This window comes from Caballeronia catudaia (assembly GCF_001544755.2).
GTDB lineage: Bacteria > Pseudomonadota > Gammaproteobacteria > Burkholderiales > Burkholderiaceae > Caballeronia > Caballeronia catudaia.
Window position 1 is genome coordinate 114556 of record NZ_FCOF02000004.1, and the last position, 111729, is coordinate 226284.

The 111729-nt window shown below is 64.5% G+C and carries 112 protein-coding genes and 3 riboswitches (2 of these 115 cut by a window edge); of the genes, 46 read left to right on the top strand and 66 right to left on the bottom strand.

Annotated features, from left to right (window positions below; all coding sequences use genetic code 11):
- Positions 1-412: the 3' portion of a PP2C family protein-serine/threonine phosphatase gene (locus tag AWB75_RS05980; protein WP_061123159.1), read on the top strand. Its footprint begins 359 nt before the window's first position; 412 of the gene's 771 nt are visible here — the last part of the coding sequence; the start codon falls outside the window, past its left edge; it ends in the stop codon at positions 410-412.
- A gap of 28 nt (positions 413-440) precedes the next feature.
- Here AWB75_RS05980 and AWB75_RS05985 read toward each other — a convergent pair whose 3' ends face one another.
- From AWB75_RS05985 to AWB75_RS06025, 9 genes are all read right to left on the bottom strand, one after another.
- Complete coding sequence (locus AWB75_RS05985) at positions 441-1754, bottom strand: sigma-54 interaction domain-containing protein (protein ID WP_061123160.1); 1314 nt, start codon at positions 1752-1754, stop codon at positions 441-443.
- On the bottom strand, positions 1751-4810 hold the full coding sequence (locus tag AWB75_RS05990) for a peptidase domain-containing ABC transporter (RefSeq protein ID WP_061123161.1): 3060 nt from the start codon (positions 4808-4810) through the stop codon (positions 1751-1753). The genes AWB75_RS05985 and AWB75_RS05990 overlap by 4 nt, the downstream gene beginning before the upstream one ends.
- A 23-nt stretch (positions 4811-4833) precedes the next feature.
- Complete coding sequence (locus AWB75_RS05995) at positions 4834-5586, bottom strand: peptidylprolyl isomerase (protein ID WP_061123162.1); 753 nt, start codon at positions 5584-5586, stop codon at positions 4834-4836.
- A gap of 85 nt (positions 5587-5671) precedes the next feature.
- The gene (locus tag AWB75_RS06000) at positions 5672-7045 is read right to left on the bottom strand and encodes an HlyD family efflux transporter periplasmic adaptor subunit (RefSeq protein ID WP_061123163.1); all 1374 of its coding nucleotides are present in this window, start codon (positions 7043-7045) and stop codon (positions 5672-5674) included.
- Positions 7023-9551, bottom strand: coding sequence for an FHA domain-containing protein (locus AWB75_RS06005; protein ID WP_061123317.1), 2529 nt, complete (start codon positions 9549-9551; stop codon positions 7023-7025). Before AWB75_RS06005 ends, AWB75_RS06000 begins: the two co-directional genes overlap by 23 nt.
- 247 nt (positions 9552-9798) lie before the next feature.
- Entirely contained in the window at positions 9799-11247 is a 1449-nt protein-coding gene (locus AWB75_RS06010; protein WP_061123164.1) for an efflux transporter outer membrane subunit, read from the bottom strand.
- 317 nt (positions 11248-11564) lie between these two features.
- Positions 11565-11864, bottom strand: a complete 300-nt coding sequence (locus tag AWB75_RS06015; RefSeq protein WP_061123165.1) for a hypothetical protein — start codon at positions 11862-11864, stop codon at positions 11565-11567.
- Between the two features lie 342 nt (positions 11865-12206).
- Positions 12207-12665: a DUF4399 domain-containing protein gene (locus AWB75_RS06020; RefSeq protein WP_061123166.1), complete on the bottom strand. Its 459-nt coding sequence runs from the start codon at positions 12663-12665 to the stop codon at positions 12207-12209.
- Between the two features lie 66 nt (positions 12666-12731).
- Complete coding sequence (locus AWB75_RS06025; protein WP_061123318.1) at positions 12732-13169, bottom strand: DUF4399 domain-containing protein; 438 nt, start codon at positions 13167-13169, stop codon at positions 12732-12734.
- A gap of 352 nt (positions 13170-13521) precedes the next feature.
- Here AWB75_RS06025 and AWB75_RS06030 point away from each other — a divergent pair, with 352 nt between their 5' ends.
- Positions 13522-15450 (top strand): SUMF1/EgtB/PvdO family nonheme iron enzyme, encoded by a 1929-nt coding sequence (locus AWB75_RS06030; RefSeq protein WP_087086494.1) that lies wholly within the window; start codon positions 13522-13524, stop codon positions 15448-15450.
- 35 nt (positions 15451-15485) lie between these two features.
- On the opposite strand, the gene AWB75_RS06035 is transcribed toward AWB75_RS06030, so the two are convergent.
- Entirely contained in the window at positions 15486-17342 is a 1857-nt protein-coding gene (locus AWB75_RS06035; protein WP_061123319.1) for a DUF3857 domain-containing transglutaminase family protein, read from the bottom strand.
- Positions 17343-17519: 177 nt separating this feature from the next.
- Here AWB75_RS06035 and AWB75_RS06040 point away from each other — a divergent pair, with 177 nt between their 5' ends.
- From AWB75_RS06040 to AWB75_RS06050, 3 genes are read left to right on the top strand one after another with little or no spacing between them, the layout of a single operon-like run.
- A complete protein-coding gene (locus AWB75_RS06040) occupies positions 17520-18701 on the top strand; it encodes an HPP family protein (RefSeq protein WP_061123168.1) in 1182 nt (393 codons plus the stop codon).
- Positions 18698-19108, top strand: coding sequence for a MarR family winged helix-turn-helix transcriptional regulator (locus AWB75_RS06045; RefSeq protein ID WP_061123169.1), 411 nt, complete (start codon positions 18698-18700; stop codon positions 19106-19108). Before AWB75_RS06040 ends, AWB75_RS06045 begins: the two co-directional genes overlap by 4 nt.
- 19 nt (positions 19109-19127) lie before the next feature.
- Positions 19128-20909 (top strand): chloride channel protein, encoded by a 1782-nt coding sequence (locus AWB75_RS06050; RefSeq protein WP_061123170.1) that lies wholly within the window; start codon positions 19128-19130, stop codon positions 20907-20909.
- On the opposite strand, the gene AWB75_RS06055 is transcribed toward AWB75_RS06050, so the two are convergent.
- Positions 20869-22374, bottom strand: a complete 1506-nt coding sequence (locus AWB75_RS06055) for a glycosyltransferase family 9 protein (protein ID WP_143746404.1) — start codon at positions 22372-22374, stop codon at positions 20869-20871. The genes AWB75_RS06050 and AWB75_RS06055 overlap by 41 nt on opposite strands.
- Here AWB75_RS06055 and AWB75_RS06060 point away from each other — a divergent pair.
- The 5 genes from AWB75_RS06060 (at position 22357) to acuI (ending at position 25645) form a co-directional block, all read left to right on the top strand.
- Entirely contained in the window at positions 22357-23274 is a 918-nt protein-coding gene (locus tag AWB75_RS06060; protein ID WP_061123172.1) for an aldo/keto reductase, read from the top strand. The two genes, AWB75_RS06055 and AWB75_RS06060, sit on opposite strands and share 18 nt — an antisense overlap.
- A gap of 22 nt (positions 23275-23296) precedes the next feature.
- Complete coding sequence (locus tag AWB75_RS06065) at positions 23297-23719, top strand: DUF1810 domain-containing protein (protein ID WP_061123173.1); 423 nt, start codon at positions 23297-23299, stop codon at positions 23717-23719.
- 55 nt (positions 23720-23774) lie between these two features.
- The gene (locus AWB75_RS06070) at positions 23775-23990 is read left to right on the top strand and encodes a hypervirulence associated TUDOR domain-containing protein (RefSeq protein WP_061123174.1); all 216 of its coding nucleotides are present in this window, start codon (positions 23775-23777) and stop codon (positions 23988-23990) included.
- 163 nt (positions 23991-24153) lie between these two features.
- Positions 24154-24591: a PRC-barrel domain containing protein gene (locus AWB75_RS06075; protein ID WP_061123175.1), complete on the top strand. Its 438-nt coding sequence runs from the start codon at positions 24154-24156 to the stop codon at positions 24589-24591.
- A gap of 61 nt (positions 24592-24652) precedes the next feature.
- The gene (gene acuI, locus AWB75_RS06080; RefSeq protein WP_061123176.1) at positions 24653-25645 is read left to right on the top strand and encodes an acrylyl-CoA reductase (NADPH); all 993 of its coding nucleotides are present in this window, start codon (positions 24653-24655) and stop codon (positions 25643-25645) included.
- A gap of 4 nt (positions 25646-25649) precedes the next feature.
- On the opposite strand, the gene AWB75_RS06085 is transcribed toward acuI, so the two are convergent.
- A complete protein-coding gene (locus tag AWB75_RS06085; RefSeq protein ID WP_061123320.1) occupies positions 25650-27308 on the bottom strand; it encodes a methyl-accepting chemotaxis protein in 1659 nt (552 codons plus the stop codon).
- Between the two features lie 294 nt (positions 27309-27602).
- On the opposite strand from AWB75_RS06085, the gene AWB75_RS06090 reads away from it, so the two are divergent.
- Positions 27603-28871, top strand: a complete 1269-nt coding sequence (locus AWB75_RS06090) for an aminotransferase class V-fold PLP-dependent enzyme (protein WP_061123177.1) — start codon at positions 27603-27605, stop codon at positions 28869-28871.
- A 3-nt stretch (positions 28872-28874) separates the two neighbouring features.
- Here the strand turns inward: AWB75_RS06090 and AWB75_RS06095 are convergent, their stop codons facing one another.
- The gene (locus AWB75_RS06095; protein WP_061123178.1) at positions 28875-29774 is read right to left on the bottom strand and encodes an NAD-dependent protein deacetylase; all 900 of its coding nucleotides are present in this window, start codon (positions 29772-29774) and stop codon (positions 28875-28877) included.
- Between the two features lie 89 nt (positions 29775-29863).
- On the opposite strand from AWB75_RS06095, the gene AWB75_RS06100 reads away from it, so the two are divergent.
- Positions 29864-30874, top strand: a complete 1011-nt coding sequence (locus AWB75_RS06100; RefSeq protein WP_061123179.1) for a zinc-binding alcohol dehydrogenase family protein — start codon at positions 29864-29866, stop codon at positions 30872-30874.
- A gap of 8 nt (positions 30875-30882) precedes the next feature.
- Here the strand turns inward: AWB75_RS06100 and AWB75_RS06105 are convergent, their stop codons facing one another.
- The 3 genes from AWB75_RS06105 to AWB75_RS06115 form a co-directional block, all read right to left on the bottom strand.
- Positions 30883-31281: a GFA family protein gene (locus AWB75_RS06105; protein WP_061123180.1), complete on the bottom strand. Its 399-nt coding sequence runs from the start codon at positions 31279-31281 to the stop codon at positions 30883-30885.
- 58 nt (positions 31282-31339) lie between these two features.
- Positions 31340-31891, bottom strand: coding sequence for a hypothetical protein (locus AWB75_RS06110; protein WP_061123181.1), 552 nt, complete (start codon positions 31889-31891; stop codon positions 31340-31342).
- Positions 31892-32089: 198 nt separating this feature from the next.
- Positions 32090-32707, bottom strand: a complete 618-nt coding sequence (locus AWB75_RS06115) for an OmpW/AlkL family protein (RefSeq protein ID WP_061123182.1) — start codon at positions 32705-32707, stop codon at positions 32090-32092.
- Between the two features lie 230 nt (positions 32708-32937).
- Here AWB75_RS06115 and AWB75_RS06120 point away from each other — a divergent pair, with 230 nt between their 5' ends.
- Positions 32938-33231, top strand: a complete 294-nt coding sequence (locus tag AWB75_RS06120) for a hypothetical protein (protein ID WP_061123183.1) — start codon at positions 32938-32940, stop codon at positions 33229-33231.
- Positions 33232-33237: 6 nt separating this feature from the next.
- On the opposite strand, the gene AWB75_RS06125 is transcribed toward AWB75_RS06120, so the two are convergent.
- From AWB75_RS06125 to norR, 11 genes are all read right to left on the bottom strand, one after another.
- The gene (locus AWB75_RS06125) at positions 33238-33759 is read right to left on the bottom strand and encodes a hypothetical protein (protein ID WP_087086506.1); all 522 of its coding nucleotides are present in this window, start codon (positions 33757-33759) and stop codon (positions 33238-33240) included.
- Between the two features lie 158 nt (positions 33760-33917).
- Entirely contained in the window at positions 33918-34145 is a 228-nt protein-coding gene (locus tag AWB75_RS06130) for a hypothetical protein (RefSeq protein WP_061123185.1), read from the bottom strand.
- A 6-nt stretch (positions 34146-34151) separates the two neighbouring features.
- Complete coding sequence (locus tag AWB75_RS06135) at positions 34152-35207, bottom strand: NAD(P)/FAD-dependent oxidoreductase (RefSeq protein WP_061123186.1); 1056 nt, start codon at positions 35205-35207, stop codon at positions 34152-34154.
- 105 nt (positions 35208-35312) lie between these two features.
- Positions 35313-35825, bottom strand: coding sequence for a GNAT family N-acetyltransferase (locus AWB75_RS06140; RefSeq protein WP_061123187.1), 513 nt, complete (start codon positions 35823-35825; stop codon positions 35313-35315).
- A 73-nt stretch (positions 35826-35898) separates the two neighbouring features.
- Positions 35899-36708 carry a c-type cytochrome gene (locus AWB75_RS06145; RefSeq protein WP_061123188.1) on the bottom strand — a complete coding sequence of 270 codons (810 nt, stop codon included), beginning with the start codon at positions 36706-36708 and terminating at the stop codon, positions 35899-35901.
- The gene (locus AWB75_RS06150; RefSeq protein ID WP_061123189.1) at positions 36705-38330 is read right to left on the bottom strand and encodes a cbb3-type cytochrome c oxidase subunit I; all 1626 of its coding nucleotides are present in this window, start codon (positions 38328-38330) and stop codon (positions 36705-36707) included. The genes AWB75_RS06145 and AWB75_RS06150 overlap by 4 nt, the downstream gene beginning before the upstream one ends.
- Positions 38320-38886 carry a cupredoxin domain-containing protein gene (locus AWB75_RS06155; RefSeq protein ID WP_061123190.1) on the bottom strand — a complete coding sequence of 189 codons (567 nt, stop codon included), beginning with the start codon at positions 38884-38886 and terminating at the stop codon, positions 38320-38322. The genes AWB75_RS06150 and AWB75_RS06155 overlap by 11 nt, the downstream gene beginning before the upstream one ends.
- A 27-nt stretch (positions 38887-38913) precedes the next feature.
- Positions 38914-39084, bottom strand: a complete 171-nt coding sequence (locus AWB75_RS38030) for a hypothetical protein (RefSeq protein WP_087086495.1) — start codon at positions 39082-39084, stop codon at positions 38914-38916.
- A gap of 39 nt (positions 39085-39123) precedes the next feature.
- Complete coding sequence (locus AWB75_RS06165) at positions 39124-40341, bottom strand: c-type cytochrome (RefSeq protein ID WP_061123191.1); 1218 nt, start codon at positions 40339-40341, stop codon at positions 39124-39126.
- Positions 40342-40398: 57 nt separating this feature from the next.
- Entirely contained in the window at positions 40399-41010 is a 612-nt protein-coding gene (locus AWB75_RS06170) for a c-type cytochrome (RefSeq protein WP_200822937.1), read from the bottom strand.
- 375 nt (positions 41011-41385) lie between these two features.
- Complete coding sequence (gene norR / locus AWB75_RS06175) at positions 41386-42987, bottom strand: nitric oxide reductase transcriptional regulator NorR (protein ID WP_061123192.1); 1602 nt, start codon at positions 42985-42987, stop codon at positions 41386-41388.
- 125 nt (positions 42988-43112) lie between these two features.
- On the opposite strand from norR, the gene hmpA reads away from it, so the two are divergent.
- The 6 genes from hmpA (at position 43113) to AWB75_RS37625 (ending at position 46280) form a co-directional block, all read left to right on the top strand.
- On the top strand, positions 43113-44294 hold the full coding sequence (hmpA, locus tag AWB75_RS06180) for an NO-inducible flavohemoprotein (RefSeq protein ID WP_061123322.1): 1182 nt from the start codon (positions 43113-43115) through the stop codon (positions 44292-44294).
- Between the two features lie 214 nt (positions 44295-44508).
- On the top strand, positions 44509-44946 hold the full coding sequence (locus tag AWB75_RS06185) for a carboxymuconolactone decarboxylase family protein (RefSeq protein ID WP_061123193.1): 438 nt from the start codon (positions 44509-44511) through the stop codon (positions 44944-44946).
- Between the two features lie 83 nt (positions 44947-45029).
- A complete protein-coding gene (locus AWB75_RS06190; protein ID WP_061123194.1) occupies positions 45030-45575 on the top strand; it encodes an NnrS family protein in 546 nt (181 codons plus the stop codon).
- Positions 45575-45739, top strand: coding sequence for an NnrS family protein (locus AWB75_RS38385; RefSeq protein WP_235012002.1), 165 nt, complete (start codon positions 45575-45577; stop codon positions 45737-45739). The genes AWB75_RS06190 and AWB75_RS38385 overlap by 1 nt, the downstream gene beginning before the upstream one ends.
- A gap of 1 nt (position 45740) precedes the next feature.
- A complete protein-coding gene (locus tag AWB75_RS06195; protein ID WP_061123195.1) occupies positions 45741-45962 on the top strand; it encodes a hypothetical protein in 222 nt (73 codons plus the stop codon).
- Between the two features lie 141 nt (positions 45963-46103).
- The gene (locus AWB75_RS37625) at positions 46104-46280 is read left to right on the top strand and encodes a hypothetical protein (protein WP_159462769.1); all 177 of its coding nucleotides are present in this window, start codon (positions 46104-46106) and stop codon (positions 46278-46280) included.
- A gap of 186 nt (positions 46281-46466) precedes the next feature.
- Here AWB75_RS37625 and oxlT read toward each other — a convergent pair whose 3' ends face one another.
- The 7 genes from oxlT to AWB75_RS06230 all read right to left on the bottom strand — a co-directional run bounded on the left by oxlT (position 46467) and on the right by AWB75_RS06230 (position 55219).
- Positions 46467-47777, bottom strand: a complete 1311-nt coding sequence (gene oxlT / locus AWB75_RS06200) for an oxalate/formate MFS antiporter (protein WP_061123196.1) — start codon at positions 47775-47777, stop codon at positions 46467-46469.
- Between the two features lie 355 nt (positions 47778-48132).
- The gene (locus tag AWB75_RS06205) at positions 48133-49485 is read right to left on the bottom strand and encodes an OprD family outer membrane porin (RefSeq protein WP_407642131.1); all 1353 of its coding nucleotides are present in this window, start codon (positions 49483-49485) and stop codon (positions 48133-48135) included.
- Between the two features lie 280 nt (positions 49486-49765).
- The gene (gene oppF / locus AWB75_RS06210; protein ID WP_061123198.1) at positions 49766-50749 is read right to left on the bottom strand and encodes a murein tripeptide/oligopeptide ABC transporter ATP binding protein OppF; all 984 of its coding nucleotides are present in this window, start codon (positions 50747-50749) and stop codon (positions 49766-49768) included.
- Positions 50742-51728 (bottom strand): ABC transporter ATP-binding protein, encoded by a 987-nt coding sequence (locus AWB75_RS06215; RefSeq protein ID WP_061123199.1) that lies wholly within the window; start codon positions 51726-51728, stop codon positions 50742-50744. The genes oppF and AWB75_RS06215 overlap by 8 nt, the downstream gene beginning before the upstream one ends.
- A gap of 3 nt (positions 51729-51731) precedes the next feature.
- Positions 51732-52622 (bottom strand): ABC transporter permease subunit, encoded by an 891-nt coding sequence (locus tag AWB75_RS06220; protein WP_061123200.1) that lies wholly within the window; start codon positions 52620-52622, stop codon positions 51732-51734.
- 11 nt (positions 52623-52633) lie between these two features.
- Positions 52634-53554: an oligopeptide ABC transporter permease OppB gene (oppB, locus tag AWB75_RS06225; RefSeq protein WP_061123201.1), complete on the bottom strand. Its 921-nt coding sequence runs from the start codon at positions 53552-53554 to the stop codon at positions 52634-52636.
- Positions 53555-53572: 18 nt separating this feature from the next.
- Positions 53573-55219: a peptide ABC transporter substrate-binding protein gene (locus tag AWB75_RS06230; protein WP_061123202.1), complete on the bottom strand. Its 1647-nt coding sequence runs from the start codon at positions 55217-55219 to the stop codon at positions 53573-53575.
- Positions 55220-55669: 450 nt separating this feature from the next.
- On the opposite strand from AWB75_RS06230, the gene AWB75_RS06235 reads away from it, so the two are divergent.
- The 4 genes from AWB75_RS06235 (at position 55670) to AWB75_RS06250 (ending at position 61049) form a co-directional block, all read left to right on the top strand.
- The gene (locus tag AWB75_RS06235) at positions 55670-56590 is read left to right on the top strand and encodes a LysR substrate-binding domain-containing protein (protein WP_061123203.1); all 921 of its coding nucleotides are present in this window, start codon (positions 55670-55672) and stop codon (positions 56588-56590) included.
- A 148-nt stretch (positions 56591-56738) separates the two neighbouring features.
- A complete protein-coding gene (locus tag AWB75_RS06240) occupies positions 56739-57500 on the top strand; it encodes an SDR family NAD(P)-dependent oxidoreductase (protein ID WP_061123204.1) in 762 nt (253 codons plus the stop codon).
- A gap of 84 nt (positions 57501-57584) precedes the next feature.
- Complete coding sequence (gene ggt / locus AWB75_RS06245) at positions 57585-59318, top strand: gamma-glutamyltransferase (RefSeq protein WP_061123205.1); 1734 nt, start codon at positions 57585-57587, stop codon at positions 59316-59318.
- Between the two features lie 324 nt (positions 59319-59642).
- Complete coding sequence (locus AWB75_RS06250) at positions 59643-61049, top strand: NCS2 family permease (protein WP_061123206.1); 1407 nt, start codon at positions 59643-59645, stop codon at positions 61047-61049.
- 54 nt (positions 61050-61103) lie between these two features.
- On the opposite strand, the gene AWB75_RS06255 is transcribed toward AWB75_RS06250, so the two are convergent.
- The 7 genes from AWB75_RS06255 to AWB75_RS06280 form a co-directional block, all read right to left on the bottom strand.
- Positions 61104-61544: an SRPBCC family protein gene (locus AWB75_RS06255; RefSeq protein ID WP_061123323.1), complete on the bottom strand. Its 441-nt coding sequence runs from the start codon at positions 61542-61544 to the stop codon at positions 61104-61106.
- Positions 61537-61860, bottom strand: coding sequence for an ArsR/SmtB family transcription factor (locus AWB75_RS06260; RefSeq protein ID WP_061123207.1), 324 nt, complete (start codon positions 61858-61860; stop codon positions 61537-61539). The genes AWB75_RS06255 and AWB75_RS06260 overlap by 8 nt, the downstream gene beginning before the upstream one ends.
- Positions 61861-61993: 133 nt before the next feature.
- Entirely contained in the window at positions 61994-62143 is a 150-nt protein-coding gene (locus AWB75_RS37630) for a hypothetical protein (RefSeq protein WP_159462770.1), read from the bottom strand.
- 107 nt (positions 62144-62250) lie between these two features.
- Positions 62251-62718 carry an RbsD/FucU family protein gene (locus tag AWB75_RS06265; protein ID WP_061123208.1) on the bottom strand — a complete coding sequence of 156 codons (468 nt, stop codon included), beginning with the start codon at positions 62716-62718 and terminating at the stop codon, positions 62251-62253.
- Positions 62719-62777: 59 nt separating this feature from the next.
- Positions 62778-63899, bottom strand: a complete 1122-nt coding sequence (locus AWB75_RS06270; protein ID WP_061123209.1) for a succinylglutamate desuccinylase/aspartoacylase family protein — start codon at positions 63897-63899, stop codon at positions 62778-62780.
- A gap of 75 nt (positions 63900-63974) precedes the next feature.
- Positions 63975-64772 carry an ABC transporter substrate-binding protein gene (locus AWB75_RS06275; RefSeq protein ID WP_061123210.1) on the bottom strand — a complete coding sequence of 266 codons (798 nt, stop codon included), beginning with the start codon at positions 64770-64772 and terminating at the stop codon, positions 63975-63977.
- 106 nt (positions 64773-64878) lie between these two features.
- Positions 64879-65973 carry a calcium:proton antiporter gene (locus AWB75_RS06280; protein ID WP_061123211.1) on the bottom strand — a complete coding sequence of 365 codons (1095 nt, stop codon included), beginning with the start codon at positions 65971-65973 and terminating at the stop codon, positions 64879-64881.
- A gap of 298 nt (positions 65974-66271) precedes the next feature.
- Here AWB75_RS06280 and AWB75_RS06285 point away from each other — a divergent pair, with 298 nt between their 5' ends.
- A complete protein-coding gene (locus AWB75_RS06285; RefSeq protein WP_061123212.1) occupies positions 66272-66523 on the top strand; it encodes a nucleotidyl cyclase domain-containing protein in 252 nt (83 codons plus the stop codon).
- A 6-nt stretch (positions 66524-66529) separates the two neighbouring features.
- On the opposite strand, the gene AWB75_RS06290 is transcribed toward AWB75_RS06285, so the two are convergent.
- From AWB75_RS06290 to AWB75_RS06300, 3 genes are read right to left on the bottom strand one after another with little or no spacing between them, the layout of a single operon-like run.
- Positions 66530-67846 (bottom strand): MFS transporter, encoded by a 1317-nt coding sequence (locus tag AWB75_RS06290; RefSeq protein WP_061123213.1) that lies wholly within the window; start codon positions 67844-67846, stop codon positions 66530-66532.
- Between the two features lie 33 nt (positions 67847-67879).
- Positions 67880-68632, bottom strand: a complete 753-nt coding sequence (locus AWB75_RS06295; protein WP_061123214.1) for an SDR family NAD(P)-dependent oxidoreductase — start codon at positions 68630-68632, stop codon at positions 67880-67882.
- Positions 68629-69474 (bottom strand): fumarylacetoacetate hydrolase family protein, encoded by an 846-nt coding sequence (locus tag AWB75_RS06300; protein ID WP_061123215.1) that lies wholly within the window; start codon positions 69472-69474, stop codon positions 68629-68631. Before AWB75_RS06300 ends, AWB75_RS06295 begins: the two co-directional genes overlap by 4 nt.
- A gap of 135 nt (positions 69475-69609) precedes the next feature.
- Here AWB75_RS06300 and AWB75_RS06305 point away from each other — a divergent pair, with 135 nt between their 5' ends.
- A complete protein-coding gene (locus tag AWB75_RS06305) occupies positions 69610-70548 on the top strand; it encodes a LysR family transcriptional regulator (protein ID WP_061123216.1) in 939 nt (312 codons plus the stop codon).
- 39 nt (positions 70549-70587) lie between these two features.
- Here the strand turns inward: AWB75_RS06305 and AWB75_RS06310 are convergent, their stop codons facing one another.
- Positions 70588-71019: an OsmC family protein gene (locus AWB75_RS06310; RefSeq protein ID WP_061123217.1), complete on the bottom strand. Its 432-nt coding sequence runs from the start codon at positions 71017-71019 to the stop codon at positions 70588-70590.
- A gap of 408 nt (positions 71020-71427) precedes the next feature.
- On the opposite strand from AWB75_RS06310, the gene AWB75_RS06315 reads away from it, so the two are divergent.
- The 4 genes from AWB75_RS06315 (at position 71428) to AWB75_RS06330 (ending at position 74705) form a co-directional block, all read left to right on the top strand.
- Positions 71428-72195, top strand: coding sequence for a hypothetical protein (locus AWB75_RS06315; protein ID WP_061123218.1), 768 nt, complete (start codon positions 71428-71430; stop codon positions 72193-72195).
- Positions 72192-72575 carry a HEPN domain-containing protein gene (locus tag AWB75_RS06320; protein WP_061123219.1) on the top strand — a complete coding sequence of 128 codons (384 nt, stop codon included), beginning with the start codon at positions 72192-72194 and terminating at the stop codon, positions 72573-72575. The genes AWB75_RS06315 and AWB75_RS06320 overlap by 4 nt, the downstream gene beginning before the upstream one ends.
- A gap of 1 nt (position 72576) precedes the next feature.
- Entirely contained in the window at positions 72577-73926 is a 1350-nt protein-coding gene (locus AWB75_RS06325; RefSeq protein ID WP_061123220.1) for an NAD(P)/FAD-dependent oxidoreductase, read from the top strand.
- 125 nt (positions 73927-74051) lie between these two features.
- Positions 74052-74705 (top strand): DsbA family oxidoreductase, encoded by a 654-nt coding sequence (locus AWB75_RS06330; protein WP_061123221.1) that lies wholly within the window; start codon positions 74052-74054, stop codon positions 74703-74705.
- 24 nt (positions 74706-74729) lie between these two features.
- Here AWB75_RS06330 and AWB75_RS06335 read toward each other — a convergent pair whose 3' ends face one another.
- The 3 genes from AWB75_RS06335 to ypfJ all read right to left on the bottom strand — a co-directional run bounded on the left by AWB75_RS06335 (position 74730) and on the right by ypfJ (position 77920).
- The gene (locus tag AWB75_RS06335) at positions 74730-75632 is read right to left on the bottom strand and encodes a flagellar brake protein (RefSeq protein WP_061123222.1); all 903 of its coding nucleotides are present in this window, start codon (positions 75630-75632) and stop codon (positions 74730-74732) included.
- A gap of 175 nt (positions 75633-75807) precedes the next feature.
- Positions 75808-76821 carry a lipopolysaccharide heptosyltransferase I gene (waaC, locus tag AWB75_RS06340; protein ID WP_061123223.1) on the bottom strand — a complete coding sequence of 338 codons (1014 nt, stop codon included), beginning with the start codon at positions 76819-76821 and terminating at the stop codon, positions 75808-75810.
- A gap of 226 nt (positions 76822-77047) precedes the next feature.
- Positions 77048-77920: a KPN_02809 family neutral zinc metallopeptidase gene (ypfJ, locus tag AWB75_RS06350; RefSeq protein ID WP_061123324.1), complete on the bottom strand. Its 873-nt coding sequence runs from the start codon at positions 77918-77920 to the stop codon at positions 77048-77050.
- Positions 77921-78312: 392 nt separating this feature from the next.
- On the opposite strand from ypfJ, the gene AWB75_RS06355 reads away from it, so the two are divergent.
- The 3 genes from AWB75_RS06355 to AWB75_RS38035 are packed head-to-tail and all read left to right on the top strand — an operon-like array spanning position 78313 to position 80831.
- The gene (locus AWB75_RS06355; protein ID WP_061123225.1) at positions 78313-79710 is read left to right on the top strand and encodes a cytochrome ubiquinol oxidase subunit I; all 1398 of its coding nucleotides are present in this window, start codon (positions 78313-78315) and stop codon (positions 79708-79710) included.
- A 4-nt stretch (positions 79711-79714) separates the two neighbouring features.
- Positions 79715-80716: a cytochrome d ubiquinol oxidase subunit II gene (gene cydB / locus AWB75_RS06360; RefSeq protein ID WP_061123226.1), complete on the top strand. Its 1002-nt coding sequence runs from the start codon at positions 79715-79717 to the stop codon at positions 80714-80716.
- Positions 80694-80831: a hypothetical protein gene (locus AWB75_RS38035; RefSeq protein WP_200822932.1), complete on the top strand. Its 138-nt coding sequence runs from the start codon at positions 80694-80696 to the stop codon at positions 80829-80831. The genes cydB and AWB75_RS38035 overlap by 23 nt, the downstream gene beginning before the upstream one ends.
- A 10-nt stretch (positions 80832-80841) precedes the next feature.
- On the opposite strand, the gene AWB75_RS06365 is transcribed toward AWB75_RS38035, so the two are convergent.
- On the bottom strand, positions 80842-81894 hold the full coding sequence (locus AWB75_RS06365; protein ID WP_061123227.1) for a permease: 1053 nt from the start codon (positions 81892-81894) through the stop codon (positions 80842-80844).
- On the bottom strand, positions 81888-82985 hold the full coding sequence (gene mnmH / locus AWB75_RS06370; protein WP_061123325.1) for a tRNA 2-selenouridine(34) synthase MnmH: 1098 nt from the start codon (positions 82983-82985) through the stop codon (positions 81888-81890). Before mnmH ends, AWB75_RS06365 begins: the two co-directional genes overlap by 7 nt.
- 136 nt (positions 82986-83121) lie before the next feature.
- On the opposite strand from mnmH, the gene AWB75_RS06375 reads away from it, so the two are divergent.
- Positions 83122-84501, top strand: coding sequence for an ethanolamine ammonia-lyase subunit EutB (locus AWB75_RS06375; protein ID WP_061123228.1), 1380 nt, complete (start codon positions 83122-83124; stop codon positions 84499-84501).
- Complete coding sequence (eutC, locus tag AWB75_RS06380; protein ID WP_407642127.1) at positions 84498-85265, top strand: ethanolamine ammonia-lyase subunit EutC; 768 nt, start codon at positions 84498-84500, stop codon at positions 85263-85265. The genes AWB75_RS06375 and eutC overlap by 4 nt, the downstream gene beginning before the upstream one ends.
- Here eutC and AWB75_RS06385 read toward each other — a convergent pair.
- From AWB75_RS06385 to AWB75_RS06395, 3 genes are all read right to left on the bottom strand, one after another.
- Positions 85262-87112, bottom strand: coding sequence for a sigma-54-dependent Fis family transcriptional regulator (locus AWB75_RS06385; RefSeq protein ID WP_061123229.1), 1851 nt, complete (start codon positions 87110-87112; stop codon positions 85262-85264). The genes eutC and AWB75_RS06385 overlap by 4 nt on opposite strands.
- 158 nt (positions 87113-87270) lie before the next feature.
- Complete coding sequence (locus AWB75_RS06390; RefSeq protein ID WP_087039102.1) at positions 87271-87444, bottom strand: DUF1328 domain-containing protein; 174 nt, start codon at positions 87442-87444, stop codon at positions 87271-87273.
- Positions 87445-87591: 147 nt separating this feature from the next.
- Entirely contained in the window at positions 87592-88734 is a 1143-nt protein-coding gene (locus tag AWB75_RS06395; protein ID WP_061123231.1) for an OpgC domain-containing protein, read from the bottom strand.
- Between the two features lie 301 nt (positions 88735-89035).
- Here AWB75_RS06395 and AWB75_RS06400 point away from each other — a divergent pair, with 301 nt between their 5' ends.
- Positions 89036-89788 carry a TerC family protein gene (locus tag AWB75_RS06400; RefSeq protein WP_061123232.1) on the top strand — a complete coding sequence of 251 codons (753 nt, stop codon included), beginning with the start codon at positions 89036-89038 and terminating at the stop codon, positions 89786-89788.
- 4 nt (positions 89789-89792) lie between these two features.
- On the opposite strand, the gene AWB75_RS06405 is transcribed toward AWB75_RS06400, so the two are convergent.
- Genes AWB75_RS06405 through AWB75_RS06425 form a run of 5 tightly spaced genes read right to left on the bottom strand, consistent with a single transcriptional unit; the run spans position 89793 to position 93970 of the window.
- Positions 89793-90197 (bottom strand): DUF4186 domain-containing protein, encoded by a 405-nt coding sequence (locus tag AWB75_RS06405; RefSeq protein WP_061123233.1) that lies wholly within the window; start codon positions 90195-90197, stop codon positions 89793-89795.
- Positions 90198-90204: 7 nt separating this feature from the next.
- On the bottom strand, positions 90205-90930 hold the full coding sequence (cobM, locus tag AWB75_RS06410; protein WP_061123234.1) for a precorrin-4 C(11)-methyltransferase: 726 nt from the start codon (positions 90928-90930) through the stop codon (positions 90205-90207).
- Positions 90927-91664 (bottom strand): cobalt-precorrin-6A reductase, encoded by a 738-nt coding sequence (locus AWB75_RS06415; RefSeq protein WP_061123235.1) that lies wholly within the window; start codon positions 91662-91664, stop codon positions 90927-90929. The genes cobM and AWB75_RS06415 overlap by 4 nt, the downstream gene beginning before the upstream one ends.
- On the bottom strand, positions 91661-92752 hold the full coding sequence (locus AWB75_RS06420; protein ID WP_061123236.1) for a cobalt-precorrin-5B (C(1))-methyltransferase: 1092 nt from the start codon (positions 92750-92752) through the stop codon (positions 91661-91663). The genes AWB75_RS06415 and AWB75_RS06420 overlap by 4 nt, the downstream gene beginning before the upstream one ends.
- A gap of 6 nt (positions 92753-92758) precedes the next feature.
- A complete protein-coding gene (locus tag AWB75_RS06425) occupies positions 92759-93970 on the bottom strand; it encodes a bifunctional cobalt-precorrin-7 (C(5))-methyltransferase/cobalt-precorrin-6B (C(15))-methyltransferase (RefSeq protein ID WP_061123237.1) in 1212 nt (403 codons plus the stop codon).
- 76 nt (positions 93971-94046) lie between these two features.
- Positions 94047-94235: riboswitch (cobalamin riboswitch) on the top strand.
- A 65-nt stretch (positions 94236-94300) separates the two neighbouring features.
- On the opposite strand from AWB75_RS06425, the gene cobG reads away from it, so the two are divergent.
- From cobG to cobJ, 4 genes are read left to right on the top strand one after another with little or no spacing between them, the layout of a single operon-like run.
- On the top strand, positions 94301-95566 hold the full coding sequence (cobG, locus tag AWB75_RS06430) for a precorrin-3B synthase (protein ID WP_087086496.1): 1266 nt from the start codon (positions 94301-94303) through the stop codon (positions 95564-95566).
- Complete coding sequence (locus AWB75_RS06435) at positions 95559-96185, top strand: precorrin-8X methylmutase (protein WP_061123327.1); 627 nt, start codon at positions 95559-95561, stop codon at positions 96183-96185. The genes cobG and AWB75_RS06435 overlap by 8 nt, the downstream gene beginning before the upstream one ends.
- Positions 96182-96910: a precorrin-2 C(20)-methyltransferase gene (locus AWB75_RS06440; protein WP_061123239.1), complete on the top strand. Its 729-nt coding sequence runs from the start codon at positions 96182-96184 to the stop codon at positions 96908-96910. The genes AWB75_RS06435 and AWB75_RS06440 overlap by 4 nt, the downstream gene beginning before the upstream one ends.
- The gene (cobJ, locus tag AWB75_RS06445) at positions 96898-98526 is read left to right on the top strand and encodes a precorrin-3B C(17)-methyltransferase (RefSeq protein WP_061123240.1); all 1629 of its coding nucleotides are present in this window, start codon (positions 96898-96900) and stop codon (positions 98524-98526) included. Before AWB75_RS06440 ends, cobJ begins: the two co-directional genes overlap by 13 nt.
- Here cobJ and AWB75_RS06450 read toward each other — a convergent pair.
- The 4 genes from AWB75_RS06450 to cobW all read right to left on the bottom strand — a co-directional run bounded on the left by AWB75_RS06450 (position 98502) and on the right by cobW (position 105068).
- Positions 98502-99080, bottom strand: a complete 579-nt coding sequence (locus AWB75_RS06450; protein WP_061123241.1) for a vWA domain-containing protein — start codon at positions 99078-99080, stop codon at positions 98502-98504. The genes cobJ and AWB75_RS06450 overlap by 25 nt on opposite strands.
- A 119-nt stretch (positions 99081-99199) precedes the next feature.
- Complete coding sequence (locus AWB75_RS06455; protein ID WP_061123328.1) at positions 99200-100195, bottom strand: ATP-binding protein; 996 nt, start codon at positions 100193-100195, stop codon at positions 99200-99202.
- Positions 100196-100209: 14 nt separating this feature from the next.
- Entirely contained in the window at positions 100210-103980 is a 3771-nt protein-coding gene (gene cobN / locus AWB75_RS06460) for a cobaltochelatase subunit CobN (protein WP_061123242.1), read from the bottom strand.
- A 2-nt stretch (positions 103981-103982) separates the two neighbouring features.
- On the bottom strand, positions 103983-105068 hold the full coding sequence (gene cobW / locus AWB75_RS06465; protein WP_061123329.1) for a cobalamin biosynthesis protein CobW: 1086 nt from the start codon (positions 105066-105068) through the stop codon (positions 103983-103985).
- 128 nt (positions 105069-105196) lie between these two features.
- Positions 105197-105454: riboswitch (cobalamin riboswitch) on the bottom strand.
- Between the two features lie 79 nt (positions 105455-105533).
- On the opposite strand from cobW, the gene AWB75_RS06470 reads away from it, so the two are divergent.
- From AWB75_RS06470 to AWB75_RS06490, 4 genes are all read left to right on the top strand, one after another.
- Positions 105534-105956 (top strand): cobalamin biosynthesis protein, encoded by a 423-nt coding sequence (locus AWB75_RS06470; RefSeq protein ID WP_061123330.1) that lies wholly within the window; start codon positions 105534-105536, stop codon positions 105954-105956.
- Positions 105957-106213: 257 nt separating this feature from the next.
- Entirely contained in the window at positions 106214-106816 is a 603-nt protein-coding gene (gene cobO, locus AWB75_RS06480; RefSeq protein ID WP_061123243.1) for a cob(I)yrinic acid a,c-diamide adenosyltransferase, read from the top strand.
- A 5-nt stretch (positions 106817-106821) separates the two neighbouring features.
- Entirely contained in the window at positions 106822-108120 is a 1299-nt protein-coding gene (locus AWB75_RS06485) for a cobyrinate a,c-diamide synthase (RefSeq protein ID WP_061123244.1), read from the top strand.
- Positions 108117-108359: a DUF1289 domain-containing protein gene (locus AWB75_RS06490; RefSeq protein ID WP_061123245.1), complete on the top strand. Its 243-nt coding sequence runs from the start codon at positions 108117-108119 to the stop codon at positions 108357-108359. The genes AWB75_RS06485 and AWB75_RS06490 overlap by 4 nt, the downstream gene beginning before the upstream one ends.
- 54 nt (positions 108360-108413) lie before the next feature.
- Here AWB75_RS06490 and AWB75_RS06495 read toward each other — a convergent pair whose 3' ends face one another.
- Complete coding sequence (locus AWB75_RS06495) at positions 108414-109196, bottom strand: CbtA family protein (RefSeq protein WP_061123246.1); 783 nt, start codon at positions 109194-109196, stop codon at positions 108414-108416.
- 9 nt (positions 109197-109205) lie between these two features.
- On the bottom strand, positions 109206-109439 hold the full coding sequence (locus tag AWB75_RS06500; RefSeq protein WP_061123247.1) for a CbtB domain-containing protein: 234 nt from the start codon (positions 109437-109439) through the stop codon (positions 109206-109208).
- Between the two features lie 29 nt (positions 109440-109468).
- Positions 109469-109592, bottom strand: a riboswitch (cobalamin riboswitch).
- A gap of 50 nt (positions 109593-109642) precedes the next feature.
- Between AWB75_RS06500 and AWB75_RS06505 the strand changes: the two genes are divergently transcribed.
- The 3 genes from AWB75_RS06505 (at position 109643) to AWB75_RS06515 (ending at position 110987) form a co-directional block, all read left to right on the top strand.
- Positions 109643-110191 carry a histidine phosphatase family protein gene (locus tag AWB75_RS06505; RefSeq protein ID WP_087086498.1) on the top strand — a complete coding sequence of 183 codons (549 nt, stop codon included), beginning with the start codon at positions 109643-109645 and terminating at the stop codon, positions 110189-110191.
- Between the two features lie 80 nt (positions 110192-110271).
- Complete coding sequence (locus AWB75_RS06510; RefSeq protein ID WP_061123332.1) at positions 110272-110643, top strand: DUF1428 domain-containing protein; 372 nt, start codon at positions 110272-110274, stop codon at positions 110641-110643.
- A gap of 29 nt (positions 110644-110672) precedes the next feature.
- Complete coding sequence (locus tag AWB75_RS06515) at positions 110673-110987, top strand: antibiotic biosynthesis monooxygenase family protein (protein WP_061123248.1); 315 nt, start codon at positions 110673-110675, stop codon at positions 110985-110987.
- A gap of 117 nt (positions 110988-111104) precedes the next feature.
- Here the strand turns inward: AWB75_RS06515 and AWB75_RS06520 are convergent, their stop codons facing one another.
- Together AWB75_RS06520 and lhpI are read right to left on the bottom strand one after the other, a co-directional pair.
- Positions 111105-111416 carry a hypothetical protein gene (locus AWB75_RS06520; protein ID WP_061123249.1) on the bottom strand — a complete coding sequence of 104 codons (312 nt, stop codon included), beginning with the start codon at positions 111414-111416 and terminating at the stop codon, positions 111105-111107.
- Between the two features lie 115 nt (positions 111417-111531).
- Positions 111532-111729, bottom strand: the 3' end of a protein-coding gene (lhpI, locus tag AWB75_RS06525) for a bifunctional Delta(1)-pyrroline-2-carboxylate/Delta(1)-piperideine-2-carboxylate reductase (protein WP_061123250.1). Its footprint extends 741 nt past the window's final position; 198 of the gene's 939 nt are visible here — the last part of the coding sequence; its start codon lies beyond the right edge, outside the window; its stop codon occupies positions 111532-111534.

A 111729-nucleotide genomic window follows, 5' to 3' on the forward strand; every position in this document is an offset into this window, starting at 1 on the left:
CAGCCGCATCTATCTGTTCCGGCAGGGCCGGCTGATGCAGCTCACGCGCGATCACAGCCATGTCGAGGAATTGAAGGCGCGCGGGCAATTGACGGCCGAGGAAGCGCTGCATCATCCCGCGCAGCATCTGATCACGCGCGCAGTCGGCGCGCTCGACGTGCTCGAGCTCGATGAGCACACGCTCACGCTGAACGATGGCGATACGTTCCTGCTATGCAGCGACGGGTTGTCGAACGAAGTCAGCGAAGCGGAAATGGCGAGCGAGCTCGCGCCGGGCAATTGCGAAGCGGCGGCGCAACGGCTGCTGGAGATGGCGCTGGCGCGAGGCGGGCGCGACAACATTTCGGTCGTCGTCGCGCATGCGGAGGATTTGATGGCGAGCGATAAGACGCAGGTGAATCCGTCTATTTAGGGCCGTCTGGCGCACTTGGCGCCAGACTTCACCCCCCCGCCTCCCGATTCTTCTGCGCCGCCGCACGAAACTCCTTCGAATGCAGTCCATGCTTCTTCAAAAGCATCTGCAGATGCGACCGGTTCATCTCATACCGCCGCGCAAGCTCCGCGACCGTACCACCCGTCTCCTGCAATCCGCGTTCGAGAAACGCGCGCTCGGCCTCATCGCTCGCGACGCGTTTCGCTTCCGCCAGCGAACTCGCCGTCGCGATGCCGTTGCCGCTCGCGGCCGGCCCGCCCATCGCCAGCGACAGCGATGACTTCGGCCGGATATCCACCGGCAGATGATCGATATCGGCCATGTCTCCCGCAAGACACGCGAGCCGGTACACCACGTTCCTCAGTTCGCGGATATTCCCCGGATAGTCGTAGTTGCGCAGAAAATCCCGCAGCCTCGGCGATAGCTTCACCGGCCGCCGTTTCAACGTCGCCGCGGCTTCATCGCCGAAATAGGCAAGCAGGAGCGGAATCTCGTCGCGCCGTTCGCGCAACGCAGGCAGCGTCAGATGGATCACGCTCAGCCGATAGAACAGATCCTCGCGAAAGCGCCCTTCGTCGCAGAACTTGCGCAGGTTGCGGTTCGTCGCCGCGACGATGCGCGTATCCACCGCGATCGGCTCGTCCGAACCCACGCGCTGAATTTCGTGCGATTCGAGCACGCGCAAGAGTTTCACTTGCCCCGACAGCGGCAACTCGCCGATTTCATCGAGAAATATGGTCCCTGTATGCGCGCTTTCGAATTTGCCTTTGCGATCGTTGGTCGCGCCCGTGAACGCGCCCTTGCGATGCCCGAATAGTTCGGACTCCAGCAGGTTCTCCGGAATCGCGCCGCAATTCACCGAGATATATGGCTTGTCCGCGCGCGCGCCGTTCGCGTGAATGACCTTCGCCATCAGTTCCTTGCCGGTGCCGCTTTCTCCGTCGATCAACACGGGCAGGTCCGTCGGCGCGGCTTTTTCCGCGATTTCCAGCGCTTCCAGCAGCTTCGGGTTATCGCCGAACGTGCCTTCGAACACGAAGCTGCGTTCGATCAGCGCCTGACGCCGCGCGCCCGCCGACAACTCGCGCTTGGGCTCGGCAGCCGCCGCCTGCACGAAACGCTCCTTGTGCGATAACTGCATGACTTCATCGCGCAAGGTGCTCGCCTGCCGCAAGAGCTTTTCGATTTCGGGCCGCTCCAGCCGCGAGGTCCATCGAAGCGTCGAGCGCAAGATCTCGATCTTCTCGATGAGCCCCGCATATGAAATCGCCGATGCTGCGGGCGCGCTGGTGTCGCTTTCCGGCTGGTCGAGTATTTTCATGCTGCGCTCAGTTGCTTTTGCACGAGTTGGTAGTACATGCCCTTTCTCGCGACGAGTTCGTCGTGCTTGCCCTGCTCGACGATGCCGCCTTCGTACAGCACGAGAATCTTGTCGGCGCGCATGATCGTCGAAAGCCTGTGCGCGATGATGACCGCCGTGCGTCCTTTCAAGATCTCCTGCATGTTGCCGAGGATATTGCTTTCCGATTGTGTATCGAGCGCGGACGTGGCTTCGTCGAACACGAGCAGACGCGGATCGTGATACAGCGCCCGCGCGATACATAGCCGCTGAATCTGCCCGCCCGACAATCCCACGCCGCGCTCACCCACCACCTGCTCATAACCGAGCGGCATCTTCGCGATGAATCCGTGCGCGTCGGCCATTTTCGCCACTTCTTCTATGCGCCGCCTGTCGGGCGCTTCATCGCCGCTCGCGATGTTATCGGCGATCGTTCCCGAGAACAGCAGATTGCTCTGCATCACATAGCCGATCTGCGCGCGAAAGAAACCCTTGTCGACGACGTTGATGTCATAACCATCGACGGTCATCCTGCCTTCGCTCGGCGCATAGAACCCGACGAGAAGTTTCGCGAGCGTCGTCTTGCCCGAACCGCTGCGCCCGACGATCGCGATCAGCTCGCCCGGCTTGATATCGAAGCTGATGTTCTCCAGCACATACGGCGCGTCGCCTTCGCCATAACGGAAGTACACGCCGTTGAAGCTGATATCGCCTTGCAGGTCGGGCAGCATCACGCGCTGCTGCATGTCCTGCGGCTTCTGTTCCGGCTCGATGTCGAGCACGTCGCCGAGCCGCTCCATCGCAACGCCCGCATCGTTCAGCAGGCTCCACAGGTTGATGAGACCCATCAACGGCGCGAGCACGCTGCCCATGTAAGCGTTGAACGCGATCAGCTGCCCGATGGTGAGCTCGCGCGCGAGCACGAGATTCGCGCCGACCCACAAGATGCCGATGGTCGTCGCCGCATTGAGCAACTGGCTGCACAAGCCCACCGCGATATTGAAGCGCTGCGACCTGTATTGCACTTCGAGCGATTTCGCGTACTTCTTCTCCCACTTCAGGCGCACCGCGCGCTCGATGCCCATGCCTTTCACCGTCTCGACGCCGCCGAGCGCTTCCATCAGATACGAACGCGCGTCCGTTCCCGCGTTGAAAGTTTCGCGCGCGTTGTGCTTGATGCGCGGCGTCGCGAGCACGGTGAGCGCCATCATCGGAATCACGAATGCGATGAGCAACAACGTGAGCTTCACGTTGTAGAGGAACATGATCGTGAAGTAGATGAAGATCATCAGCAGGTTCAGCACGGTCGAGACCGTCGACTCCGTGAGGAACGCGCGGATCGTGTGGTTCTCCTGAAAGCGCGCGAACACGTCGCCGGTCTTGCGCTTCGCGAAGAACCCGAACGGCAGCGAGAACGTGTGCTTGAAGAACTGAGACATCATCGCGAAGTCCATGTTCCGGACCATGAAGTTCGCGAGATACGCGCGTATCGTCGTCATCAGTTGCGTGAAGAGACTCGAGATGATGAGGCCCGCGATCAGCACATGCAGCAGGCTGATGTTCTGATGCACGATCACGCCATCGAGAATGTTCTGGATGATGAGCGGCGGAATCACGCCCAGCACCTGAATGACGAAGGTCGCGAGAAAAAGATGCAGCAGGATCTTCTTGTACGGCTTCAGATAGCCGACGAAGCGCAGCCACGGCGAGCGCGACACGGCTTGCTGCGTGAGATCCTGTCCCGGCGTGAAGAGCAGGCACGTCCCGCTCCAGCCGCGCTCGAATTCGCCGACGGTCATCTTCCTGAAGCCGATCGCGGGGTCCGCGACCCAGACGTTCTCGCTCGAGATACCGTAGATGATGATGTAGTGGTAGCCCTCCCAATGCGCGACGAACGGCATCTCGAAGCCGCGCAGCGATTCGAACGTGCATTGCACGCCGCGCGTCGTGAAGCCGAGCGATTCGCCCGCGCGTGCGAGCGAATCGAGCGTCGCGCCCGAGGTCGTGACGTTGGCGAGCTCGCGCAGCTTGCCGAGCGTCATGTTGATGCCGTAGTGGCGGCAGATCATCGCGAGACAGGCCGCGCCGCAATCCATCTCTTCCGCCTGCTCCACCCAAGCGAAGCGCTTGATCACGCGCTCGCCCAGCTCAGGTCTCGTGTGCAGATCGAGCATCGCGGGCAGCTTGCGCCGCTCGGCGATCTTCTTTTGCCGCGTCAGTTCACGCTCGGTGAAACGGATGCGCTCTTCGAGCACTTCGCGCAGCTTGACATTGCGCTCGATGATGAAGTGCACCGTCTTCTCGGGAATCACTAGCAGGCGCGTATCGGTGCTCGCAATGGCCGACGCCATCTGCTCCTGACGCATCACGCAGGCCTTTTCGCCGAATATCTCGCCGGGACCGAGCGTCGCGAGCACATGCTTTTCGCCGCCCTCCTCGCGCACGATGCGCACTTCGCCCTGACGCACGACATAAAGGCGCCGGTCGTCGCGCGAGTCCTGCTTGAGAATCTCCTTGCCTTCACCGACACGCTTCACGCCGACGCTGCGCACGCATTCTTCGAGCTCGGCCTTGTCGAGTTTGCCGCGCAGATCGAAGAGCTTGGCGACGAAGCCGCCCGCCGAATTGATCGCGACATAGCTCGTGACGAACGCGAGCGCGGCGGGATTCGTCGCGATGACCGGCTCGATCGTGCTGCGCGGAATATAAAGCAGCTCCGTCTTGCCCGAGGAACGCACCGACGACTCATGGCGGTAGTCGCGCAGCATCGCGATATCCGCGAATGTCTCGCGCTCCTTCTTCACCCCCATGCTGATTTCCTTGCCGTGCTCCTCGGTGAAGATGCGCACGGAGCCCGCCTTCACGATGAACAGCCCCGCGGCGGCATCGCCCGCGTTGCACACGGTTTCGCCGAAGCCGAAGCGCCGCGACTCGGTGTGCGCCGCGAGATGCTCGATTTCCTCGCGCGTGAACGGCGAGAGAATCTCGACCGACGAAAGAAAGTCGGCGGGCGAATCAAGGCTCGATGGAGCGTCCATGTTCTATCGCGTTTCCCGTGAAGTCAGCGTGCCTCGATGACATGCTCCTGCGCGCGCGCCATCATCCATTCCTCACGCAGCAGGCGGCGGATTTCCGCGGACACGTCTTCGTCGAGCCGCGCGGGATACTTCGCCGTCACCGCGAAGATTTCATACGAGGTTCCGTCCGCCGATATGAACGGCCCGAGCAGATCGCCGGCTTCCGCGTTGAACACCTTTGCTTCGACTTCCGGCTTCATCTGCCCGCGCATCACGCGGCCGATCACGCCGCCTGCGTCGCGCGTATCGGCGAGTGAGTGCTCGCGCGCCATGTCGGCGAAGCTGTCCGGATCGTCGTTGAGATACGAGATCATCTCTTTGGCGCTGCCTTCGGTATCGAGCAGGATGTGACTCACTTCGATGCTGTCGAACTTCGGCGAATTGAGCTGGAAATACTCTTCGATCTCGCGCTGCGTGCCGACCTTGTCGAGCATCTTCTCGTGATAGAGCGTGTCGGTGATGAAGGCTTCGAATTCGTCGAGGCTCACATGAAGCGCATCGAGATAATTGTTCATGTCCGCCGCGCGATGCAGCCCGCGAATGCGGCGGAACTGATCGGCGCGGTTCTGGACTTCATCGTCGCTCACGGCGACGCCGGATTTTTTCGCCGCGCGCACCGTGAGCTTGTCGCGCACGAGCTGCTCGATGAGACCGTCGAACTGCCCGTTCAACTTCAGTAACCTGATGAATTCGCCGACATCGACCACTTCATCGTCGATACGCACAATCGCCGTCATGTCGTTCTCCGTTTGGTTTCAGGTTGAATTGCGCATCATGTTCGTGTCCGGGCGAGCGCGTAACCCTCCATCCCTATCCCTTCGTTCATCCCGCCACATTGCGGAACGGATCGAGCCCGAGATCAATCAGGCGCCGCTCGCGCACGACGATTTCGGCGGTCGCCGTCATGCCGTAACGCAGCGGATACTTCGTGTCCGCCACCTGATAGAAATCGCGATCGAGCGTCACGCGTCCTTCATAGACCGGCTGCTTGGTCGTCGGGCTCGGCTTGGTCGCCGGCGATATGAATGCGAGCGTGCCGTCGATGACGCCATAGCGCTGATAAGGAAACGCGTTGAACTTGAGCTTCACGCGCTGGCCTTCGCGCAGGAACGCGCGGTCGTGCTCGGCGATCTCGATCTTCAGCACGGGCTTCGCATTCGCCGGCGCGATACCGCCGAGCGGCGTGTTCGCCTGAATCTTGTCGCCGGGCTGCGTCGATGTCACGTCCGTGATGACGCCCGACACCGGCGCGAGAATCAGCAGGAAATTGTCCTTGTCGATGTTCTCGAACTTGATGCGGGCGGCGGCATCCGCGACGAGGCGCGCCGTCTGGAGCTGCAAGCGCAGCTTGTCCTCGGTGCTCGCGACTTCGCGCATCGCGGCTTCGTATTGCAGGCGCAGACTCGTCGCTTCCTGACCGCTCGTTTCGAGCTGGCGCTTGGCCTGCGTGAAATCGTGACTCAGACGAAAGTCCAGTTCCGCGAGCCGCGATTGCTCGATGCGATACGCGCCGTCGGCTTCGAGATACGCGTTGCGTTTCTGATCGACCTGCGCTTCCGCAATGCCGCCGCCGCCCGGCAGCGCGAGCAGGCGCTGAAAGCGGTCGAGCTCGACCTTCGCGGCGTCGCGCGCGCGGCGGGCGTTCTCCAGCGTGCTGCGCGCTTCCTGCAACTGCGCCTTCTGGCCTTCCGCGAGCTTGCTCGTGCCTTCGGACACGCGCTGCTGATGCTGATGCTCCTCCACATCCATCTGATCCTTGAGCGCGGCGATCCTGCGTTCCATCAGGAGCTTTTTCTCGGGGAACTGCTTCCACTCGCGCTCGGCGTCGTCGAGCTTCAATTGCGCTTCGAGCGCATTGGTCGCCGCCTCGATCGCACCGCGCGCGTTCAGCCGCGCGACGACATCGTCCTTGCGCACGGGCTGCCCTTCGGCGATGAAAAGATCCGCGAGCTCGCCGTCGATCGGCGCATAGAAGCGGCGCACGTCCGATTCGGGCGCAAGCGTGCCTTGCGCGTTGACCATCACGTCCGCGTGACCGACGAACGACCACACGAGCGCCGACGCGACGAGCGCGACCATCGCGAAGACGAGCCCCTGCGTGATCCGGGCCGGCTCGGCCGCAAGAATTGCGATGCCTTCGGCGCCGTGCTCCCCGAGCGCCTCCGACAGCGGCTTAAGGTGTGCGTCTCGCTTCACTGTTCGCGCCTCCGCCGATCAGACTCAGCTTCGTGTTGAGAAGCCCCGGTTCGAGCACCATGCGCAGGTCCTGCAGCGAACGCCGCTGCAAGTCCGCTTCGGTGTCGATCTCACTGGCGAGCGCGGACCACTTCGCCGTCGCGCTGTCCGCCTTCACCTGCCTGAAAATGCGCATGCCGCGCGTGGCCGCGTCCTGCGCATCCGTCAGAAGCCGCGCCTGCGTCCTGAACGTATCCGACACGCCCGATTCGAGCCGCTGCGATCCGCCGATGCCCCCGTTCGTCCGATACTGCTGCCACAGCGTTTGCGCCTGTGCCATCAGCATTTGCGCGCGGCCGATCGCCTTGTCTTTCAGCGATGCGACCTCGGGCGCGACCGCCTTCGCATAGAACGAATCGGCGTCGAGATCGAGCGTCTCATAGAACGACAGCACCGCGTCTTCATAGCCTTTGGAGCCGCGCGCCTTCTGCAAGTCGGCGAACTGGGCGGCCACGGACTTCTTGTGCGCGAGCTCCTTTTGCACCATCGGCGACCACGTTCCTTGCGGCAGCTTTTGCAGCGCGTCGATCGCCTGCGCGCTCTGGCCGCGATTCCACGCATCGGACACGGTCGTGTATTGCGCGAGCACGTCGGGCGGCGGCAACGGGCCGGCGCTCATCTGCCTGAATTTTTCCTGGAACGGCGGCGTCGAAAACTTGGCCTTGGCCGCCGCTGCCGCAACCGGTGCGAGGCTCGCACCGATGAGACCGCGACGCAGGTCCGTGTAGGCGGCGAGATCGGCGCGCACGCGATCGAGACCCGCGAGGCGCGGGTATTTGTCCGCGTATTCCTTCAGCGTCGCGTTGATCGCATCGGCATCGTCCTGGCCGAGACTTTTGACGATGCTCGCATTGAGCCTGTCGATGGCCGCGAGATACACGGAGTCGTCGCTTTGCAGCTTGCGCAGATGGCTCAACGCGAGCGCATACGGATCGCGAAACTCGGGCACGTAGCCCGCGATGCGGTCGAGATCGCGTTGATGCCCCGACGCATCCGCTTCCCAGTGCTTCAGGATCGCGCCGATGCGTGGCTCGTCGGCGTACATGCGGATCGGCGCATCGGCGCCGCCGCGGCTCATCACGAAGCTTTCCAGCTTGCCGATCCATTCGAGCTCGTCGACGAGCGAGTGCACGTCCGCGTTGTTCGCGGCGAGCGTTCGCATCTGCGCGATGATCGCGTTCGCGTTCGCGAAATCGCCCGTCTTCAACGCGGCGAGCCAGCGCGGCACGTTCGACTTGAGCACGGCTTCGGTGTTCATCGCCGCGAACTGCGCGTCTTTCGGGTGCGTCTTCAGATAATCGTTCGTGACCACCGCCGCTTCGCCGAACTCGCCGTCCGCCATCAGCGATTTCGCCTGACGTTCGGGCGAGCCGCTATAGAAGAGCGCCGCGCCGCCCGCGACGAACACGGCCAGCACGCACGCGACGATGATGCGCGTGCGCCGCGCCGCATGCGGATCGTCGCTTGCGAGGGCACGGCGCAATTCGCCGACGAAAAGCGAGAACTTGCTGCGCTTCGCCTGGCGCGTGTCCTGACGTTTCTCTTCGGCAGGCGCCGGCTGCGCTTCTTCGTTGACTTCGTCCTCGCGCGCGGCGGCCTGATCGACGCAAAAGATATCGAGGAACGAATGCGCCGAGCCGACGAAGGTGGTCTTGTCGCTGTCGAAGTCATCGTGATGAGACTGCGCCGCGGCCGCTTGCGCGACCATTTCGGTGAGCGTCGATTCGCCTTCGTCGCCGTGCAACTGCACCTTGTACGCGAAGTGCGTGCCGCCGAACGCGAGCGTGTCGCCGTTCTTCAGTTCGACCGCCGACGCGCCGAGCCGCTCGCCGTTCACGAACGTGCCGTTGGTGCTGCCGAGATCCTCGACGAACGGCGCGCCGCCCTTGATGAACACATGCGCGTGCCGGCGCGACACGTAATTCACCTGATGCGGATACTGCGCGCGATAGCGCGCGAACGTGTCATCGGTCTTGCTGACGAGAAACGGAAACTGCGCGAGCTCGATCGGCTGCAGGCCGACGTCGTCGCGTTGCGGCGCGAGCGTGATGCCGATCGGCTTCGGCGCATCGAGACGACGCGTGCGTGGCGCGAACTGCGCGCGATACGACAGCCGGCTGCCGAACGAAATAATGTCGCCGCTGCGTATGCGCGCGGGCGTTTCGCGCACGGGCGTGCCGTTCACGGCGGTGCCGTTCTTGCTGCCGAGATCGGCGATATAAACGAAACCATGCTCGATGAAAATGCGCGCGTGGCGGCGCGAAAGCTGCGCGACGGCTTCGGGCGGGCTCGTATCGAACGGCGCTTCCGCACGGCCGATCGCGAACAGATTTTCGTCGATGCGGATTTCCGTGAGCTTGTCCGCCAGCTCGCGGGCAAGCTCCGGATGCGGTGCGGGCTTCAGAATGACGTCGAACGCCTCGCCCACGCTCGGCTGTTGTTCCGCTACGGAAGAGCCTTGAGCCATGTCCATGTCACAAGGTACGTCCAGCCGCTGCCGCGCACGCGCCAGAGGATCGCCCGGCAAGCTCGGGCGCATGGACAGGTTGGACCGCGCCGTCATCGATGTCATTGGGAACCGGCGGCTGTTGAGAGTTTAAGTCACGCATCGTCGTAGTCAATCGTGCTGCACTGGCGCATCACGCCATAGAACAGCGATTTGAAACGATCGTTAGTCCTTCATATCATTGCGGCCCGGCTATTCATGGAACGCTTCACTTCAATCCATCCTTGCTCGCGCTCTGCACATCGACGGTCGGCCAGCCGCCGCCGAGCGCTTTATATAGCGTCACGGTGTCGGACAGAATCTGCTGATGATTCGCGAGCAGCGCGAGTTGCGCGGCGAGCAGCGTGCGCTCCGTCTCGAACACCTGAAGCTGCGAGATCACGCCCTCTTTCAGCTGCGCGTCGATTTGCGCGGCCACCACGCTCAGCTGATCCACTTCCTGCTGCAACTCGACGCGCTGTTTCATGTGCGAATCGAGATTGACGAGCGCGTTCTCCACTTCCTCGAACGCATTCATCACCGTGCTGCGATATTGCTGTTCCGCGACCCCGGTCTGCGCTTCGGTCGTCTTCACATGTGCGCGCACGGACGGATCGAGAATCGGGATATTGATGCTCGGCACGAAGCTCAGCGTGAACATCTTCAGCAGATCGGTCAGTTGAAAACTCGCGGAGCCGGCGCGTCCGGTCAGGTTGATGGTCGGCAGTTGCGCGAGCTTCGCCTGGCCGACGAGGTCATACGCTTCGAGCACGCGATACTCGGCCGCGATCAGATCGGGGCGGCGCGCGAGCAGTTGCGACGGTAGGCCGCTCGGCACGGGCGGCGGCTGAACGCGCTTTTGCAGCTTGCCGTCGGGCATCTTGAATTCGCCGGCGGGCACGCCGATCAGCGTCGAAAGCGCATTGTTCGCGAGATCGCGCGAACGGCGCAGTTCGAGCAGTTCGCGCGTGAGGCGATTGAGCTCCGCGCGCTGCGTGAGCACCTGCGTCTTTGGCACGAGGCCGTTCTTCTGCATGCCCTCGAAGATCGTGAGGATCTGCTGGTTCGTCGCGATGGTCTGCTTCTGCTGCTGGATCTGATCGTCGAACTGAAGAATCTGGAAGTAGGTCGTCGAGACGAGCGCGACGAGTTCGAGATAGCCCGCGCGCCAGTCGGCCTCGGTCGCGCGGAATTCGGCCTTCTGCGCCTGCACGCCTTTCTCGACCGTGCCCCAGATGTCGATGTCCCAACTGACCTGCGTCGCCAGGTTGTATTGCTTCGAGAACTTCTGGCCGGTCGTCTTTTCGAAGCTCGCGCCCGCGCCGAGATCCATCGACGGCAACGCGCCCGCGCGTGCTTCGCCGATCTGCGCGCCCGCCACCTGGATGCGCGCCGCCAGCACCTTGATATCGAAGTTACTCGCGATGGCCTTCTCCACCAGCGAGTCGAGATATGGGTCCTGGAACTGCTTCCACCAGTCGGGCTGGATGGTGTCGGAGGCGGCGACCTTGGGCGCGTCGATCTTCGTGAAGGCGGTTTTCTCGGGCGTGTCCGGGCGCTGATATGTCGGCACTTTCACGTCGATGCAGCCGGCGAGCAGCGCGGCAGCGGCCAACGCCGGCAATACGGTCAACTTTCGCCCGATGGCGACGCGCAACGATGGCAACAAGGCTTGCACGATCTCGCTCCCGGTGAACGCGCACCGACGGTCGGATTATGTTGGGTGAGAAGCGCGGCGCCGGCCGTTCGGTTCATCAAGTAGATCACACGGCGCGCCGGGACTCCATACGGGTTAAGTCACGTGGCGCGCGCGTGCTCTGTGGCACGTCGCGCGTTTTCGTGACGCGGTTCGATGCGATGCCCCTGCTGCGCTCGAACCGCGACGCCCCGGATGCGGGCGGTGTTTTAGCGAAGCTCCCCGTGCCCCGCTTTTACTGCTGACTGCATGGATGCTTTACTGCATCGACTTATGATTCATTCCTCGCAACGATCGCCTTATGCGAGATTGCCCGCATTGCCGAAGTTGACGTTGGCGATGTTCTTCGCGTTCTGCGTCGGCGCGACGTTCGACTGCGACTTGAGCGCATCCGCGAACGCGATGTTGCTGCCGACCGAGTTCGTTGTCGTCTGCGTCTGGTTGATGAACTGCTGCGGGCTGAACGGCATCGAGAGCGTGGTTCCGTCCATCGAGATGAAGCCGGGGAACAGCACTGCATAGCCGCCGCGCACCGCCGACATCGCACGGCTGTCGAGCTCTTCGGTAACGGGAAGGTCCTTGATGGTCAGCGTCTTCATTTCGGGGGCTCCTGGCGCGCATCGCGCATTCGGTGGTGGCTTCGGACAGCTTGTCTGCTTGCGACCGTTAAACGCATGAGACGTGCCAATCGCGATTCAAATGTCGTCGATTGCTGTGTCTGGCTTGATGCGTAAGGCTTTCGTCGCTTCACGCGCTGATGTGTCGATAACCTCGCTTGATGCTGTCGAACCAACACTTCGCATTTCGCCTGTCTGTTTCAAAACGACATCGATAAAAACCAAAAAAGCAAACGCTTCCCGCCGCGCTGAAACACGCGGAACGAAACGCGATGAGAGATCGGAAAAGGCGCCGCTGAGAACACGCGCGCGCGGCGCCCGGATTTACTTGACGTAGATCGTGATCTTCCTGGAATAGACCGGCGGGTTATGCGGTATGTGCTTGTCATCGCCCATCAGAAGCTGAATGGTGTGTTTGCCCGGCGGCAATTCGAGCATCGTTTCGGTTTCGCCGGCGCCGTAGTGCAGATGATTGCGATCCGATGGAATCTCCTGATCCATCGGCGGCAGATCCACGTCGATCAACAGATGGTGATGCCCCGTGTTGGGAAACTTCACGCCGCGTGGGGCGACACCCATGAAGCGCAGCCCGAACCACACCTTGAACGGCTTGCCCGCGGGCACGGTCTGACCGTCGTTCGGATAGCCGATGTACGCATACGCGTTGGCGGGCGCGGGCGTCGTACCGGCGAGCGCGCAAGGCGCGGCGAGCGCCGTCGCCAGCGCGGCGGCGACGAGGAGCGAACGCGAGAGCGCGAGCGCGTCAGCGGATCGATTCTTCATGTCGTATGCCCTCGGCAAATGCGCGGGTTATGGCGGCGAAGCACGTCGTGCGGCACGGCTCGCGGCTCATTTGACGGTGATCGTGATCTTCTTCGAGTAGACCGGCGGATCGTGCGGCACGTGGTTGTAGTCGCCCAACAGTAATTGCAGCGTGTGCTTGCCCGGCGGCAGTTCGAGGCGCGCATCGGTTTCACCCGCGCCGTAATGCAGATGGTTGCGATCCGATGGTATTTCCTGATCGAGCGGCGGCAGGTCCGTATCGACGAGGAGATGGTGATGCCCCACGTTCGGCAGATCGACGCCCTTCGGACACACGCCCATGTTGCGCAAGCCCATGCGCACCCAGAGCTTGCCGCCGGAGATGAAGGCGCCGTCGTACGGCCAGATGAGGTACGCCTCGGCGTTCGGCGGCGCGGGCGTACGCGTGCGCGCGGCGGAAAACGTCGAATCGGCGGCCAGCGCGGCCAGGGAAGCCAGCGCGCCAAGCACGGTTCTTCTCATCATGTTATGCACGCCCTCTCGTTGAAAGGCCTCGCGGACGGGCCCGGGAATCGATCCTTGCGCACGCGAACGCTCGTGCTCGGCGCCGCGATGCAAACAGCGTGATGCATCGTCTTCGGCTTTTAGATTAGGACGTAACGTTTAAAAAAACTACGTACACACGATGATCTCTCGACCCTCATGACGAATACCTCTTTTAAGAGGATTAAGCGCTGCGTGAGTGCGTGCTATCGTTGTCGATGCTGTTGTTGGTTGCTGCTCATCGAGGGCGCGGACCTCGCCCCGAAGCCTCGGCATACATGCGCGAATGCGATGCTATGCCCTCCACTCAAAGCCGGACAGACAGGGTGTGAATATGTGGCGAACCATTCTTATCGCGGGCGTGTTCGTGATGGTCGGCGGTGTGCTTGCGCCAGCGAGCGCTACGCCCGTCACCGTTTCGCCCGCTCCATCGTCTCAGCGTCTGGCCCTCGTGATCGGCAATGCGGACTATGCGGATCGCCCGCTCGCGAGCGCATCGCGCGATGCCGACGACATGAGCGCCGCGCTCCTGTCGCTGGGCTTCCAGGTCACGCGCCGCACGAATCTCGATGAAGCCGCGATGCGCCATGCGCTCGATGACTTCGCCGCGCGCCTCGGCCCGAACGATACGAGCCTCGTCTATTTCGCCGGTCACGGATTGCAGGCGGGCGGCGATGCGCTGCTCCTGCCGCTCGACGCGCGCGAGCGCCGGCCCGTTACGCTCGTGCGCAATGCGGTTTCGGCGAAGGCCATCGTCGAGCGCATGACGCGCGCGCGGCCGGGCGCGGCGAATATCGTCGTGCTGGACATGTGTCTCGACGATCCGTTCGAAAAAACGCCGGCGCGAATCTGGAACCTGCCGCCGCGCACGCTCGTCGCTTATGCGGCCGCACCGGGCGATGCAGCAGCCGAAGACGGGCGCAACGGACGTTACACGGCGGCGCTCCTGCGCGCGCTCGATGCGCCGCGCTCCGTGACATCGGCGACGTTCGCGGCTGCGGCGTCGGATGTCGCGCAGCAGTCGCGTGGCGCGCAACGGCCGTGGGTCGCATCGACGCTCGATGCACGCTTTGCCATCGCCGATGCGCCGGCGAGCGTGCGTATCGCGCAGGCGGACGCGAACGCCATCGATCCCGCCGAATCCGCCAACGCGGTCCGCATGCGCGGCATCCTGCCGAAAGACAGCAGCGAGCAGTACGAACTGACGTTCTGGGATTCGATCAAGGACAGCACCTATCCGGGCGACTACGAGGCGTATCTGAAGTCCTATCCGAACGGACGTTTCGCGGCGCTCGCGAAGGCGCGCATCGAGCGGCTCAAGGCGTCGGGCACGGCGAGCGCAAAGCCCGCGACACCCGCTGCACCGCCGGCGGCGACAGCCACGCCCGCCGCACCCGCGCCCAAGCCCGCGCCGTCCACGCCATCCACGGCCGCCGCGCCGGAAAAACCGCGTGCGACCACACCGGCCGCACCCGCGGCCGCGGCGCCGGCAGCGCCCGCCGCCAACGCAAAACCCGCCGCGAAAACGGCGAGCGGCGGCGAAATCAAGGATTGCCCGGCGTGCCCCGTGCTGATCCCGCTTTCGCCCGGCAGTTTCACGATGGGCAGCAACAACGACGATCCCGCCGAGAAGCCGCCGCATCGCGTATCGATCGGGCATCCCTTCGCGATCGGCAAGTACGAGGTGACCGTCGAGCAATGGAACGCATGCGCCGATGCGGGCGCGTGCACGCGCATCGCGGCAGACGGCGACGGTGCGACGCCCGCGCCCAACAATGCGCCGATGCGCAACGTGAGCTGGGACGACGCGCAGGTCTACGTCAAATGGCTGAGCAAGGTCGGCGGCAAGGCGTATCGGCTGCCGACTGAAGCCGAATGGGAATACGCGGCGCGCGGCGGCACGCAATCCACTTACTGGTGGGGCGACCAGATGAAAAAAGGCAACGCCGACTGCAAGGACTGTGGCGATCCGTACAAGCCCGAAGCGCCGACGCCGGTCGGATCGTTCGCGGCGAATCCGTATGGCCTCTACGACGTGAACGGCAGCGTCTGGGAATGGGTCGCCGACTGCTGGCACAGTTCGTACAAGAACGCGCCCGCCGATGGCCGCGCCTGGGACGATCCGTCGTGCTCCGTGCGCGTGATTCGCGGCGGCTCGTGGCGGGAAGGCGCGACCTACATGCAGTCCGCGACGCGCTTCAAATACAGCTCGAGCGTGCGGCAATCGCAGAACGGTTTCCGGGTCGCGCGGGATATGGAGTGAACGTCATGGGGAGTGAACGTCATAGGGAGTGAGCTTCATCCCCCTGTCGCCCTGACAATGATCTGCGCCTGCGTGTCGCGCTCGATTTTCCTGAGCACGGGCAACGCCGCCTGAAAATCGCCGGGCGTGCAGACCTGCCGGCCGAAGCGCGCATCGAGCGTGCGCGAGATCTGGATCACGTTGGTCGACGGATCGAAGACATAGCGCGAGCGGTAACGGAAGAAACCGCTCGTCAGGTCCACATCGTCGGGCACTTCGGTCACGCGCATCGCTTTGGGCAGCGTGATCTGCGACACCTCGTCGAACGTCCCGCCGATGCACAGATACGGCTGCGTGCGTGCGCGCTCGGCGAGCCAGCCGCGCGTCGTCGTCGCGATGCCGCCCGACAGGCTGGAGAGCGCGGGCAGCGCCGTCGTGCCGGTCGGCCAGACGATGTCGTCGAGCGTGCCGCGCAGCGTCGTCGCGAAGGGGCCGCCGGTCGCATCGACATCGCTCGTCGTCAGCGCGCCCGCGCCGCGCAGATTCGTGAAGCGCAGCCGGTCCGCCGCGATCTGATCGCGCCGTTGCGTGTTCGCCGCGCGCAGGCTCATGCGCTCGATCTCCGCGCTCCATCCCGCATCCTCGACCCAGTACGCGAAGCTCGCCTCGCCCTGCGGCGCGACTTCGATCTGCAACCGCGCCGTGCGCGCGAGCGCCTGCGTCGCGGGCGTGCGGGACAGCGCGCCCGTGCCGACGAGCAGCGTGGGCCGGTCCATATCCGCGAGCGGCAGAAAGCCGAACTCGACGCTCGACGCCGTGCTGTCCGCATACAGGTTCAGATCCGGCAGCCACGTGATGACGTGATTGATCGCGCCCGATCCGTAACCCGGCACCGAAGGCAACGTATAGACGGCGCCCAGCCCGATCAGCGCGGGCTCGTTGCGGATGCTCACCGCATCGAGCAGCGCGCCGTAGAGCGCGACGTGATCCTTGCAATCTCCGTAGCGGTTCGCGAGCACGTCCGTCACGCGATGCGGCACGGCCGGACTCTGACCGATGAACATCGCGACATAGCGGATATTGCGGCGCACCCAGTCATAGAGCGTTTTGGCTTTCGCGCGATCGTCCGCGTCGTTTTGCGTGAGCGATTCCGCGAGCGCGCGAACGGCGGGATTGCTCGCGGACGGATCGACGGCGGCATCGCGGTAGCTCTGCGCAAAGCGCGCGTAATCGGGAAAGGTCGAGACCATCAGGCGATCGCCGTACTGCGCATAGCCGACCGAGCCGCCTTCGATGCGCGCGATCCGTTCGCGCCGGTAAGCGTACGCATAGCGCGTGCGCCCATTTTCCGTGACCGGCGGCTCGGCGACGTAGCCGCGCGCATCGGCGTAGAGCGGCTTGTCGGCGGGCAGGTCGAAGACGAGCCGCTGCTGCAGGACGGGCCGCTGCCCCGGATCGACGTAATAGTTGAACTGCCCGGGAATCACCGCCGCCGCCTGGCTCTTGCGAAAGCGCAGATGCACCGTCGAGCCGATGCCCACCGCCGGAAAAATCACCGCGCGCAGTTTCGCGTCCTGAAACGTCGGCGCGCCCGCCGAGCGTGGCTCCTGAATGTCGCGGATCTGCTCCGGCGTGACGTCGTGGCGCGCGCCGCTCGCATCGACGGAATATGCCTCGACGATCTCCACTTCCGACACGCTCTTGTCGTACCAGACATAGCGCTGCGCGATCTCATCGACGCCCGCCGAGGTGTTCGCCCGTAAAACGGTCGTGTCGTCTTCGCTGAGCGAGCCATCGGCCGCGACGACGAACGCGTGCTCATCGCTGACGATGGCCGACGGATCGTCGTCCGGCGCGGCCATGACGCCAGTCCACACGCAAAGTCCGAAGAAAACAGCGAGGCAGCGAACCATGTCGAGCGTCATGGGCAGAGGCGCGAGGGAAAGTCCATCGTACACGTCGCGAAATGACGCACGCGACAATTTGTATCATGTTGCGATACAATTTCGCGTTTTCGCACGCTTGCTCTCGCGTCATCGACCGGCCGGCCAGTGTGTATTCCACTGACTTTTCCCCGGACCGCTGAAAAAGTGTCGCGACACGCATTGCTTCGCTGGCTGCATGGCTTTCTTCCCGCTCCCGTCACGCTGCGCTGGACCGAGCGCCTGCGCGCGGGCTTGGGCGCCTTGATCGGCATTGCGCTGACGGGCGGCATCGCGCATCTCGTGATCGGCGACGTGGCCGCGATTCCCTATCTGATCGCGCCTATGGGCGCCTCCGCCGTGCTGCTCTTCGCCGTGCCCGCTAGCCCGCTGGCGCAGCCGTGGTCGATCATCGGCGGGAACATCGTGTCGGCGACGGTCGGCGTGACCTGCGCGATGCTCGTCCACGATCCCGTCGATGCCGCCGCGCTCGCCGCCTGTCTCGCCATCTGCGCGATGTTCGCGCTGCGCTGCGTTCACCCGCCTTCGGGCGCGGTCGCGCTGACAGCGGTGCTCGGCGGGCCGTCGGTGCACGCGCTCGGCTACGGCTTCGTGCTCGCGCCGGTGGCGATCCAGTCGGCGGCGCTGCTGTCGTCGGCGATCGTGTTTCACGCGCTGACCGGACACCGCTATCCGCACGGCCACGCCCTGCCTAAGCCCGCGAGCGCGCCGCAGGATGCGGCGTCGTTCACGCGCGCCGATCTGGAAACCGTGCTCGCCCGCCGCAGCGAAATGCTCGACGTCGATCCGGACGATCTCGAAACGCTCCTGCGCGAAACGCAGTTGCAGGCCTATGCGCGCCGCTTCACGGAGTTCACATGCGCGGACATCATGTCGCGCGCGATCGTCTCGGTGAGCCCGGATACGAGCGCGCAGGCGGCGCTCGCGCTCATCGAGAAGCATCACGTGAAGGCGCTCCCGGTGATCGATGCGACGCGCCGCGTGCGCGGCATCGTCACGCGCGCCGATCTCGCGCCCGTGCGTCGCGACGGCGTCGCGCAAGGCATGAAGCATGCGATAGAAAAGCTGATGCGAGGTCCGTCGACGACGCCGCCGCTCGTCGCCGCGCTGATGACGACCGATGTCTGCACGGTGAAGACGGGTACGCCGATCGCCGAGCTCGTGCCGATGTTCGCCCAGTTCGGGCACCACCATATTCCGGTGCTCGGGCAGCACGATCAGCTCGCGGGCATGATCACCGAGACCGACCTGATTTCGGGCCTCTATCGACAATCGTTCGCGGGCGAGCGCAGAAGCGCGCGAGCCACGTCGGGAAGCCGAAATCCATGAACGAGTCACGCAACCTCAGCAAGCCGGACTTCGAGCAACTGTCCGAATTCCGCTATCAGATGCGGCGCTTCGAGCGCTTCTCCGAGCGCGCCGCGCAGGACGAGGGCATCACGCGGCTGCAATACCTGATGCTCTTGCACATCAAGGGCTATCCGGGCCGCGACTGGGCCACCGTCGGCGAGCTCGCCGAGCGCATGCAGTCCCATCATCACGGCGTCGTGGCGCTGGTGACGCGCTGCGAGGCGGCCGGGCTCGTGCGCCGCGCGCCGGGCGTCGAGGATCGCCGTCAGGTGCGCGTGCATCTCGAAGCGCGCGGCGAAGCGGTACTCGAACGACTCGCCGCGCTGCATCGCGCGGAACTGAAGTCGCTCGAAGGCGCGTTTCGCGTGCCGCGAATCGATCTTTGAATACCCGGGAGCACATCTCATGGACCAACACAAACGGGACTTTTCGGTCAACGACCGGCTGCTGAAGATATGCGGACTCGCCGCCATCATCGGCGGGATCGCGACGCTCGCGGCGGTCGCGCTCCTCGAGCTCATCCATCTCTTCACGAACCTGTTCTTCTTCGGCACGTTCTCCATCGCGGATCGCTCGCCCGCGCTCAATACGCTCGGACCCTGGGTGATCGCGATTCCGGTGATCGGCGGCCTGATCGTCGGGATGATGGCGCGCTTCGGCTCGGAGAAGATCCGCGGCCACGGCATTCCCGAAGCCATCGAAGCGATTCTGTTCGGCAAGAGCCGCATGTCGCCGAAAGTCGCGATTCTGAAGCCGCTGTCCTCGGGCATCGTGATCGGCAGCGGCGGGCCGTTCGGCGCGGAAGGCCCGATCATCATGACGGGCGGCGCGCTCGGCTCGCTCATCGCGCAGTGCATCGACGTGACGGCGGCCGAACGCAAGACGCTGCTCGTCGCGGGCGCGGCGGCGGGCATGACGGCGGTGTTCGGCACGCCGGTCGCGGCGGTGCTGCTCGCGGTCGAACTGCTGTTGTTCGAATGGCGGCCGCGCAGCTTTCTGCCGGTCGCGCTCGCGTGCGCGGTCGCGGGCTTCGCGCGCGCGGCGGCGTTCGGCACGGAAGCGCTTTTCCCGCTCCAGACCGAGCCGCCGCACATGCTTTCGCTGCTGTCGTGCCTCGTCGCGGGGCTGCTGTCGGGCGCGCTCGCGTCGGGGCTGTCGGCGGCGCTGTACAAGCTGGAAGACCTGTTCCACAAGCTGCCGATCCACTGGATGTGGTGGCCCGCGATCGGCGCGGTGTTCGTCGGGATCGGCGGCTATTTCGAGCCGCGCGCGCTCGGCGTCGGTTATGACGTGATCGGCGATCTGCTGCATCAGCACATCGCGATTTCAGTGGCGCTGTCGATTCTCGCTGTGAAAGCGATCATCTGGGTCGTCGCGCTCGCGTCCGGCACGTCGGGCGGCGTGCTCGCGCCGCTATTGATGCTCGGCGCGGGCCTCGGCAGCGCGCTCGGCGCGATCCTGCCGGGCCACGATGCCGCGCTGTGGCCGCTCGTCTGCATGGCGGCGACGCTCGGCGCGACGCTCGGCGCCCCGCTCACCGCGATCGTCTTCGCGTTCGGCCTCACGCACGACGCCAACGCGCTGCTGCCGTTGCTGGCGGCGACGCTCGTCGCGCACGGCTTCGCGACCGTCGTGATGAAGCGCTCGATCATGACGGAGAAGATCGCCCGGCGCGGCTATCACATCTATCGCGAATACGGCGTGGACCCGCTGGAGCGCCATCACGTCGATGAAGTCATGACGCGCGACGTGCTGACGATCGACGCCGCCACGCCGCTCTCCGACGTGCTCGCGAAGCACTTCGGCCCGCAGCAGGTGCATCGCGCGTATCCGGTGGTGCGCGACGGCGTGCTCGTCGGCATGCTGGACCGCGCGTCGCTGGGAACGCTGATCGGGGCGTCGTCGGTGCAGGAAGCGGGCGCGACTATCGGGGAGGCCTTGCAGCGGCAGCAGCATGGTGCGCCGGCGTTCGCGCTGCCAGGCGAGCCGTGCCGCCTCGCCGCGACGCGCCTCGCGGTGCACGAGCTGGAACGCCTGCCGGTGGTCGCGGACAAACAGTCGCTCAGGCTCGTCGGCATCGTGGCGCGCAGCGATCTCGTCAAGCCGGCGAAGGCGCATTTCGATGAGGAGCACCAGCGCGAGCGGTTCAGGGGTTTTCGGCGCGCGCCTGCGCTGAGGAAGCACTGAACGAAGCACTGAGCGCGTTCAGGTCGGTGTGCAGATCGGCGAGCGGCTGGGTCCAGTCGCCGAGTTCGGTCTGCCGGTGGAGACGCATCGACGGATACCACGGCGTGAAGCGCTGGCAGTCGAGCCAGCGGCTGTCGCACGCCTGCGATAGCAGCACCCACACCGGGCGATTCAGCGCGCCGGCGAGATGCGCCGTACCCGTGTCGATGGTGATGAGCAGATCGAGCTTTTCCAGCACGCGGGCCGTGTCGCCGAAAGTCGAGAGATGAGGCGCGAGGTCGGTGATGCCGTGATGGTTCATGATCGCGCGTTCTTCTTCGCCGATGTCTCCGACTTGCACTGCGTAGAACCGGCAATCCTGGTTGTGCAGCAAGGATTCGAGGCGTGCGAGCGGTATCGAGCGATACGGCTCCTGACGCACGCCGCTCGCGCTTTTCCAGAGCAAGCCGATTTTCAGGCGCTTGGTCTCGTCGGCGAGCAACTCCGCCGCCTCGTCGGACAACGCCTTGGCTGGATGAATCGCGATGCGCGCCGCTGGATTCTCAGCCGGCCAATACGGCGATCGCTGGTAGCGCGCGTAGAGACTGAAGCCGAAGGTCATGCGATCGCAGCGTTCGTGTTCGATCGCACGCTGCTCCACTGTCGGCAGCGACATGGTTACTTCGTCGCTTTGCCGGAAAATCTCCTCCCATCCCGGAAAGTACTCCACGACGACCTCACGCGCGCCGTCGCGCAAGAGCGCGTCGATATAACGCGAAAACTGCACGAAATCGCCGAATCCGCCTTCTGCGTGGATGAATATCCGCATGTCCTCGACAGATTCGTCCATTTCGAGCAGCTTGTGCGGCAGGACGTGCCGCCACGCCTCATTACCTTCGAGAATGAGTCGATGAAAAGCCTCGGCGAACTCCCGGCCACGGATTGTCCGGTAGCACTGGTGTGCCTCATGGTATTTGCCGAGCAAGAACTGCGCGATGCACAGCTCCTCGGCCAGCATGTAGCGGTTATCCAAGGTAACCGATTCCTCCGCGAGTGCGCGCATCAGGAATTTCTCGGCTTCCGCGTACATCCCGAGATAACTCAGATCGATGCCGAGCTGCCCGATGTAACAGTCGGGATCCGGCAAGGCGGCGAGCTGCGCGCAGAGCGCGCGGGCTTCACCGGCGCGTCCCGCCACGCGGAGCGTGCGGACCAGGTCGAGGGGGGCGAGATTTTCCACTTCGTGGGGATGGGTCATGACGGGTCGATCTGGTTTCGGACACTGGCGATAGCCGGATATGCTAGCTTTCGTTGCATCGCAAACGTAAAAAAGTAGCTTCAAGGTAGACGCGTTCGCGCGAAGAGGAGAGGAACTTTTGGTCATCCAGTGTTTCCGGGAGCGAAAGAATCGGGCAACTGGCCGCCCGCCGGAGGACGCTCGGCGAACCGCGCACTCCGCCCCCCACCCATGACCACTCGCCGCCACTTTCTCCGCGCCGCCACCGCCACCGCCCTCGCCGCGCAGATCGCCCGCGCGCCCAATGCCGCCGAGACGCCCACGCAACCCATGCACACCCGCCCGATCCCCTCGACGGGCGAGAAACTGCCGATCGTCGGCTGCGGCACCTGGCGCACCTTCGACGCCGGCGATGACGCCGCCCGCCGCCGCGAGCTCGCCGACGTCCTGCGCGCACTCTTCGCTGCCGGCGGCTCGGTGATCGATTCATCGCCGATGTACGGCTCCTCCGAAGCCGTCGCGGGCGCGCTGCTCGCGGAATCGAACACGCGCAGCAAGGCTTTCATCGCCACCAAGGTCTGGACCGACGGACGCGCGGCCGGCATCGCGCAGATGGAGCAGTCGATGCGCTTGTGGCAAACCGATCGCATCGACCTGATGCAGATCCACAACCTGCTCGACTGGCGCACGCACCTCGCCACGCTGCGCGACTGGAAAGCCGCCGGGAAAATCCGCTATATCGGCGTCACGCATTACACGTCGGGCGCTTTTCCGCAGGTCGAATCGGTGCTGCGCTCGGAGCGCATCGACTTCGTGCAGATCAACTACGCCGCCAACGACCGCGACGCCGAAGCGCGCCTTCTGCCGCTCGCGGCCGATCGCGGCGTCGCGGTGATCGTCAATCAGCCGTTCGGCGGCGGCTCCCTGCTCGCGAGCCTGCGCAACCGCGCGCTGCCCGCGTTCGCGCAGGAACTCGGCTGCACGTCGTGGGCACAGCTCCTGCTCAAATTCGTGCTGGCCAACCCCGCCGTCACCTGCGTGATTCCCGGCACGGGACGGCGCGATTACATGATCGACAACGCACGCGCGGGCATCGGCGTCTATCCGGATGCGGCGATGAGACAGCGCATCGCCGATGCGGTCGCATAGGGAGTCAAATGAGGAGTCAACAATGAGCGATCCCTACGACCTTCAGCGTTTCGTCGACGCGCAGGCGAGCGTCATCGACGATGTCCGCGCCGAGCTTTCGGCCGGCCGCAAGCGCACGCACTGGATGTGGTTCGTCTTTCCACAGATCGCCGGCCTCGGGCACAGCGCGATGGCGCAGCACTACGCTATCTCGTCGCGCGACGAAGCCCGCGCGTATCTCGCGCATCCGGTGCTGGGCGCGCGGCTCGTCGAGCTGACGCGCATCGTCAACGGCGTGCAGGGGCGCGGCGTCGAGCAGATTTTCGGCTATCCGGACGACCTGAAATTTCATTCGTCGATGACGCTCTTCGCGCGCACCGCCGACGATCCCGACGTGTTCGACGAAGCCCTGCGCCGCTATTTCGAAGGCCATGCCGACGACGCGACGCTCGCCCGGCTCGAATGATGGGCATGGCCGTTGCGCTTTTCGAAACACTCACGTTCCCGAGGAGCCCGACGCCATGAGCCAGTCCTTCAAGCTGCACGATCATGTCCGCTGGAATACGCCGCAAGGCGAGACGACGGGGCGCATCGTGCGCGTCGTCACGGAACGCACGACGCTCGACGGCCACACCGTCGACGCATCGCGCGACGATCCGCATTTCGAGGTCGAAAGCGACAAGAGCGGCAAGCGCGCCGTGCACAAGGCCGACGCGCTCAAGCGCATCGCTCATTGAGCTTCCGGTCGCGCCGCACGGTCGCACTATTGCGGTGCGCGCGGCGCGACCTTACACCGCTTCTGCAAGAAACACGATTAGCGTTCAAACTTCTACCGCGCCGGAAGCTTGAATCGCGCATTCCATTGACCCGGTTTGCCCAAACCTTTGAGGAATCGAACCAATGAAATCGAAACTCGTGGCACTGCTCGTTGCATCGTCGGCACTTGGCCTGACTTCCACGGCATCGTTCGCCCAGGTCGCCGGAACCCAGCCGCTCGGCGTGTCGGTCGAAGTCTCGACCGCCATCATCGACGGCTGGAGCGTCAAGAAATCCGTTCTCAACAAACCCGTCGTGAACGAACAGGGACAGCGCGTCGGCGTGATCAATGACATCATCGTCGCACCCGACAAATCGGTTTCGTTCGCGATCATCGCGGCGAACAAGTTTCTCGGCGTGGCGCGTCACGACGTCGCGATTCCCATCGAGCAACTCGACGTGAAGAACGGCCAGTTCGTGCTCGCGGGCGCGACCAAGGACGCGATCAAGGCGCTACCCGAATTCCAGTACAACAAGGTGAAGGCCACGCCCAAGCCGCGCGCGGAATTCGAGCATCACTGATCGAGCCATCGGAGGCGGCCAGCGTGCCGCCTCTCTACTTCATGCCAACCGGAGCCCGCCGATGTTCAGCGCCCTCATGCTCGACAAACAGGACGACCGCACCGTCGTGTCCATTCGGTCGATCGACGAATCCAGCCTTGCAACATCCGGCGATGGCGACGTGCTCGTGCGCGTCGAATTCTCCACGCTCAACTACAAGGACGGACTCGCGATCACCGGCCAAGGCCCGGTCGTGCGCAAGTGGCCGATGGTGCCGGGCATCGACTTCGCGGGCGTCGTCGAAACGAGCTCGCATCCGGACTACCAGCCCGGCGACAAGGTCGTGCTCAACGGCTGGGGCGCGGGCGAAACGCATTGGGGCGGACTCGCGCAGAAGGCGCGCGTGCCGGGCGATCATCTGATCGCGCTGCCGGCGAACATCACGACGCGCCAGGCGATGGCCGTCGGCACCGCGGGCTATACCGCGATGTTGTGCGTGCAGGCGCTGGAAAAGCACGGCGTCGGCGCGAAAGACGGCGACGTGCTCGTGACCGGCGCGAACGGCGGCGTCGGCAGCTTCGCCGTCGCGATTCTGGCGAAGCGCGGCTATCGCGTGATTGCGTCGACGGGACGTCCCGAGGAAGCCGACCGGCTGCGCGCGCTGGGCGCGGCGGATATCGTCGAGCGCGCGACGCTGTCCGAGCCGGGCAAGCCGCTGCAAAAAGAACGCTGGGCCGCGGCGGTCGATTGCGTCGGCAGCCATACGCTCGCCAACGTCTGCGCGAGCCTGCGCTATGGCGGCGCGGTCGCCGCGTGCGGTCTCGCGCAAGGCATGGATCTGCCCGCGACGGTCGCGCCGTTCATCCTGCGCGGCGTCGCGCTGCTGGGCGTGGACAGCGTCTATGTGCCGCGCGCGCGGCGCATCGCGGCATGGAAAGCGATTGCCGACGAAGTGCCGGTCGCGACCATCGAGAGCGTCGCGACGTCCATTGCGCTCGCCGACGCGCCCGAAGCCGCCGCGCGTCTGTTACGCGGCGAGATCAAGGGGCGCGTGATCGTCGACGTCAACGCCTGAAGCGTCAGATGGCGCTCCAGCCTTTGTCGGCCGTGACCGGCTTGGCCACGCGCGGCGCGGACTTTGCAACCGGCGCGCGTGGCGCAATCGGCGCAAGCGCCGCCCCTTCCATCTTGAAAAAGGCCACGGCTTCGTTGAGCCTGCGCCCCTGATCTTCGAGCGACGAGGCCGCAGCCGCCGCTTCTTCGACGAGCGCTGCGTTCTGCTGCGTGACTTCGTCCATCTGCGTGATCGCCTGATTCACCTGCTCGATGCCGCGTCCCTGCTCCGCCGACGCCGCCGCGATCTCCTGCATGATGTCCGTCACGCGCGCGACGGCCTGCGTGACTTCGGCCATCGTGGTGCCGGCTTCGTCCGCGAGCACAGCGCCGTCGCGCACCTTGGTCGTCGAATCCGCGATCAGTTCCTTGATCTCCTTCGCCGCCGTCGACGAACGCTGCGCGAGGCTGCGCACTTCGCTCGCGACGACTGCGAAGCCGCGGCCCTGCTCGCCCGCGCGCGCGGCCTCGACCGCCGCGTTGAGCGCAAGAATATTGGTCTGGAACGCGATGCCTTCGATGATCCCGGTGATCTCCGCGATCTTTCCCGAGCTGTCGCTGATGCCGTTCATCGTGTCGACCACGCGGCCGACGACATCGCTGCCCTTCTTCGCGATATCCGACGCGTTCGACGCCAGCGCGCTTGCCTGCTGCGCGTTCTCGGCGTTCTGACGCACCGTCGACGTGAGTTCTTCCATGCTCGCCGCCGTCTCTTCGAGCGAAGCGGCCTGCTCTTCGGTGCGCTGGCTCAGATCGGTGTTGCCCGACGCGAGCTCCTTCGCCGCGCCGCCCACCGCGCCGCTGCTTTCGCGCACGCGGACGACGGTTTCGGTGAGGCGCGTGTTCATCGTGGCGAGCGCGCGCAGCAGGTCGCCGGTTTCGTCCTTCCGCTGCGCGACGATGCGGCTCGTCAGATCGCCGCGCGCCACCGTCTGCGCGATGCTGACCGCCTCGCCGATCGGCGTCGTGATCGAGCGCGTGACCGCGATGCCCGCGCCGGCCGCGAAGAGCGCCGCCACCGCGCACAACGCGATCAGCACGTTGCGCTGTGCGTGGTAGCTGGCCTCGTCGGCGCGCACGATTTCTTCGCGGCGCGCGGCGGTGTAGGTCGCGTAGTCGTCGGTGGCTTTCACGAGTTGCGCGAGCAGCGGGCGGCACTGCTCGTCCAGCTTGACGACCGCCTCTTCGTGCCGGCCCGCGAGCGCGGTGGCGACGATATCCGCCGCCACCGGCCCGTACAGCGCCTCGACACGCGCCATCTCGGCGACGAGGCTCTTCGCCTTCTCGCTCGCATCGGTCGCGGCGGCGATCATGTCCTGCAAACGCTTCAGCCGCGTCTGCACGTCCTCGTGCGCGCGCGTGACTTCGGCTTTCTCGAGCTCGACATCGGCGGGCTTCGTGACGAGCACGAGATTGCGCGCGGCAATCGCGCGGCGATCGACGGCCGTGCGGATCTGCGCGGCGACATCGGCCCGTGCATTGATGCCGTTCACGTAATCGGCGAAGCTCTCCGTCGCATTGGACAGCGCGCGCAGCGACATGCCTGCAACCAGCACGACCAGTACAGCCAGAATGCCGAATCCTGCGATCAACTTGTTCTTGATCGCGATGTTCTCGAGGTTCATGTTGTGGGTTCTCTCAGGTCTGTTCGACAGATAAACGGCGCCATCGCGTTTCGCTTTGCGCGGCATCCTGCACCGCACGGGCAAACGTCTGCCCGCAGGTCGGATTGGGCGCTCTACTGCTGATTACGGCGGGCGTGCTTTCGTCTGAAGGGTAAAAAATTCGGACGGTCCGCATTTTGTGCGATCCGCGCGGTCGGAACGGCCGGTTTCGCTTCGGTAATTGCCTACCTGCATCGGTGATCGGCGATACTGAACGCTCGTGCCCGCTTACGTTCAATTCACCCTCGCGCTCCGATGCCCGATTTCCTCGACTACCGCACGCCCCAATTCGAAGCCGCGCTCGCGGCGCTTCCCGCTGCGCCCACCACGAACCTCGCCGTCGACGAAGCCTACTGGCACGCGGTGCGCGGCCTGTGGCATCACTCCGACGCGCTGATCAATCTGGAAAACGGCTTCTGGGGCGCGATGACCGAGCCGGTCAAAGCAATGTTCCAGCACTGGACCGAGCGCGTGAATCGCGAAACGACGCTTTTCATCCGGCCGCATCTGATGACGCTGTACCAAGGCTTGCGCGAGCGTCTCGCGGCGGCGATGGGCTGCGCGGTCGAGGAAATCGAATTGACGCGCAACGCAACCGAGGCGCTGCTCGCGCTCATCAGCGGCTACAACCGGCTGGCGCCGGGCGACACCGTGCTTTACAGCGATCTCGAGTACCCGTGCGGCAAGGACGCGATGGAATGGCTGCGCGAGCGGCGCGGCGTGACGCCGGTGCGGATCGTGATACCCGAACCCGCGACGCGCGAAGCCGTGCTCGAAACGTATTCGAAGGCGTTGCGCGAGCATCCGCGCACGCGGCTCGTGCTGCTCTCGCACGTGTGCTTCGCAACGGGTCTTGTGCTGCCCGTCGCGGACATATCGGCGATGGCGAAGGATGCGGGCGCCGACGTGATCGTCGACGCGGCGCATTCGTGGGGCCAGCTCGATTTCGACGTGCCCGATCTGAACGCGCCGTTCGCCGCGCTGAATCTGCACAAGTGGATCGGCGCGCCGCTCGGCTGTGGCGCGATCTATATCCGCCGTGGCCATGTCGCGTCGATCGACCCGTATTTCGGCGACCGCACCTGGCCCGCCGACGACATCCGCGCGCGCGTGCACACCGGCTCGCCGAACTTCGCCGCGTGGTTCACGCTGCCGGCCGCGCTCGACGTGCACCGGCGCATCGGCGCGAAGGCGAAGGAGATGCGTCTGCGGGCGTTGCGCGACGCGTGGGCGGAACCGGCGCGCGCGCTGCCCGGCGTGCAGATCATGACGCCCGCGGATGCGTCGACGAATTCGTCGATGAGCGCGGGCATCACCGCTTTCCGGCTGAACGGACGCGCGACCAAAGACGCCTGCGACGCGATCGTCGCCGCATTGCGCGAGCGCTTCGGCGTGTTCACCGTCACGCGCCCCGGCCCTGACTCGGGCGAAGTCGTGCGCGTGACGCCCGCGCTGTTCTCGACGATGTCGGACGCGGCGCGTTTGCTCGAAGGCATCGAAACGCTGTCGCGCGAATCGAAATAAGCGTCAGCGCACGTCGAGCCGCTCGATCAGGCGTTCGAGCGCTTCGGAACACGGCGCTTCGATCTTGAGCGCGAGGAGCGCATCGGCGCGTGTCTTGCCGATGTTGATGGCGGCGATCGGCTTGCCGCTCTTCGCGGCCCATTCGCAGAAGCGATAGCCCGAATACACCATCAGCGACGACCCGACGACGAGCATCGCGTCGGCGGCTTCGAGCGAGCGCGCTGCGTCGTCGACGAGCACGCGCGGCACGCTCTCGCCGAAGAACACCACGTCGGGCTTGAGCACGCCGCCGCAGCGCGTGCAGCCGGGCACATCGAACGAGGCGAAGTCCAGATCTTCGATCTGCGCGTCGCCGTCCGGCACTGCGGGCGCCGTGTAACCGACGAAACCCGGATTCGCCGCCTCCAGCATGTTCTGCACCGCCCCGCGCGTGTGCCGCTCGCCGCATTCGATGCAACGCACCCGCCCGATATTGCCGTGCAGCTCGATCACATCGGGATTACCCGCGCGCGTGTGCAGTCCATCGACGTTCTGGGTGACGAGCCGATGCACCCGCGAGCGCGCCGCGAGCGCTCGCAACGCGTGATGCGCGGCGTTCGGCCGGGCCTTCTCGACCACCGGCCAGCCGATCAGACTGCGCGCCCAGTAGCGCCGCCGCGCATAGTCGGAGCCGAGAAAATCTTTCAGCAGGATCGGCGCGCGGCCGGTGCGCTGGCCTTCGCGGTCGCGATAACAGGGGATGCCCGACTCCGTACTGATGCCCGCGCCCGAGAGCACGAAAAGCCGCGGATGCCGTTCGACGAATTCATGAAGCTGCTGCACGTTCCGTCCTTTCTCGCGCGTGGGGTGCGCGTCGTTGTCGTGAAAATATAAGGCGAAACCGCGCGCCGCTGGCCTTACCACTTTTAGAATATTGAAATTGGCTTGACCAAATCGGCGCACCTCGTTAGATTGTCTGACGCCCCACTCCAAAGACACCACGAGACACAAGCATGCTGACCGTCATTTGCGAAACGCCCGGAACCCTGAAAGCCGAACAGCGCGAGAAACCGCAGCGCGGCGAAAACGAAGTGCTGCTGCGCGTGAAGCGCGTCGGCGTGTGCGGCACGGACCTGCACATCTTCACCGGCAATCAGCCGTATCTTTCGTATCCGCGTGTGATGGGCCACGAACTTTCCGGCGTGATCGAGGAAGCGGACCCGGCGAGCGGCCTGAAGGCGGGCGACACCGTCTATGTGATGCCCTATCTGTCGTGCGGCAAGTGCATCGCGTGCCGTCAGGGCAAGACCAACTGCTGCGTAAATATTCAGGTGCTGGGCGTGCATCGCGACGGCGCGTTCACCGAATACCTGAACCTGCCCGCGCAATTCGTGCACAAGGCGGAAGGCGTGACGCTCGATCAGGCCGCGATGGTCGAATTCCTCGCGATCGGCGCGCATGCCGTGCGACGCGCGGACGTGCAGCCGAAACAGCGCGTGCTGGTCGTCGGCGCCGGTCCGATCGGCATGGCGGCCATCACTTTCGCGCGGCTGCGCGGCGCGAACGTCACCGCGCTCGACACGCGCGAAGACCGCCTCGCGTTCTGCAAGCGGGAACTGAAGGCCGACGCGACCGTGCAGATCGGCGAGCATGACAAGGAAGAACTGTCGAAGCTGACGAACGGCGAATTTTTCGATGTCGTCTTCGACGCGACCGGCAACTCACGCGCGATGGAGCGCGGCTTCGAGTTCATCGCGCATGGCGGCAAGTATGTGCTGGTGTCGATCGTGCCGGACCGCATCTCGTTCGCCGATCCCGAGTTTCACAAGCGCGAAGCGACATTGCTCGCGAGCCGCAACGCGACGCCCGAGGACTTCGAGACGGTGCTCGCCGCGATGCGCAAAGGCGAAGTGCCGACCGATGCGCTCAACACGCATCGTCTGACGCTCTCCGACGTGCCCGAGCGCTTCTCGTCGCTGCTCGATCCGAAAGCGGGCGTCGTGAAGGCGATCGTCGAGTGTTGATGGATTAGTCAGGGCGCGCCGCGTGCGAAGCGCGGGCGTCCTTGCGCGTCGTGCCACGGCTCGGCGCTCTTGCACCAGATTTCATACTGCGGCGGATACAGCCCGGTTTCGTCGAAGATGCCGGTCGGCACTTCGATCTCGTCCACGCCATCGAACGCCAGATAGACGGGCGAACCGCATGTCGGGCAATGATGGCGCTTGCCTGTCGCTGAACTTTCCCACGCCACCGTGCCGCCCGATACATCGAACGCCGCGCGCGTGAAAATTGCGTAGACGCCGAACGGCGCGCCGTGAATGCGCCGGCACGTCATGCAGTGACACAGATTCACTTCCTTCGGCTCGCCCGTGACGCGCACGCGCACTGCGCCGCATGCGCAACCGCCTGCGTGGATCGGCTGAGAGCTCATGCGTCGTTTCTCCCCCCGATCGGCAACGCCCGGCATGATCCGGGCGCTTGCCGGTGATTCATCGCACGAAGTAGCCGCGGTTCGACATGCAGTCGCTGTAGGCGCGCCAGTAGCGCACCATCGGCGGTTCGGGCGGCGGAAGCGGCGGCATTTTCATGTCGCCGCCGTAGATGGCGTCGGATGCGCCGGAAGCCCCGGCCGCAATCGATGCCGGAAGCGTGGGCATGGCCGACGATGCGTCGCGCGGCGCGGAAGCGCCCGCTACCATCGCCGCCGGTGCACCCGACGCCGCGACGGCCGCCGCCGCACCCGATGCCGGCACCGCGGCAGAAGCGCCGTGCGCGCCCGATGCAAGCGCCGGCAACGGCGGCTCGACCGGACGCGGCGGCGTGAGCACGCGTGTTTCGCGCGGCGCGTCGCGCGGTGCGGTCTGCGGCTCGCGCGCCATGTTCACTTTCGTCGTCTGGTTGGCGTAGCCGTAGCAGGCGGCGTTATCGACCGATTGCTGCCATGAGGACTGGCTGCGTCCGGGCACGGTGAGCGGCTGCTGCGCGAAGGCGGCGCCACACGCCGCGAGCAAGGCGATTCCCGCGTAAGTGGAAGGTCTCATTGGCTTGCAGTTCCCCGATGCGGTGTTTTTTGTCGTTGCAGGCCGCACCGCTCACACATATCTCGGCGGCGCGAGTCTGCGCCGGGCCTGCTGCCAAGGATACCGCGACCGCCAAACCGTCCACGCCAGAAGCACTGGCATCTTCCGCCAATTTTTCAGACGTGAGCGGCCCGGCGCACACCCACGGGAAGCCGTGCGTCAGAACTTCATGCCGACGCCGACGCCGATCACCCACGGATCGATCTTCAGCGAGCCGAGATCCGCGCCATTGGCCGACGCGCTGGTACGCATCCAGATCTTCTTCAGGTCCGCGTTGACGAACAGGTTCTTCGCCACTTGCACGTCGACGCCGGCCTGCAGTGCCGGACCGAAGCTGCTGCGCGTGATCGACACCGGCGTGTCGCCGGCCTTCAGCTTGTCGTTGTAGAAGTAGGTGTAGTTCAGACCCGCGCCGACGTACGGACGCACGCGGCCCGCGTGATTGAAGTGATATTGCAGGAGCAGCGTAGGCGGCAACACGCCCACGCCGCCAAGCCCGCCGATATTCGATGTCACCTGATGCCGTGACGTCGCGAGAATCAGTTCCATGCCGATCTGGTCGGTGAACATGTACGTGAAGTCGAGCTCGGGCACGATGGCGTTGTTGACGCCGACGCCGAGCGTGCCCAGCGCGCCGCCCGCCGACACGTCGGGCTGGATGCTGATCGCGCGCAGCCGCACGAGAATGTCGCCCGCGTGAATGCCGTCTATCGAACTGTTCGACGACGTCTCGCCCGCTGCCTGCGCCGTGCCCGCGAACAGCGCCGCGCATGCCATCACGATGGCCCCGAGACCTTTTCTCATTTCTATCTTTCCCACGTTAAAAATGAGAATTGTCCCGTCAGGCCGCCGTTCCGCCTTTGATGGCAGTCAACCGTGCCGTGCGCATGCACACTCGCATGCCGCCCGCTTGCGCGCGGACAAGTAACGTGTTCGAAAGCCGCCGGAAAGCGGGTCCACGCCTTGCTAACTCAAAGGGAAAGTGCAGAACAGATGCGAGGCAGCAGATGAAACCCACACTCGGCACACTCGGGCGCATGGCGGGAATCCTGCTCGGCGGCACGCTAGCCGTCGTGGCAAGCGCGCAGCAGGCGCCGCAGAAACCGAACAAGCTCGACTACGACAGCACGCCCGCGTATTCAGAGAAGAACGTCACGCCGCCCGCGGCCGCCGCCGCGAACGCCAGCGACGCGCTGAAGACGCGCCCCGGCGAAAAGTCCGCGGGCAAAGGCGCAAAGCCCGATCGGCCGAACGGACTCGGCTTCGATGCGGGCGCAAGCGGCATGGGCAAGAAGCAGTAGCGGCGATCAGGCGTCGGAGGGCTTGTCCGGCCACGGCCACGTGGCGTAGCGAGACGGTTTCCTGGACGCAGCCTTGGCGCCCCGCTTCTCCGCGGGCGTTGGAGCGGGAGCGGGAGCGGATGGCTCAGCCTCGTGCGCCGGCGCCGCGCTGACCGCGGTATCGGGCAGATCCTCCCCAAACCACGGCACGTCGTTGCGCCGCTCTGTCACGTACGCATCCCACCCTGGCGCGTTATCCGCGAAGAGATCGTGCTTGACGGTGTTGGCGAGCATCGGGCGATTCAAGGTTTCATCGAGCAGCCCCTTCGGCCACACGAAAAACGCGCCCGTAGCACGGCGGATGAAATCGCGCGGCGTCATCTTGTCGTCGACGAAGCCGAGCAGCGTGAAGCCCGCGAGCGCATCGTTGCCCTTCACCGCATCGCCGATGCTCGCATAATCGTCGGCGCATTGGCTCAGGCAAAACACCGTCTCCAGCACATCGCCAAGATGCAGCAGCAGTGCGCGTCGTTCGTAGGGATCTTGCATGGCGGTCTCTTGTTTCGTCATTCGCTGTTCCGATATGTCGAGGTGGATTCATCGGCGCGCACTGCCGCACGTGCCGCGTTCATCTCGAATTTTAGCGAACCTGCCGTGACACGTCGGCGCGCGAGCGCTCGGATCACTTCGAAAAGCGCGTGCGAAAACTAGACGAGGCCGGAACCCGCGAGCGCCGCGTCGCGGAGTTGCGGGTCGTGCATCGTGCGCCAAAGTTTGAAGCGCGTGAGCGGACCTCGCGGCGCGCGCGCATCGAGCGGCGCGAACGGGTCGTAGCGTTCGGGCAGCGCGATGCGCCTGGAACACAGCGCATAGCCGAACGCGATTGCTCCGATGAGCACGGCGAGCAGCAGCCACGCGACGATGCGTGCGATCACGCCGGCTTATGCGCTATCGGCCGCGTGCGCGGCGTTCACGCGCTCGGCGAGTTTCGCGTCGTAGCTCGAATGCACGTGGACGCGCTTTTTCTCGGGATACGCGTACGCATAAGCCCTGCGCAATGCGAGCGATGCTTCGTGAAAGCCTGACAAGATGAGCTTCTGCTTGTTCGGATAGTTGGCGATATCGCCGACCGCGAAAATGCCGGGCCGCGACGATTCATAGTTCGACGTATCCACTTCGATGCGTCCGCCGCGCACATCGAGATTCCATGTCGCGATCGGCCCGAGCTCTGAGACGAGACCGTAGAGCGCGACGATCTCGTCCACGGGGATATCGCTCGCGCCTTCGATCTGTTTGATGCGCGCGCCGCGCAGCGTGCCATCGGGCGCATCGAGCGATTCGATCATCCCGACGACGAAATCCATCTCGCCGGCATCGACTGCGCGTTTCATCATCGCGACGGAGTTGGCTGCTGCCGAGAAACCGCTGCGCCGATGCACGAGCGTGAGCTTCTTTGCGATGTCCTTCAACGCGAGCGCCCAGTCGAGCGCCGAGTCGCCGCCGCCCGCGACGATGATTTCCTTGTCGGCGAAATCCGCCACGCGCGAGACGCTGTAGTGCACGTGTTTGTCTTCGAGCGCGGCGACTTCGGGCAATTGCAGGCGCTGCGGCACGAAGGCGCCGTTGCCTGCGGCGATGAGAATCGCGGCGGCATCGAAGGTCATGCCGTTTTCAGTCTCGATCGTCCAGCGATGATCGTCTTCGCGCTGCGTGACGGACTGCACGCGCTGATCGAGATGGATGGGCACGTCGAAGGGACGAATCTGTTCGAGCAGACGATCGACGAGCTCGCGCGCGGTGCAGGACGGGATCGCGGGGATATCGTAGATGGGCTTGTCGGGATAGAGCTCGATGCACTGCCCGCCGATGCGCCCGAGCGTATCGACGATCTGGCACGTGAGGCCGATCACGCCGGCTTCGAAGGCGGCGAATAGGCCTACGGGGCCTGCGCCTATGATCAATACGTCGGTTTTTATCGCTTCGCGTTGGGGTTCCATTTCGGGGCTTTTCCGGTTCTTTGCTTTTCAGCATTCTCCGGGCCACGATACAGAAAGCGCTTTGATGGGGCAACGAAGCCCCTTTTGGCTTAGCGGCGATTGGACTCAGGCGCGTGCATCGAAGGCTTTGTCGAAAGCGACGGTTCCGGTCGGAGCGTTTTCTTGAAACGCGATCGCCTGGAAATATTCGGCGGGAACGTCGGGGAGCACGAGTGTGGGTTCTGGCTTGAAACCGAAGCGGCTGTAATAGTCCGGATCGCCGAGTACGACGCAGCCCGCGGCGCCATCGCGCTTCAGATGCGCGAGCGCTTCTTTCACGAGCTCGCTGCCGAAGCCTTCGCGTTGACGCATGGGCGTCACCGAGAGTGGGCCGAGGCCGAACCAGGCGCTTGCGTTTCCCGTGATGGAGACGGGCGAGATCGCGATGTGTCCGACGAGGTCATCGGCTTCCATCGCGACGAGGGACAGGGTCAGGCGTCCTGCACGGCGCAATGCATTGACGATGAAGTGCTCCGTGTGGCTCGAATACGGCATGTCGAGGAAGGCGGCGGCGGTCAGGGATTCGATCGGGGCGATGTCGGAGGGGTGTTCGGGTCGGATTCGTGGGGGTGACTTCATTTCGGATAACTCGGTGGCGAGGTGATGAGACGCGGATTTTAGCGTTCGATTTGGATTTCGCCGGAAAAGACCATCACTTCCCCGCATTCAACTCTCTCGCGTAATACATCGCCGCCGCATCGATCTCCTCAGAAGTCATGTTCCGCGCAACATTGCGCATGACTTCATTGATATCGTTAGTCCGCGTCCCGTTGGCAAACGCGACCAACTGCGCCTTGGTATAGGAAGCAGGCAATCCATCGAGCCAAGGGCTGCCAGCCTTGTTATCGATGCCACCATGACACGCCGCACACGGCGCGATATTGCGCATCGGCGCACCATGCGCGACGATCGGCGGCGCGAGCGAATCGCTCACCTTGCGCTGCGCGGGCGGCCTCGGCAGGCTCGCATAGTAAGCGGCAAGATCCCGCATATCCTGATCCGAAAGATTCATCGCCATCGGCGACATCACCGCATTACTCCGCGCGCCCTTCTGAAAATCGATCAGTTGCTTGTAGATCACCGACGCATACTGCCCCGCGAGATTCGGCGAGTTGGCCTCGCTCATGCCGCGCTCGCCATGACACATTGTGCAGCGCAAGGCCAGCGTCGCGCCGCGCCCGATCGAGTTCGCGTTCACGTCGACGAGCAGTTGCGGCGTGACTTCGACGCTCGTGAGCTTCACCTTCGGCGCCATGATCACCTGGTCGTCCGCGTACCAGCTGCGCGGCACGCCGGCCGCGCTGCAGATCGCGTTCCAGATGCCCGTGAACTGCGCATCGCGCTGCACCGAAGGCAACCACACGAAGCCGATCAGGATCGATACGACCGCAAGGGCGATCGTGCCCACAACGCTGACCGTGAACCAGCGGTTGCGGAACGTGAAGAGGCGTTCGTCGCTCATCGCTGTGCTCCGATCGGCACCGCGGGCACCGCCGTATCGGACCGCGCGATCAGTTGCGCAATCGGAAAGCCGTAGTTGACGAGGGTCAGCCCGATCATCAGCGCGAGCCACAGTGCGAAGCTGTTCAACGCCACCGGCAGGCTGCGCGGCTCGTGCACCGCGCGGCTAAAGCGAAACTCCTCGACCGCGATCTTCGGCGCACGATGCCCCTTGATCAGCACGATGAAGAACAGCACCGCCGACACCACGAGAATGAATCCGCCGATCACCGAAATCACCACCGAAAGCGCCTGCGCCGCAATCTCCGGGTCCTTGTAGTCGTAGAAGGCCATGCGCCGCGGCATCCCCAGAATGCCGACGAAGTGCCACGGAAACGTCAGCACGATCATGCCGACGAACCACAGCCACAACTGCCAGCGCATCAGCTTCACGCTTTGCAATGCACGGCCCGTCAGATGCGGCCACAAGTCATACGCGATCACGAAGTACATGATGACGATCGCGCCCGCGAAAATCAGATGAAAGTGGCCCGTGATCCATTGGGTGTTGTGCACGGTCGAGTCGAGCTGATAGCTCATGTTGATGAGCCCGCCCGCGCCGCCGAAGCCGAGCATCACGAACGAAAACGCGACGGCGAGCATCATCGGGTTGTCCCACGGCAGCGCCTTGATCCAGCCGAACGGCCCCTTGCCGCCGCGCAGCCGCGCCGCGATCTCCACCGACGCGCAGATCGTAAAGACCGTCAGGAAAGTCGGCACGGCGACGAGCGCGGTGAACACCGAATGCAGGAACTTGAAGCCCGATCCGACTTGCGGATCGGCGAAGAGATGGTGCATGCCGATCGGCATCGACACGACGAGGAACAAAATGAACGAGATGCGCGCCATCGCATCGCTGTAGAGGCGGCCGCCGATGGCGCGCGGAATGATCGTGTAGTACGCGATATACGCCGGCACCAGCCAGAAATAAACGATCGCGTGCAGCGTCCACGAGAAGAAGATGCGCGCGAGGCCGGCATCGATGGTCGTCTTCCAGCCGATCGCCACCGGCAGGATCATGAAGATCACTTCGATCGCCGCGCCCACCGCCGTCCAGCCCCACAGATACGCGCCCGCGACCGTGGCGAACATGGGAAGCGGGATCGTCTTGCCCCGGTTCTCACGCTTCCACGACGCCAGATTCACCGACATCAGCGCGACCCACACCCACGAGCCGACCACCACGAGCACGACGCCGACGTAATAAAAAACGTTGCCGATCATCGGCGGATAGAAGGTGTAGAGCACGGACGCGAGACCCATCGCGACGGGCACGGTCGCCGTCACCGCGCCGATGGCGACGAGCCAGAAACCGAGCCACGCCCAGCGCAGGCCAACGAGCGGACGCTTCAGCGCGAGCTCGCTGACCGCATAGCCGAAGCCCATCGCGACGAGCGTCGGAAACGCATAGCCCATCACGGTGCCGTGCTCCGTCACCGAACGATAGTAAAGCTCCGGATTCTGCAGCCACGGATGCAGCGGGCTGCGCACGAGCATCTGCCATGCGCCGAGCAACAGCGCGACGCCGAAGGCGCCGAACGCCAGCCAGAAATGCGCGAGTACGAGGCGCTTGCTATTTAACACAGGACACTCTCCGCGAATTGGCCGGCAGCGTGTCGGCCATCTGCTTGAATTCGGCGCGATCGACGACCTTCACGTGCGCCCACATGTTCTGATGCCCGGTGCCGCAGAACTCGTGACACGGCATCAAATGCTCGCCGGGCTTGTCGAAGGTCGTCTTGAAGGTCGAGACGTAGCCCGGCTCCAGCATCGAATTGATGTTCGTATTGGTGATGAGAAAGCCGTGCGCGACATCCGAGCTCGTCGCGCGGAACGTGACCGGCACGCCCGCCGGCACGACGAGGCATTGCGGCGTGAACGAGTACTGCTGCGCGACGATGCGCACCGTCACCGAGCCGTCCGCCTCGGGCGCGCTGCCGAGATTGCTTTCGATGAACTCGCCCGACACGTGCAGCGTTTCCGGGCGCACCGTCTCGACGCGCGAAGGCGGCATCATCGCCCAGTGCAGGCCGGTGTAGACGACCATCGCCACCAGCACGACGACGATCGCGAGTACGAGAATCGCCCAGCGCCGTTCGACTCTGTCGGCGACGTCGTGCGAGCTTGGATCAATGGCCATATGCGATGCCTTAATAAACCTTGCGAATCACTGGATCACGCCGCGCGGCAGGAACACGGCGAAGTAAAAGACGAACCAGATGCCGATCACGATCGCGGTCGAGATGCCCGCGAGCGCGATCGCGCCCGACGGGCCGCGCTTCACGATCTCGTCGACCTTCGCGTCTTCCGGCGCGGCTTGCTTCGGGTCTTCGTTCATGGTGTGGTCGATGTTCGAAACAATGCTCAAAAGCGATGCTCAATAAAGTGGCGCCGAACGCAATTCGTTGACTTCCTTCACCGTGACCGGCGTGCCGCGATTGCCCCACGCGGTGCGGATATACGTGACCACCGCGGCGACTTCGACATCGGAAAGCGACTGCGCGAAAGGCGGCATGCCGTAAGGCTTCGGGTTCTTGAACGTGCCCGGCGGATAGCCGCCGTTCAGCACCATGCGGATCGGGTTCACGGCCGAATTCATCACGATCGACTGGTTGTTCGCGAGCGGCGGGAAATCGGGCGGCTTGCCCTGGCCCTGCGTTGCGTGACACTCGGCGCACTGCGCGTCGTAGATTTTCTTGCCGAGCGGCGAGAGACTCGTCTTCTGCTCGACGACCGCCTGGCTCGGCGGGCTGGACTTGTCGCCGGAGCGCGCGGGCAGCGCCTTCAGATAGACGGCCATCGCGCGCACGTCTCCTTCGGTCAGATATTGCAGGCTGTCGTAAACAACTTCGGCCATCGGTCCGTACACCGCGCCGCGATTGCTCACGCCCGCGTGCAGCAGTCCGACGATTTCGTCGATGCTCCAGTCGCCGAGACCCGCTTCCTTGTTCGACGTGAGCGACGGCGCATACCAGTTCTGAATCGGGATCAGGCCGCCTTCGAACGCCTTCGAGGTCACGTTGCCGCCGAGCGCGTTGATCGCGGTATGGCACATCGAGCAATGCCCCAGACCTTCGACGAGATACGCGCCGCGATTCCATTCCACCGATTGCTTCGGATCGGGCTCGTATTCGCCCTGCTTGAAGAACAGCGAGCGCCAGCCGAGCAGCAGTTGCCGCTTGTTGAACGGAAAGCGCAGTTCATGCGGCCGGTTCGGCTGATGCACGGCCGGCGTGGACATCAGGAACGCGTAGATGGCGTCCGAGTCCGCGCGCGTCACCTTCGTGTAGGACGCGAAGGGCATCGCCGGATAGAGCAGCGAGCCGTCGCGCGACTTGCCGGTGTGCATCATTGCGTAGAACTCGTCGGCGGTCCATCGGCCCAGGCCCGTCTCCTTGTCCGAGGAGATGTTCGGCGTATACAGCGTGCCGAAGGGCGTGTCCATCGGACGGCCGCCGCCGAAGGTCTTGCCCGCGGGTAGCGTGTGGCACGCGATGCAATCGCCCGCGCGCGCGAGATATTCCCCGCGCTTGACGGTGGCCGGGTCCGCGCCCTGCGCCACGGCCTGCCCGATGGGCGCGGCGCACGCCGCCATGAAGACCGCGACGGTCAGCGCTCGGAGATGTCGAAATCGGAGCACGTCGGTCCTCGGTTAGTTGTGAACGCTGCCGCACGCGAGCGGCATCTTGAACGAGCCGGCGGCGACGGGCACCGGATTGGCCGGCGCCGGCAGCGACGCGAGATAGGCGGCGATCGCAGTGATGTCGCGCTCGGACAGCAGCTTCGCGACCTGTCCCATGCAGTCGGGCGCGACGGTCGAACGCGTGCCGTAGCGCCAAGCGCCGAGTTGCGCGCTGAGATACTCCGCGTGCAGGCCGAGCAGACCGGGTATCGCGGGCTCCATGCCGGTCATCGACGTCCCGTGGCAGGCGACGCACGCGGGCACCTTCCGTGACGCATCGCCCTTCGTGACGAGCGTCTTGCCGAGATCGAGCGTTTTCGCATCGACGGTGACGGCGGCGGGCGGTGGAAACGGCGGACGCTCGCCCGCGAAGTAGTCGGCGATCTGCTTCAGATACGGGTCCGGCAGATACGCGAGCAGGTAGTTCATCGGCGGATACTTGCGCCGGCCGTCGCGAAAAGCGAGGAGCTGGTTGTACAGATAGCCGGCAGGCTTGCCGGACAGACGCGGGAAGTAGTCGTTATCGGTGCCCTCGCCGTGCGCGCCGTGACAGGCCGCACAGCCCATCACGCGGGCCTGCATCGTGTCCGGCGCGCGTTCGAGGGGCGCACCGCCCGGGGCGTCCGCCGCCGACGCCGCGATGCCGAAAAAGGCGAAGAGCGCGGAGAACACGAAAGCGCTGCGCTTTGCCACGTTTCGCACGTAACCCCCGTTGTCGATTTGCCGTGTTCGATTTGTCGGGCGCGTGTTGCTCGTACCCAACGCGGTTTTTCAAGGCGCTGCAATGTGCTTGCTGCCGATGGGTTGCGCTTGGCTTTTCTGATCTTAGGAGAGACCGCCCGTTTTTCCTATATTCAGAATTGTCTCAATGCGTCGCGTCGATGCGTGTGACACATGTGATCGTCTTTTGCGTTTGAACAATGAATCGCATTTTTTCGAGACAAGCAACGGCTTTGCTCACTTAAGCCCGAGCCGCCTCGCGAGACGATTGAGATTCGCGCGATCCATGCCGAGCTCGCGCGCGGCCGACGCCCAGTTCTGGTTGTGACGCTTGAGCGCGTCGAGGATCAGCGTGCGCTCATAGGCCGTCACCGCTTCGCGGAAGTCCGCGCCCGGCGCGGGCAGCGGCGACACCGGAGCGGGCGCGAGCGCCGGCGTGCCTGGCGCGCCATCGCCGGACAGCGTGAGATCGGCGGCGGTCAGCGTCAGGATGCGCGGACGCTCCCGATGCGCCGCGAGCGCCTTCAGCGCGCTGCGCCCGATCAGATGCTCCAGTTCGCGCACGTTGCCGGGCCATCGGTACGCGAGCAGCTCGGCCTGCGCGTCGGCGGACAGACGCAGACTCAGCAGCCCGAGACGCGAGCGGTTCTCTTCGAGAAAGTAGCCCGCGAGCAGCAATACATCGCGCCCGCGCTCGCGCAGCGGCGGCACGACGAGCGGATACACCGACAGCCGATGATATAAATCCGCGCGAAAACGACCTTCACGCACCTCCTCGGCGAGATCGCGATTCGTTGCGGCGATCAGCCGCACGTCGACCTTGTGCTCGCTGTCCGAGCCGATGCGCTGCAACTGGCCGTTCTGCAGCACGCGCAGGAGCTTGGCCTGCACGGGCAGCGGCAGTTCGCCGACTTCGTCGAGAAAGAGCGTGCCGCCGTCGGCGAGTTCGAACTTGCCGCGCCGGTCCGACGACGCGCCCGAGAACGCGCCGCGCACATGCCCGAACAGTTCGCTCTCGACGAGCGTATCGGGCAGCGCCGCGCAGTTCAGGCTGATGAGCGGCTTGTCGGCGCGCGGCGACAGCGCATGGATCTCGCTCGCGACGAGTTCCTTGCCGACGCCCGTTTCCCCCGTGACGAGCACCGTCAGATCGCTCGACGCGACGATCGCGATCTCTTCCTGCAAACGGTTGTGCGGCGCGCTGCTGCCGATCATCTCGCGCCGACGCGGGCCGCTCGCCTGCCGATACACCTCCGCGCGCTGGCGCTCGGCCTCGCTCGTGCGCGCGAGCGTATCAATGCGCTCGGCCACGCTCACGGTCGCCGCCGCGAGACTCAGAAACGCCTGCAGCGACGCCATGTCGATGCCATCGAAACGCGCGGGATCGAGCGCGTCGAGCGTGAGCAGCCCCCACGCGCGCCCGTGAATGACGAGCGGGCAGCCCAGGCAATCGTGCACTTCCAGATTGCCGCTGACACCTTTCACGAGGCCGTCGTAGGGATCGGGGAGATCGGAGCTGGCGGCGAAGCGCGTGGGCTCTTCGCGGGCGAGGATGCGCGCGAATCGCGGATGCTCGCTCACGCGAAAGCGCCGGCCGAGCGTGTCGCTCGAAAGCCCGTCGATGGCGAGCGGCACGAGCGTGTCTCCGTCGAGCCGCAAGAGCGCGGTCGCGTCTCCGGGAAAGAGCGCGCGCAGCGTGTGCAGCAAACGCCTGTAGCGCTCGGTGTCGGGCATCGCGACCGACAGATCCTCGATGAGCGGAACGAGTGCATCCAGCAGCACTCGCGAAGTCATTGCGACTACTTCGGCAGTCTTTTTGACTAGAGTCGAATCGACCATGTTGAGCGTTAAACGATTGATTTATCGACAATTCTACTCTGGCACGGTTCGTGTATAAGATTCTGCCGAAGATTTTCGATGCGGAAGCGCCCCGCTCCCGCCTTCATCACACGAGGAATCGAAAAATGCTGTCAGCAGAACACCGCGCCATCGTCAAGGCAACCGTCCCCCTTCTGGAAAGCGGCGGCGAGGCGCTCACCAGGCACTTCTATAACAAGATGCTCACCGAGTACCCAGAAGTGCGCCCGATGTTCAATCAGGCGCATCAGGCGAGCGGCGCGCAGCAGCGCGCGCTGGCCAACGGCGTGCTGATGTACGCACGGCATATCGACGAACTGGAGAAGCTCGGCGGGCTCGTCGGGCAGATCATCAACAAGCACGTCGCGCTGAACATTCAGCCCGAGCATTATCCGGTCGTCGGACGCTGCCTGCTCGCGTCGATCCGCGAAGTGCTCGGCGAGGAGATCGCCACCGACGCCGTCATCGACGCATGGGCGGCCGCTTACGGCCAGCTCGCCGACCTGCTGATCGGCCTCGAGGAAGGCATTTACAGCGAGCGCGAACAGGCGCCGGGCGGATGGCGCGGCACGCGGCCCTTCGTCGTCGCGCGCAAAGTGAAGGAAAGCGACGAAATCACGTCGTTCTATCTCGTGCCCGAAGACGGCGGCGCGCTGCTAGATTTCCATCCGGGTCAGTACATCGGACTGCGCGTGTTCGTCGACGGCGTGGAACTGCGCCGCAATTACTCGCTGTCGGCTGCGCCCAATGGCCGCGAATATCGCATCAGCGTGAAGCGCGAGGCAAACGGCAAGGTGTCGAACTTCCTGCACGAGAAGGTGCATGAGAGCGATGTGCTCAATCTCTATCCGCCCGCCGGCGATTTCAAGCTCGAAGCCAGCGAAAAGCCGCTCGTGCTGATCAGCGGCGGCGTCGGCATCACGCCCACGCTCGCGATGCTGCACGCCGCGCTAGAAACGAAGCGCCCTGTCCACTTCATCCACTCGGCGCGGCACGGTGGCGTGCATGCGTTCCGCGCGGTCATCGAAGACCTGGCGGCGCGCCATCCGCAGTTGAAGCGCTTCTACTGCTACGAGCACCAGCGCGATGGCGATCATGAAGCGCACGGCATCGGCTTCGTCGATGAAAAGCTGCTCGACACGTGGCTGCCGAAGAACCGCGACGTCGATGCGTACTTCCTCGGACCGAAGGCGTTCATGAAGGCCGTGAAGCGGCATCTGAAGGCGCTCGGCGTGCCCGAGACGCAGAGCCGCTACGAGTTCTTCGGCCCGGCCGCGGCGCTCGATTGATCTTCGCGCGTGACACTGCGCCTCTCGACCCGCGGCGCATTCGCTCCGCGGTTTTTTTGCGCGCGGTGTCCGCGACGAAGGGCTTCGGATCGCGTTTACTGGTTACCTGAAAATCCGCAAAAACGGTCATTTCAAAAAACCACCTCGACACCTAATCTTCTCTTGCCGCGCCGATCTGGCGCACTGTTCGAACCCAGGCAAAGAGGATACGTCGATGCAACCCCGTCTCGATTTCTACAAAGCCAGCCCCGCCGCGATCAAAGCCATGCTCGGCATCGAAGAGCGTATCGGCAAGTCGTCGCTCGAAAAATCGCTGACCGAACTGGTGCGCCTGCGTGCATCGCAGATCAACGGCTGCGCGTTCTGCGTCGACATGCACACGGCGGATGCACGCAAGGGCGGCGAAACGGATCGGCGGCTGGCGACGGTGGTCGTGTGGCGCGAAACGCCGTTCTTCACCGACCGCGAGCGCGCCGCGCTGGAGTGGACCGAAGCGTTGACGCTGGTGTCGCAGGGCCGCGTGCCCGATGCCGTGTGGGAAGCCGTGAAGCCGCATTTCAGCGACGAGGAAATCGTCGACCTGACGCTGCTCGTCAACGCGATCAATAGCTGGAACCGCTTTTCGATCGCGTTTCGCAAAATGCCGGCGTGATGACTTCGTGAGACGTTCTCATGTCGCCGGCGCGGGTTATTTCGTTGCTCGCTCGCGAGTGACGGTTTCATCGTGAGGATGTCATGAAGATCGCAGAACCCAACACCGTTTTCGTCGTGGCGCCGGAGCGGCGGCAGCCGGAACATCGGCGGCGCTTCGCGCCGTTCAATCTTGGCTTCCGGACGTTCTATCTGTGCGGCGCGGCGTTCGGCGCGGTGGCGCTGAGCGTGTGGCTGCTCGTGCTGTCGGGCGTGCCGGTCTTCGGCGGCTATTTGCTGCGCGCGGACCCGATTGGCTGGCACGCGCACGAGATGGTGTTCGGTTTCGCTGCGGCGATCGTCGCCGGGTTTCTGCTGACCGCCGTGCGCGCGCGGACCGGGCACGACACGGCAAAAGGCGCGACGCTCGCCGCGCTCGCGCTACTCTGGCTCGCGGGGCGCGTGCTCGTGTGGAGCGGCCAGGCGCTGCCGGCTGCGATCGTCGATAGCGCGTTCCTGCCCGTCGCCGCGTTCCTGCTGCTGCGCGTGCTCGTGAAAGCGGGCAACCGGCGCAATTACTTCATCGCGGTGGTGCTGCTTGCGTTCGGCGCGCTGAACGCGGCGGCGATATCGCGTGCTACGCGCTCGTGATGGCAGCGGGCGCACTGCGCGTGCTCGGGCCGCTCGCCGCGCCTTCATGGCATTCGACATGGATTTTCGCGGCCGGTATCGGCTGGGTGCTTGCATTCGCGCTCTATGTCGCCGCGTATGCTGCGCCACTCTTCAGGGCGCGCGAGGACGGCAAGCCAGGTTAAGGTGACGACGCTTTTTGACATCGTGACGAGCGCGTTCCGCGAGAATTCGCGCTCGGCTTTCCCTTTCCGATGTCACCATGAAACACCTTCGATTTCTTTGCGCCGCGCGGCGGCGCTCGTCGCCGTATCCCTCACGCTCGGCGGTTGCGGCCTCTTCGGCTGCAACGGCTTTGCGACCAATGGCGGCGGCTTCGGCGGCTGCAGCGTGGGCACGCGGTTCTGAACGTCTTCCCCACCAATGCGGGGCTCGCTTCGTCTATCTCCTGAATATTCGCGGACTCCCCGCGCGAGCCGGGTTGGCCCGCGCGCCGCTCGCGGCCACACTACAGTCACTGGGCAACATCGACATCGACTGGAGATTGGCATGAACGCTCACATCAGTCTGGCTCTGCTCGCTCTCGTATCGCCGGCTTGTGCGCTGGCCTTCGTCGCGCGGATCGCCAGCATCGACGCCCGCATGCCGCGCTTCGCGCATTGCGTCGCTCAGCGCCGCGCATCGAATCCGCGGCGTCATCTGCCTTCGTTTCGCGCGTCGCCGTAGAACGCCCGTCGTGCTGCCTGGATCACGGGGATTAGAGAGCGAGGAGACCACCTGCCGGCGGCACGATAAAATCGCGCATCCGCAATGCGGCGCACACGCCGCATCATCATCAGTCGCAAAAAGCGGAGAGCGCGAGCTCGATAAGTAGAAAACGGGCGACACGCCGGGTCGCCCGCCTCAGCCGTATCACTCCTTCACGATGGGCGTGTACGACATGTCCAGCGATGAAGCACGCGCATGCTTCTGCGTATGCGCATTACGCATCGGCTTCAGCACGAAGATCGCGAGCAACGCCGATACCGCCGCCATCCCCGACGCGAGCATGAACACCGCGTGCCAGCTTCCGGTCATCGTCGTGATGACGCTCGAGAACGGCACCAGCAGCGCGGCCGTGCCCTTCGCCGTATAGAGCAGACCCGCGTTGGTCGCCGCGAACTTCGGACCGAAGGTGTCGCCGCACGTTGCCGGGAAGAGGCTGTAGATCTCACCCCACGCGAAGAACACGATGCCGGTCAGCACGACGAACGCCACCGGATCATGCCCGTACCTCGACAGCGCGACGATGCCCACCGCTTCGATCGCGAACGCGATGAACATCGTGTTCTCCCGTCCGATGCGGTCCGACACCCAGCCGAAGAACGGCCGCGTCAGCCCATTGAGCACGCGGTCGATCGTGAGCGCGAAAGTCAGCGCGGGCAGCGTGAGACCGAGCAGCGACACGGGCGAATCGTGCAGGCCGAAGTCCTTCGCGATCGGCCCGAGCTGCGCGGTCGCCATCAGACCGCCGGCGGCCATCATCACGAACATCAGGTACATGACCCAGAAGATCGGCGACGCCAGCACCTGCTTCGGACTCGCGTTGTAGACCGCGGCCTTGACCGTGCTCTTCACCGTCGCGAGCAATTGCGCGGGCGGTGCGTACAGCGCCATGCCGAGCAGGAACACGATGAGCCCCTGCCCGAGACCGAACCAGAGGAAAGTCGATTCATAGCCGCTCGACTTGATCATGTGCGCGATCGGCACGACGGTCGCCGCCGAGCCCATGCCGAAGCCCGCCGCCGTGATGCCCGCGGCGAGCCCGCGCCGTGCCGGGAACCACTTGAGCGCGTTGCCGACGCACGTGCCGTACACCGCGCCCGCGCCCACACCGCCAACCGCCGCCGCGAAGTACAGCAACGGCAGCGACGACGCCACCGAATTGAGCGCCCACGCGATCGCGCATAGAAGGCCGCCGCCCACGACGACCGGGCGCGGCCCGTACTTGTCGACGAGATAGCCTTCCACTGGCACGAGCCATGTTTCCGTCACGACGAAGATGGTGAAGGCGACCTGAATGGCCGCGCGTCCCCAGTGATACTTCTCGTCGATCGGGTTGACGAAGAGCGTCCAGCCGTACTGCATGTTGGCGATCATCGCCATGCAAATCACGCCGAAAACCAACTGCACCCACGGCGACGCCAGGCGCGACGCCTTGTCTTCGCGGTCCTTCTGGTTCATTCCCATGCCTGTCTCCTTGGCAAATCTGCCTTGTGTAATCGGACGCCGAACGGCGCCTCGCGCAACGCGTTTCCAAGCTGCGCCGCATATACACAGTATGTGATATATCAAGTAAGTCAAGCGAAAGAATTGGCGGGGTTTTCACTGATGCGAGCGGTCGTCGTAAGCACTTGAAAGCTGCAGTGGCCAAGGCTTCGAACAGACAAAAAAAAGCCCGGCAGAGAAAGCCCTGCCGGGCGATGAGCGTGGGCGAGACATGGCAATCCGCAGCACGCCCTCTCTTTATAAATGAAAGTTAAACGTAATGTAAACAGGTATTTTTGTAGGATTTACGCTGCGGTGAATTCGGCGTTTTCTAGAACACGTTGACAGGCACGTTGACCATCAAACGGAACACGTCGCTCGAGCCGTCCGGATAGTACGCGCTGTTGCTGTGATGATGCATGTAGTAGAACTTGACCGACGTGTTCTTGAACTTGCCGTCCGGCACCGTGTAGCTCGGGATCACGCCGAATTCGTAGTGCGTGCCGTGGATCGGCTGACCGTCGATGATGTAATTCGCCGCCTGCGCCGTGCCGCTGTTGGCCATCGCGCTGCCATCGGCACCCCAGCCATAGGCGCTCCACATGGTGAGCTTGAGGCCCGGCACGCCGTACTGCTTCATGTTGAGCGTGTACGAGAGGCTCACTGATTTTTCGTGCGGCTGGTTGTAGTCCACGTCGAGCGAATTCGAGAGATAGTCGCCCGCGGATTGGCCCATGTAGTCGAACGTCTGATCGCTGACGATCTGCTGGAACGCGAACTGCACCGTATGTGCGCCGTGTGTGCCGGCGAGCGCGAGCGAGTAAGCGTTGTTCGTGATCGGGCCTTGCCGCTTGTCGCCGATCGCGCCCGTGTAGTAGTAGTTCAGCGAGCCGGTCCACTGGATGCCCTTCGGATCGCCGATGCTCTGCGTCGCCGTCAGGTAGTACTGCTGCCACACCTCGTTCGCGACGCTGCCGTACAGCGACACGGAGGTATCGTCGCCGTGCGTCCAGTCGCCGCCGAAGTACGTGAACCGCGAGACGTGCGTGCCGCCGTATTCCGTCTTGAGACCGGTGACCGTCGTCATGCCGCGCGCGATCACGCCGTCGACCGTGCCGGCCTTCAGCGTGAGGTTCTTGATTTCGTCGCTTGCGAGTGAGAAGCCGCGATACGTCGGCGGCAACGCGCGGTTGTCGTGCGGCACGAGGAACGGGTTGTCGAAGAGTTGCTGACCGTACTTGAGCACCGTGTTCGACACGCGCGCCTTGACGTCCCACACGCCCGGATAGGCCCACGCGAGCTGATTCGCGCCGCTCGGGTCCACGCTCGACGACACATGCACGCGATTGCCCGCGCCCTGCCCGCCGTTCAGCTTGAACGCGCCGAAGAGCGACACGTCGGCGCCCAGCCCGATCAGTCCTTTCGTATAGCCCGATTCGAATACGGCCTGCGCGCCAAGCACCCACGCGTCTTTCTTGCCCGCGCCCTTGAACTCGTCATGCTCGGTGAAGGAGCGCAACAGCATATTCAAATGCGAATCCTCGATGAAACCCTTCGCCTTCGTCTGATTGCTCACCGGCGCGTCCGCTTCGGTATTCGGCGGAGAATCCGGCGGCGCTTCGGTGTGGCGTGACGGCGGTTGAGTATCGGATTCATCGGCGTGCGCGGCGAACGCGGCGGCCATGACCCCGCTGAACAACAAAATCGATAGCGCGAGTGAACGTTTTTGTTTTATCACGAAAAGATCTCCACTTATTGATTCAACTGCTGACGGCTTTATCGAAACTAAGGATTGCAAAACGCCCTGCTCGCAACGTCGATAAAAACGTCGGGGCATACGGGCTGTCGGGCAAACGGACGAAAGGCGGGGCGGCGCACGGGCCGCCTTGATCTGAAGACGTTATCTATTGCGGGGGCGTTGCTTCCTCGAATGTCATGGGTTTTGAATCAGCGCGGCTGAGCGGTCACGCAAACAGGCACGCCGCCGATGAACCCGCGCCCAGCGTTCGCAACGCCGGCACTTCCTGCGAGCAGCGCGCCTGCGCCATCGGGCAGCGCGTGTGAAACACGCATCCCGAAGGCGGATCAATCGGGCTCGGGATATCGCCCGACAGAATCTGCACGGTCTTGGCGCGCTCCACGGACGGGTCCGGGACCGGAACCGCCGACAGCAACGCGCGCGTGTACGGATGACGCGGCGTGTCGTAGAGCGCGTGCTTGTCGGCGAGCTCCATCACGCGGCCGAGGTACATCACCATCACGCGATCGGAGATGTGGCGCACCACGGCCAGATCGTGCGCGATGAAAATGAGTGCGAGCTTCATCTCCTTTTGCAGCGACTTGAGCAGATTGACGATCTGCGCCTGGATCGACACATCGAGCGCGGACACCGGCTCGTCGCAAATGACGAGCTTCGGCTCGACGATCAACGCGCGCGCAATGCCGATGCGCTGACACTGCCCGCCCGAAAACTCGTGCGGATAGCGGTTGATCATCTGCTCGCGCAGGCCGACCTTGGCCATGATCGCGCGCACGCGCTCATCGGTTTCACGTTTGTTCATACCGGGCCGATGCTCGACGAGCGGCTCCGCGATGATCTGCCCGATCGTCATGCGCGGATCGAGCGACGCGAGCGGGTCCTGAAAGATCATCTGCACGTCGGCGCGCACGCGGTGCCATTCGCGCTTGCCCGCGCCTGACAGCGTCGCGCCCATCCACACGATGTCGCCGCTCGTCGCCGGAATCAGGTTCAGGATCGCGCGCGACAACGTGGACTTGCCGCATCCCGATTCGCCGACGACGCCGAGCGTTTCGCCCGCCTTCAGATCGAAGCTGACGCCCTCGACTGCCTTCAACGTGCGGCGCGGCGCCCACGGCAGACGGTTCTTCGGCTTCACCTGAAAATGCACGCGCATGTCGCGCACGGAAAGAATCGTCGCGTCAGACATGGCTCGTTTCCTTCGTGATCAGATGAACCGGACGATGGCAGGCCCGAAGCCAGCCCGGTCCGACCGCTTTCAGCGCGGGCGCGTCACTACCGCATTCGGCGCTCGCATCGGCGCAGCGTTCGTGGAACGGACAGCCCGCCGGCGGATGCGCCATGTTCGGCGGATTGCCGGGAATGCCGGTGAGTTCGCCGCCTTCGTGATCGAGACGCGGCAGCGCGCGCAGCAAGCCGATGGTGTACGGGTGCGACGGCTTCGAGAACAGCGTGGCCGCGTCGCACTGTTCCATCACGCGGCCGCCGTACATCACCATCACCTTTTCGCACAACCCGGCGACGACGCCCAGATCGTGCGTGATCAGCACGATCGACGTGCCGAAGTCGTGCTGCAAGTTACGCAGCAATTGCAGGATTTGCGCCTGCACGGTGACGTCGAGCGCGGTGGTCGGCTCGTCGGCGAAGAGCACTTCGGGCTCGCACAGCAAGGCCATCGCGATCATCACGCGCTGGCGCATGCCGCCCGACAGCTCGTGCGGATACTGCCCGATGCGGTGCGCCGCTTCGGGAATGCGCACGGCTTCGAGCATCGAGATCGCGCGCTTCGTCGCTTCGCGCCGCGTGACGTTCTTGTGCAGCTCCAGCACTTCGGTCATCTGCCGCTCGATCGTGAGATACGGATTGAGCGAGCTCATCGGATCCTGAAAGATCATCGAGAGGCGATTGCCGCGGATGCGGTTCATCGCCTTGTGTGACATGCCGATGAGATTCTCGCCACGATAAAACGCCTGCCCGCGCGCCCTTCCGTTCGATGCGAGCAGATTCATCATCGCGAGAATGCTCTGGCTCTTGCCCGAGCCGGATTCGCCGACGATGCCGAGCGTCTCGCCCGCTTCCAGCGTGAGATTCACGCCATTGACGGCGCGCACGGCGGCGTCATGCGTCGTGAATTCGACGTGAAGATCCTTGACTTCGAGTAGCGGCATGACTCACCTGTCCTTCGGATCGAGCGCGTCGCGCAGCCCGTCGCCGACAAAGTTGATGCAGTAAAGCGTGATCGACAGGAACGCCGCCGGGAACAGCAAAATCCACGGCGACGACTCCATTACGCCGACGCCGTCCTGGATCAGCACACCCCAGCTCGTCATCGGTTCCTGCACGCCGAGGCCGAGGAACGACAGCACGGACTCCGTGAGAATCACGGCGGGCACGGTGACAGTCGTGTAGATCGCGACGATGCCGAGCAGATTCGGCACCACATGCCGCGCGATGATGCGCCGCGTCGGCACGCCGATCGCGCGCGCCGCCTCGACGTATTCCTTCGAGCGGATCGAGAGCGTCTGGCCGCGCACGACGCGCGCCATGTCCATCCACGAAAAAATCGTGATGGTGATGACGACCAGATAGAACTCGCGGCCGAGCAGCGTGACCATCAGGATCGCGATGAGCAGATACGGAATGGCGTACATCATGTCGACGATACGCATCATCGCGTTGTCGACACGGCCGCCGACGAAGCCCGCGATCGCGCCCCACACGACGCCGAGCGTCACGGATGTCAGCGTGGCGAGCGCTCCTATCATCAGCGATACGCGGCCGCCGATCAGACAGCGCACGAGCAGGTCGCGGCCGGTGTCGTCGGTGCCGAAGAGATGCCAGTTGGCGAGTGTGGGCGGCACGCTCGTCGCGTTCCAGTCGGTGGAATCGAATGCGTTCGGCAAAAGCCACGGTCCGATGATGCACGCCAGCGTAATCAGCACGAGCAAGGCCAGGCTCACGACCGCGGCCTTGTTGCGCAGGAAACGCGCGCGCGCGTCCTGCCACGGACTGCGGCCCGCGACAGCCCTTTCCAGCATGGGAGCAAGAGAAGCAGATTTCATCGCGTGCCCTCTCAGTAGCGAATCTTCGGATCGAGCCACGCGTAGGCGAGATCGACCAGCAGGTTGAGCAGCACGGCCACGACCGTCACGAGCACGACGAGACCGAGCACGAGCGTGTAATCGCGATTGGCCGCGCCGTTCACGATCAGCTTGCCGATGCCCGGCAGCGAGAACACCGACTCGGTGACGACCGCCGCCGTGATCGACGAAATCGCGAGCGGCCCGATCACCGATACGACCGGAATGAGCGTCGGTTTCAGCGCATGGCGCAGCACGATGGTCCGCATCGGCAAACCCTTCGCGCGCGCGGTGCGGATGTAGTTCGTGTTCAGCACTTCGATCAGGCTCGCGCGCGTCACGCGGCCAACCGTGGCGACGTTGATCATCACGAGCAGCGCGACGGGCAGCGCCATGTAGCGCAACTGGAAGTCATTCCAGCCGCCCGCCGGCAGCCACTTCAGCAGGATCGCGAACACGAGGATCAGCACCGGTCCGAGCACGAACGACGGAAACGCATTGCCCGCGTTGCTGACGAGCATCAGCGCGTAGTCCGCGACGCTGTTGCGACGCAGCGCCGCCGCGATGCCGAGCCCGACGCCGATCAGAATCGCGAGCAGCATCGACACGCCGCCGATCGTGAGCGACACCGGCAGCGCGCGCAGCACGAGATCGTTCACGCTCCAGTCGGCGTAGCGGAACGACGCGCCGAGATCGCCGTGCAAGAGGCCATCGAGATAGTAGAGATACTGCTTCCACAACGGCTCGCCGAGGTGATACTTCGCCTGAAGGTTGGCGAGCACTTCGGCGGACACCTTGCGCTCGCCGTCGAACGGACCGCCGGGCGTCGCGTGCAGCAGCAGATAGCAGACCGTGATGACGATCAGCAGCGTCGGCAGCGTGAGCAGCACGCGCCGTAGCGTGTAAGACCACATGAGAAAGGCTCCTTTTCGTCAGTGCTTGACGATGTACAGATCCTTGCTGCCATAGTGATCCATCGGGTTCTTCAGCGAGTATCCGCCGACATAGCTCTTCACGAGACGCGGCAAGCCGTATTGGAGAAGCGGCAGCATCGGATAGTCGTCCATCGCGATCTTCGCGGCCTGCGTCTGCAATTGCGTGCGCTTCGCGAGATCGGTGGTTTCGCCGGCTTCCTTGATGAGTGCGTCGGCCTTCGGGCTGCAACTGAAGTTGTCGTTTTGCTCGGATTTGCACTGCACTAGCGTGAGGAAGGTCGTTGCGTCGTTGTAATCGGCCACCCAGCCGTTGCGCGCGATCTGATAGTCGCCGCCATGACGCTTCTTCAGCAGCACCTTGAACTCCATCGACTCGATGTCCATCGTGAGGCCGAGCTTCGTCTTCCATTCCGACGCGACGAAGATCGCCATCTTCTTGTTGTAGTCGCTCGTGTTCATCGCGAAACGCAGCTTCGTGCCCGGCTTCACGCCCGCCTGTGCGAGCAGCTTCTTCGCTTCCTCGACGCGCTTCGCCATCGGCCACGCAGACCATTCGTAGTTCGACACGTCCGCGCCGCTCACACCCTTCGGCAGCAGGCCATAGAGCGGCGTCTGGCCATCGGCGGTCACGCGCTGCGCGAGCAGATCGCGGTCGATCACCATCGACAACGCCTTGCGCACGCGCACGTCCTTCAACAGCGGATCGCGGTTGTTGAAGCTGTAATAGCGCGTGCCGAGGATCAGCGAGTTGCGGATGTCCTTCGGGAACTGCTGGCTGTATTTCGAGTACGTGCCGGTGGGCAACTGATACGTCATGTCGTTCTCGCCCGACTGGAACATTTTGACGTCGGTGTTCTCGTCCTCGATCGGCAGATAGGTGACCTGCGTCAGTTGAACGTTGGTCTTGTCCCAGTAGCTCGCGTTCTTCGACAGCACGAGCTTGCTGTTGACCTGCCAGTCCTTCAGCTGGAACGCGCCGTTGCTGACGATGTTGCCCGGCTTCGTCCAGTCCTTGCCGAATTTTTCGATGGTCGCGCGATGCACCGGCCCGAGGTTCGGATTCGACATCAGTTCCGGCAGGAACGGCACGGGGCCATCGGTTTTGACTTCGATCGTGCTCGCGTCGATGGCGCGCACGCCGAGCGCGGTGACAGGCTTCTTGCCCGCGACGATATCCGCGCCGTTCAGCAGGAACGTTCCGTACACGCTCGCATATGACGACGCGGTTTTCGGATCGAGGAAGCGCTGGCAACCGTAGACGAAGTCGTTTGCGCTGACGGGATCGCCATTGGACCAGCGGGCGTTCTTGCGCAAATGGAAGATCCAGGTCGTGGCGTCTTTCTGCTCCCATTTCTCCGCCACGCCGGGCACGACGGTTCCGTCCGAGTTCGTCGCGGTCAGGCTTTCGAACAGATCGCGCGCGACATTGGCCGCCACCACGGTTTCCACCAGCGCCGGATCGAGCGTTTCGACCTCGGAGCCGTTGTTGCGCACGAGCTCCTGCTTCGCGGCGAGCGCGACGCCGGACGGCACGATGGCGGCCGTCGCGATCGATGCGTTCAGTGCGGAAAGGGCGAGCAGCGCCGCAGCGGCGGCGAGCTTCGTGCGATGGATCGATGCGTGGGGAACGGCAAAAAACGTCATGGGGAGTCCTCTTTGTTCGTCTCGTTTATCGCTTGCTGGTTTTTGTGGGCATTCGCGGCATTCGCGGTCGTTCGTGCATCGGCTTGTTTATCGCGATCAAGATAAACACACGCGCTGCGAAATTAGCAAAGCTAACAAAAAGCTTTCTGTCAACTGCCGACGCAGTGCGCCGACTGCGCGCTCGCTGCTCACGCCAATCGTTCTTTTCTTACGTGGCAGCTTTCAATCGGCGCTTCAGGCTGGCGGCGAGTATTTCGCATCAATAAGACGGATGCCACTCACATGTGCTTATAGACACTAAATTTTTCGAATAGTCGTTCGAATTGTTGCATCTGCGCACTGTCGGTTCGCGGCGGCCGGTCAGGGATGCGGCAGCAAGTGTCTGTTTCCTATAAGATCGGCGTCGCCGCATCCACATGTTTTAACAGTCGCCTCACAGCCGTCAGCAAGATGATCCGTTTCCGCCAGATCGAGGCTTTTCGCAGCCTCATCATGACCGGCACCAGTGTCGGCGCAGCCAAAAAGCTCCATGTGACCCAGCCCGCGATCAGCCGACTGATCGCCGATCTCGAAGCCGATCTGGGCTTCAGTCTCTTTTCGCGCGTCGGCGGCCGACTGAATCCGACGACGGCGGGCCTGCGTTTCTACAAGTCGGTCGAAGAAAACTTCCTCGGCCTGGAGCGCCTGAAACAGGTTGCCGACATGATTCGCGAGGAAGCCTCCGATGGCCTCACGGTCGCGTGCATGCCCGTGCTCGCGACGACGCTCCTGCCGCCCGTGCTCGCCGATTTCACCGCGCGGCACCCCGGCGTGCCGATCAAGGTCGATTCGGTGAAAGTGCCCGAAGTGCTCGTGAATCTGCAGAACCACAAGGCCGATATCGCGCTGAGCCTTGCGTTTCCCGCGGTCGCTGGCATCGAGGTGGAGACGCTGCTCAAGGTGCCCGCGTCGTGCGCGATGCCGGCCACGCACAGGCTCGCGAAGAAGAAAATCGTCCGTCCGGCCGACTTGCGCGGGGAAAAGCTGATCGGCTGGCTGCCGAACTCGCGCCAACCCTACGAGGCCGAGCAATCGCTCATTTCGTCGACCGAAGACCGGCCGCGCTACACCGTTTTCACCGACACCGCCCACACGCGCTACGCGATGGTCGCGGGCGGGCTAGGCATTTCGATCGTCGAGCCGTTCGCCGCGAAAGTCTGGCGGGCGCACGGCGTGGTCGTGCGGCCGTTCGAGACGGACATCGAATACGAATACGTGCTGTCGTATCCGAGCAGCGGCATCCGCTCGGATCTCGTCGCCTCGTTCCGGGATTCGGTGAAGCGCATCGTCGAGCACTATTCGTTCGACGCCCCGCTGGACGCCGCGGACTAACGCGCGTCCCGCGCCTCGCCACCTCCGGAATTGGCCCGGGCAAACGCGCGTTCGCGCTTCGCTTCATACTCTCGTTTGTTGCGCGCGCTTCAGAACCTCTCCAAGCATCGCCCGTCGCGCGGCGGGCCATCATCCACACGGAGCACTCATGCACGATCTCAAAGGCAAATCGATCCTCATCACCGGCGCGAGCACCGGCATCGGCGCGGCGGCGGCGCGTGCGTTCGCGCAGTACGGCGCCAATGTCGCGGTGCACTACAACAGCTCGAAGGACAAAGCCGAGGAAGTCGCCAGGGACGTGCGCGCGCTCGGCGTCACGGCGATCACGGTCGGCGCCGACGTGCGCGACTCGAAGGCGATCGATGCCGCCGTCGCGCAGACGGTCGATGCCTTCGGCAAGATCGACGTGCTCATCAACAATGCGGGCAGCCTCGTGAAGCGCGAACCGATCGCCTCCGCGAGCGACGAGCTCTTCGACGAGATCATGCACATCAACGCGCGCTCGGTCGTCGCGTTCACGCGCGCGGCGCTGCCGTCGCTGCGCTCGGGCGGCGGCGCCTCGATCATCAACGTGACATCGGTGGCGGCGCGCAACGGCGGCGGGCCAGGCGCGCTGCTGTATGCGGCGTCGAAGGGCTTCGTCAGCACGATCACGAAGGGCATGGCCAAGGAACTGATGCCCGACCGCATCCGCGTGAATGCCGTCGCGCCCGGCGTGATCCAGACGCCGTTTCAGGAGCGCTTCACGACGCCGGAGCAGCTCGAATCGTTCCGCAAGGCGATTCCGATGGGCTTCATCGGCGAGCCCGACGACTGCAGCGGCGCATTCCTTTATCTCGCCTCGGAAGCGATGTCGCGCTACGTGACGGGCCAGATCATCGACGTGAACGGCGGCCAGCTCATGCCTTGAGTCGATGCCCTGCATCGAGGGCCGCATCGCACGTGGTATAAGCACGTAGTTTTTCATCGCACGTAATAAAGGAGAACGCAGGAGATGCTTTTGAAACAAGAACCGCGCTTACGGTCTTTCGCGCTCGGCGCCATTGTGGCGGCGGCGCTCGTCACGGCGGGATTCGTCGACACCGCGCCCGCGCATGCGAAGACGTCCGACGCCCAGCCGCAAGTCTTGACGGCGTCGGCCGTCGCAGTCGCCGACAAATACGCCGCCGACACCGCCGAACAGATCTTCAAGCAGGGCGGCAACGCGGTCGATGCGGCCGTCGCGATCGCTTTCACGCTCGCCGTCACGTATCCGGAAGCGGGCAATATCGGCGGCGGCGGCTTCATGACGCTGTACGTCGACCATCGCCCGTACTTTCTCGACTACCGCGAACGCGCGCCCATGTCCGCGACGCGCAACATGTATCTCGACGAAAAGGGCGAGGTCATCAAGGGCATGAGCCTCGTCGGGCATCGCGCGGTGGGCGTGCCGGGCACCGTCGATGGCATGTGGGAAGCGCAGAAGCGCTTCGGCAAGCTGAAGTGGAAGCAGGTGCTCGCGCCGGCCATCAAGTACGCGCAGGACGGCTTCGTCGTCGACGATCAACTGATCGCGCGGCGCGACACCGCCGCGAAGGATTTCGCTGGCAAGACCAACTTCGATCTCTACTTCGGCGGCATGAAGGCGGGCCAGGCGTTCAAGCAGCCCGATCTCGCGAACACGCTGCAACGCATCGCCGATAAAGGCGCGAAAGGCTTCTACGAAGGCGAAACCGCCGACCTGATCGCCAGGTCGATGGAAGGCCACGGTCTCATCACGAAACGCGACCTGAAGGACTACAAGGCCGTGTGGCGTCAGCCGATCACCGCGAGCTGGAACGGCTATCGCGTGATCACCGCGCCGCCGCCGAGCTCGGGCGGCGTGGGTCTCGTGCAACTGCTGAAGATGAAAGCGGACCTGAAGGACAAGTTCGCCGGCGTGCCGCTCGATTCCGCGCAGTACATTCATCTCGTCGCGGAGATCGAAAAGCGCGTGTTCGCCGATCGCGCACAGTATCTCGGCGATCCGGACTTCTACAAGGTGCCGGTCGCGCAGCTCATCAACGACGACTACATCCTGAAGCGCGCGCAGGAAGTGAATCCGGACGAGCCTTCGGACACGAAGAGCGTGCAGCCGGGACTCGGCACGTCGATGCCGGAGAAGGCCGAGACGACGCACTTCTCCGTCGTCGACAAGTGGGGCAACGCGGTGTCGAACACGTACACGATCAACGGCTATTTCGGCTCGGGCGTGGTCGCGGAAGGCACGGGCGTCGTGCTCAACGACGAAATGGACGACTTCGCGTCGAAGCCGGGCGTGCCGAACATGTTCGGCGTCGTCGGCAGCGATGCGAACGCCATCGCGCCGAAGAAGCGCCCGCTCTCTTCGATGACGCCGACCATCCTCACGAAAGACGACAAGGTCGCGATGGTGATCGGCACGCCGGGCGGCTCGCGCATCTTCACGTCGATCTTCCAGGTCCTCTCGAACGTCTACGACTTCGAGATGCCGCTGCCCGAAGCCGTGGGCGCGACACGCTTCCATCATCAGTTGCTGCCGCCGAACACGATCTATCAGGAGCCGTATCAACAGCTCGATCCCGAGGTCGTCAAGGCACTGGAAGCGAAGGGCTACACGTTCACGATGCAGGGCTTCAACGGCGACATTCAGGCGATTCGCATCGACGGCGACAAGCCCGAACCGATGTCCGACCCGCGCGGACGCGGCCTGTCGCGCATCATCCGGTAATGCGCCGCACAACGGCGAGCGCGTAAATTAGCGCCCCCGGCCGGACTAAGCGTTTGCCCTAGTCCGGCCTTTTTCCGCTCTTGCGAAAGCCCCGCCCCGTATGGGATTCGCGGCATATAAGCCCTTCGGCATGAGCGGCATGTTTTTCATGGGATTGGACCCCGCGTTCTGTTCCCCTAGTCTCTGTCCTGACCGAGTGCAGCCCTCAACGCGTGTCACTCGGCATCATCCAGAACTACATACGAGACGACCCTGATGACGGACCGAAGTGCGTAACCATGCGCGCACGGTGTTCCGTTTCAGCGTGCTGATAAAGGAGCAGTCATGTTGGAATCCTCCGCCCAGCAACTTGGCGATATCGACATTTCCCCCACCGAACGCGAAGAGCAAAAAGAGGCCGCGAGCGGCGGCTTTCTCGATCGCTACTTCGGCATTTCCAGAACCGGCAGCACCGAGAAACGCGAAGTCGTCGCGGGCATCACGACGTTCCTCGCGATGGTCTATTCCGTGTTCGTCGTGCCGGGCATGCTCGGCAAGGCAGGCTTCGATACGAGCGCGGTGTTCGTCGCCGTGTGTCTCACGACCGCGTTCGGCTCGCTCCTGATGGGCGTATGGGCGCGTCTGCCGATCGCGATCGGCTGCGCGATTTCGCTGACCGCGTTCACCGCCTTCGGCCTCGTGCTCGGCAAGGGGCTTACGCCCGCCATCGCGCTCGGCGCAGTGTTCCTGATGGGCGTCGTCTTCACGGCGATCTCCGTCACCGGCGTGCGCTCGTGGATCCTGCGCAACCTGCCGACGGGCGTCGCGCACGGCACGGGCATCGGCATCGGCCTGTTTCTGCTGCTGATCGCATCGAACGATGTCGGCCTGATCATCAAGAATCCCGCACCCGGCATGCCGGTGTCGCTCGGGCATATCACGGCCTTTCCCGTGCTGATGTCGGTGCTCGGTCTCGCCGCGATCTTCGGCCTGGAGCGCCGGCGCGTGCCGGGCGGCATCCTGCTCGTCGTGATCGGTCTGTCGGCGATCGGCCTGATCTTCGATCCGTCCGTGCGCTTTCATGGCGTGTTCGCGTGGCCAGCGCTGTCGGCGCCGGGCCATTCCTCGCTGATCGGCGCGATGGACATCAAGGGCGCGCTCTCGATGGCCGTGCTGCCGAGCGTGCTCGCCCTCGTCATGACCGCCGTGTTCGACGCGACCGGCACGATCCGCGCGGTTGCGGGCCAGGCAGGCCAGATCGACCAGAACGGGCGCATCGTCAATGGCGGCCGCGCGCTGACCGCGGATTCGCTGAGCTCGATCTTCTCGGCCTGCTTCGGCGGCGCGCCGGCGGCGGCGTATATCGAATCGTCGGTGGGCGTGGCGGCGGGCGCGAAGACGGGCCTCGCGGCGACGGTCGTCGGCGTGCTTTTCCTCGCGGTGATGTTCCTCTCGCCGCTCGCCTCGCTCGTGCCCTCCTACGCGACGGCGCCCGCGCTGATGTACGTCGGTCTCCTGATGCTCGGCAACGTGAGCAAGCTGCATTTCGAGGACACCGTCGACACGATGTCCGGCCTCGTCTGCGCGGTGTATATCGTGCTGTCGGCGAATATTGTGACGGGCATCATGCTCGGCTTCTGCACGCTCGTGATCGGCCGGATCGTCGCGGGCGAATGGCGCAAGCTGAATGTCGGCACGGTGGCGATCGCGGTGGTGCTCGCCGTGTTCTATCTCGGCGGCTGGGCGATCTAGTTATCTCGCGGGAACGGCGCGCTCGTTCGACAGAACGGCGCGCCGTTTTTGCGTTTACTTCATCTCGATGGCGACGCTTCCCGTCTCCAGCAACGACTTGAGATTCGAGAGAATCTTGGGCCAGCCGCCCGACACGGCCTCGATGAACTTGCGGCCTTCGCTCACGTGCGTGACGGTGAGCTTAACGGCGTCGTTGCCATGCCTTTCGATGTCGTAGGTGCAGCGCGACCAGCCTTCGTCCTTCAGATCGTCGCGGAATTCGTTGCGCCACTTCAGCACGAGGCGTTGTCCGGGTTCCGCTTCGAGCACTTCGCCCGAATCCGCGACGCGTCCATCGGAAAACAACATCTTCCACGCGGAGCCTGCGGTCCAGCCGGACTCCTGGTGCATCGCGAACCAGTACTGCTTCTGCCACTCGGGCGTCGTCAGCGCGGCCCAGAGCTTCTCGGGCGTCGTGCGAATGTAGGTGACATAGACAAAGGTTTCGCTAGTCATGATCGTCTCCTTCAAGCGTGCGTTTGAGGTCGGACAGCGCATCCAGGCGCGAAAGCTCGAACTTGCTGATCCAGCGTTGCGCGATCTCGTGGATCGGCACCGGATTGAGAAAATGACGCTTCTCGCGGCCGTGACGCTGCGTCGCCACGAGATTCGCGGCTTCGAGTATCGCGAGATGTTTCGACACGGCCTGGCGCGTCATGCGAAGGCCTTCGCACAGTTCGCCGAGCGTCTGGCCGTTCTCGATATGCAGCCGGTCGAGAAGCTGCCTGCGGCTCGCATCCGCCAGGGCGCGGAAAACCGAATCGTCATCCATGAAGACATTATGCAACCATTTGGTTGCATGTCAAGCGCGCGCGCAACCAGAAACGACGACGCCCCGGAAGCCTGAGGCTTCCGGGGCGTCGATGATGCGCTTAACCGGTGATGCTGATGCTGCTGCGCGCTACTTACTTACGGCGATACGATTCGACGAGGATCTCGCAGTTTTGCAGATGCAGTTGCAGCGCACGGTTCCACTCACGACGCAGCGCAGCCTTGGCGGCGCGCAGCGAGGAACCGAACGAAACGAACAAGGATTGTTGAGCGGTGGTTTTCATGAGCGTCTCGGGGTAAGTAGCTAAGGGATAACCCTCAATATACGCCGATTACGCTGCATTGCAACAACTTGTCAAAAAAGCAACAGGGTATTCCCTAGGTTCGTCGGTCAATCTTGCTGCGGCGCGTCGGGCGCGAGTTGTACGCCCTTTTTGAAGATGAAGCAGCCGTAACCGCGCGTTTCGCCCGTCGCGATGACGCAATAGGCGCTTTTCGCGCGCTCATAGAACGCGAAACGCTCGATCGACGCGAAAGGCACCGCACGGCCTTCGGCGGCGTCGACTTCTCGCCGGGCCTCGCGCTGGACCGCGGGCTGCGCGGCCGCATCGCCGACGACTTCCATGCGTTCGGCAGGATGCTCGACGAACGTATCCAGCGGCAACACCGACAGCACCGCCCGCACCGCGCGCGGCGCGCTCACGCCGTCGAGCCGCAGCACGCGTCCGAGCACGGTCCGGCGCGCGACGGAATCGGAGGGAAAGTTGGCGTCGCAGATGACGACTTCGTCTCCGTGCCCCATCGCGCAGAGGGCGTGAAGAATGTCGGGATTGAGCAGCGGATCGATGTTCTTCAACATGTTTTTTTGTTCTCCATGAGGTAAGACAGGCCGAACCTATGGTACCCGCCGCGGCACGCCTACGGCACGAGCAGGTCGCCCGTGCGCGCGGCGTCTTCGCCCGCGATGCGCGCGACCAGCATTCCCGCCGTGGCGAAGCGTGTCCAGTGGCGCGCGTACAGCACGCCTTCCGTCCGCGCGACGAGCGGCACGAGCTGGTCGTCGAGCGGATCGAGCACGTCGGCGATCGTGTCGCCCGCGCGCACCGCCTCTCCCACTTCCCGTCGATGCAGGATCACGCCCGACACCGGCGCGTGCACGTACTCGCATCCAGCGAGCGGCGTCGCGGGACGGCGCAGCGCGGGCGGCTCGGGCGCGTCGCCCGAAATCATCCCGATATGCGTCAGATAGTCGACGATCGCCTGCGCATCGCGCGCCGCCATTTCATGCGATACGTCGCGCACGCCGCGCAGTTCCAGCGTAACCGGCGTCATGCCCTGCGGAACCGGAAAACGCTCGCCGAACGCGCCGCGCAGATAGCGCCACGCCGATGCACACGCTTCGTCGAACGGCTCGCCGCCGGAGACGTCCGCGAGCAGTTGCGCCTCGCTGCCGAGATAGCGCGCGAGCGGCTCGACCGCAGGCCACGCTTCGGGCGTCGTGTATAGATGCGCGACGGCTTCCCAGTCGCAATGGAGATCGATGACGAGATCCGCGTCGCACGCGAGCTTCATCAGTTCGATGCGTTGCGAGTCGAGCTCGTTAACCGGCATCAGCGCCGCGAAGTGTTCCCGAAGTGCGGCGCGAATGAGCCGCGCGTTGTGCGTCTCATCGTCCATCAGGCGGTGCTTCAGTTCCAGCGCCAGCGCGGGCCCGGCCTCGGGAAAGCGCCGGTTGAAATCCTGGCCCGAACGCATCTCGAAGCGGCCCATCTGCGCGCCGAACCACTGCTGATTGAGCCCCGCCGGATTGGCGACCGGCACGAGCACCACGCGCGCCGCGAGCCGTCCGGCCGCTTCCAGTTCGGTCAAGTGTCGCTTCAGATACCACGCGACGACCATGCCCGGCAGTTCGTCCGCATGCAGCGAGGCCTGAATGTAGACCTTCGGCGATATATCGTCGCCCGGGCCGAACGCGTAGCTCGTGATTGCGCGCCCCGTGCCGAGCGACGCGCAGACGAGCGGATGATGATGAACCTGCATCTTTTCGAAAGCTCTCGTCAAAAAAGAAAGGCACCGCGAACGATGCCTTTCTCGTGCGAACGTGTCAGACGGCGATCACTGGATCGAGATATCGGTCTCGAAGTATTTCGCCATGATGCGCTTGAACGTGCCGTTCTTCCTGATCTCGGCGAACGCGTTGTTCAGGCCGTTCTTCAGATCGGCATCGCCCTTGCGCAGGCCGATGGCCGTGCCCGGACCGATGATCGCCTTGTCTTCGACGATCGTCCCGACGAGCGCGAACGGCTTGCCCTGCGGCTTCTTCAGAAAGCCGATGGCGGCTTGCGCGGCGTCGGTGAACATCGCGTCGATGCGGCCCGCGACGAGATCGGCCTCGACCTGCTCCTGATCGCCGTAAGCCACGACCGTCACGCCCTGCGGCTCCCACTTCACCTTCGCGTAACGTTCCTGCACCGTGCCCTGCTCCACGCCGACGCGCTTGCCCTTGAGCGCCTGCGGCGTCGGCAGGATGCCGGAGCCCGCGCGCGCGACGAGCTGCGCATGCGTGTCGTAGAGCGGATCGGTGAAATCGATCTGCTTGAGGCGCTCTTCGGTGATGCCCATGTCGGACAGCACGGCGTCGAACTTGCGCGCCTTCAGGCCGGGAATCATGCCGTCGAAATTGTTCTCGACCCACACGCACTTGACCTTCATCTGCGCGCAGAGCGCATTGCCGAGGTCGATGTCGAATCCGGCGAGCTTGCCATCGGCCTGCTTGGATTCGAACGGAGGATAGGACGGATCGACGGCGAAACGGATTTGCGTGATCTCTCTGGCTTGCGCGGAAATGGAAACGGCGGCGAGTGCGGCAATGACAGAACACGCAGCGAGCGATGCGGACTTCTTGAATGACATGCTTTTCCTTCGGGACTTTCGATGAGACGGCGAGACAAAGCGCGAGCGAAACGCGCGCAAAACCGCGAATGGTAACAAAAACCCACGATTCAGCGCACGACGTCCATCAAGGCACGACCGAAAGAAACAGGAAAGCCGCGAAGATCACGAGATGCACGACGCCCTGCAGCACCGTCGAGCGGCCCGTGCCGAGCGTGATGACGGACACGAGCAGCGTGAGCGCCAGCATGACGATTTCTTTGTTCGCAAGCCCGAGCGCAATCGGCTGGTCCATGACGATCGACACGACCGCCACCGCCGGAATCGTCAGGCCGATGCTCGCGAGCGCGGAGCCAAGCGCGAGATTCAGGCTCGTTTGCAGACGGTTCAGGCGAGCCGCGCGCAATGCGGCGAGGGCTTCGGGCAATAGCACGAGCGCAGCGATCACGACGCCGACCAGGGCTTCGGGCGCACCCGCCGCCGCGATGCCCGCCTCGACCGCCGGCGACAGCAGCTTCGCGAGCCCGACCACCGACACGAGCGACAGCATCAGAAACACGAGCGCGATCCACGCCTCGCGGCTCGTCGGCGGCGGCGCGTGGAACGCGTCGTCTTCCGCGCGCGCATCGGCGGCGACGGGCGGCGTGAACGGCAGAAAATAATCGCGATGACGGATCGTCTGCACGAACACGAACGTCACGTACAGCACGAGCGAAATCACGCCGACGAAAATCAGTTGCGACGTGGACAGCGCCGGCCCCACGACCGTGCTCGTGAAGTTCGGCAGCACGAGCGTGAGCACGGACAACGCGCAGAGAATCGCGAGCGCCGCGCTCGCGCCTTGCAACTGAAAGTCCTGCACGTGATGCCGCAAGCCGCCGACGAGCAAACTCAGCCCGACGATGCCGCAACCGCAGATCATGATCGCGGCGAACACGGTATCGCGGGGAAGGCCGGCTTTTTCCGGGCCGCCGGAGAGCATCACGGAGACGATCAGCGCGACCTCGATCACGGTGACGGCGACCGCGAGCACCAGCGTGCCGAACGGCTCGCCGACGCGATGCGCGACCACTTCCGCGTGATGCACGGCCGCGAACACCGCGAGCGCGAGCGCGATGGCCGCGAGCGCGATCAGCACGCTGCCGTGAATGACGGAGGCCGCGCCGAGCACGACGAGCGCGAGTATGGGGGTAACGAGGGTCCAGTCCAGCTTGAATTTCATCGGCGCTCCGGGCGGATCGGGTGAATGGGATCGTCGGCTCATGCGATGTGGCCGCAAGATCGCAGCAAAAACGCGCCGAATGCGTCGGACCTGCTCGGGCGGCGCGCGTGCAAGGAAGTTGCCGTGACAAAGGGCCGCAGACCATCGGCATGATAGCGAAAACTCGGCGCGGGGCGCGTTCTCGCGCACGGTTTGCCATCGGGTGAATTATTTAGGCAATTGTCAGGGAATAGGGCTTTAGCGGTCACGAAGGCCGCGTTGCGCGGGTCGTTGAGGGAAAGCGATGTGATCGGGCGGCTTGGCGGGCGACGAGTTCGTCGCGCTGTTGACCGACGCCGGCGGCGACGAAACGCAAGGCGCGCTCGACCGTTTGCGCCATGCGCTGACGGCGAGCGACGCGGTATCGTCGCGCGGCTATCAGATTCGCTTCAGCGTCGGACAGACGCAGTTCGACGCACAGCGGCACGCGTCGATCATCGACCTGCTCGCGTCGAGCGATAGCAAGATGCACGCGCACAAGGCCGCCCGAAAGCACGGCCAAGCGCGCTAGCGCACGTCATGCGCTGCCGCTTTCCCTGAAGTAGAGACGTCGCGGCAAGCCCCATACGATCAGCACCGCCCCGAGCAGGCATGCGAACGCGATCGCATAGAGACCAGGCGTCGCGCTGCCGGTCATCGTCTTCACCTTGCCGACCATGTACGGGCTGATGATGCCGCCGAACTGCCCCACCGAATTAATGAGCGCGATGCCGCTCGCCGCCGCGATGCCGGAGAGAAAGCGCGTCGGCAAAATCCAGAAGAGGCCGAGCGACGTGATGATGCCGGTCGCCGCGATCGTCAGCCCGATCACGAGCATCACCGTGTTGCCCGGAAAGAAGCCGCACAGCACGTAACCGATCGTGCCCGCGAGCGCGCACGCGCCGAGATGCCAGCGGCGTTCGCCGGTTCGGTCGGAATGCCTGCCGATCAGAATCATGCCGATGCCCGCGACCGCGTAGGGCAGCATCGAGATCAGGCCGATCATGAACGGATCGCTCGTGCCCGCAGTCTTCACGAGCTGCGGCATCCAGAAGACGAGGCCGTAGATGCCCATCGCGAGAAAGAGATAGATGAGCGCCATCACGAGCGTGACGGGCTCGCTGAGCGCGGCTTTCAGCGAATGCACTTCGCCGACTTTCGGATCGCTCGCGAGTTGTGCTTTGAGCGCGCGTTTCTCGTCGGCGTCGAGCCATTTCGCGTGATCGACGTCGTCATCGACGAAAGCGAGCACGACGAAGCCCAGCAGCACCGATGGAATGCCTTCGAGCAGAAAGAGCCATTGCCAGCCGGGCATGCCGTTCATGCCATCGCAGAACTTCATGATCGCGCCCGAGAGCGGACTGCCGATGATCCCGCACAGCGCGATCGACGCCATGAAAAACGAATTGATGCGCCCGCGGCGTGAAGACGGAAACCACTTCGTGAAGAAGTACAGCGCGCCCGGCACGAAGCCCGCTTCGAGCGCGCCGATCAGAAAGCGCAGCGCGTAGAACCACGTGTCGGTGCGCACGAACATCATGCACGCCGACGCGATGCCCCACGTGATCATGATGCGCGCAATCCAGCGCTTCGCCCCGACGCGATGCAGAACGATATTGCTTGGTACTTCGAATAAAAAGTATCCGACGAAGAACACGCTTGCGCCGAAGCCGTACATCGCATCGGAGAAGCCAAGCTCGCTTTGCATCTGCAGCTTCGCGAAGCTGATATTGATGCGGTCGAGATACGAAAACACGAAGCATGCGACGAACAGCGGCACGAAGCGCCAGAACACGTTGCGGTAGATCTGGGCGTCGTCGTGCGCGAGTGCGCGCGGGGCGGCGATGGAATCCACGTTTGTCTCCTTTGGTTTTTATTGACCGCGGTATCAGTAAGTCGCGCGCCCTCCCGACAGATCGAATACCGCGCCCGTCGTGAACGAGTTCTCCGACGACACGAGCCACGCGACCATCGACGCGATCTCCTTCACCTCGACGAAGCGCCCGCGCGGAATCTTCGACAGCATGTAGTCGATATGCTCCTGCTTCATCTGCTCGAAGATTTTCGTGCGCGCGGCGGCGGGCGTGACGGCGTTCACCGCGATATCCAGCCCGGCCGTTTCCTTGCCGAGGCTCTTGGTCAGCGCGATCACGCCGGCCTTTGCCGCGCTGTACGCCGACGCGTTCGGGTTGCCTTCCTTGCCCGCGATCGACGCGATATTCACGATGCGTCCATAACCGCGCGCGATCATCGTTTTGACGACCGACTGGTTCACGTGAAAGGCCGCATTCAGATCGACGTCGATCACGCGCGCCCATTCTTCGGGCGCGTAATCGGCAACCGGCGCATTCGCGCCCGCGATGCCCGCGCTGTGCACGAGCACGTCGATCTTGTCGAAGCGCGCGAGCGTGGCCGATGTGGCGCGTGCGACCGCATCGCGATCGGTCAGATCGACGAGCACGGTTTCCACATCGCCGGTCTTCGCCAGTGAAGCGCGCGCTTCGGCCAGCGCGCCTTCATCGCGATCCCACAACGCGACGCGCGCCCCGCCTTCGAGCAGACGCTCCGCCACCGCATAACCGATGCCCTGCGCGCCGCCCGTCACCACGGCCGCGCGATTCGTGAAGTCGTACTGGTTCATGCGTCCACCGTGCGTTGTTCTTGTTCGCCCAGCCCTTCGATGCCGACGCGCATCGTCTGCCCCGCGCGCAGATAGACGGGCTCGGGTTTCTGGCCCATGCCGACGCCCGGCGGCGTGCCCGTCGAGATGACATCGCCCGGTTGCAGGCTCATGAAACGCGATAGATACGAGACGATCTCGCCGACCTTGAAGATCATCGTGCCGGTGTTGCCGTTCTGATAGCGCTTGCCGTCGACTTCGAGCCAGAGCGGCAGCTTGTGCGGATCGGGCACTTCGTCCGTGGTGACGAGCCACGGGCCGATCGGACCGAACGTGTCGCAGCCCTTGCCCTTGTCCCAGGTGCCGCCGCGCTCGATCTGATACTCGCGCTCGGACACGTCGTTGATCACGCAATAACCGGCGACGTGGCTCATCGCGTCGGCTTCGTCGATATACGCGCCGCCCTTGCCGATCACGACGCCCAACTCCACTTCCCAATCGGTCTTTTTCGAGCCACGTGGAATGCGCACGTCGTCGTGCGGGCCGACGACCGCCGACAGCCACTTGTTGAACACGACCGGCTCGGCCGGCACCGGCAGATTCGATTCCGCCGCGTGATCGGCATAGTTCAGCCCGATGCAGATGAACTTGCCGATGCGTCCCACGCACGGCCCGATGCGTTCGCCCGCAGGCACGCTCGGCAACGTCGACGGATCGAGCTTCGAAAGACGCGCGAGCGATTCGGGCAGCAGCGCGTCGCCCGCAATATCGCCGATGACGCCCGACAGGTCGCGGATCGTGCCGCTGGAATCGAGAAGGCCGGGTTTTTCGCGGCCGGGCGCGCCGTATCGCAAGAGCTTCATGAGTCGGGGCTTCCTTGAACAGTTGAACGGAAGCCCACAATGTAGAGAACCACGGCGCGCTTGAATAATGAAAGCTGCGGCACGGGAGATAACTTTGCGTTATCTTCGTGTTCTCCCTGATCAACCGTCGCGCGCATGCTGCCGAACGTCGATTCCATTGCCGCGCGTCTGCGGCTCAAGCAACTGCGTCTCTTGATCGCGCTCGACGATCACGGCTCGCTGCATCGCGCCGCCGATGAAATGGCGCTCACGCAACCCGGCGCGACCAAGGCGCTGCGCGAGATCGAAGCGACGCTCGGCGCGACGCTCTTCACGCGTTCCGCGCAAGGCATCCAGCCCAACGAGCTCGGCCGCTGCGTGATCCGCTATGCGCGGCTGATTCACATGGACGTCGCGCACTTGCGTGAGGAGATGGCGGGCATTCTGCAAGGCACGGGCGGGCGGCTCGCGATCGGCTCGATCACGGGCGCCGTATCGGGCGTGCTCGTCGATGCGCTCGCGCGCCTGCGGGAGCGACAGCCGGCGCTGACCGTCGAAGTGGTCGAGGACACGAGCGCGCGGCTGCTTTCGCTGCTCGATCAGGGACGGCTCGATGTCGCGATCTGCCGCGCCAGCGTCGCGCGGCAGCCCGATCATTACCACTACGTCGAGTTGCGCGACGAACCGCTCGCGATCGTCGCGGGCGTCGCGCATGCACTCGTCGATGCGCCGCGCGTCGATCTCGCCGACCTCGCGTCGAGCCGATGGATCGTCTATCCGGCCATCATGCCGATTCGCAGCCTTTACGAGCGCGAGTTCAAGGAAGCGGGCTTGCCGCTGCCCTTGCATCCGGTCGAAACGGCTTCGACCATCACGACCGTGCTGCTGCTGCAACGCGACCCGACGCTCGTCGCGATGATGCCGCTCGACATGGCGACCTTCCTCGCGGAGCACGGACTCGCGAAGCGGCTCGCCATTGCCGTGCGTTCGCGCACGGAGCCGTACGGCGTCGTGACGCGCAAAGGCGCGGCGCTGCCGGCGCCGGCGCGGCTCGTCATCGAGGAACTGACGCGCGAAAAAAACGCGGACGGGTAACGTGCCCGTCCGCGTCGATACACTGCGCGTGATGTCTGCTTACGACACCAGTTCGGCGTTCAGCGTGATCTTCGTGTTGCCCGCGAAGAGCTTCGAAACCGGGCAGCCTTCCTTCGCGGCCTGCGCGGCTTTGTCGAACGCGGCTTTGTCCGCACCGGGAATCTTCGCCTTGAGGTCGAGCTGGCAAGCGGTGATCGTGAAGCCGTCGCCGTCCTTGTCGAGCGTGACCGTCGATTTCGTTTCGAGGCTCTCGGCCTTCATGCCGGCCTGCTCGAGTTGCAGCGAGAGCGCCATCGTGAAGCAGCCCGCGTGTGCCGCCCCGATCAATTCTTCGGGATTCGTGCCCGGACCTTCCTCGAAACGCGACTTGAAGCCATAGGGCGCCTCGTTGAGCACGCCGGTTTGCGTCGTGATGAAACCCTTGCCGTCCTTGATCCCGCCGCTCCATTTTGCCGATGCTGTCTTTTGCACGAGAGTTCTCCCGAAGATGAAGTGGAATTGCGATGACTGTCGCCCGCGTGAAGCTGTTTGCGAGGCGTGCGCGTCATGACCTGCCGCACGTGCCGTGCCCGCTTCGATAGCCTGAATGGTTTCAGACAAGTGCGCCGTCGAGCATCGTAGCGGAACGCGCGAGCGGACGCAGGGAGTCGGCGAATCGGCCTATGACGTTTGGATGATGACGAGCCGAAAGCCTTGTTCCACGGGGCTTTGCGGCAAGTCATCGCGGTTTTGCTGTTTTCGGGCAACTTCATTCGTATGGTCAAAGACGAACGATTCACTTAGCATCCTTTCACCCGCCGTTTTGACCGATGCGCGATAAGGCGCGGTTCGGTCGTTCGTCAAATGCGGCATCGTCTTTCGCATCTCCTGGCAACCAGCATGAACGCACTACCTCAACCGAAAACGCATCAGATCGTGGATCGCATCAACGCGCTGCAGGCTGCATCGCCGCGCTTCATCGACACGTCGGAAATAACGCCGCTCTCACGCGAATGGAGCGCGATAAGACATGACATCGATCAGCTCATGCGCGTGGACGCATGCGCCGCGTGGGAATTGACGGGATCATGGCGCGCGCTCACCGGCGACGTCGAAGGCGCTGAGGCGGCGTTCACAAATAGCGTGGCGCTCGGGCACACGGGCGTGAATCGAGAGAACTGGATGATCACGCGGCTGAATCTGGGATTGTTCTCCGGCGCGCAGGGTCTGTTTCGCGAGCTGTGCGTGGCGCGGAACCGGAATCTCGCTGAGATCGCACGGTGTGGGTTTCTTGCGGGGGCGATCGGCCGCACGGCCGAATTGATCGAAGGAGCGCGCAACACGGGCGTCGAGCTGGACGATGCGTGGTCCGAGCAAGTAATGGAAGCGCGTTCGATCATGACGGATGCGAACGTCACCGACGAAGACATCGGGAATCGGCTCGATTGCGGAGGCGTCGTGTTGCGGCGGCATGGATATCAGGCTGTCATCGTGCCGCACGTCCTGTCGGTGGAGGGCGTCTGCCGCACCGTGAGTTACAGGCTGCTCGTGCCGCTCCCGTTCGAGCCGGCACACAACATGACTTACGAGATGATTCCCGAGGAAGAGAAGCTGGAGCGTTTCGACCTAAACGCACTTGCTGTCTGGATCGAAGGCGGGCGTCTATGAGCAGCACGGCGGAGGAACTTATCGAATGCGCAACCGCGTTGCTGAGCGATGCGGCAGATGAACCACGGTTTCGGGCCGTCTGCAGCCGGGCGTACTACGGCGCATTCCACGCGGCGCATGCGTTCCACCGGCAACTGCCTGTGCCCGGTACCGTCGGACACGCGCGTGGCAGTCGTGAACAGCTGATCGCGCAACTGGGTAGTCCCATGATCAAACCAGGCGATGAAAAGTACCGGATATCGAAAGCGATCGCCAGCGACTTGGCGCAGTTACGCAATGCACGCGTCATGGCGGACTACCACCTCGACGAGCACGTCGATCACAAACTGGCATCGAAGTCCGCTGAGCTCGCCCTGAACGTTTTAAAGAGCACCACATAACATGGGCCCACCCACCGACCGCATCTCCGAAGACCGCACCCTGCCCGACCGCGCCGATGTCGTCATCGTCGGCGGCGGAATCATCGGCATCAGCACCGCACGTGCGCTCGCCGGCAAAGGCCTGTCCGTCACCGTCTGCGAGAAGGGAACCATCGCCGGCGAGCAGTCGAGCCGCAACTGGGGCTGGTGCCGCGCGACGCATCGCGACTTGCGCGAGCTCGAACTCAGCCTCGAAAGCCTGAAGCTCTGGCGGCGCATCGATGCGGAACTCGGCATCGACACAGGCTTTCGCGAATGCGGCATCCTCTATGCCGCCGACGACGCCAAAGCCCTCGCCGATCACGAAGCCTGGCTCGCGCGCGCCATCGCGCTCGTCGGCCGCGACGCACTCGATTCGCGCATCGTCTCCCCGGACGAAACCGCCTTGCTGATGGCAGGCACCTCGCGGCGTTTCGCCGGCGGCATCTACACGCCGAGCGACGGCCGCGCCGAACCCCAACGCGCCGTGCCCGCGATGGCGGCCGCGCTGCGCGAGCGCGGCGTGAAAGTGCTGACGCCCTGCGCGGTCCGCGGCATCGAGACGAGCGGCGGCGCGATCAGCGGCGTGGTCACCGAATACGGACGGATCGGCTGCGCGAGCGTGGTCGTCGCAGGCGGCGCATGGACGCGCTACTTCGCGGGCAACCTCGGCATCAATGTGCCGCAACTCATGGTGCGTTCGTCGGTCATGCGCACGTCGGAAAGCGACACACGCGACGACGGCCCCGACGTGAGCGCGTGCAATCAGGAAATGGGTTATCGAAAGCGCCTCGACGGCGGCTACACCATCGCCAACGCGTTTCATAGCCATCACGACATCACACCGGACAGCTTTCGCCTCTTCCCCAAGTTCCTGCCAGCGCTGAAGAGTCAAATCGGTTCGATCAAGCTCGGGCTGAACGCGCGCTTCTTCGAGGCGTTGCGCCGGCCGCGCCGCTGGCCGCTCGACCGGCCGACGATCTTCGAAGCCGCTCGCACGCTCGATCCCGCGCCTGTCGAATCGTTCAACCAAGCGGCGCTCAAGGAGTTCCGCGCGCTCTTTCCGGCGCTCGCTCATCTGCGCGTCGAGCAGGCGTGGGCCGGCTACATCGACGTCACGCCCGACGCGGTGCCGGTCATTTCGGGCGTCGAGCGCAGGCCGGGACTCTTCGTCGCGACGGGTTTTTCGGGTCACGGTTTCGGCATCGGGCCGGGTGCGGGCCAGTTGATGGCCGACATCGTCGCGAACGACGCGCCGCTCGTCGATCCACGGGCGTTTCGCCTTTCGCGCTTTTTCGACGGCAGCAAGATCGAGATCGACGGCGGATTTTGACGCATCGGGCGACACGCGCCGGTCGCCTGCACGCGCTAACATACCGCTTTTGCGGCCGTCGCTTTTCGCGGCGGTCGCCTGGTTCGGTCAAACGGCGCGCGTGCGCCGTTCGTTTTGGGGCTCACATGGCATCCACGCCTGTTCTTTACATCGACGTCTGGTCGGACTTCATCTGCCCGTTCTGCTATCTCGAGACGCCCGTGCTCGACCAGTTCCGCAACGCATACGGCGATGCGGTCGAGATCCGCTGGCACGCGTTCGAATTGCGCCCGGAGCCGACGCCCCTGCCCGACCCGAACGGCGAGACGATCGTCGATTCCTGGGAAAATTCGGTGCGCCCGCTCGCGGAGGAGCGCGGCATGACGATGCGTCTGCCCCCGGTCGCGCCGCGCAGCCGCAAGGCCTTCGAAACCGCGATGTTCGCGCGCGAATCGGGCCGCTACGATCTCGTGCATCGCGCGATCTTCAAGGCGTACTTCGAGGAAGGCATCGATATCGGCGACACCGACGCGCTGCTCGATATCGCTGCGGCGTGCGGCATCGATCCGGAGATGCTCGAAGAAGCGCTCGATGACGGCACCTACACCGATCTCGTGATCGAAGACGAAGAGTTCGCAAAAAAGCTGGGCGTGACCGGCGTGCCGTTCGCGGTGCTGTCGCGCGAGCCGGCGCCCGGCCAGGAACCGCCGGCGCCGATCGCCCTGCGCGGCGCCGCGCCGGTCCAGCATTTCGAAGCGGCGGTCGAGCGGCTCTTTCCGGACGGCTTTCCGGGCAACTGACGCCGCTGCCACAAGCTGGCGATGCTAGCTGTGCTCGGCCATGAACGATTTAAGCGCGATACGCTGCGACGGCTCGACCGATTCGAACTCGAGCCCGTAGGCCGCGCTGCCATCGGCCGGATCAATCGCACCGACATGGCGCACGATCGCTATGGTGTCGATCTTCACGTCGACGCCATCGGTCTTGAACTGAAACGACAGACTCAGGCGATCGCCCACGCGCGCGGCCGGATTCGCGGCGATCAGCGACATGCCATAAGGACTGATGTCGCTCACGCGGCCCAGTTGTCGCGCGACGTGCGGCTGGCCATCCGGGGCGAAATGTGCGGCGAGGCGCGTCGGCATCCGCGCGAACTTGCGCGTGCGCAGTCTGCGGATCGCACCCGGCGCCGACAGCACCGCGTAGTTGAACGGCTCGCGGCAGGTGGCGTCGACGGTGCAGGCAAAGCGGAACACGCCCCGCCCCGTGAGCGCGACGAGATCGACCTGTTCGCCGAGCGTCAGGTCGAGCGGATCGAAACCCGTCATCACCGGTTGTGTCACAAAGAGCGAGCGGTCGCCGTTGCGGCGCGGCGCGGAAAACCCGATCACACGGCTCGCATACATGACGGAGCCCGTGCCGCCCGTGCCGCGCAAGCCGACTCGCGCACCGATGGTGAGACCAATATCTTCCAGCGTCAGCGGGCCGTCCCCGAGGTCCGCGTCATCGGACACGCCCGGCGCGGGATCGTGCACCGCACGGTGCGGCTCGAAATGGCGAAACATGAACTCACGCGCCGACGCGTCCGGCACGACGGCGCCCGCATCGAAGAGCAACGCGCCATCGGCGGCCACAACGGGCCATTCGAGCGCGGCGTTCAGCGGTATCTCGGAAGGTTGGAGGCGAACCAGTAACTGGCGCGCCCCTGCGACGGTTTCTTCGGTCATCTTATAGGACGATTCTCAAGCGTTTCCGCAATCGTCGTGCTTGCAGAGGGCGTCGTCAAGAGTCGTACGGCAACTTTTACGTCACCGCACTGATATTTGTTTCGAATTTACGACTCGACCAGCGGCATGCGCGGAACGAGGTTTATGCGCATAAAAGTTCTATCGAGAGAACGCGTTAGCGGATCGTCGCGCCGGATTCGCTCGACGGCGAAGCCGCACGCGACGGCCCGCTCGTCACGCTTTCGATCGCGGCCAGCACTTGCGGCACCTCGGGGGGCGCGCCGTCCTCGCCCACCGAGACTGACCGGCCCGGATCGTTTACACCGAAATGCTCGCGCGAAGTCGCGGCAAACAGCATGACGGTACGGCGCTGCAGCGCATGGGCCAGATGCACGAGCCCGGTGTCGGCGCCGACGACCAGCTCCGACGCGCGAATCCAGTGCGCGCATTCCACGACCGACAGCTTCGGCAGCACGATCGCGCCGGGAACGAGCGCGGCGATCGCTTGCGCTTCGCCCTGCTCGCGTTCCGTGCCCCAAGGAAGCGCGATCGTATAACCGCGCGCGGCGAGCCAGCGGCCGACTTCGCCCCAATGCTCTTTCGGCCACTTTTTCACGTCCGCCGACGTCGCATGGAACAACATCGCGATGCGCGTGCCACGCGGAATATTCAGATCACGCGCGAGCGCGGGCAACTGAATGTTGTAGTCGGGCGTCTCGTCGAATCGATAGCCGAGCGCCTCGGCGACGCTCACTCGCATGCCACGCCACGCATCGGTGAGTGGCCGCGGGCCGAAGCGCGCGTTGTACGCAAAGGCCGCGCCCCGTTCCCCGAGGTCCTTGTTCAGATAGCCAAAGCGCCGCCGTCCCCGCGCGATGAACGCGATGATCGCGCTCTTGTAGACGCCGTGAATGTCGACGATCACGTCGTATTTTTCCGCGCGAAGTTCGCTGATCGATGCAGCGATGTCCTTCAGATCGTTCCAGTTGCGCGCCTTCTTGAACTTGCGCAGCGGCGCGCTCAGCACGCGATCGACGCCCGGATTCCAGCGGATGATGTCGGCAAAGGCAGCGTCCGCGGCCCAGTCGACCTTGACGGACGGAAACGCGCGCCTCAGATCCGCAACGACCGGTAGCGTCTCGACGATATCGCCGAGCGACGTGACTTTGACGATCAGAATTCGCTTCATGAATATTACGGAAATGCTCCGGTACGTGGACGATCCGGAGGACGTCACGTCGCACGGGACAAATGGCCGCGCCCGGAAAACCAGCGATTCTAATGACTTTGAGACGCGCGCGGTATCAGCGTTTGTAAGCGCTGCGGCAAGCGGCAGCGGCGAAGCGGCCGCGCCTCGACGGTTCAGCATAGCCCATTTCGAGATGAAAGACCGGCTCCGCCCGCCGCGATGACGCTCAGAGCGAGCGCGCCGAGAACGTGTCGCACTGGCTGACGTCGCCTGACGACATGCCGCGCCGCAGCCAGCGTTGACGCTGCTCACTCGTGCCGTGCGTGAACGCCTCCGGCACGACGCGCCCCTGCGATTGCTGCTGCAAGCGATCGTCACCGATCGCGGCCGCCGCGTTCAAGCCTTGTTCGAAATCGCCGGGCTCGATCAGCTTCGCGTTCTGTTGCTGCGCGACCGCGGCCCAGACACCGGCGAAGCAATCTGCCTGTAACTCGACACGCACCGACAGCGCGTTGGCCTGTTCCCGCGACATCCGCGAGCGCGCCTGATCGACCTTGCCCATGATGCCGAGCACATTCTGCACGTGATGCCCGACTTCATGCGCGATCACATAAGCCTGCGCGAAGTCGCCGCTAGCGCCGAAGCGGTCACGCAGTTCGCGATAAAACGAGAGATCGATATAGACCTTGCGGTCTCCCGGACAATAGAACGGGCCCATCGCCGTCTGGCCGGTGCCGCACGCGGTCTGCGTCGCGCCGGAGAACATCACGAGCCTGGGCGTCGGATAGTCCTGATTGAACTGCGCGCGGAAGATGTGCTGCCAGGTGCGCTCGGTGTTGCCGAGCACGCGGCGCACGAACACCGCGCCGGCGTCGTTGGCGGGCGGCGCGTTGCTTGGCGCGGCCTGCTGCTGCGGCGCGTTGCCGTGCAGCACCTGCGCGCCGTTGATGATCGTCATCGGATTGATGCCGAAGAAATACGACGCCGGGAGCGCCACGATGATCGTACCGATGCCGATCGATCCGCCGCCGACCCGAAAGCCGCCCCCGCCGCGCCGGTCTTCGACATTGCGACTTTCTGCTTCGTCATCGAGACGCATGATGCTTCTCCTTGCTGCTCGCGCGGTGCGCGCGTTCAAAAAGCCATTATGGTACCCGCCCGGCTCGCACGTCTCGTGCCGGCGCATCGTAAAACTTCTTTCCGCGCCTTCCACGAGTCGGATCGAATAGTGCGGTCGATTGTCGCGAAAGCGCGTGCGCGCTCTTGCCGCACCGCACCATCGATTCATCTCGAAATCATTGGTAAATCAATCTGCTAGCGGTCGCAACGCCTTGAAATTGCGGCATTTCCGCGCAATGCAAAATCCCTGACGCAGCGCAATAGTTCCTCGAAATAGCGCTAAGCTCCGGCCCGTAACACGTCTGATCCGGTACAGGGCAGCCCCCGCTTTCCACTGCGGGCGCGCGTGAATTTCCAAGGCACAAAGTCATCATGCATTCGACTCCCGAAGCACTCGATCTGGCGCGGATCCAGTTCGCGTTCACCGTCTCGTTTCACATCATCTTTCCTGCGCTTTCCATCGGGCTCGCGAGCTTCATCGCGGTCCTCGAAGGCGCCTGGCTCAAAACCGGCAAACCGGTCTTTAACGAACTGTGTCTCTTCTGGTCCAAGGTCTTCGCGGTCGCGTTCGGTATGGGCGTCGTGTCGGGCGTCGTCATGGCGTACGAGTTCGGCACCAACTGGGGCGGATTTTCGACCTTCGCCGGTCCCGTCACCGGGCCGCTGCTCACATACGAAGTGATGACCGCATTCTTTCTCGAAGCGGGCTTCCTCGGCATCATGCTGTTCGGCTGGAACAAGGTCGGTCCGAAGGCGCATTTCGGCGCGACGCTGATGGTCGCGATCGGCACGCTCATCTCGACGTTCTGGATTCTCGCGTCGAATAGCTGGATGCAGACGCCGCAGGGCTTTCGCATCGAAGGCGATCATGTCGTGCCGGTCGACTGGTGGGCGATCATCTTCAATCCGTCGTTCCCGTACCGGCTCGCGCATATGGCGATCGCGGCGTTCATCGTCGCGGCGCTCGTCGTCGCCGCCACCGGCGCGTGGCATTTGCTGAAGGGCCGCCGCGATCCGGCCATCAAGAAGATGTTCTCGATGTCGCTCTGGCTGCTGCTCGCGTTGGCGCCGATTCAGGCGCTCGTCGGCGACGCGCACGGCCTGAACACGCGCGAACATCAGCCGGCGAAGATCGCGGCGATCGAAGGCATCTGGGAGACCGAAAAAGGCGGCACCGCGCTCAATCTCTTCGGCATCCCCGACATGGACGCGGAAACGACCAAGTACGCCGTGTCGATTCCGCATCTCGGCAGCCTGATCCTCACGCATAGCTGGGACGGCGAAATTCGTGGCCTGAAGGAATTTCCGAAGGAAGACCGTCCGAATTCGACGCTCGTGTTCTGGAGCTTTCGCGTGATGGCGGGCCTCGGCGTGCTGATGATCGTGATGTCGTTCGCCGCGTGGTGGCTGCACCGCAAGCGCAGGCTGTTCGAGGCGCGCTGGTTCCATCGCTTCGCGCTCGCGATGGGCCCGACTGGTTTCATCACACTGCTCGCTGGCTGGGTCACGACCGAAGCGGGCCGCCAGCCGTGGGTCGTGTACGGCGTGATGCGCACGGCCGATGCAGTATCGCCCGTCACCGCGCAGCAAGTCGGCGTGTCCCTGCTCGCGTTCGTCATCGTGTACACGATCGTGTTCGGCACCGGCATCTACTACCTGTTGAAGCTGCTGCGTCACGGTCCCGCGCTGCCGGGCTCGCCTGCGCAGGCGGCCGATGGCGCCGCGCGTCGTTCGCTTTCGTTGCCTAACCAGTCCATCGAAGGAGCGTAAGCACATGGACCTGACTCTCGCCTGGGCCGCGATCATCGCGTTCGGCCTGTTCCTTTACGTGGTGCTCGACGGCTTCGACCTCGGCATCGGCATTCTCTTTCCGTTCTTTCCCGACCAGCACGATCGCGACGTGATGATGAACACCGTCGCGCCCGTCTGGGACGGCAACGAGACCTGGCTCGTGCTCGGCGGCGCGGGACTGTTCGCCGCGTTTCCGATGGTCTATTCGACCGTGCTGTCCGCGCTCTATCTGCCGCTCGTGCTGATGCTCGTGTGCCTGATCTTCCGCGGCGTTTCGTTCGAGATCCGCGCGAAGGCGCAGCGCACGAAGCACATGTGGGATCTCGCGTTCATCGGCGGATCGGCGGGCGCGACGTTCTTTCAGGGCGTGGCGCTCGGTGCGTTCCTCGGCGGCATTCCCGTCGCCGATGGCCGCTTTTCCGGCGACGCCTTCGGCTGGTTCTCGCCCTTCTCGATCTTCACGGGCGGCGCGCTCGTCGTCACCTATGCGCTGCTCGGCGCATGCTGGCTGATCGCGAAGACCGAAGGCGACTTGCAGCGGCGCGTGTATCGCGTCGTGTGGCCACTGACGGTGTTGCAGCTCGCGACGATCACGGTCGTCAGCATCTGGACGCCGTTGCAGGATGCGGGCATCGCGTCGCGCTGGTTCGATTCGCCGCTGTTCTATCGCCTGTTGCCGGTGCCGGTGCTCGTTGCGCTCTGCGCGTGGACGATGCGCCGCTCGATTCAGTCGCGCCACGAGAAGCGTCCGTTCGCGGTGGCGCTCGGCTTCGTGCTGCTCGGTTATGCGGGACTCGTCGCGAGCATTTCGCCGCACGAGATTTTCCCGGGCGTTTCGATCTGGGATGCGGCCGCGCCCCGTTCGAGCCAGCTTTTCACGATCGTCGGCGCGGCGGTGATTCTGCCTGTGATCGTCGCGTACACGACGCTAGGCTATTGGGTCTTCAGAGGAAAGGTGCGTCATGGCGAACATCACTACCATTGAGCGCGGGCGCAAGGCCCTCTGGTTCGTAGCCTTGTGGATGGCAGGCGTCGGCGGCGCGATGCTGCTTGCCCTGCCGTTCAAGCTGCTGATCAGGGCGGGCGCGGCGATTCATTGAGCGGGCACGCTCAAAACCACGCCGCCGCGATCACCCCGCTCACGGCGCCGAACCCCATCACCGCCACCGCCACCACCGCCAGCACGCGCGGCGGAAACGACCGCGCGAGCATCGCAAGCGACGGCACGCTGACGGGCGGCAAGGTCATCAGCAGCGCGCCGGCCGGACCGGCCGCCATGCCGAGCGACAGCATCGCCTGAATGATGGGCACCTCGCCCGCCGTCGGAATCACGAAGAGCGTGCCGGCGACTGCAAACGCGACGATCCATAGCAGACCGTTGTCGATGTCCGGACCGATGTGCGGAAAGAGCCACGCGCGCGCCGCGCCGAGCAGCAGCACAAGCACGATGTATTCGGGAATCAGGCGCAAGGCCATGCGCCCGAGAATCCTGATCCAGCGCGAGAACGCCGTGCCCGGCTCGTCCTCCTCGATCAGCTTCGCGAGCGCCTGACGCGATGTCGCCGCCTGCGCCGGCGTCACCATGCGATTCACCGCGTAGCCCAGGCCGAACACCATCAGCACGCCCAGCACGAGGCGCAAGCCGGTCCATTGCCAGCCGAGCACGAAGCCCATGAAAACCAGCGCCGCCGGATTGAGCACGGTATTGCCCAGCCAGAACGCGACGGCGGCGCCCGGCGCCGCCTCACGCGCTCGCAAGCCCGCGACGACCGGCGCCGCGCAGCACGTGCACATCATTCCCGGCAAGGACATCAGTCCACCGTTCACGACGCTGCCGAAGTTGTGCTCGCCGAGCGCCCGCGCAACCCAGCGCGGCGGAATCAGCGCCTGCACCGCGGAGCCGAGCAGGAGGCCGAGCACCATCGCTTGCCAGATTGCTTTGCCGTAGGCCATCGCGTAATCGAGCGCGGCCTGCCACGACGGCTCCGGCGCGCTCGCGGCCGTGCCCATCAGAATGGACTTTCCGATCGAATGCTGGCTCGCCGCGACGAACGCGCGGTTGTAGTACGGAAACCATTTGACATAGAACAGTCCCACGACGGCGATTAGCAGGAACACCATCCAGCCGAGAGCGACGCGTGGTTGTCGGAACGTGGTCATGATTTTTTCTTTGAAGAAGAGAGATTGAATCCGAGTGCGGGCGTCGTTTCGGCGAGCCGCGCGAGCAAGGCTTTCGCCTGATCGACGCTGTCGGCATCGTTCGGACGGAACAGCATGCGCGACGCGTGCGGCAATCCCGTATAGAGCGCCTGGCTGCTGCGTCCGTACGCGGGATCGTAATGCTGGTCGATCAGCTCGGCGAAGAGCGCGGCGCGTGCGTTGTCACGGATCAGGCGATGCCAGTGTTCCACGCGTTCGCGGCTATGCAGCCCGATGAGCTTCGACAACTGCGTCTCGAAAAACGCGGGATCGTCGAAGAGATGCGCGTAATCCTGCAGCAGAAACGCGATGCGGTCCTCGCGGCGCGCTTCCACCTGCACGCACGACGCCGCGTGCAGGCTGTCGAGCACGGCGTCGGGAATCGTGATCGCGCCGATGCGCCGGCCTTCCGCTTCGGCGAAAACCGGTTGCGCCGTATCGAAGCCCGACAGCGCCTGCAACAGCGCGGAATCGAACGCCTTTTGCGACGGCTGCGGACGCCCCGGAAACGCGCCGAGCAGCGATCCGCGATGCGCCGCGAGTCCCTCCAGATCGAGCGTCTGCGCGCCCGCCGCCGAAAGCGCCTGCAACAGCCGCGTCTTGCCGCTTCCTGTGTGGCCGATCAGCACGACATAGCGAAAGCGCCGTGGCAGCGTGCCGAGTCGCTCCATCACGTCGCGCCGGTAGCTCTTGTAGCCGCCGTCGAGCTGACGCGCCTGCCAGCCGATCATGTTGAGCCACGTCGTCATCGAACCGGAGCGCTTGCCGCCGCGCCAGCAATAAATCAGCGGCCGCCAGTTGCGCGGCTTGTCCGCGAAGAGCGTGTCGAGATGATGCGCGATGTTGCGCGCGACCATCGCCGCGCCGACGCGCGTCGCCTCGAACGGCGAGACCTGCTTGTACATCGTCCCGACGATCACGCGTTCCTCATTGTTGAGCACGGGCGCGTTGATCGCGCCGGGAATGTGATCCTCGGCGAATTCGAGCGGTGTGCGGACGTCGACGATTTCATCGAAATCGCGCAGACGGTCGACGGAAACGAGCAGGTTTTTCACGGGCTTGCGGGCGGGCAATGGCTGAATCGAGCGAAAAATTATCGCATGCGGGCGCATTTCGGCTCGTGCGGCGTATTTTTTCGTCCCGATGCGCGATGCGGTTAAAGTGAGCGCATCGAACGTTCGGAGAAGAGCGATGAGCTATCACGAGACGATCGGCGCGCGCCGCTACCGTTTCGACGATCTGAAGACGCTGCTCGCCCGCGCCAGTCCGCGCCGCTCCGGCGACGAGCTCGCGGGCATCGCGGCGGCGACGGAAGAAGAGCGCGTCGCCGCCAAAATGGCGCTCGCGCAGACGCCGCTCGCCGCGTTCCTCGATGAACCGCTCATTCCCTACGAAGACGACGAAGTCACACGGCTCATCGTCGATACGCATTCGCGCGACGCATTCGCGCCGATCGCGCACCTGACGGTCGGCGAGTTCCGCGAATGGCTGCTCGCCGACAGCACCGACACCGCCGCGCTCGAAAGCATCGCGATGGGCGTCACGCCGGAGATGGCCGCCGCCGTCTCCAAGCTCATGCGCAATCAGGACCTGATCCTCGCCGCGAAAAAGCGCCCGGTCGTCACTCGCTTTCGCACGACGATCGGCCTGCCCGGACGCCTGTCGGTGCGGCTGCAGCCGAATCATCCGACCGACGACCCGAAAGGCATCGCCGCGTCGATGCTCGACGGCCTCTTCTACGGCTGCGGCGACGCCGTCATCGGCGTGAATCCCGCCTCCGATTCGCCCGACGCCATCGGCCGCCTGCTCGCGATGATGGACGACTTCCGCCAGCGCTACGACGTGCCCGTGCAATCGTGCGTCCTCACGCACGTCACCAACACGCTCGCCGCGATCGAACGCGGCGCGCCGGTCGATCTCGTGTTTCAGTCGGTCGCGGGCACCGAGCGCGCGAACGCGAGCTTCGGCGTGTCCCTGAAGCTGCTGGAGGAAGCGCACGACGCAGCTTTGTCGCTGAAGCGCGGCACCGTCGGCGATAACGTCATGTACTTCGAGACGGGACAAGGCAGCGCGCTGTCGGCGAACGCGCATCACGGCGTCGATCAGCAGACGTGCGAGGCGCGCGCCTACGCCGTCGCGCGCCGCTTCAGCCCATTGCTGACGAATACGGTGGTCGGCTTCATCGGCCCGGAATATCTCTACGACGGACGGCAGATCATCCGCGCGGGACTCGAAGATCATTTCTGCGGCAAGCTGCTCGGCGTGCCGATGGGCTGCGACATCTGCTACACGAATCACGCCGAAGCCGATTCCGACGACATGGACACGCTGCTCACGCTGCTCGGCGTGGCGAACGTCAACTTCATCATGGGCGTGCCGGGCGCGGACGACGTGATGCTCAACTATCAGAGCACGTCGTTTCATGACGCGCTGTATATCCGCCGCGCGCTGAATCTGAAGCGCGCGCCGGAATTCGAGGCGTGGCTGGCAAAGATGCGCGTCACCGATTCGCACGGCTTCTTGCTTTCCCGCGCCGCCACGCAACCGCTGCTCGACTGGATCGACGCATGATGAAAGATTCCGACCCGTGGACGATGCTCAGGCGCTTCACGAACGCGCGCATCGCGCTGGGCCGGGCGGGCAGCAGTCTGCCGACGGCGCCCCTGCTCGCGTTCGAGCTCGCGCATGCGCAGGCGCGCGACGCCGTGCATCAACCGCTCGATACGGCCGCGCTCGACGCCTCGCTGCGCGCCGCCGGATTCGATACGCTCGCCGTGCAAAGCGCCGCGCCGGATCGCGATCGCTATCTGCGCCGGCCGGATCTGGGCCGCCTGTTGACCGACGAAAGCGCTCAGCGGCTCGCGGCGCATGCGTGCGCGCCCGAGCTCGTCTTCGTAGCCGCCGATGGCTTGTCGGCCTTCGCCGCGCAACGTCATGTCGTGCCGCTGCTCACGCGCGTCCGCACGCAGCTCGAAGGCTGGAACATCGCGCCTGTCGTGATCGCGACGCAGGCGCGCGTCGCGCTGGGCGACCGCATCGGTGAGCTTTTGCGGGCGACGATCGTCGTCGTGATGATCGGCGAGCGGCCGGGCCTCAGCTCGCCCGACAGCCTCGGCCTCTACGTGACCTACGCGCCGCGCGCCGGCCGCCACGACGCGGAACGCAACTGCATCTCGAACGTGCGCCCCGAAGGACTCGATTACGGCGCCGCCGCGTTCAAATTGCTGTGGATTCTGAACGAAGCGCGCAGGCTGAAGCTCACCGGCGTCGGGCTGAAAGATTTGAGCGGCTCGCTGCCCGCGACCGCGACGAACGCCGGCACGCTCGAAGCCTAAACGCGCAACTTGCGATACAAGGTCGTGCGCGATATGCCGAGCGCGCGCGCCGTCGCCGATACGTTGCCGCCGTGCGTCCTGAGCGCCGCCGCGACCGCGCTCGCTTCGATGTCGGAAAGACGCGCGCCGCCCGCGCTTGCTGGCGCAGTTTCCGGCTGAGCGCACTCGCCCAGCTCGTCGACGAAATCGTGCGGCAAATGTTCGACGCGAATATGCGTGTCGTGATCGTCGAGCATCGCGGATGCCGTGCGCAGCACATTGCTCAACTGCCGGAAATTGCCGGGCCACGGATGACGCGCGAAGAGCGCGAGCACATCCTCGCCGATGCTCACGACGCGGCCCGCGAAGCGCTCCTGACGCAATAGCTTGTCGACAACCGCGCGCAGGTCGGTGCGCGCGGCGAGCGGCGGCAGCGTCACGGAAAGACCGTTGATGCGGTAATACAAATCCTCGCGAAACTCGCCTTGCGCCACGCGTTCGCGCAGCTTGCGGTTACTCGCGCAAACGAGCGTGAAATCGACCGGCACCGCACGCGCCGCGCCGAGCGGCTCGACTACGCGCTCCTGCAGCACGCGCAACAAGCGGCTTTGCATCGCGAGAGGCATGTCGCCGATCTCGTCGAGAAACAGCGTGCCGCCGTTCGCCTGCGCGATCTTGCCGATCGCGCCGCGCTTCGCCGCGCCAGTGAATGCGCCCGGCGTGTAACCGAAGAGTTCGGATTCGATCAGCGTTTCGGGCAACGACGCGCAATTCACCGCGACGAACGGCCCCGCGCGGCGTGGCGAATCGCCGTGAATGGCGCGCGCGAGCATTTCCTTGCCCGCGCCCGTTTCTCCGCCGATCAGAATCGGGATGTTCTTGCCGATGACCTTGCGCACGCGCGCGACGATGTCGTTCATCTGCGCATCGCCGGTGCAGAGATCGGCGAGTTTCGACGTCGTCGGCTCACGCACTGGCGCACGCGATATGACCGCCGATGAAGCGCGCCCATGAAAATCCACATTCGCGAACACGACGACGCCGCTATGCAATTCCAGCCTGCAAGGCGCTTCGCCTGCCGAAGCGATCAGCACATCGGCGCGCGCGCCGAACAATGACTCGAGCGTCTGCGAGCGCAAGGCCCCGAGTTCTAGACCGAGCTGAAACTGCGCGCTCCGGTTCGCGCACAAGAGACGCCCGTCGAGGTCGAAGACGGCGATGCCTTCCATCAGCGTGCCGATGAACTCGGGCCGGCTATGAAAGTGGATTCGCAGACCGTCGCCGAACGCGCTCGCGATGAGCCGGTTTTCGATCATCTGGCCGGACATTTTCACGAGCGCCATCGTGTGCTGGTGATAGCCGCGGCGGTCGCCGGTGACATCGAGCACGCCGGAGAGATTGCCGTGCGGATCGAGGATCGGCACGCTCGAACAGGTGAGGAACCGATTGGCGCGCAGATAGTGCTGGTCGCCGTGCACGGTGACGGCGTTGCACTCCGCGATCGTCGTGCCGATAGCGTTGGTGCCCTGATGCGCCTCGCTCCATACCGCGCCCGCGCGCAGTGCGACCTTTTCGGCGCGCGCGAGGAAATCGTCGTCGCCGAGCGAATGCAGGATGAGGCCGCCCGCGTCGGTCAGCGCGATCATGCTGTGCGTGTTCGCTATCTGCGCGTAGAGCGATTCCATCACCGGCAGCGCGTGCGCGAACAACGCGCGGCTTTCATCGAGCTTGACGGCGAGCGCCGCGCCCGACAGCACGGCGTAATCCGGGCGCATCGCCTCGAAGAGGCCGAACGTCGCCGAGCGCTCGTGCGAGTGACGGATGACGTCGCGTTGCTCCGGCCGCAAGGCCGCGCTGATGGCATGCATTGCCTCCTCCTTTTCGCTTCACCGCGGCAGGTTCGGCCGAAGCGCCGCCCGCCGTCGCGTGAATGTCTCCTCGCGGCAATGTAACACCGTCGTTGCGCGCGGGTCGATTCGAGGAAGCGCGGAGTTTCCGCGCGCGACGTTGACACACCGTTGCGCCGCTATAGCACCAGCGAACCCGCCGAAATCGCGACGACCAGGAAGATGACGAAAAGAATCAGGAAAATGAAGAAGCAGATCTTGGCGATCCCCGCCGCGCCGGACGACACGCGCGTAAACCCAAAAAAACCGGCGATGACGGAAATGACCGCAAACAGAATGGCGAGCTTGAGCATGGCAGGTCCGGTTTTGTCGTGACGCCCTCTGCCCTGCAAGCGGCGTGCCTCGATGCCTTTGTTCAAGGCGCGCAGAAGAACTGACGGTTAGTTGCGAGATAGGCGCAAAATAAAAGCGGGCAGCGAACTGCCCGCTTCATCGAAAATTCAGCGCACGCGATTGTCGCTCGCGGCCACGCTCGCGGGCGTTGCCCCCACCGCTGGCGTCCGGCGCGTGCCCAGCCACCCCGCTACCCATTGATGCAGGCGCGGCACGGCGAGCAGTGCCCCAATTGCAATCGCATCGGCGGCGAGTCCCGCGGGCACATTGATCAGCCCGTCGGTCAGCGTGAACAGGATCGAATCGACGGTGAGCGAAATCACCGTGCCCGCGACGAACGACACCATGCCGTCGCGCCCGAGTGCGCCGATAGCAGGCAACCGCCTGGCGATTTCCTTCACGATGCCGTAGCGCGCGAGATTCGCCGCGATCCACGCAACCGCAAGGAAATTGACGACGCGCGGACCGGCCAGATCGCGCTTGAACGCGCTGTCCAGCACGGGCGGCAGCACGAGCAGCTTGTAATACGCCATGCCGGCGATCAGCGCAACGGCGCCCGCGCTCACGATCCAGCCGAAGCGGTTCGCGCTCACACGCTGATAGACGGGCTGGCACCGCGCAAGCACGCCGAGCACATACATCAGTTGCCACGCGGCGGGATTGAAGTCCCAGAGGTTGTCGTCGACGGAAGGCATGTGTTCGCCGATCTGCGGCGCGAACGCCCACAGCGCGAGGCTCAGGCCCAGCAGCAGCCACGGCTTGCTGCGCGCGAGCGGCAGCATGAGCGGCACGGCGAGCGCGTAGAGCGCGTACATCGGCAGGACGGCGGAGAGATACGGCTGGCGCTCGAACGTGAGAATCTGTGCAATCGAAGCGACCGGGTCGGACACGAGCGTGTCGAGATCATGCAGCGCGAGATTCGGCGCATGACCGAAAAACGGCCGCAACAGAAACGATGCGACGAGCATCAGCACGGCCGTGACGACGAACGCGCGATACAGTTCGAACGCGCGCTTCAGGAAGCGCACCCGCGCCGCGCTTTCGGAGCGGCGCGCGGCGAGCGAGACATACGCCGTCGCCGTGGCGAATCCGCCGAGGAACACGAAGACTTCGGCGGCGTCGTTCAGCGCGAACGAATGCAGCGTGAAGCGGGACACCATGCTGCCGCCGATGTGATCGACGACGATGATCAGCAGAACCAGCCCCCGGAAGAAGTCCAGTTCGACGAGACGTTGCGATTTTTGCTGCATGCGGCTTGGCGTGATGTCCTGCTGCGACAGGAAGATTGCTGGCGGCCGTAAAAAAGTACGGCGACGAAGCATTGGAGTTTACCCGTAAATGACGCAGCGCATCATCAGAAGTAGCGCAAATAACCGTTTCAAATCCGGTATTTGTGGTCGGTTTGACGAATTTCGTTGACAGAATTACCGGATTCGCCAGCCGTTCCTGCGGCACGCCAGCGTCTCGCCTCAAGTTTTCAGATTCCTTTCATTTCCCGCACCGATCAGGCTAATATCACGCCCTCACCGTCGCCCCTCTTTCGAACCCATCATGGATTACCTCGTCGCTCTCCTCGCCGATCCTGCCGCCTGGGCCGCCCTCGCGACGCTCGTCGTGATGGAAGTCGTGCTCGGCATCGACAACCTGATCTTCATTTCCATCCTGACCAACAAGCTGCCCGAGGCGCATCGCGAACGCACGCAGCGCATCGGCATCGGGCTCGCGCTCGTGATGCGGCTCGCGCTGCTCGGAACCGTCGCGCTGATCGTGCGGCTCACGACGCCGATCTTCGAAGCGTTCGGCCACGGCTTCTCCTGGCGCGATCTGATCCTGATCGCGGGCGGCGTGTTCCTCGTCTGGAAGGCGACGAGCGAAATCCATCATCACGTCGCGCACGACGCAGACGCGCACGCCGGCTCCGGACCGGCAAAAACCCTGACGCCGCTGTCGGCGATCGGCCAGATCCTGCTGCTCGACCTCGTGTTTTCCATCGACAGCATCGTGACGGCGGTCGGCATGACCGAGCACATTCCGATCATGTTCGTCGCGGTGATCGCCGCGGTGACGGTCATGCTGTTCGCCGCCGGGCCGCTATCGCGCTTCATCGAACGCAACCCGACGATCGTGATGCTCGCGCTCGGTTTCCTGCTCGTGATCGGCATGACGCTGATCGCGGAAGGCTTCGGCTCGCACGTGCCGAAGGGCTATATCTACGCGGCGATGGCGTTCTCGGCGCTCGTGGAGGGTTTGAACATGCTGGCGCGGCGGGCGAAGGGGCGCGCGCCGGCGCATCGGCAGGAATAGCCGGTCAGAACGGCAATTCGCGCTGCGGATCGTCGACGGCCGATGCGGACGCCGCCGGAAGCGGTTGCGCCCGCAGCCAGCGCTCGATCGCATCGACGACATGCCGGCGCTCGGCATCGTCGAGCGCTTTGCCCGCCGCGATTCCGTGCCACTTGGCGAGACACGAGCGGCAGCATGTCGCGGTCGCGTGCTGGGCGATGAACACCGGATGGCCGCGAAACGGCGTCTGTTTGCCGTCGTTCAAAGGCGCCTGCGGCGCGAGCCGCTTGCCGATCAGCTCGTGCGCCTGCGCGACGACCGTGTCGATTCCCTTCTCCCGCAGAACCCTTCCCTCGCGCACGCCGAGCGCGAAGCGCCGCCGGAACGCCGATTTCGCGAGCGCATCGAACACGGTGTCGAGGTCGCGCATGGCGTGATCAGTCCTTCGCGTACAGCGTCGAATCCGCGAAACCGTCGGCGTCGAGCACGCGGCCCACGAGAATCATCGCCGTGCGTTCCATGCCCGCCGCGCGGACTTTCGGCGCGATGTCCGCGAGCGTGCCTTCCACGCGCGTCTCGTCCGGCCAGCTCGCGCGGAACACCACGGCGACCGGACAATCCGCGCCGTAGTGCGGCAGCAGATCCGCGACGATCCGCTCGATATGCCGCACGCCGAGATGGATCGCGAGCGTCGCGCGATGGCGCGCGAGATCCGCGAGGCTTTCTCCGTCCGGCATCGACGTTTTGGTCGCGTAGCGCGTGAAAATGACCGTCTGCGACACGCCCGGCAGCGTCAGCTCGCGCTTCAGCGCCGCCGCCGATGCCGCCGCCGCCGTCACGCCGGGAATGACTTCGAAGGGAATCGCTAGCGCATCGAGCCTGCGAATCTGCTCGCCGATCGCGCCGTACAGCGACGGATCGCCCGAATGCACGCGCGCCACGTCCTGCCCGTTCACGTGCGCTTCCTGCAAGAGCGCAACGATCGCGTCGAGATCGAGCTCGGCCGTGTCGATGCATTTTTCCGCGCGATGCCCGTCGAGCACGGCTTTCGGCACGAGCGAGCCGGCATAGAGAATCACGGGACACGCGCGAATGAGCCGCTGCCCTTTGACAGTGATGAGTTCGGGATCGCCCGGTCCCGCTCCGATGAAATAGACGGTCATTTTTCCGATGTGTGTAGCCAATGTGAGAGCGCATCGAGCGTGCCGGCGGCATCGCCGAACGTGCGGTCGGCGTCGGGCAACGCGGGACGCGTGAGCATCACGACGGCCAAGCCCCGCTCGCGCGCGACGGCCAGCTTCGCCTCCGTCGCGCGGCCGCCGCTGTTCTTGCTGATGACGACATCGACGCGCGCTCTATCGAACAAGGCGCGTTCGCCCGCGAGATCGAACGGGCCGCGCGCGTCAATGATGCTCGCGCGTTCGTTGCCCGGATGCGCGTCGAGACAGCGAATCGTCCAATGCTGCGACGCGGGAATCTCATCCAGGTGCGCGAGCGGCTCGCGTCCGAGCGTGAAAAGCGGCCGTTGATACGACTCGATCCGTTCGACGATGCCGCGCCAGTCCGATGCGTCGCGCCAGTCGTCGCCCGCTTGCGGCTGCCAGGCCGGACGGCGCACCGCCCAGAGCGGCACGCGCGCGTCCGCACATGCGGCATGCGCATGGCGGCTCATTTGCGCGGCATACGGATGCGTCGCGTCGACGACGAGCGCGATCTTCTCGTCATGCAAATAACGAACGAGCCCGCCGATGCCGCCGAAACCGCCCACGCGCACCGCGCATGCCAAATCGGCCGGCACGCGCCCGAGGCCCGCGAGACTGTAGACATGCGGGGCGCAAAGGCCGCGCGCGATGGCGAGCGCGTCGCCGGTGCCGCCGAGCAGGAGCACGCGATTCATGCCGCGCTCCCGACGATATGGCCCTGCCGGTCGATCGCGAACGTTTCGACTTCGATGCCCGGCGGCAGCACGTCGAGCGCGACATCGCGCGCGCGCCGGCAGACGATATCGCCGAGCGCGATGCCTTCATCGCGCGCCATCTTGAGCGCTTCCTGGCTCGTGTTGGCCGCGCGGATCGACGCCTGCAGCGTGGCGCTCGCGCCCGCATCGGCCGCCCAGACGGCGAGCAGCGTCAGATCGATGCTGGAACTGCGGCTATGCAGATCCATATGGCCCGCCGCCAGCTTGGACAGCTTGCCGAAGCCGCCGCACAGACTCAGCTTGTCGACGCTCGCGCGGCGCAGGTGCTTCAGCACGGCGCCCACGAAATCGCCCATTTCGATCAGCGCGATGTCGGGCAAGCCGTAACGCGCGCGCATCGCGTCCTCGCTCTGATTGCCGGTGCAGGCCGCGATATGCCGATAACCGTTTGCCCGCGCGACATCGATTCCCTGATGGATCGACGCGATATACGCCGAGCACGAAAACGGCCTGACGATGCCGGTCGTGCCGAGTATCGACAGACCGCCGACGATGCCGAGCCGCGGGTTCATCGTCTTCAGCGCGAGGGCCTCGCCGTTTTCCACGCCGATGCTCACCTCGAACCCGCCGCGATAACTCGCGCTTGCGGCGAGCGCTTCGAGATGTTCGGTCATCATCTTGCGCGGCACCGGATTGATCGCCGGTTCGCCGACGGCGAGCGCGAGCCCGGCGCGCGTCACGGTGCCGACGCCCTCGCCCGCGTGAAAACGCACGCCGGTCCGATCGGACAAACGCACGCGCGCGAAGACGAGCGCGCCGTGCGTCACGTCGGGATCGTCGCCCGCGTCCTTGATGACGCCGGCTTCGGCTGCATCGCTTTCAATGGCCCGACAGAACGAGAGCGTCATCGTCACGTGACGGCCTTTCGGCAAGACGATTTCGGCGCGTTCGCTGGTCTCGCCGAGCAGGAGCAGACGCGCGGCGGCGAGGCTCGTCGCGGTCGCGCAGCTTCCCGTCGTGTAGCCGCTTCGGAGCGGCGCGGCCTGTTCCGGTGTGTCTTCACGCATGACGCGTCACGGCTTGCTCGCGTGCAGGAGCGTGATCGGCAGCGCCGGCCGCCAGGTGTCGAAGCTGCCGAGCGGCTCCGCCTGCGCAATGCCGATGCGCGTCAGCTCGCCGCCATGCCGGGCGCGCCATTCGACGAGCGCCGCTTCGCTTTGCAGCGTCACCGCATTGGCGACGAGCCGCCCGCCCTGACGCAGACGCGCCCAGCACGCATCGAGCAGGCCGGGCACCGTCAAGCCGCCGCCGATGAACACGGCATCGGGCGCGGGCAGGCCGTCGAGCGCGGCGGGCGCCTCGCCTCGCACGAGCTGGAGCGCGGGCACGCCGAGCGCGTCGCGATTGTGCTCGATCAGGCGCTGCCGGCTTTCGTTCGCTTCGATCGCGATCGCGCGGCACGCGCCATGCGCGCGCATCCATTCGATGCCGATCGAGCCGCAGCCCGCACCCACGTCCCACAGCAATTCGCCCGGCTGCGGCGCTAGATGCGCGAGCGTCACGGCGCGCACGTCGCGTTTCGTGAGCTGGCCGTCGTGACGATAGGCGTCGTCGGGCAAACCGGGCGTGAGCGGCGGCCCGGCGTGGCCCGCGTGCGTGCGGCATTCGATCGCGACGAGATTGAGCGCGGCGACGAGCGGCTCGCGCCAGTCGTCGGCGCGTTCGTCGATACGGCGCTCGTTCGGCCCGCCGAGATGCTCGAACACCGTCATGCGGCTCGCGCCGAAGCCGTGCGCCGTCAGCAGCGCGGCGACAGCGGCGGGCGTCATGCCGTCGGCGGAGAGCACGAGCAGGCGCACGCCGCGATGCAGGCTCGCGAGCAGCGACGCGACCGGCCGCCCGACCAGCGACACGCACACGGCGTCCTGCAACGCCCAGCGCAAGCGCGCCGCCGCGAGCGACAAAGACGACGGCGCCGGAATCACGCGCATCTCGCCGTTGGCGACTTCGCGCGCGAGCGTCGCGCCGACGCCGAAGCACATCGGATCGCCGCTTGCCAGCACGCACACGCGCGCGTGGCCGTCGCCGCGCCCGGCGAGCACGGCATCGAGGGAAAAGGGTTTCGGCCACGGCACGCGGTCTGCGGCGATGCGCGCAGGCAAGAGCGCGAGGTGGCGCTCGCCGCCGTGAATCGACTGTGCTTCGACGAGCGCGCGGCGCGCCACGCGGGACAGGCCGTGCCAGCCGTCTTCGCCGATCCCCACCACGGTCAGCCAGGTCGACATGCGCTCCCTCCTATTTGCGGTTCGGAATACGCTTCACGTTGCGGCCCTGAAGCGGCCGGATGGTCGATAAAAGCGGGCATAATACAGGTCCGTCGGTGCCCGAGGGTTCGTTCCCGAGGGCCTAAGAGGGAACACAGAGAAACTGTGGCTGCCCCCGCAATTGTACGCAGCGAGTCCGCGCTCCACTGCCACTGGTTTTTACCGGGAAGGCCGGCGCGGATCCAGACCTGCCAGCCAAGAGACCTGCCGACTCAACGCATTCGCGCGACGCCGACCGGGCGGGGTGTACCGGTTCGCTCACTGTGCGCGAAGCCCTGACGGGTCACGCTTTTGACTTCATTCGACCACTCGACGCTTTCGCCCGCGCGCGCATCCGCCTGTCCGGGCCTGATGCGCATCGTGCCCGCGCGCGACGGCGGCCTCGCACGGCTGCGTCTGCCTGGCGGCGCACTGAGCGCGCAGGCGGCGCGGGCCGTCGCGCGCGCCGCGCGGGAATGCGGCTCGGGGGTGATCGAGGTGACGAATCGCGCGAATCTGCAACTGCGCGGCATCCGCGACGACGCTCACACCGAGCTGGTGAAGATCGCTCTGGCCGCAGGACTCGGTCCGATGACACCAGCCGGCGACGATATCCGCAACGTCATGTTGAGCCCGCTCGCCAGCGACGAGACGCGTGCGCTCGCTGCGGACATCATCGCAGCGATGCAGACCGATGCCGCGCTCCACGCGCTGTCGCCGAAATTCGCGTTGCAGCTCGACGGCGGCGAGCGCCTCGCGATGCCCGATCATCCGCATGATTTGTGGCTCTCAGCGATCGACGATGGCGCGCGCTTCGCCTTCGGCCTCGCGGGAACGATACGCCAGCACGCGTCAGGCGCGATTGCGCGGGAAGAACTGGTGCCGTTCGTATCGGACGTGACGCGCCGCTTTCTAGCGCTTGCATTGCCGGACGAGCATCGCATGCGCGATCTGCTCGCGCGTATCGGCATTGCGCGCTTTCTCGAAGCCTTCGCTTTCGATGCCGGCATCGACACGTGGCAGCGCGCCCCCGCCGATGCCTCCTTGCGACTCGGCGCGCACGAAGAACCGCATCGCGCGACGTGGTATGCGGGCGCGCAAACGCGACTCGGGCGTCTCGAAGCGGACACGCTCGATGCCCTCGCCGATCTCGCCGCCACGCACGCGGAAGGCCGCCTGACGATGACGCCGTGGCAAAGCGTGCTGATTCCGGGTATCGCGCTCGACGACACGCAAGCAGTGCTGCGACGCCTGCGCGCGCTCGGACTCGCAACCGATCCGCGCGATCCGCTTGCGCGCCTCATCGCGTGCGCGGGTTCGGCAGGCTGCGTGAAAGGCCACGCCGACACCAAAGCCGATGCGCTTCGCCTCGCCCCGCTGCTGCCCGCGCACGATACGAACTCAGTGCACTTGAGCGGCTGCGAGCGCTCGTGCGCGGCGGCGCATCCCGTCCCGGTCACGCTGTATGCGGTCGCGCCGGGCCGATACGACTTACATCGCGACGATCGAGCCGTCGCGCGCAATCTCACACTCGAAGAGGCGGCCGAACGGCTCGCCCGGAGCCATGCCGATGTCTGACTACATCCGCGACGGCGCGGAGATCTATCGCCAGTCCTTTGCGACGATCCGCGCCGAAGCCGACCTCGCCGCCCTTCCCGACGATCTGGAAAAGCTCGCCGTGCGCCTGATCCATGCGTGCGGCATGGTGGACATCGTGAGCGATCTGCGCTTCTCGTCGGGCGCGGGCATCGCGGGCCGGGAAGCGCTGGCAGCGGGCGCGCCGATTCTCTGCGACGCGCGCATGGTCGCCGAAGGCATCACGCGCGCGCGGCTTCCCGCCGACAATCGCGTGATCTGCACGCTCGGCGATTCTTCGGTGCCCGAACGCGCGCGGGCGATGAACAATACGCGCTCGGCCGCCGCGCTCGAACTCTGGCGTCCGCATCTGGAAGGCGCGATCGTCGCGATCGGCAACGCGCCGACCGCGCTCTTTCATCTGCTCGACATGCTCGCTGCGGGCGCGCCGAAGCCCGCGCTCATCCTCGGCTTTCCGGTGGGTTTCATCGGCGCGGCGGAATCCAAAGCGATGCTCGCCGCCGATAGCCGCGGCGTGCCCTTCGTCGCGTTGCTCGGCCGGCGCGGCGGCAGCGCGATGGCGGCGGCGGCAGTGAACGCACTTGCTTCGGAGGCCGAATGATGCGCGGACGTCTCTATGGCCTGGGCGTCGGTCCGGGCGATCCGGAGCTGATCACCGTGAAGGCGTTGCGGCTGCTGAAGGCCGCGCCGGTGGTCGCGTATTTCGTCGCGAAGGGCAAGAAGGGCAATGCGTTCGGCATCATCGAAGCGCATCTCGACGATGGGCAGACGCGCCTGCCGCTCGTCTATCCGGTGACGACCGAGGCGCTGGAGCCGCCGCTGTGCTACGAGACGATCATCAGCGCGTTCTACGATGAAGCCGCGCTCACGATCTCCGGCCATCTCGAAGCCGGGCGCGATGTCGCGGTGATTTGCGAAGGCGATCCGTTCTTCTATGGCTCGTACATGTATCTGCACGATCGGCTCGCCGCGCGCTTCGACGCGCAGGTCGTGCCCGGCGTGTGCTCGATGCTCGGCGGCGTCGCGGTGCTCGGCGTGCCGTTGGTGTATCGCAATCAGAGCTTGTCGGTGCTGTCGGGCGTGTTGCCGGAAGATGAATTGACGCAACGTCTCGAAGCGGCGGATGCGGCCGTCATCATGAAGCTCGGACGCAACTTCGACAAAGTGCGGCGCGTGCTCGGCAAGCTGGGGCTCGATTCGCGCGCGCTGTATGTCGAACGCGCGACGATGGCGAATCAGCGCATCGTGCCGCTCGATGAAGTCGATCCGATGGCGTCGCCGTATTTTTCATTGCTCGTCGTGCCGGGGAAGAAATGGCGGGCTTGAGTTCTTCGTTGGCCATCGTGTTGTTAGGTTCCGGCGCGCTCGATACCGCGCGGCGCATTCAGTCGCGGTTTCCGGAATCGCACGTGCATGGTCTCGCTCATCGCGTCGTTGCAGATATCGCGTATGACGATTTCGGCGCGCACATGCGCGAGCTGTATCGCGCGGGCGTGCCGATCATCGCGTTGTGTTCCGCTGGCATCGTGATTCGCGCGCTTGCATCATGTCTTTCCGATAAGAAAGCCGAGCCACCCGTGATCGCCGTCGCCCAGGATGGCAGCGCGATCGTGCCGCTGCTCGGCGGAACGAGCGGCGTGAATGCCTTGGCACGCGAAATCGGCACAGCGCTCGATGTCGCGCCGGCGATCACGACGAGCGGCGAATTGCGCTTCGGTCAGTGCCTGCTCGCGCCGCCCGAAGGTTATGCGCTCGCGGATATCGAGCAAGGCAAGCGCTTCGTGTCCGATCTGCTTGCAGGAGAAACGACGCGCATCGAAGGCGACGCACCCTGGCTCGACGCTGCCGCCTTGCCGCTCGCCGACGATGCGCGTCTCGCGGTGCGCATCACGCCGCTCGCGGTCGACGATGAACACAGTCTCGTGATTCATCCGCGCTGCGTGCTTGCGTGGATCGGCGACGATATAGATATCGCGGAACGTGTGCGTATCGCTTTGCGCGGGCGCGGCTTATCGCCGCTTGCGCTTGCAGCGCTGATTGCGCCGCTGCATCTGATGACGTCTCAATCGCTTTCAGATACCGCGCGTGCTCTCGATGTGCCACTGCGCTTTTCCGACGCTGCACCGATAGACATCAACGGCATTGCATTGCAGGTGCACGATGCACCCGTCGACGCACAATCGATAGGTCGCGCGCGCGGCACGCTGACCGTCATTGGACTCGGCCCCGGCAGCGCCGAGTTGATGACGCCGGCCGCGCGCGCCGCGCTCATCGCCGCCGAAGACGTGCTCGGCTACGAAACGTATGTGCGCATGGCAAGCCCTTTCCGTGACGATCAACGCATGCACATCACCGACAACCGCGAGGAATTGCAGCGCGCGCGCCACGCATTCGAACTGGCGAGCGAAGGGCGGCGCGTGGTCGTGGTGTCGTCGGGAGATCCGGGCGTCTTCGCGATGGCCGCAGCCGTGCTCGAAGCGCTCGACGATGGATACGCATCGCATCCCGAATGGCGCGCGGTGAAACTCGCGATCGTGCCGGGCGTATCGGCATCGCTCGCGACGGCGGCGCGCGCGGGTGCGCCGCTGGGTCATGACTTTTGCGTGCTGTCGTTGTCGGATAACCTGAAGCCGTGGAGCGTGATCGAGAAGCGCATCGCGCATGCGTGTGAAGCCGATCTCGTGATGGCGTTCTATAACCCGCTTTCGAAGGCGCGCCCGTGGCAGTTCGATCGTGCTATCGAGATCGTGCGGCGGTATCGGAGTGCGGCAACGCCGGTTGTTCTCGGTCGAGATATAGGGCGTCCGGCCGAAGCGTTGCGTGTGGTGAAGCTAAGCGAACTGAAGAGCGATCTCGTCGATATGCGGACGATGGTGATCGTCGGATCGTCGACGACGCGCGTGGTGGGCGACTGGGTTTATACGCCGCGGTGGTATGAGTAGGACAGTGCGTCTTCGGCGGTGACGTATTGCGCATTCCAGTCGTTTGCGAGCAGCTCGCCGCGTCCTGCCCGTATCGCGCCCTCTTCGAAATCCACCACAACGATCTCATCCGCCGATGAAGGCGCGCCGGGCCTTTCATTCGTGCGCCCGTCGGTCAGCACCCACAACCAGCGTTTTTGCGAAGGCCTGCGCTTCGCCGCGCGCGTCAGCACGGTTTGCGCACGCGCAAGTCCGAGCGCGAGCGGTGTTCCCCCACCGCCTCCAATCGGCGCGACCCAACGCTCATTGAACCAATGCGCCGCGCCCGGCTGACGACGCACCTCCGCACGCCCGCCACCGAAACACACGAGCGCGATCTCCGCCCGCTCGCGATACGCCCGGTCGAACAGCGCGACGAGCATCCCCTTCGCGCGCGCGAGCCGTTCGCCCGCGAGCATCGAGCCGGAACAATCGAGCACGAAGCAATGCAGTCGAGCACCCTCGCCCGGCATGCGCCGATAGCGCAGATGCCGCGCGTCGAGCGACGCGGCGCGCTTCGCACGCAGCGTCGCCATCCAGTCGATGGAAGCACTAAGCTCGCCCTCGCGCGCGGCGAAACGGCCCTTCGCACGCGCTTCGTTCCATCGAAGGCGATGCCTTGCGTCTAAGGCATCCGCGTCGCGCCTTCGATGGCTCAGGCTTTTTTTGCCGCGAGCGGCCTCACTTGCTTGACCTTCGCGGTTCCCGTCGGCTCGGGCGGCACATAGCCCCAATCCGCTTCGCCCTTGTCTGCTTCGCGCGGCATCGGATCGCGCGCGCGCTGCGCTTGCGAAGACGCTTGCGTTTCACGCCGCCGATGTTTCAACACCGCATCGGCGACTCGTTCGACATGCGTCACCGCGACATTCGATGCGCCTTCCAGCGCAGCCAAAGCCCGCGCCGCACGCAACATCACGATATCCGCGCGCAGGCCATCGACATGCGCCTCGATGCACAGCTCGCTCACGCGCGCATGAACGGCGTCGTCGAAAGCGAAGGCGGACAGCGACGCACGCGCCGCATGAATGCGCTCGCTCAGCGACGCCAGTTCGCTTTCATGCCGCCCGCGAAACGCATCGGGTTCGGCGTCGAATGCAAGGCGCGCCTTCACGATGCGTTGCCGCACGTCCGCATCGAAACAGTTGCTCATTTCCACGGCGAGGCCGAAGCGATCCAGCAATTGCGGACGCAAGTCGCCCTCTTCCGGATTCATCGTGCCGATCAATACGAAGCGTGCATCATGCCGATGCGATATGCCATCGCGCTCGACTATGTTCACGCCGCTCGCCGCCACATCGAGCAACTGATCGACGAGCGGATTCGGCAGCAGATTCACCTCATCGACATAGAGCACACCGAGATGCGCTTTCGCGAGCAGGCCCGGAGAAAACTGCACGCCGCCGTCGCGCAGTGCGCTTTGAATATCGAGCGTGCCGATCAACTGTTCCTCGCTCGCGCCGAGCGGCAAAGTCACGAGTTGCCCTTCGGGCAGCAATTCGGCGAGCGCGCGCGCCGCCGTCGACTTCGCCGTGCCGCGCGGGCCGCTGACCAGCACGCCGCCGATGGAAGGATCGACCGCCGCGAGCAAAAGCGCCTGCTGCAAGGGCGCTTGCGCAACGAGCGCCGGGAAGGGAAACACCGGAGATGACATGGATTCGTTCAAGACTATCGGCCTTCGATTCGCTGTTCGACATCGAGCAGATGATGTTCGACCTGCTCGCGATAACCGGCGGGTTCCTGCCACAAGCCGCGCTCCATTGCTTCGAGCAGGCGCTCGCAGATCGATTGCAGCGCATGCGGATTGTGCTCGGCGATGAACTCGCGCGTGCCGGCATCGTTCACATAGGCATCGGTGACGAGCGCGTATTGATGATCCGATACGACGCGCGCGGTCGCATCGTATCCGAACAGATAATCGACGGTCGCGGCAAGCTCCGATGCACCTTTATAGCCGTGCCGCTTCACGCCGTCGATCCACTTCGGATTCACGACGCGCGCGCGCACCACGCGCGCGATCTCCTCGTTCAGCGTGCGCACGCGCGGCGCGGCGGGATTGCTGTGATCAGCGTTATAGGTCTGCGGCTGCACGCCCGACAGATAACGCACCGCCGCGATCATGCCGCCCTGAAACTGGTGATAGTCGTTCGAATCGAGCAGATCGTGCTCGCGGTTGTCCTGATTCTGCAGGACCACATCGAGCGTCGATAGCCGCGTGCCGAAGCTCGCGCGCGCTTCCTCGCCATCGCCGGATTGCGAATAGGCATAACCGCCCGTGCTTTGATACGCGGCGGACAGATCGGCATCGGTCTGCCATTGCTTTGCGTCGATGAGTTCCTGCAAGCCCGCCCCGTATGCGCCCGGCTTCGTGCTGAACACGCGCCAGCCCGCGCGGCGCCGCGCTTCCTTCACATCGATGCCGCGGGCGATGAGTTCATCGCGTTCGCGAAGAATGCGCGCGCGGATCGGGTTGACGTCGGCGGGCTCGTCGTCGAGTTCGGCTATGGCTTGCACGGCCGCATCGAAGAGATGCATGAGATTCGCGAACGCATCGCGAAAGAAGCCCGATACTCGCAGCGTCACGTCGATGCGCGGCCGGTTGAAAATCGAAATCGGCAGGATCTCGAAGTCGGTCACGCGATAACTGCCCGCCGCCCATTTCGGCCGCACGCCGATCAACGCGAAGGCCTGGGCGATATCGTCGCCGCCGGTACGCATCGTCGCCGTGCCCCACACAGAGAGGCCGATTGCGCGCGGAAAGTCGCCATGATCCTGCACATGACGTTCGACCAGCGCATGCGCCGATTTGACGCCGAGCGACCAGGCCGCTTGCGTCGGCAATGCGCGCGTATCGACGGAATAGAAGTTGCGGCCCGTGGGCAATACATCGGGCCTGCCGCGCGATGGCGAGCCGCTCGGTCCCGGCGGCACGAATCGTCCTTCGAGACCGCGCCTGAGCTGCATCAACTCTTGCGGTCCGCATGCATCGAGCCGCGCGAGCACGTCGCCTCGCAGACGTTCGACTACGAGCGCTGCGTGCGGGCCGGGTGCGGCTGCATCGTCGTCGGATAGCAGTTGCATCGCCAGCGATTCGAGGCGCTCGCGCGTATCGCCGTGATGACGCCAGGGCGCATCGATGATATCGACGAGCGCGCGCGGCCGCGGCCCGTTCCACGGCGCGGCCCAGTCGGCGTCGAGCGGATCGAAGCTATCGGGAAGTTGCAGATCGCGCGCGATCGCCGCGATGAGACTCGCGTTCGCGCCCTGCCCGTCGCCGATCGGAAAGCGCCCGAGCGCAAGCAGCGTGTCGCGCCGTTGCACGCCTTGCGGCGAAACGCCGAACACATGCAGACCATCGCGAATCTGCGCTTCCTTCAGCTCGCAAAGGTACGCATCGGCGCGCGTGAGCAGCGCATCTTCGCCGGCGACATCGCGCGGCGCATCGAGCCCGAGTTCTTCGTGCAGCCTGTTTTCGACGATGTTGGCGAGAATCGACTTGCGCAACAGCTTCGCGCGGCGCACATCGACCATCAGCGCTTCGTAGTATTCGTCGACCTGACGCTCCAGATCCTGCAACGGCCCATAGTTTTCGGCGCGCGTGAGCGGCGGCATCAGATGATCGACGATGACGGCCTGCGTCCGGCGCTTCGCCTGACTGCCTTCGCCGGGATCGTTGACGATGAACGGATACAGATGCGGCATCGGCCCGAGAATCGCATCGGGCCAGCACGACGACGACAATGCGACGCTCTTGCCCGGCAGCCATTCGAGATTGCCGTGCTTGCCGACATGCACGAGCGCGTCCGCTTCGAAGCGCAGACGCAGCCAGAAATAAAACGCGAGATACGAATGCGGCGGTACGAGCTCGGCGTCGTGATAGCTCGCGTAATCGTTGCGCTCGCGCGAGCGCGAAGGCTGAATGCCGACGAAGACTTCACCGCAGCGATAACCCGCGATCATGAAGCGGCCGCGCCGCACGGTCGGGTCGTCTTCGGGCGCGCCCCAGGTTTTCTCTAGTGCATCGCGCGCATCGGAGGGAAGCGTTCGATACGCATCGAGATAATCATCGAGCGCAAGGCTCTGCAACGCGGGACGCAGATCGCGCACGACGGGATCGTTGGTCACGCCTTCGGTCAGCGCGGCGATGAGCGCATCGCCATTCGCGGGTATGTCGCCGACGCGATAACCTTCGCGCGCGAGCATCGAAAGAATCCCGATAGCCGATGCGGGCGTATCGAGACCCACGCCATTGCCGATGCGCCCCTCGCTCGCCGGATAGTTCGCGAGCACGAGCGCGATGCGCTTCTGCACATTCGGCGTGTGACGCAGCGCGCACCAGCGGCGGCTCAGCTCCGCGACGAAGCGCACGCGCTCCGCATCGGCCTGATAGCGCACGACATCCACCTGCGTGTGCTTGCAGTAATAAGCGAGTCCCTTGAAGCTCACCGCGCGCGTGATGATGCGGCCATCGACTTCGGGCAGCGCCACATGCATGGCGACGTCGCGTGAATTCAGGCCGTGATTGTCCTTCTGCCAATCGTCCCGATTGCCGCCGCTCAGAATGACTTGCAGCACGGGCGCATCGCCCGCGACTTCGAATGCTTCGTCGTCGCCGATCACGCTCGCGGCAAAGGCCGTCGTGTTCAATACGAGCGACGCATGATGCTCCGCGCACAAACGCCCGACCACTTCGCGGCTCACGCTTTCCTTCAGCGATGAAATCGCGATCGGCAGCGGATTCATGCCTTCTTTTTCGAGCGCTTCGATGAGCGCATCGAACACCGCCGTGTTGCCCGATTGCAGATGCGCGCGATAAAACAATATGCCGACGACGGGCGCGCCTTGCGTCCAGCGCGCCTGCCAATCTTCAATGACCGCGATATCGCGCTCGGGATGATAGATCGCGACCGCGGGCAGCGGACTCGGCGCTTGCGGCTCGCGTCCGAAGCCGAATGCGCGATGCGCGATGCTGCGCAGGAATTCTTCCGCATTGCGCGCGCCGCCTTCGCGCAGATAGCGCGACAACTCGCGGCAGAACTGCGCATCGGCGGTGCTCTTGACCGTCAGGTTGGGGTCTTCGGCGAGATCGCCCGAGAACATCGTGAGCAACTGCTTTTCCTGCTTCGCCAGCGCGACGAGCCGCTCGATGCCGTAAGGCCAGTACGATTCGCCACCGAGATGATCGACGATCACGACCTTCGCGTGACGCACTACATCGTCGATATAAAAATCGACCGAGGCCGGTTGACGCAGAAACGATTGATTCGCGAGCCGCACTTCAGGAAAGCCCGCTTCGAGACGCGGAAATACGCTCGCCAGCAGCGCAAGCGTCGTGTCGGCGGAACTGAGCACGACGATCGGCGCGCGCGTCTGATCGATGCGCATGACGCCCTGCGCGTCGTCGACGAAGCCTCCCGGTGTCGTGCGAAGCAGATGCATCGCTATGCCTGCACGGGCGCGTTCGCGAGCGCGGCGTCGAACGCGCGTTGCAGCGTCTCACGTTCGAGATCTTCGCCGATCAGCACGAAGCGGCTTTGCGTCTTCGCCTCGTTTGCTTCCCAGCGTCGATCGAAATAACTGTCGAAACGCCGTCCGACACCTTGCACGACGAGCCGCATCGCAGCGCCGGGCAACGCGGCGAAACCCTTCACGCGATAGATCGTGTGATGCTCGACGAGCGCATGCAGCGCCGCGATAGCCTGCTCGCGCGATTCGACGCGGCCTTGCACGACGACCGAATCGAACTCGTCATGGTGATGATCGGCGTGGCCTTCTTCATCGGGCGAGCCGTGATGATCGTGCCGCAAGTGAATCGTTTCTTCCGATGCCGATTCGAGACCGAGCAACGCATGCACATCGAGGTTGCCCATTTGCGCAGGGACGATCTTCACTTCGGCCGGAATCTCGGGCCGCACGAGCGCAATGACCTTTTGCAGCGCATCGGCGTCCATGAGATCGGTCTTGTTGACGATGACGAGATCCGCCGACGAAAGCTGATCCTCGAACAACTCGTGCAGCGGCGATTCGTGATCGAGATTCGGATCGGCTTTGCGTTGCGCGTCCACCGCAACGGGATTCGCCGCGAACTGGCCGCTCGCGGCAGCGGGGCCATCGACGACGGTGACGACGGCATCGACGGTAAAGGCGTTCTTGATCGACGGCCAGTTGAACGCCTGCACGAGCGGCTTGGGCAATGCGAGCCCCGATGTTTCGATCAACACGTGATCGATGCTCTCGCGCCGCTCGACGAGCTGCTCCATCACCGGATAGAACTCTTCCTGCACCGTGCAGCACAGGCAGCCATTCGCGAGCTCATAGAGATTGCGGTCTTTAGAACCGGCTTCGTCGTCGCAGCCGATGCCGCAACCCTTCAGGATTTCCCCGTCGATGCCGAGCTCGCCGAACTCGTTGACGATCACCGCGACACGCAAGCCTTGCGCGTTGGACAGGATATGTCGCATCAATGTGGTCTTGCCGCTGCCGAGAAAGCCGGTCACGACCGTGACGGGGATCTTGCGGGTTTGCATCGTAGCTCCGTGGCGGGTATGGCGTGCTTCGCGTCGCGCGCCGCGATGGATGAACCGGCTTCGCGCGTCGGCGAAAAAATGATGCACGCTTCGATGGATCATGGACCGCGCCGCATCCCGCAGCATCGATCCCGTCTGAGAGTCTGGCCGGTATCCGGGCTGACGAAAAAGCCGCTTCGCCTTCCCGCGCCATTCATGCGCAGTGGCTTCGAAGCCGGCTTCCCGCGCCTGCGATGAAAACATCGTACGCGCGGGGAATCGCTTACCGTTGCGGGAGCAGCGCAGGTTGGCGTCCGTTCGATTTGCCGATTGGAACGCGCCCTGCTTCCCGTTTAACTGCGCGCGAGAGAATCCGCGCGCGAGCACCAAAACTGCGTGAGAGTCTAGGCCCGGCGGGGCCGAGCGTCAAGAAAGGCAGACGCGCGCTGTATGATCGTCAGCCTTTCCCGAAAGCTTCGGATGGCCATGAAAGACGTTACTCGCATGAATGCGCCCGCTGTCACGAAGCTCGCGGTGGGCGTCGGCTGCCGGCGCGGCAGCAGCGCGGAGTCGATCGAGCATGCGGTGCGAATCGCTCTCGGCCACTATGCATTGGGCGATATCGCCGTCGTTGCGAGCATCGAGGCGAAACGGGAAGAAGCGGGATTGATCGCGTTCTGCGAGCGGCATCGCTTGCCTGTGCGTTTCTTCAGCGCCGATGAAATCGCGCGAGCGCCACGCACCGCGATGTCGCATCATACGCAGAAGCATCTGCACGTCGATGGCGTATGCGAGCCGTGCGCATTGCTCGCGGGCAACGCGCAAACGCTCATCGTGCCAAAGACGATCGGTTGTGGCGTAACCGTCGCGATTGCACTGGCGCGCGATTTCTCTGCGGACGGAACATGAACAATGGCTTGCTCGTCATTTGCGGGCTTTCCGTGCTGACAGACTTCCCGGCGACTCGCGCTTTGAACATGTCCTTGCAGAGGACAACGAGTATGACGAGCGCCAGCAGTTCCATATAGATGTAGATCGCGTCCATTTTGCTGCTCCTCGAATCGGTTATCGCCTGCTTTCATGATGCACACGGTTTGTTAGCGCGGAGTTAGCACACGAAGTTATCTGGGGTACGATACGGCCCGTCCGTTCACACTGGAGATCATGTGAAAACCGATACCGAATCGCATCTGCGCATGACCCAGCGCCGTAAAGAAGGTCATGAGAAAAAGCAGGCCGCGGCCGATCACGAGAAAGGCTTGCTGATCGTGAATACCGGCAACGGCAAGGGCAAAACCACGGCCGCTTTCGGCATGGCCGTGCGCGTGCTCGGTCACGGCATGAAGCTCGGCGTCGTGCAGTTCATCAAGGGCGCGCTGCATACGTCGGAGCGCGATTTCCTCGGCGCAATCGCGCATTGCGATTTCGTGACGATGGGCGACGGCTATACCTGGAACACGCAGAACCGCGAAGCCGACATGGCCACCGCGCGCAAAGGCTGGAATGAAGCGCGCCGCATGATCGAAAGCGGCGAATATCAAATGGTCGTGCTCGACGAGCTGAACACCGTGCTCAAGTACGACTATCTGCCGCTCGACGAAGTGCTCGACGTCTTCAAGGCGCGGCCCGCGACGCTGCACGTGGTCGTGACCGGGCGGCATGCGCCCGACGCGCTCATCGAGCTCGCCGATCTCGTCACGGAAATGCGCCTCGTGAAGCATCCGTATCGCGAGCAGGGCGTGAAAGCGCAACGCGGCGTCGAGTTCTGAACGCGATGCCCGACTGCCCTGCTCTTTTCATCGGCGCGAGCGCGTCGCATCAAGGCAAGACCACGGTGACGGCCGCCATCGCGCGTCACCACGCGCGACGTGGCCTGAAAGTGCGCGTCTTCAAGACCGGCCCGGATTTCCTCGATCCGATGATTCTCGAACGCGCATGCGGCGCGCCCGTCTATTCGCTGCATCTTTCGATGGTCGGTCTCGACGCATGCCGCGCGCTGCTCGCACAGGCCGCGCGCGAGGCCGATCTCATTCTCATCGAAGGCGTGATGGGTCTCTTCGATGGCACGCCGAGCAGCGCCGATCTCGCCGCCGCGTTCAACGTGCCGGTGCTCGCGGTGATCGGCGCGCACGGCATGGCGCAGACCTTCGGCGCAATCGCGTTCGGGCTCGCGCGTTATCGCGCGGACGTGCCGTTTCATGGCGTGCTCGCGAATCGCGTCGCATCGGCGCGTCATGCGCAGATGTTGTCGGAGACCATTCCCGAGGGCCTGCATTATTGCGGCTATCTTTCGAATGCCGACGATATCGCGCTGCCCGAGCGCCATCTCGGTCTCACGCAGCCTGAAGAGGTCGCGGGCCTCGATGCCCGTCTCGATCGCGCCGCCGATGCCATCGCGCATACGACGCTCGCCACGCTTGCGCCGCCCGTCCATTTCGACGATGCGACGCTTCCCGCGCCGCCGCGTCTTCTGGACGGCCTGCATATCGCGATCGCGCGCGATGCCGCGTTCTCGTTCATTTATCCGGCGAATGTCGATCTCCTCGTCGCGATGGGCGCGCGTCTCAGCACGTTCTCGCCGCTCGCCGACGAGCCCGCGCCCCGCGATGCCGATGCGCTCTATCTTCCCGGCGGCTATCCCGAACTGCATGCGGCCGCGCTCGCCGCGAATGCGCGCACGCGTGCGTCGATCGGCGGGCACGTCGCGCGTGAGAAGCCGGTCGTCGCGGAATGCGGCGGCATGCTCTATCTGCTCGACACGCTGACCGACATCGAAGGAACACGGCACGCGATGCTCGGCATTCTCCCCGGCGATGCCGCGATGCAACGCAAGCTCTCGCGCCTCGCCATGCAGCGCATCGACACGACGCACGGCGCGATGACGGGCCACACGTTCCACTACTCCACACTCGACACGCCGATGCAGCGCGTTCTCGAAGCAACCCACGCGACGACGGGCGCGGCAGGCGAAGCGCTCTATCGGCATGGCCCGGTGACGGCCACATACATGCACGCCTACTGGCCGTCGAATCCGGCCGCAGCCGCCGCGCTCTTTCGCGGCGAAACACTATGACGACCACGCAAGACATCCGCACGCCGCTCGATCTCGCCTATACCATCGAGCGCGCAAAGACGCAGGAACCCATCGGCTCGCCGTGCACCGACGTCTGCAAGCTCGATTCGGAAACCGGTCTGTGCCTCGGCTGCTTCAGGAGCCGCGAAGAGATCAAAACCTTCAGATCGATGGACGATGCTACAAAGCTGAATCTGTTCGACGCATTGCTTGCGCGTCGCGCGGCGAAAGCGAAATAAAACGCCCGCGCTTCCGGAGAAGCGCGGGCGGTGTCATCGAACTCGATGAAGCGTTCAGGCCGCAGCCATGCTCCGCACTGCCGGCCGCTCCAGCTCACGCGCGGCGAGCGCGCCGAACACGAGGCCGAGCGTCGTCCAGATCATCGCCTGAATGCCGATCGCGGCGAGGCGGAAATTCCACAGCAGTGAAGCGGAGAACTCCGCGGGCACTTCGTCGATGCGCGGCAACGCGACCTGCGCAATCACGATCACGGCGACATACGCGGCAGCGGCGATGAGCGTCGCGTTCCAGCCGCCACGCCGCGCCGCCATGCGTCGTTGCAGCCGCACCGCGAACACGGCCGCGGCAAGAGAAATCGCGACCATGCCGAAGAACAGCGCCGTGCGCGGCCCGATGGTCTCGGGATTGCCGACCGCCGGCGGATTCGGCGGGTACTTGATGAACGGCACGATCGCGACGCTCACGAAGCCGAACAAGGCCAGCAGTGCCGACGTGCCGCGCGCATGCAATGCGCCGAGCCGCCCGTACGCGAACGCGAACACGAGCGAGAACAGGCCGCCCAGCGCGGTGCCGAATACCGCGATGCCGGTTAGCAGACCGAGACCCGCTTGCGTGTCGCGGGAGACGGTTTCTTCGTCGCCGTGAGAGTGCGAATGCGCGGCGGCTGCATCGGCATGTTCGTGCTCATGCTCGTGCGCTGCGGCATGCTCGTGCTGTTCCTCGAACGCGATGGCGCGCGCCACCGATGGTTCGCCGAACGCACGCGCAAAGCCGGAGCCGATGAGACCCGCGACCAGTCCCGCGATCATCCCGCGTATCAGCAAAGTGCGAATCATGACGCGTCCTCAGTGGCACGGAAAGCCGAGCAGATGCCGGCCGTCGTGGACGAATTCGTGGACGTACGTGCCCGAGAAGATCGCCGTCGCGCCCTGCTCCGCGCCGACGAAATAAATGGCGATCAGCAGAATGAGGCCGATGAAAGCGGCCCAGGGCAGCACATCGCGCACCGGAATGGGCACGGGTGCGTCGAGCGAGGGGGAAGCCGAAGCCGAAAAGGCCGGCGCGTTGGAAGCATTCATGGTGGTTCTCCAGGGAAAAACGCGTCCCGATTGATGAAGAGCATGCAGCGGGGTCTGACTCGCGGCGCAGCGCCTTTCGGCTCTGCCGCATACAGTGGCGCGACCGTGCCGGGTTTGCACCGGCTTCCTCGCACTGCAAGCTTGCCATTCTATGATGATTGACGGCAAAGTAAAACGATCCTGACCCGACCCGCTACGCTCCCTTGGAACTCGTCCTGCTGTGCCACGCCGCCACGCGCGCGATGAAGGCCGGCCGCTTTCCCGTCGGCGACGAACCCGCCGCCCACGACGAACGCGCCCGGCTCGCACCGCTGCGCGCACGTCACGGCACGCGCGTGATAGCCAGTCCCGCGCGCGTGGCGCGGCAAACGGCGGAATGGATCACGGAAGCCTTCGAGATCGTGCCCGCATTCGACGACGTCGATTACGGCCGCTGGCGCGGGCTTTCCCTGCGTGAAGCAGGCGAGCGCGAACCCGAACATGTCGCGGCCTGGCTCGCGGACCCGCAGGCGCATCCGCATGGCGGTGAGAGCATCGCGATGCTCGCTGCGCGCGTCGCCGGAGGTCTTGCGCTCATCGACCGGCTGAATCCGCGTGAGCGCTGCATCGTCGTCACGCATGCGCTCGTCGTGAAAGTGGCGCTCGCGCATGCGCTCGGCTTGCCGCTTCAATCGGTCTACGGGATGGACTTCGCACCCTTGTCGTCGACGATCCTGAAGCGCGCGTTTCCCGCCGACGCATGGACCGCATGAACTTCGCTCCTTTCGAATGGCTCAAAGCACACAGCGCGTCGCATCTGCGGCCCGCTTTCGAACCGTTACAGGAGACTCAGATGGCGCACTACGTGGATGGATTCGTCGTACCCGTTCCCATCGACAAGATCGATGCCTACCGCGCGATGGCCGAAGCAGCCGGCAAGATCTGGCTGGAACACGGCGCGCTGCAATTCGTCGAGACGCTCGCCGACGACGTGAAGCCCGGCAAGCTCACATCCTTTCCGCAGAGCGTGCAGATGAAGGAAGGCGAAACCGTCGTGTTCTCGTATATCGTCTACGAATCGCGCGAGCAGCGCGACAGCGTCAACGCGAAAGTCATGGAAGATCCGCGCCTCAAGGCCATGATGGAATCGGGCGAGCCGCCGTTCGATGCGAAACGCATGTTCTTCGGCGGCTTCAAGGCGATCGTCGAACTCGAACGCAACTGATATTTTTCTTTTCCCGGAACAGCAACGATATGTATATCGCCATGAACCGCTTCAAGATCGTGCCCGGCGCCGAAGCCGATTTCGAACGCCTCTGGACCAGCCGCGACACGCATCTCAAGGACGTGCCGGGCTTCGTCGAATTTCATCTGCTCAAAGGTCCGGTGAAAGACGATCACGTCCTGTATTCGAGCCATACGATCTGGGCGAATCAGGCGGCTTTCGAGGACTGGACACGCTCGGACGCGTTTCGCGCCGCGCATCGCAATGCAGGCGGCGGAACGCGTCAACTCTATCTCGGACATCCCGAGTTCGAGGGATTCGAGGTCATTCAGTCGGTGAAGTAGGCATCACGCACTGAACCAGGCACGCGCACCGGCGGCCGCGCGCTTGTCAGTGAGAACACGTTCGTTTTACACACGTGTGAAAAAACGCGCCTCGTCCGTGCATTTCTCAGACGGTTTTCAGGCCTTCGCGCCGCGCGCCATGCGCTGCAACGTCGATGAATCGATCGCAGCCGCGCAAATGCGCACGGCTTCCTTCAGCGTGCGGGGACGTCCCGCGCCGAACTGCGATTCGAGCATCGCGACGGCGCGCAGACGCTCGTCGATGCCGAGCTTCTCGCCGGTGGCAAGCTCGAGCACCGAGATGAAATACGCTGCGGGCGGCGCGGCGCTCGCATGGGCCGGTCCCTGTCGGCCCCCGCCCGCGCCTTCACGTCCATCCTCCCGTGCAGGAATCCACGGATGCCATTTGCTGTCGTATCGACTTTTCATGGGTCAGTTCGCTGGCTCGATTGCTGTGGCGCACCTGCGCCGTTGTCGTTGGGCGCCTTTGCGCCCTTCATCGTTAAAAAGACTTCACAGCAAGTCCCATTCCAAGCCGATCCGGCTATCGTGCTTCGTTTTCCTCCGACAAAACCGCGCGCGCGACGCGGCACGCGGCCAGATCCCACGCCGCGCAGCCGACCGACTTGAACATCACGGCGCGCGTGGCGATCGCCTGCTTCGCCGGAGCCGCGAGCGCGACGGCTAGCGGATGCACCGCGTTCCAGTCGACGGCGGCGAGAATGAAGTCGCCCGCTTCGTG

Excerpts from the sequence above, each read along its gene's own strand:
- AWB75_RS06185 (WP_061123193.1), top strand. The coding sequence starts at position 44,509 with ATGCAACCCCGTCTCGATTTCTACAAAGCCAGCCCCGCCGCGATCAAA.
- AWB75_RS06400 (WP_061123232.1), top strand. The coding sequence starts at position 89,036 with ATGGATTACCTCGTCGCTCTCCTCGCCGATCCTGCCGCCTGGGCCGCC.
- AWB75_RS05995 (WP_061123162.1), bottom strand. The coding sequence starts at position 5,586 with ATGACGGCGATTGTGCGTATCGACGATGAAGTGGTCGATGTCGGCGAA.
- AWB75_RS06115 (WP_061123182.1), bottom strand. The coding sequence starts at position 32,707 with ATGGCATGCGCGGCGCTGTTCGCGGGCACGGCGCAGGCAGCGGGCGAG.
- AWB75_RS38030 (WP_087086495.1), bottom strand. The coding sequence starts at position 39,084 with ATGAACGAAGACCCGAAGCAAGCCGCGCCGGAAGACGCGAAGGTCGAC.
- AWB75_RS06070 (WP_061123174.1), top strand. The coding sequence starts at position 23,775 with ATGAGCCAGTCCTTCAAGCTGCACGATCATGTCCGCTGGAATACGCCG.
- AWB75_RS06495 (WP_061123246.1), bottom strand. The coding sequence starts at position 109,196 with ATGATTCGCACTTTGCTGATACGCGGGATGATCGCGGGACTGGTCGCG.
- AWB75_RS37625 (WP_159462769.1), top strand. The coding sequence starts at position 46,104 with ATGAACGCTCACATCAGTCTGGCTCTGCTCGCTCTCGTATCGCCGGCT.
- AWB75_RS06490 (WP_061123245.1), top strand. The coding sequence starts at position 108,117 with ATGACGACCACGCAAGACATCCGCACGCCGCTCGATCTCGCCTATACC.
- oppF (WP_061123198.1), bottom strand. The coding sequence starts at position 50,749 with ATGTCTGACGCGACGATTCTTTCCGTGCGCGACATGCGCGTGCATTTT.
- AWB75_RS06025 (WP_061123318.1), bottom strand. The coding sequence starts at position 13,169 with ATGATGAGAAGAACCGTGCTTGGCGCGCTGGCTTCCCTGGCCGCGCTG.
- cobJ (WP_061123240.1), top strand. The coding sequence starts at position 96,898 with ATGGCGGGCTTGAGTTCTTCGTTGGCCATCGTGTTGTTAGGTTCCGGC.
- oxlT (WP_061123196.1), bottom strand. The coding sequence starts at position 47,777 with ATGAACCAGAAGGACCGCGAAGACAAGGCGTCGCGCCTGGCGTCGCCG.
- hmpA (WP_061123322.1), top strand. The coding sequence starts at position 43,113 with ATGCTGTCAGCAGAACACCGCGCCATCGTCAAGGCAACCGTCCCCCTT.
- AWB75_RS06020 (WP_061123166.1), bottom strand. The coding sequence starts at position 12,665 with ATGAAGAATCGATCCGCTGACGCGCTCGCGCTCTCGCGTTCGCTCCTC.
- AWB75_RS06235 (WP_061123203.1), top strand. The coding sequence starts at position 55,670 with ATGATCCGTTTCCGCCAGATCGAGGCTTTTCGCAGCCTCATCATGACC.
- AWB75_RS38035 (WP_200822932.1), top strand. The coding sequence starts at position 80,694 with ATGGCGAACATCACTACCATTGAGCGCGGGCGCAAGGCCCTCTGGTTC.
- AWB75_RS06420 (WP_061123236.1), bottom strand. The coding sequence starts at position 92,752 with ATGCGTGAAGACACACCGGAACAGGCCGCGCCGCTCCGAAGCGGCTAC.
- ypfJ (WP_061123324.1), bottom strand. The coding sequence starts at position 77,920 with ATGCGTCTCGATGACGAAGCAGAAAGTCGCAATGTCGAAGACCGGCGC.
- AWB75_RS06205 (WP_407642131.1), bottom strand. The coding sequence starts at position 49,485 with ATGGCCGCCGCGTTCGCCGCGCACGCCGATGAATCCGATACTCAACCG.
- AWB75_RS06455 (WP_061123328.1), bottom strand. The coding sequence starts at position 100,195 with ATGTCATCTCCGGTGTTTCCCTTCCCGGCGCTCGTTGCGCAAGCGCCC.
- AWB75_RS06120 (WP_061123183.1), top strand. The coding sequence starts at position 32,938 with ATGAAACCCACACTCGGCACACTCGGGCGCATGGCGGGAATCCTGCTC.
- AWB75_RS06405 (WP_061123233.1), bottom strand. The coding sequence starts at position 90,197 with ATGCGCGACCTCGACACCGTGTTCGATGCGCTCGCGAAATCGGCGTTC.
- AWB75_RS06385 (WP_061123229.1), bottom strand. The coding sequence starts at position 87,112 with ATGCATGCCATCAGCGCGGCCTTGCGGCCGGAGCAACGCGACGTCATC.
- cobM (WP_061123234.1), bottom strand. The coding sequence starts at position 90,930 with ATGACCGTCTATTTCATCGGAGCGGGACCGGGCGATCCCGAACTCATC.
- ggt (WP_061123205.1), top strand. The coding sequence starts at position 57,585 with ATGCTTTTGAAACAAGAACCGCGCTTACGGTCTTTCGCGCTCGGCGCC.
- AWB75_RS06240 (WP_061123204.1), top strand. The coding sequence starts at position 56,739 with ATGCACGATCTCAAAGGCAAATCGATCCTCATCACCGGCGCGAGCACC.
- AWB75_RS06515 (WP_061123248.1), top strand. The coding sequence starts at position 110,673 with ATGTATATCGCCATGAACCGCTTCAAGATCGTGCCCGGCGCCGAAGCC.
- AWB75_RS06215 (WP_061123199.1), bottom strand. The coding sequence starts at position 51,728 with ATGCCGCTACTCGAAGTCAAGGATCTTCACGTCGAATTCACGACGCAT.
- AWB75_RS06045 (WP_061123169.1), top strand. The coding sequence starts at position 18,698 with ATGAACGAGTCACGCAACCTCAGCAAGCCGGACTTCGAGCAACTGTCC.
- AWB75_RS06255 (WP_061123323.1), bottom strand. The coding sequence starts at position 61,544 with ATGACTAGCGAAACCTTTGTCTATGTCACCTACATTCGCACGACGCCC.
- AWB75_RS05990 (WP_061123161.1), bottom strand. The coding sequence starts at position 4,810 with ATGGACGCTCCATCGAGCCTTGATTCGCCCGCCGACTTTCTTTCGTCG.
- AWB75_RS06015 (WP_061123165.1), bottom strand. The coding sequence starts at position 11,864 with ATGAAGACGCTGACCATCAAGGACCTTCCCGTTACCGAAGAGCTCGAC.
- AWB75_RS06470 (WP_061123330.1), top strand. The coding sequence starts at position 105,534 with ATGAAAGACGTTACTCGCATGAATGCGCCCGCTGTCACGAAGCTCGCG.
- AWB75_RS06435 (WP_061123327.1), top strand. The coding sequence starts at position 95,559 with ATGTCTGACTACATCCGCGACGGCGCGGAGATCTATCGCCAGTCCTTT.
- AWB75_RS06500 (WP_061123247.1), bottom strand. The coding sequence starts at position 109,439 with ATGAATGCTTCCAACGCGCCGGCCTTTTCGGCTTCGGCTTCCCCCTCG.
- AWB75_RS37630 (WP_159462770.1), bottom strand. The coding sequence starts at position 62,143 with ATGAAAACCACCGCTCAACAATCCTTGTTCGTTTCGTTCGGTTCCTCG.
- AWB75_RS06165 (WP_061123191.1), bottom strand. The coding sequence starts at position 40,341 with ATGGCGGCGTGCGCCGCGCCCATCGGGCAGGCCGTGGCGCAGGGCGCG.
- AWB75_RS06415 (WP_061123235.1), bottom strand. The coding sequence starts at position 91,664 with ATGAATCGCGTGCTCCTGCTCGGCGGCACCGGCGACGCGCTCGCCATC.
- AWB75_RS06425 (WP_061123237.1), bottom strand. The coding sequence starts at position 93,970 with ATGTCGACCTGGCTGACCGTGGTGGGGATCGGCGAAGACGGCTGGCAC.
- AWB75_RS06440 (WP_061123239.1), top strand. The coding sequence starts at position 96,182 with ATGATGCGCGGACGTCTCTATGGCCTGGGCGTCGGTCCGGGCGATCCG.
- AWB75_RS06295 (WP_061123214.1), bottom strand. The coding sequence starts at position 68,632 with ATGAACCAGTACGACTTCACGAATCGCGCGGCCGTGGTGACGGGCGGC.
- cobW (WP_061123329.1), bottom strand. The coding sequence starts at position 105,068 with ATGCAAACCCGCAAGATCCCCGTCACGGTCGTGACCGGCTTTCTCGGC.
- oppB (WP_061123201.1), bottom strand. The coding sequence starts at position 53,554 with ATGTGGTCTTACACGCTACGGCGCGTGCTGCTCACGCTGCCGACGCTG.
- AWB75_RS06085 (WP_061123320.1), bottom strand. The coding sequence starts at position 27,308 with ATGAACCTCGAGAACATCGCGATCAAGAACAAGTTGATCGCAGGATTC.
- AWB75_RS06030 (WP_087086494.1), top strand. The coding sequence starts at position 13,522 with ATGTGGCGAACCATTCTTATCGCGGGCGTGTTCGTGATGGTCGGCGGT.
- AWB75_RS06485 (WP_061123244.1), top strand. The coding sequence starts at position 106,822 with ATGCCCGACTGCCCTGCTCTTTTCATCGGCGCGAGCGCGTCGCATCAA.
- AWB75_RS06230 (WP_061123202.1), bottom strand. The coding sequence starts at position 55,219 with ATGACGTTTTTTGCCGTTCCCCACGCATCGATCCATCGCACGAAGCTC.
- AWB75_RS06300 (WP_061123215.1), bottom strand. The coding sequence starts at position 69,474 with ATGAAGCTCTTGCGATACGGCGCGCCCGGCCGCGAAAAACCCGGCCTT.
- waaC (WP_061123223.1), bottom strand. The coding sequence starts at position 76,821 with ATGAAGCGAATTCTGATCGTCAAAGTCACGTCGCTCGGCGATATCGTC.
- AWB75_RS06280 (WP_061123211.1), bottom strand. The coding sequence starts at position 65,973 with ATGAAATTCAAGCTGGACTGGACCCTCGTTACCCCCATACTCGCGCTC.
- AWB75_RS06090 (WP_061123177.1), top strand. The coding sequence starts at position 27,603 with ATGCCCGATTTCCTCGACTACCGCACGCCCCAATTCGAAGCCGCGCTC.
- AWB75_RS06125 (WP_087086506.1), bottom strand. The coding sequence starts at position 33,759 with ATGCAAGATCCCTACGAACGACGCGCACTGCTGCTGCATCTTGGCGAT.
- AWB75_RS06265 (WP_061123208.1), bottom strand. The coding sequence starts at position 62,718 with ATGTTGAAGAACATCGATCCGCTGCTCAATCCCGACATTCTTCACGCC.
- AWB75_RS06140 (WP_061123187.1), bottom strand. The coding sequence starts at position 35,825 with ATGAAGTCACCCCCACGAATCCGACCCGAACACCCCTCCGACATCGCC.
- eutC (WP_407642127.1), top strand. The coding sequence starts at position 84,498 with ATGATGAAAGATTCCGACCCGTGGACGATGCTCAGGCGCTTCACGAAC.
- AWB75_RS06335 (WP_061123222.1), bottom strand. The coding sequence starts at position 75,632 with ATGACCGAAGAAACCGTCGCAGGGGCGCGCCAGTTACTGGTTCGCCTC.
- AWB75_RS06315 (WP_061123218.1), top strand. The coding sequence starts at position 71,428 with ATGAACGCACTACCTCAACCGAAAACGCATCAGATCGTGGATCGCATC.
- AWB75_RS06110 (WP_061123181.1), bottom strand. The coding sequence starts at position 31,891 with ATGAGACCTTCCACTTACGCGGGAATCGCCTTGCTCGCGGCGTGTGGC.
- AWB75_RS06220 (WP_061123200.1), bottom strand. The coding sequence starts at position 52,622 with ATGAAATCTGCTTCTCTTGCTCCCATGCTGGAAAGGGCTGTCGCGGGC.
- AWB75_RS06520 (WP_061123249.1), bottom strand. The coding sequence starts at position 111,416 with ATGAAAAGTCGATACGACAGCAAATGGCATCCGTGGATTCCTGCACGG.
- AWB75_RS06065 (WP_061123173.1), top strand. The coding sequence starts at position 23,297 with ATGAGCGATCCCTACGACCTTCAGCGTTTCGTCGACGCGCAGGCGAGC.
- norR (WP_061123192.1), bottom strand. The coding sequence starts at position 42,987 with ATGGTCGATTCGACTCTAGTCAAAAAGACTGCCGAAGTAGTCGCAATG.
- AWB75_RS06510 (WP_061123332.1), top strand. The coding sequence starts at position 110,272 with ATGGCGCACTACGTGGATGGATTCGTCGTACCCGTTCCCATCGACAAG.
- AWB75_RS05985 (WP_061123160.1), bottom strand. The coding sequence starts at position 1,754 with ATGAAAATACTCGACCAGCCGGAAAGCGACACCAGCGCGCCCGCAGCA.
- AWB75_RS06105 (WP_061123180.1), bottom strand. The coding sequence starts at position 31,281 with ATGAGCTCTCAGCCGATCCACGCAGGCGGTTGCGCATGCGGCGCAGTG.
- AWB75_RS06375 (WP_061123228.1), top strand. The coding sequence starts at position 83,122 with ATGAGCTATCACGAGACGATCGGCGCGCGCCGCTACCGTTTCGACGAT.
- AWB75_RS06270 (WP_061123209.1), bottom strand. The coding sequence starts at position 63,899 with ATGCAGGTTCATCATCATCCGCTCGTCTGCGCGTCGCTCGGCACGGGG.
- AWB75_RS06035 (WP_061123319.1), bottom strand. The coding sequence starts at position 17,342 with ATGGTTCGCTGCCTCGCTGTTTTCTTCGGACTTTGCGTGTGGACTGGC.
- AWB75_RS06395 (WP_061123231.1), bottom strand. The coding sequence starts at position 88,734 with ATGCAGCAAAAATCGCAACGTCTCGTCGAACTGGACTTCTTCCGGGGG.
- acuI (WP_061123176.1), top strand. The coding sequence starts at position 24,653 with ATGTTCAGCGCCCTCATGCTCGACAAACAGGACGACCGCACCGTCGTG.
- AWB75_RS06100 (WP_061123179.1), top strand. The coding sequence starts at position 29,864 with ATGCTGACCGTCATTTGCGAAACGCCCGGAACCCTGAAAGCCGAACAG.
- AWB75_RS06450 (WP_061123241.1), bottom strand. The coding sequence starts at position 99,080 with ATGGCGACGCTGCGTGCGAAGCGCGCCGCGTCGCTCGACGCGCGGCAT.
- AWB75_RS06135 (WP_061123186.1), bottom strand. The coding sequence starts at position 35,207 with ATGGAACCCCAACGCGAAGCGATAAAAACCGACGTATTGATCATAGGC.
- AWB75_RS06060 (WP_061123172.1), top strand. The coding sequence starts at position 22,357 with ATGACCACTCGCCGCCACTTTCTCCGCGCCGCCACCGCCACCGCCCTC.
- cobN (WP_061123242.1), bottom strand. The coding sequence starts at position 103,980 with ATGCATCTGCTTCGCACGACACCGGGAGGCTTCGTCGACGACGCGCAG.
- AWB75_RS06390 (WP_087039102.1), bottom strand. The coding sequence starts at position 87,444 with ATGCTCAAGCTCGCCATTCTGTTTGCGGTCATTTCCGTCATCGCCGGT.
- AWB75_RS06260 (WP_061123207.1), bottom strand. The coding sequence starts at position 61,860 with ATGGATGACGATTCGGTTTTCCGCGCCCTGGCGGATGCGAGCCGCAGG.
- AWB75_RS06155 (WP_061123190.1), bottom strand. The coding sequence starts at position 38,886 with ATGGCCATTGATCCAAGCTCGCACGACGTCGCCGACAGAGTCGAACGG.
- AWB75_RS38385 (WP_235012002.1), top strand. The coding sequence starts at position 45,575 with ATGGCAGCGGGCGCACTGCGCGTGCTCGGGCCGCTCGCCGCGCCTTCA.
- AWB75_RS06170 (WP_200822937.1), bottom strand. The coding sequence starts at position 41,010 with ATGCAGGCCCGCGTGATGGGCTGTGCGGCCTGTCACGGCGCGCACGGC.
- AWB75_RS06145 (WP_061123188.1), bottom strand. The coding sequence starts at position 36,708 with ATGAGCGACGAACGCCTCTTCACGTTCCGCAACCGCTGGTTCACGGTC.
- AWB75_RS06320 (WP_061123219.1), top strand. The coding sequence starts at position 72,192 with ATGAGCAGCACGGCGGAGGAACTTATCGAATGCGCAACCGCGTTGCTG.
- cydB (WP_061123226.1), top strand. The coding sequence starts at position 79,715 with ATGGACCTGACTCTCGCCTGGGCCGCGATCATCGCGTTCGGCCTGTTC.
- AWB75_RS06250 (WP_061123206.1), top strand. The coding sequence starts at position 59,643 with ATGTTGGAATCCTCCGCCCAGCAACTTGGCGATATCGACATTTCCCCC.
- AWB75_RS06275 (WP_061123210.1), bottom strand. The coding sequence starts at position 64,772 with ATGTCATTCAAGAAGTCCGCATCGCTCGCTGCGTGTTCTGTCATTGCC.
- AWB75_RS06050 (WP_061123170.1), top strand. The coding sequence starts at position 19,128 with ATGGACCAACACAAACGGGACTTTTCGGTCAACGACCGGCTGCTGAAG.
- AWB75_RS06005 (WP_061123317.1), bottom strand. The coding sequence starts at position 9,551 with ATGGCTCAAGGCTCTTCCGTAGCGGAACAACAGCCGAGCGTGGGCGAG.
- AWB75_RS06190 (WP_061123194.1), top strand. The coding sequence starts at position 45,030 with ATGAAGATCGCAGAACCCAACACCGTTTTCGTCGTGGCGCCGGAGCGG.
- AWB75_RS06305 (WP_061123216.1), top strand. The coding sequence starts at position 69,610 with ATGCTGCCGAACGTCGATTCCATTGCCGCGCGTCTGCGGCTCAAGCAA.
- AWB75_RS06075 (WP_061123175.1), top strand. The coding sequence starts at position 24,154 with ATGAAATCGAAACTCGTGGCACTGCTCGTTGCATCGTCGGCACTTGGC.
- AWB75_RS06355 (WP_061123225.1), top strand. The coding sequence starts at position 78,313 with ATGCATTCGACTCCCGAAGCACTCGATCTGGCGCGGATCCAGTTCGCG.
- AWB75_RS06325 (WP_061123220.1), top strand. The coding sequence starts at position 72,577 with ATGGGCCCACCCACCGACCGCATCTCCGAAGACCGCACCCTGCCCGAC.
- AWB75_RS06330 (WP_061123221.1), top strand. The coding sequence starts at position 74,052 with ATGGCATCCACGCCTGTTCTTTACATCGACGTCTGGTCGGACTTCATC.